This is a genomic window from Corynebacterium sp. BD556 (genome assembly GCF_038452275.1).
Taxonomy (GTDB): Bacteria; Actinomycetota; Actinomycetes; order Mycobacteriales; family Mycobacteriaceae; genus Corynebacterium; species Corynebacterium mayonis.
This window is the reverse complement of the sequence record NZ_CP141643.1, coordinates 1836623-1949672: the sequence shown is the minus strand read 5'-3', so window position 1 is coordinate 1949672 and position 113050 is coordinate 1836623. Positions and strand designations below refer to the sequence as shown.

General features: G+C 59.1%; 111 protein-coding genes, 2 tRNA genes, 10 pseudogenes and 1 other annotated feature (1 of these 124 only partly in view). Of the genes and pseudogenes, 53 read left to right on the top strand and 70 right to left on the bottom strand.

Going from position 1 to position 113050, the window contains the following annotated elements; all coding sequences use genetic code 11:
* The first annotated feature begins 11 nt into the window (after positions 1-11).
* Positions 12-692 carry a hypothetical protein gene (locus VLL26_RS09100; RefSeq protein WP_342318765.1) on the top strand — a complete coding sequence of 227 codons (681 nt, stop codon included), beginning with the start codon at positions 12-14 and terminating at the stop codon, positions 690-692.
* A 12-nt stretch (positions 693-704) separates the two neighbouring features.
* Here the strand turns inward: VLL26_RS09100 and VLL26_RS09095 are convergent, their stop codons facing one another.
* Positions 705-926 carry a hypothetical protein gene (locus VLL26_RS09095; RefSeq protein ID WP_342318764.1) on the bottom strand — a complete coding sequence of 74 codons (222 nt, stop codon included), beginning with the start codon at positions 924-926 and terminating at the stop codon, positions 705-707.
* 37 nt (positions 927-963) lie between these two features.
* On the opposite strand from VLL26_RS09095, the gene VLL26_RS09090 reads away from it, so the two are divergent.
* The 3 genes from VLL26_RS09090 (at position 964) to VLL26_RS09080 (ending at position 4217) form a co-directional block, all read left to right on the top strand.
* The gene (locus VLL26_RS09090; protein WP_342318763.1) at positions 964-1419 is read left to right on the top strand and encodes a hypothetical protein; all 456 of its coding nucleotides are present in this window, start codon (positions 964-966) and stop codon (positions 1417-1419) included.
* Between the two features lie 174 nt (positions 1420-1593).
* The gene (locus VLL26_RS09085) at positions 1594-2724 is read left to right on the top strand and encodes a YhgE/Pip family protein (RefSeq protein ID WP_342318762.1); all 1131 of its coding nucleotides are present in this window, start codon (positions 1594-1596) and stop codon (positions 2722-2724) included.
* 302 nt (positions 2725-3026) lie between these two features.
* Positions 3027-4217, top strand: coding sequence for an IS1249 family transposase (locus VLL26_RS09080; RefSeq protein WP_425292265.1), 1191 nt, complete (start codon positions 3027-3029; stop codon positions 4215-4217).
* 145 nt (positions 4218-4362) lie between these two features.
* On the opposite strand, the gene VLL26_RS09075 is transcribed toward VLL26_RS09080, so the two are convergent.
* The 4 genes from VLL26_RS09075 to gyrA all read right to left on the bottom strand — a co-directional run bounded on the left by VLL26_RS09075 (position 4363) and on the right by gyrA (position 7527).
* Positions 4363-4435, bottom strand: a tRNA-Ala gene (locus VLL26_RS09075).
* A gap of 1 nt (position 4436) precedes the next feature.
* Positions 4437-4513: transfer RNA gene (locus tag VLL26_RS09070), tRNA-Ile, on the bottom strand.
* A 95-nt stretch (positions 4514-4608) separates the two neighbouring features.
* Positions 4609-4953 carry a DUF3566 domain-containing protein gene (locus VLL26_RS09065; protein WP_342318760.1) on the bottom strand — a complete coding sequence of 115 codons (345 nt, stop codon included), beginning with the start codon at positions 4951-4953 and terminating at the stop codon, positions 4609-4611.
* A 3-nt stretch (positions 4954-4956) separates the two neighbouring features.
* The gene (gyrA, locus tag VLL26_RS09060; protein ID WP_342318759.1) at positions 4957-7527 is read right to left on the bottom strand and encodes a DNA gyrase subunit A; all 2571 of its coding nucleotides are present in this window, start codon (positions 7525-7527) and stop codon (positions 4957-4959) included.
* Positions 7528-7607: 80 nt separating this feature from the next.
* Between gyrA and VLL26_RS09055 the strand changes: the two genes are divergently transcribed.
* The 5 genes from VLL26_RS09055 to VLL26_RS09035 all read left to right on the top strand — a co-directional run bounded on the left by VLL26_RS09055 (position 7608) and on the right by VLL26_RS09035 (position 9848).
* The gene (locus tag VLL26_RS09055) at positions 7608-7823 is read left to right on the top strand and encodes a CopG family transcriptional regulator (protein WP_342318758.1); all 216 of its coding nucleotides are present in this window, start codon (positions 7608-7610) and stop codon (positions 7821-7823) included.
* Positions 7820-8089 (top strand): TetR family transcriptional regulator, encoded by a 270-nt coding sequence (locus VLL26_RS09050; RefSeq protein WP_342318757.1) that lies wholly within the window; start codon positions 7820-7822, stop codon positions 8087-8089. Before VLL26_RS09055 ends, VLL26_RS09050 begins: the two co-directional genes overlap by 4 nt.
* Before the next feature lie 97 nt (positions 8090-8186).
* Positions 8187-8543, top strand: a complete 357-nt coding sequence (locus VLL26_RS09045; RefSeq protein ID WP_342318756.1) for a hypothetical protein — start codon at positions 8187-8189, stop codon at positions 8541-8543.
* A 249-nt stretch (positions 8544-8792) separates the two neighbouring features.
* A complete protein-coding gene (locus VLL26_RS09040; RefSeq protein ID WP_342318755.1) occupies positions 8793-9161 on the top strand; it encodes a hypothetical protein in 369 nt (122 codons plus the stop codon).
* A gap of 249 nt (positions 9162-9410) precedes the next feature.
* Entirely contained in the window at positions 9411-9848 is a 438-nt protein-coding gene (locus VLL26_RS09035; RefSeq protein WP_342318754.1) for a DUF6918 family protein, read from the top strand.
* Here VLL26_RS09035 and VLL26_RS09030 read toward each other — a convergent pair.
* The 6 genes from VLL26_RS09030 to dnaA form a co-directional block, all read right to left on the bottom strand.
* The gene (locus VLL26_RS09030; RefSeq protein WP_342318753.1) at positions 9845-10702 is read right to left on the bottom strand and encodes an alpha/beta fold hydrolase; all 858 of its coding nucleotides are present in this window, start codon (positions 10700-10702) and stop codon (positions 9845-9847) included. The two genes, VLL26_RS09035 and VLL26_RS09030, sit on opposite strands and share 4 nt — an antisense overlap.
* Before the next feature lie 25 nt (positions 10703-10727).
* The gene (gene gyrB / locus VLL26_RS09025; RefSeq protein ID WP_342318752.1) at positions 10728-12791 is read right to left on the bottom strand and encodes a DNA topoisomerase (ATP-hydrolyzing) subunit B; all 2064 of its coding nucleotides are present in this window, start codon (positions 12789-12791) and stop codon (positions 10728-10730) included.
* Positions 12792-12924: 133 nt separating this feature from the next.
* Entirely contained in the window at positions 12925-13545 is a 621-nt protein-coding gene (locus tag VLL26_RS09020; RefSeq protein WP_342318751.1) for a DciA family protein, read from the bottom strand.
* Positions 13523-14680, bottom strand: a complete 1158-nt coding sequence (gene recF, locus VLL26_RS09015; protein WP_342318750.1) for a DNA replication/repair protein RecF — start codon at positions 14678-14680, stop codon at positions 13523-13525. Before recF ends, VLL26_RS09020 begins: the two co-directional genes overlap by 23 nt.
* Positions 14681-14695: 15 nt before the next feature.
* Positions 14696-15889: a DNA polymerase III subunit beta gene (dnaN, locus tag VLL26_RS09010; RefSeq protein WP_342318749.1), complete on the bottom strand. Its 1194-nt coding sequence runs from the start codon at positions 15887-15889 to the stop codon at positions 14696-14698.
* A 621-nt stretch (positions 15890-16510) separates the two neighbouring features.
* On the bottom strand, positions 16511-18127 hold the full coding sequence (gene dnaA / locus VLL26_RS09005; protein WP_342318748.1) for a chromosomal replication initiator protein DnaA: 1617 nt from the start codon (positions 18125-18127) through the stop codon (positions 16511-16513).
* An 839-nt stretch (positions 18128-18966) separates the two neighbouring features.
* Here dnaA and rpmH point away from each other — a divergent pair.
* The 8 genes from rpmH (at position 18967) to VLL26_RS08965 (ending at position 24514) form a co-directional block, all read left to right on the top strand.
* Positions 18967-19119, top strand: a complete 153-nt coding sequence (gene rpmH / locus VLL26_RS09000) for a 50S ribosomal protein L34 (protein ID WP_425292317.1) — start codon at positions 18967-18969, stop codon at positions 19117-19119.
* 33 nt (positions 19120-19152) lie between these two features.
* A complete protein-coding gene (gene rnpA, locus VLL26_RS08995) occupies positions 19153-19506 on the top strand; it encodes a ribonuclease P protein component (protein WP_342318746.1) in 354 nt (117 codons plus the stop codon).
* Positions 19506-19835 (top strand): membrane protein insertion efficiency factor YidD, encoded by a 330-nt coding sequence (gene yidD / locus VLL26_RS08990; protein WP_342320192.1) that lies wholly within the window; start codon positions 19506-19508, stop codon positions 19833-19835. Before rnpA ends, yidD begins: the two co-directional genes overlap by 1 nt.
* Positions 19836-19851: 16 nt before the next feature.
* Positions 19852-20829: a membrane protein insertase YidC gene (gene yidC, locus VLL26_RS08985; RefSeq protein WP_342318745.1), complete on the top strand. Its 978-nt coding sequence runs from the start codon at positions 19852-19854 to the stop codon at positions 20827-20829.
* A 169-nt stretch (positions 20830-20998) separates the two neighbouring features.
* Positions 20999-21646: a 16S rRNA (guanine(527)-N(7))-methyltransferase RsmG gene (rsmG, locus tag VLL26_RS08980; RefSeq protein WP_342320191.1), complete on the top strand. Its 648-nt coding sequence runs from the start codon at positions 20999-21001 to the stop codon at positions 21644-21646.
* A gap of 60 nt (positions 21647-21706) precedes the next feature.
* The gene (locus VLL26_RS08975) at positions 21707-22732 is read left to right on the top strand and encodes a ParA family protein (RefSeq protein WP_342318744.1); all 1026 of its coding nucleotides are present in this window, start codon (positions 21707-21709) and stop codon (positions 22730-22732) included.
* Positions 22732-23850, top strand: a complete 1119-nt coding sequence (locus tag VLL26_RS08970) for a ParB/RepB/Spo0J family partition protein (RefSeq protein ID WP_342318743.1) — start codon at positions 22732-22734, stop codon at positions 23848-23850. Before VLL26_RS08975 ends, VLL26_RS08970 begins: the two co-directional genes overlap by 1 nt.
* Before the next feature lie 13 nt (positions 23851-23863).
* Positions 23864-24514, top strand: a complete 651-nt coding sequence (locus VLL26_RS08965) for a hypothetical protein (protein WP_342318742.1) — start codon at positions 23864-23866, stop codon at positions 24512-24514.
* 141 nt (positions 24515-24655) lie between these two features.
* On the opposite strand, the gene VLL26_RS08960 is transcribed toward VLL26_RS08965, so the two are convergent.
* From VLL26_RS08960 to VLL26_RS08930, 7 genes are all read right to left on the bottom strand, one after another.
* On the bottom strand, positions 24656-25840 hold the full coding sequence (locus VLL26_RS08960; protein ID WP_342318741.1) for an N-acetylmuramoyl-L-alanine amidase: 1185 nt from the start codon (positions 25838-25840) through the stop codon (positions 24656-24658).
* 91 nt (positions 25841-25931) lie between these two features.
* A complete protein-coding gene (gene trxA / locus VLL26_RS08955) occupies positions 25932-26255 on the bottom strand; it encodes a thioredoxin (RefSeq protein WP_342318740.1) in 324 nt (107 codons plus the stop codon).
* 199 nt (positions 26256-26454) lie between these two features.
* Entirely contained in the window at positions 26455-27474 is a 1020-nt protein-coding gene (trxB, locus tag VLL26_RS08950; RefSeq protein ID WP_342318739.1) for a thioredoxin-disulfide reductase, read from the bottom strand.
* Between the two features lie 51 nt (positions 27475-27525).
* Positions 27526-28176 (bottom strand): sigma-70 family RNA polymerase sigma factor, encoded by a 651-nt coding sequence (locus VLL26_RS08945; protein ID WP_342318738.1) that lies wholly within the window; start codon positions 28174-28176, stop codon positions 27526-27528.
* Between the two features lie 113 nt (positions 28177-28289).
* Entirely contained in the window at positions 28290-31697 is a 3408-nt protein-coding gene (murJ, locus tag VLL26_RS08940; protein ID WP_342318737.1) for a murein biosynthesis integral membrane protein MurJ, read from the bottom strand.
* Positions 31694-34276 (bottom strand): DUF6049 family protein, encoded by a 2583-nt coding sequence (locus tag VLL26_RS08935; RefSeq protein WP_342318736.1) that lies wholly within the window; start codon positions 34274-34276, stop codon positions 31694-31696. Before VLL26_RS08935 ends, murJ begins: the two co-directional genes overlap by 4 nt.
* Positions 34273-35160 (bottom strand): NUDIX hydrolase, encoded by an 888-nt coding sequence (locus VLL26_RS08930; RefSeq protein ID WP_342318735.1) that lies wholly within the window; start codon positions 35158-35160, stop codon positions 34273-34275. The genes VLL26_RS08935 and VLL26_RS08930 overlap by 4 nt, the downstream gene beginning before the upstream one ends.
* Before the next feature lie 123 nt (positions 35161-35283).
* On the opposite strand from VLL26_RS08930, the gene VLL26_RS08925 reads away from it, so the two are divergent.
* Positions 35284-36741 (top strand): CCA tRNA nucleotidyltransferase, encoded by a 1458-nt coding sequence (locus VLL26_RS08925; RefSeq protein WP_425292315.1) that lies wholly within the window; start codon positions 35284-35286, stop codon positions 36739-36741.
* Positions 36734-37342: a YqgE/AlgH family protein gene (locus tag VLL26_RS08920; protein WP_342318734.1), complete on the top strand. Its 609-nt coding sequence runs from the start codon at positions 36734-36736 to the stop codon at positions 37340-37342. The genes VLL26_RS08925 and VLL26_RS08920 overlap by 8 nt, the downstream gene beginning before the upstream one ends.
* 354 nt (positions 37343-37696) lie before the next feature.
* On the opposite strand, the pseudogene VLL26_RS08915 reads toward VLL26_RS08920, so the two are convergent.
* The 5 genes and pseudogenes from VLL26_RS08915 to VLL26_RS08900 form a co-directional block, all read right to left on the bottom strand.
* Positions 37697-38407: pseudogene (locus VLL26_RS08915) on the bottom strand (IS6 family transposase).
* 69 nt (positions 38408-38476) lie between these two features.
* A complete protein-coding gene (locus tag VLL26_RS11165; protein ID WP_425292314.1) occupies positions 38477-39244 on the bottom strand; it encodes a 2OG-Fe(II) oxygenase in 768 nt (255 codons plus the stop codon).
* Between the two features lie 136 nt (positions 39245-39380).
* Positions 39381-40223: pseudogene (locus tag VLL26_RS08910) on the bottom strand (IS3 family transposase); the annotation flags it as partial.
* An 11-nt stretch (positions 40224-40234) separates the two neighbouring features.
* Positions 40235-40519, bottom strand: a complete 285-nt coding sequence (locus tag VLL26_RS08905; protein ID WP_342318170.1) for a transposase — start codon at positions 40517-40519, stop codon at positions 40235-40237.
* Positions 40520-40562: 43 nt separating this feature from the next.
* The gene (locus VLL26_RS08900; RefSeq protein WP_342318733.1) at positions 40563-41735 is read right to left on the bottom strand and encodes an MFS transporter; all 1173 of its coding nucleotides are present in this window, start codon (positions 41733-41735) and stop codon (positions 40563-40565) included.
* Between VLL26_RS08900 and VLL26_RS08895 the strand changes: the two genes are divergently transcribed.
* Positions 41734-42974 (top strand): IS3 family transposase gene (locus tag VLL26_RS08895; protein ID WP_342318167.1). Its coding sequence is split into 2 segments (ribosomal slippage): positions 41734-42061 and positions 42061-42974, totalling 1242 coding nucleotides; the frame shifts between segments, so codons are not numbered across the junction. The two genes, VLL26_RS08900 and VLL26_RS08895, sit on opposite strands and share 2 nt — an antisense overlap.
* 172 nt (positions 42975-43146) lie before the next feature.
* Here the strand turns inward: VLL26_RS08895 and VLL26_RS08890 are convergent.
* A complete protein-coding gene (locus VLL26_RS08890; protein WP_342318732.1) occupies positions 43147-44289 on the bottom strand; it encodes a JmjC domain-containing protein in 1143 nt (380 codons plus the stop codon).
* 1382 nt (positions 44290-45671) lie between these two features.
* On the opposite strand from VLL26_RS08890, the gene VLL26_RS08885 reads away from it, so the two are divergent.
* Positions 45672-46912 (top strand): IS3 family transposase gene (locus tag VLL26_RS08885; RefSeq protein ID WP_342318167.1). Its coding sequence is split into 2 segments (ribosomal slippage): positions 45672-45999 and positions 45999-46912, totalling 1242 coding nucleotides; the frame shifts between segments, so codons are not numbered across the junction.
* Here the strand turns inward: VLL26_RS08885 and VLL26_RS08880 are convergent.
* The 3 genes from VLL26_RS08880 to VLL26_RS08870 all read right to left on the bottom strand — a co-directional run bounded on the left by VLL26_RS08880 (position 46909) and on the right by VLL26_RS08870 (position 49564).
* A protein-coding gene (locus VLL26_RS08880) for an IS3 family transposase (protein WP_425292264.1) occupies positions 46909-48188 on the bottom strand; the annotation gives its coding sequence in 2 pieces (ribosomal slippage) (positions 46909-47882 and positions 47882-48188; 1281 coding nt in all). The two genes, VLL26_RS08885 and VLL26_RS08880, sit on opposite strands and share 4 nt — an antisense overlap.
* Positions 47767-47898: a sequence feature (AL1L pseudoknot), on the bottom strand. Its footprint overlaps the gene before it by 132 nt.
* Positions 48189-48273: 85 nt before the next feature.
* Positions 48274-49152, bottom strand: a complete 879-nt coding sequence (locus tag VLL26_RS08875) for a Mu transposase domain-containing protein (RefSeq protein ID WP_342318730.1) — start codon at positions 49150-49152, stop codon at positions 48274-48276.
* A 100-nt stretch (positions 49153-49252) separates the two neighbouring features.
* Positions 49253-49564: a hypothetical protein gene (locus VLL26_RS08870; RefSeq protein WP_342318729.1), complete on the bottom strand. Its 312-nt coding sequence runs from the start codon at positions 49562-49564 to the stop codon at positions 49253-49255.
* 70 nt (positions 49565-49634) lie between these two features.
* Between VLL26_RS08870 and VLL26_RS08865 the strand changes: the two genes are divergently transcribed.
* Positions 49635-50875 (top strand): IS3 family transposase gene (locus tag VLL26_RS08865; protein ID WP_342318286.1). Its coding sequence is split into 2 segments (ribosomal slippage): positions 49635-49962 and positions 49962-50875, totalling 1242 coding nucleotides; the frame shifts between segments, so codons are not numbered across the junction.
* On the opposite strand, the gene VLL26_RS08860 is transcribed toward VLL26_RS08865, so the two are convergent.
* From VLL26_RS08860 to VLL26_RS08850, 3 genes are all read right to left on the bottom strand, one after another.
* Entirely contained in the window at positions 50872-51228 is a 357-nt protein-coding gene (locus tag VLL26_RS08860) for a hypothetical protein (RefSeq protein ID WP_342318728.1), read from the bottom strand. The genes VLL26_RS08865 and VLL26_RS08860 overlap by 4 nt on opposite strands.
* A 99-nt stretch (positions 51229-51327) precedes the next feature.
* Complete coding sequence (locus VLL26_RS08855; RefSeq protein WP_342318727.1) at positions 51328-52014, bottom strand: IS3 family transposase; 687 nt, start codon at positions 52012-52014, stop codon at positions 51328-51330.
* Positions 52011-52328, bottom strand: a complete 318-nt coding sequence (locus VLL26_RS08850) for a transposase (RefSeq protein WP_342318726.1) — start codon at positions 52326-52328, stop codon at positions 52011-52013. The genes VLL26_RS08855 and VLL26_RS08850 overlap by 4 nt, the downstream gene beginning before the upstream one ends.
* 266 nt (positions 52329-52594) lie before the next feature.
* Between VLL26_RS08850 and VLL26_RS08845 the strand changes: the two genes are divergently transcribed.
* Positions 52595-53611, top strand: a complete 1017-nt coding sequence (locus VLL26_RS08845) for an ImmA/IrrE family metallo-endopeptidase (protein ID WP_342318725.1) — start codon at positions 52595-52597, stop codon at positions 53609-53611.
* The gene (locus tag VLL26_RS08840; protein ID WP_342318724.1) at positions 53611-54105 is read left to right on the top strand and encodes a DUF4411 family protein; all 495 of its coding nucleotides are present in this window, start codon (positions 53611-53613) and stop codon (positions 54103-54105) included. The genes VLL26_RS08845 and VLL26_RS08840 overlap by 1 nt, the downstream gene beginning before the upstream one ends.
* A gap of 155 nt (positions 54106-54260) precedes the next feature.
* Here the strand turns inward: VLL26_RS08840 and VLL26_RS08835 are convergent.
* Positions 54261-54971: pseudogene (locus VLL26_RS08835) on the bottom strand (IS6 family transposase).
* 238 nt (positions 54972-55209) lie between these two features.
* Here VLL26_RS08835 and VLL26_RS08830 point away from each other — a divergent pair.
* Positions 55210-55620, top strand: a complete 411-nt coding sequence (locus VLL26_RS08830) for a hypothetical protein (RefSeq protein WP_342318723.1) — start codon at positions 55210-55212, stop codon at positions 55618-55620.
* Positions 55621-55720: 100 nt separating this feature from the next.
* On the opposite strand, the gene VLL26_RS08825 is transcribed toward VLL26_RS08830, so the two are convergent.
* From VLL26_RS08825 to VLL26_RS08780, 10 genes are all read right to left on the bottom strand, one after another.
* Positions 55721-56029 (bottom strand): hypothetical protein, encoded by a 309-nt coding sequence (locus VLL26_RS08825; protein WP_342318722.1) that lies wholly within the window; start codon positions 56027-56029, stop codon positions 55721-55723.
* Positions 56030-56045: 16 nt separating this feature from the next.
* A complete protein-coding gene (locus tag VLL26_RS08820; protein ID WP_342318721.1) occupies positions 56046-57020 on the bottom strand; it encodes a bile acid:sodium symporter family protein in 975 nt (324 codons plus the stop codon).
* A 39-nt stretch (positions 57021-57059) separates the two neighbouring features.
* A complete protein-coding gene (locus VLL26_RS08815; protein ID WP_342318720.1) occupies positions 57060-57434 on the bottom strand; it encodes a Rieske (2Fe-2S) protein in 375 nt (124 codons plus the stop codon).
* A gap of 17 nt (positions 57435-57451) precedes the next feature.
* Positions 57452-58288: a tryptophan synthase subunit alpha gene (gene trpA, locus VLL26_RS08810; protein WP_342318719.1), complete on the bottom strand. Its 837-nt coding sequence runs from the start codon at positions 58286-58288 to the stop codon at positions 57452-57454.
* 4 nt (positions 58289-58292) lie between these two features.
* Positions 58293-59543, bottom strand: coding sequence for a tryptophan synthase subunit beta (trpB, locus tag VLL26_RS08805; RefSeq protein WP_342318718.1), 1251 nt, complete (start codon positions 59541-59543; stop codon positions 58293-58295).
* Positions 59544-59561: 18 nt separating this feature from the next.
* Positions 59562-60968, bottom strand: coding sequence for a bifunctional indole-3-glycerol-phosphate synthase TrpC/phosphoribosylanthranilate isomerase TrpF (gene trpCF, locus VLL26_RS08800; protein WP_342320189.1), 1407 nt, complete (start codon positions 60966-60968; stop codon positions 59562-59564).
* Positions 60955-61980 (bottom strand): anthranilate phosphoribosyltransferase, encoded by a 1026-nt coding sequence (trpD, locus tag VLL26_RS08795; protein WP_342318717.1) that lies wholly within the window; start codon positions 61978-61980, stop codon positions 60955-60957. Before trpD ends, trpCF begins: the two co-directional genes overlap by 14 nt.
* Complete coding sequence (locus tag VLL26_RS08790; protein WP_342318716.1) at positions 61981-62568, bottom strand: glutamine amidotransferase-related protein; 588 nt, start codon at positions 62566-62568, stop codon at positions 61981-61983. It abuts the gene before it with no gap.
* Entirely contained in the window at positions 62565-64106 is a 1542-nt protein-coding gene (locus VLL26_RS08785; protein ID WP_342318715.1) for an anthranilate synthase component 1, read from the bottom strand. Before VLL26_RS08785 ends, VLL26_RS08790 begins: the two co-directional genes overlap by 4 nt.
* 250 nt (positions 64107-64356) lie before the next feature.
* Positions 64357-64800 (bottom strand): SdpI family protein, encoded by a 444-nt coding sequence (locus VLL26_RS08780; RefSeq protein ID WP_342318714.1) that lies wholly within the window; start codon positions 64798-64800, stop codon positions 64357-64359.
* Positions 64801-64954: 154 nt separating this feature from the next.
* On the opposite strand from VLL26_RS08780, the gene VLL26_RS08775 reads away from it, so the two are divergent.
* A complete protein-coding gene (locus VLL26_RS08775; RefSeq protein WP_342318713.1) occupies positions 64955-66181 on the top strand; it encodes a dicarboxylate/amino acid:cation symporter in 1227 nt (408 codons plus the stop codon).
* Between the two features lie 502 nt (positions 66182-66683).
* Here the strand turns inward: VLL26_RS08775 and VLL26_RS08770 are convergent.
* Positions 66684-67769 carry an ABC transporter ATP-binding protein gene (locus tag VLL26_RS08770; protein ID WP_342318712.1) on the bottom strand — a complete coding sequence of 362 codons (1086 nt, stop codon included), beginning with the start codon at positions 67767-67769 and terminating at the stop codon, positions 66684-66686.
* Between the two features lie 121 nt (positions 67770-67890).
* Here VLL26_RS08770 and VLL26_RS08765 point away from each other — a divergent pair, with 121 nt between their 5' ends.
* The 5 genes and pseudogenes from VLL26_RS08765 to VLL26_RS08745 all read left to right on the top strand — a co-directional run bounded on the left by VLL26_RS08765 (position 67891) and on the right by VLL26_RS08745 (position 72842).
* Positions 67891-68604, top strand: a complete 714-nt coding sequence (locus tag VLL26_RS08765) for a hypothetical protein (protein ID WP_342318711.1) — start codon at positions 67891-67893, stop codon at positions 68602-68604.
* 18 nt (positions 68605-68622) lie between these two features.
* Positions 68623-70065: a DUF5129 domain-containing protein gene (locus tag VLL26_RS08760; RefSeq protein WP_342318710.1), complete on the top strand. Its 1443-nt coding sequence runs from the start codon at positions 68623-68625 to the stop codon at positions 70063-70065.
* A gap of 380 nt (positions 70066-70445) precedes the next feature.
* Positions 70446-70694, top strand: a pseudogene (locus VLL26_RS08755) (acyl-CoA dehydrogenase family protein); the annotation flags it as partial.
* Between the two features lie 52 nt (positions 70695-70746).
* The gene (locus tag VLL26_RS08750; protein ID WP_342318709.1) at positions 70747-71859 is read left to right on the top strand and encodes an MFS transporter; all 1113 of its coding nucleotides are present in this window, start codon (positions 70747-70749) and stop codon (positions 71857-71859) included.
* 62 nt (positions 71860-71921) lie between these two features.
* Complete coding sequence (locus tag VLL26_RS08745) at positions 71922-72842, top strand: hypothetical protein (protein ID WP_342318708.1); 921 nt, start codon at positions 71922-71924, stop codon at positions 72840-72842.
* Positions 72843-73004: 162 nt separating this feature from the next.
* Here VLL26_RS08745 and VLL26_RS08740 read toward each other — a convergent pair whose 3' ends face one another.
* Entirely contained in the window at positions 73005-73505 is a 501-nt protein-coding gene (locus VLL26_RS08740; protein WP_342318707.1) for a hypothetical protein, read from the bottom strand.
* Between the two features lie 649 nt (positions 73506-74154).
* Here VLL26_RS08740 and VLL26_RS08735 point away from each other — a divergent pair.
* Together VLL26_RS08735 and VLL26_RS08730 are read left to right on the top strand one after the other, a co-directional pair.
* Positions 74155-75224, top strand: a pseudogene (locus VLL26_RS08735) (transposase-like zinc-binding domain-containing protein).
* A gap of 153 nt (positions 75225-75377) precedes the next feature.
* The gene (locus tag VLL26_RS08730) at positions 75378-76151 is read left to right on the top strand and encodes a hypothetical protein (RefSeq protein ID WP_342318706.1); all 774 of its coding nucleotides are present in this window, start codon (positions 75378-75380) and stop codon (positions 76149-76151) included.
* An 11-nt stretch (positions 76152-76162) separates the two neighbouring features.
* On the opposite strand, the pseudogene VLL26_RS08725 reads toward VLL26_RS08730, so the two are convergent.
* Positions 76163-77005, bottom strand: a pseudogene (locus VLL26_RS08725) (IS3 family transposase); the annotation flags it as partial.
* An 11-nt stretch (positions 77006-77016) separates the two neighbouring features.
* Positions 77017-77301, bottom strand: a complete 285-nt coding sequence (locus VLL26_RS08720) for a transposase (RefSeq protein WP_342318170.1) — start codon at positions 77299-77301, stop codon at positions 77017-77019.
* A 52-nt stretch (positions 77302-77353) separates the two neighbouring features.
* Here VLL26_RS08720 and VLL26_RS08715 point away from each other — a divergent pair, with 52 nt between their 5' ends.
* The 4 genes and pseudogenes from VLL26_RS08715 to VLL26_RS11155 form a co-directional block, all read left to right on the top strand.
* Positions 77354-77686: a hypothetical protein gene (locus tag VLL26_RS08715; RefSeq protein ID WP_342318705.1), complete on the top strand. Its 333-nt coding sequence runs from the start codon at positions 77354-77356 to the stop codon at positions 77684-77686.
* 137 nt (positions 77687-77823) lie between these two features.
* Positions 77824-78183, top strand: coding sequence for a hypothetical protein (locus tag VLL26_RS08710; RefSeq protein WP_342318704.1), 360 nt, complete (start codon positions 77824-77826; stop codon positions 78181-78183).
* Entirely contained in the window at positions 78156-78356 is a 201-nt protein-coding gene (locus tag VLL26_RS11160; protein WP_425292313.1) for a hypothetical protein, read from the top strand. Before VLL26_RS08710 ends, VLL26_RS11160 begins: the two co-directional genes overlap by 28 nt.
* Positions 78280-78542 (top strand): annotated as a pseudogene (locus tag VLL26_RS11155) (hypothetical protein); the annotation flags it as partial. The gene VLL26_RS11160 and the pseudogene VLL26_RS11155, both read left to right, overlap by 77 nt.
* Positions 78543-78652: 110 nt before the next feature.
* Here the strand turns inward: VLL26_RS11155 and VLL26_RS08705 are convergent.
* The 9 genes from VLL26_RS08705 to VLL26_RS08670 all read right to left on the bottom strand — a co-directional run bounded on the left by VLL26_RS08705 (position 78653) and on the right by VLL26_RS08670 (position 87492).
* Positions 78653-79414, bottom strand: a complete 762-nt coding sequence (locus VLL26_RS08705; protein ID WP_342318703.1) for an ATP-binding protein — start codon at positions 79412-79414, stop codon at positions 78653-78655.
* The gene (locus tag VLL26_RS08700) at positions 79407-80285 is read right to left on the bottom strand and encodes a Mu transposase domain-containing protein (protein ID WP_342318702.1); all 879 of its coding nucleotides are present in this window, start codon (positions 80283-80285) and stop codon (positions 79407-79409) included. The genes VLL26_RS08705 and VLL26_RS08700 overlap by 8 nt, the downstream gene beginning before the upstream one ends.
* Before the next feature lie 100 nt (positions 80286-80385).
* Positions 80386-81015, bottom strand: a complete 630-nt coding sequence (locus tag VLL26_RS08695) for a transposase (protein WP_342318701.1) — start codon at positions 81013-81015, stop codon at positions 80386-80388.
* 83 nt (positions 81016-81098) lie between these two features.
* On the bottom strand, positions 81099-81572 hold the full coding sequence (locus VLL26_RS08690; RefSeq protein ID WP_342318700.1) for a hypothetical protein: 474 nt from the start codon (positions 81570-81572) through the stop codon (positions 81099-81101).
* Positions 81569-84142 carry a DEAD/DEAH box helicase family protein gene (locus VLL26_RS08685; RefSeq protein WP_342318698.1) on the bottom strand — a complete coding sequence of 858 codons (2574 nt, stop codon included), beginning with the start codon at positions 84140-84142 and terminating at the stop codon, positions 81569-81571. The genes VLL26_RS08690 and VLL26_RS08685 overlap by 4 nt, the downstream gene beginning before the upstream one ends.
* Positions 84143-84144: 2 nt before the next feature.
* Positions 84145-85773, bottom strand: a complete 1629-nt coding sequence (locus VLL26_RS08680; protein WP_342318697.1) for an Eco57I restriction-modification methylase domain-containing protein — start codon at positions 85771-85773, stop codon at positions 84145-84147.
* The gene (locus VLL26_RS08675; protein ID WP_342318696.1) at positions 85770-86420 is read right to left on the bottom strand and encodes an N-6 DNA methylase; all 651 of its coding nucleotides are present in this window, start codon (positions 86418-86420) and stop codon (positions 85770-85772) included. Before VLL26_RS08675 ends, VLL26_RS08680 begins: the two co-directional genes overlap by 4 nt.
* The gene (locus tag VLL26_RS11150) at positions 86413-86568 is read right to left on the bottom strand and encodes a helix-turn-helix domain-containing protein (protein WP_425292263.1); all 156 of its coding nucleotides are present in this window, start codon (positions 86566-86568) and stop codon (positions 86413-86415) included. Before VLL26_RS11150 ends, VLL26_RS08675 begins: the two co-directional genes overlap by 8 nt.
* Before the next feature lie 528 nt (positions 86569-87096).
* Entirely contained in the window at positions 87097-87492 is a 396-nt protein-coding gene (locus VLL26_RS08670; protein WP_342318695.1) for a hypothetical protein, read from the bottom strand.
* 67 nt (positions 87493-87559) lie between these two features.
* Here VLL26_RS08670 and VLL26_RS08665 point away from each other — a divergent pair, with 67 nt between their 5' ends.
* From VLL26_RS08665 to VLL26_RS08655, 3 genes are all read left to right on the top strand, one after another.
* Positions 87560-87835 carry a transposase gene (locus VLL26_RS08665; protein WP_342318694.1) on the top strand — a complete coding sequence of 92 codons (276 nt, stop codon included), beginning with the start codon at positions 87560-87562 and terminating at the stop codon, positions 87833-87835.
* Between the two features lie 43 nt (positions 87836-87878).
* The gene (locus VLL26_RS08660; protein ID WP_342318693.1) at positions 87879-88184 is read left to right on the top strand and encodes a hypothetical protein; all 306 of its coding nucleotides are present in this window, start codon (positions 87879-87881) and stop codon (positions 88182-88184) included.
* Positions 88185-88287: 103 nt separating this feature from the next.
* Complete coding sequence (locus VLL26_RS08655) at positions 88288-88860, top strand: hypothetical protein (protein WP_342318692.1); 573 nt, start codon at positions 88288-88290, stop codon at positions 88858-88860.
* Between the two features lie 677 nt (positions 88861-89537).
* Here VLL26_RS08655 and VLL26_RS08650 read toward each other — a convergent pair.
* On the bottom strand, positions 89538-90224 hold the full coding sequence (locus VLL26_RS08650; RefSeq protein WP_342318691.1) for a nucleotidyl transferase AbiEii/AbiGii toxin family protein: 687 nt from the start codon (positions 90222-90224) through the stop codon (positions 89538-89540).
* On the bottom strand, positions 90208-90543 hold the full coding sequence (locus VLL26_RS08645; protein WP_342318690.1) for a hypothetical protein: 336 nt from the start codon (positions 90541-90543) through the stop codon (positions 90208-90210). The genes VLL26_RS08650 and VLL26_RS08645 overlap by 17 nt, the downstream gene beginning before the upstream one ends.
* Positions 90544-91595: 1052 nt before the next feature.
* Here VLL26_RS08645 and VLL26_RS08640 point away from each other — a divergent pair.
* Positions 91596-91910 carry a ribbon-helix-helix domain-containing protein gene (locus VLL26_RS08640; protein WP_342318689.1) on the top strand — a complete coding sequence of 105 codons (315 nt, stop codon included), beginning with the start codon at positions 91596-91598 and terminating at the stop codon, positions 91908-91910.
* An 87-nt stretch (positions 91911-91997) separates the two neighbouring features.
* On the opposite strand, the gene VLL26_RS08635 is transcribed toward VLL26_RS08640, so the two are convergent.
* Positions 91998-92117 carry a helix-turn-helix domain-containing protein gene (locus VLL26_RS08635; RefSeq protein WP_342320188.1) on the bottom strand — a complete coding sequence of 40 codons (120 nt, stop codon included), beginning with the start codon at positions 92115-92117 and terminating at the stop codon, positions 91998-92000.
* Between the two features lie 39 nt (positions 92118-92156).
* A pseudogene (locus VLL26_RS08630) lies at positions 92157-92531 on the bottom strand (recombinase family protein); the annotation flags it as partial.
* Between the two features lie 147 nt (positions 92532-92678).
* Between VLL26_RS08630 and VLL26_RS08625 the strand changes: the two are divergent.
* Positions 92679-93480 (top strand): annotated as a pseudogene (locus tag VLL26_RS08625) (transposase); the annotation flags it as partial.
* 599 nt (positions 93481-94079) lie between these two features.
* On the opposite strand, the gene VLL26_RS08620 reads toward VLL26_RS08625, so the two are convergent.
* The 4 genes from VLL26_RS08620 to VLL26_RS08605 form a co-directional block, all read right to left on the bottom strand.
* Positions 94080-94283, bottom strand: coding sequence for a hypothetical protein (locus VLL26_RS08620; RefSeq protein ID WP_342318688.1), 204 nt, complete (start codon positions 94281-94283; stop codon positions 94080-94082).
* Positions 94284-94373: 90 nt separating this feature from the next.
* Complete coding sequence (locus tag VLL26_RS08615) at positions 94374-94649, bottom strand: hypothetical protein (protein WP_342318687.1); 276 nt, start codon at positions 94647-94649, stop codon at positions 94374-94376.
* Positions 94650-95014: 365 nt separating this feature from the next.
* Positions 95015-95377, bottom strand: coding sequence for a hypothetical protein (locus tag VLL26_RS08610; RefSeq protein ID WP_342318686.1), 363 nt, complete (start codon positions 95375-95377; stop codon positions 95015-95017).
* Positions 95378-95570: 193 nt separating this feature from the next.
* Positions 95571-96146, bottom strand: coding sequence for a hypothetical protein (locus VLL26_RS08605; RefSeq protein WP_342318685.1), 576 nt, complete (start codon positions 96144-96146; stop codon positions 95571-95573).
* A gap of 479 nt (positions 96147-96625) precedes the next feature.
* Here VLL26_RS08605 and VLL26_RS08600 point away from each other — a divergent pair, with 479 nt between their 5' ends.
* Positions 96626-96820 carry a hypothetical protein gene (locus VLL26_RS08600; RefSeq protein WP_342318684.1) on the top strand — a complete coding sequence of 65 codons (195 nt, stop codon included), beginning with the start codon at positions 96626-96628 and terminating at the stop codon, positions 96818-96820.
* Between the two features lie 189 nt (positions 96821-97009).
* Here VLL26_RS08600 and VLL26_RS11145 read toward each other — a convergent pair.
* A pseudogene (locus VLL26_RS11145) lies at positions 97010-97438 on the bottom strand (AAA family ATPase); the annotation flags it as partial.
* Between the two features lie 238 nt (positions 97439-97676).
* Between VLL26_RS11145 and VLL26_RS08595 the strand changes: the two are divergent.
* Positions 97677-97949, top strand: a complete 273-nt coding sequence (locus tag VLL26_RS08595; RefSeq protein ID WP_342318683.1) for a hypothetical protein — start codon at positions 97677-97679, stop codon at positions 97947-97949.
* 118 nt (positions 97950-98067) lie between these two features.
* On the opposite strand, the gene VLL26_RS08590 is transcribed toward VLL26_RS08595, so the two are convergent.
* On the bottom strand, positions 98068-98712 hold the full coding sequence (locus VLL26_RS08590; protein ID WP_342320187.1) for a lipocalin family protein: 645 nt from the start codon (positions 98710-98712) through the stop codon (positions 98068-98070).
* Between the two features lie 162 nt (positions 98713-98874).
* Here VLL26_RS08590 and VLL26_RS08585 point away from each other — a divergent pair, with 162 nt between their 5' ends.
* A complete protein-coding gene (locus tag VLL26_RS08585) occupies positions 98875-99249 on the top strand; it encodes an ectoine synthase (RefSeq protein ID WP_342318682.1) in 375 nt (124 codons plus the stop codon).
* A gap of 91 nt (positions 99250-99340) precedes the next feature.
* Here the strand turns inward: VLL26_RS08585 and VLL26_RS08580 are convergent, their stop codons facing one another.
* Both VLL26_RS08580 and VLL26_RS08575 read right to left on the bottom strand, forming a co-directional pair.
* Positions 99341-100582 (bottom strand): Nramp family divalent metal transporter, encoded by a 1242-nt coding sequence (locus VLL26_RS08580; RefSeq protein ID WP_342318681.1) that lies wholly within the window; start codon positions 100580-100582, stop codon positions 99341-99343.
* Positions 100583-100666: 84 nt separating this feature from the next.
* Positions 100667-100876, bottom strand: a complete 210-nt coding sequence (locus tag VLL26_RS08575; RefSeq protein WP_342320216.1) for a hypothetical protein — start codon at positions 100874-100876, stop codon at positions 100667-100669.
* A 224-nt stretch (positions 100877-101100) separates the two neighbouring features.
* Here VLL26_RS08575 and VLL26_RS08570 point away from each other — a divergent pair, with 224 nt between their 5' ends.
* From VLL26_RS08570 to VLL26_RS08555, 4 genes are all read left to right on the top strand, one after another.
* A complete protein-coding gene (locus VLL26_RS08570) occupies positions 101101-102744 on the top strand; it encodes a thiamine pyrophosphate-dependent enzyme (RefSeq protein WP_342318680.1) in 1644 nt (547 codons plus the stop codon).
* Positions 102745-102769: 25 nt separating this feature from the next.
* Complete coding sequence (locus VLL26_RS08565; RefSeq protein WP_342318679.1) at positions 102770-102910, top strand: DAK2 domain-containing protein; 141 nt, start codon at positions 102770-102772, stop codon at positions 102908-102910.
* 38 nt (positions 102911-102948) lie between these two features.
* Positions 102949-105777 (top strand): leucine--tRNA ligase, encoded by a 2829-nt coding sequence (gene leuS / locus VLL26_RS08560; protein WP_342318678.1) that lies wholly within the window; start codon positions 102949-102951, stop codon positions 105775-105777.
* 111 nt (positions 105778-105888) lie between these two features.
* Complete coding sequence (locus tag VLL26_RS08555; protein WP_342318677.1) at positions 105889-106860, top strand: hypothetical protein; 972 nt, start codon at positions 105889-105891, stop codon at positions 106858-106860.
* Here VLL26_RS08555 and VLL26_RS08550 read toward each other — a convergent pair.
* Positions 106857-107837 (bottom strand): acryloyl-CoA reductase, encoded by a 981-nt coding sequence (locus VLL26_RS08550; RefSeq protein ID WP_342318676.1) that lies wholly within the window; start codon positions 107835-107837, stop codon positions 106857-106859. The genes VLL26_RS08555 and VLL26_RS08550 overlap by 4 nt on opposite strands.
* 65 nt (positions 107838-107902) lie before the next feature.
* On the opposite strand from VLL26_RS08550, the gene VLL26_RS08545 reads away from it, so the two are divergent.
* The 3 genes from VLL26_RS08545 to VLL26_RS08535 are packed head-to-tail and all read left to right on the top strand — an operon-like array spanning position 107903 to position 109098.
* Entirely contained in the window at positions 107903-108394 is a 492-nt protein-coding gene (locus tag VLL26_RS08545; RefSeq protein ID WP_342318675.1) for a VanZ family protein, read from the top strand.
* A gap of 23 nt (positions 108395-108417) precedes the next feature.
* Positions 108418-108780: a YidH family protein gene (locus tag VLL26_RS08540; protein ID WP_342318674.1), complete on the top strand. Its 363-nt coding sequence runs from the start codon at positions 108418-108420 to the stop codon at positions 108778-108780.
* A complete protein-coding gene (locus VLL26_RS08535) occupies positions 108781-109098 on the top strand; it encodes a DUF202 domain-containing protein (protein ID WP_342318673.1) in 318 nt (105 codons plus the stop codon).
* Here the strand turns inward: VLL26_RS08535 and VLL26_RS08530 are convergent.
* Together VLL26_RS08530 and VLL26_RS08525 are read right to left on the bottom strand one after the other, a co-directional pair.
* Positions 109087-110427 (bottom strand): IS1096 element passenger TnpR family protein, encoded by a 1341-nt coding sequence (locus VLL26_RS08530; protein ID WP_342318672.1) that lies wholly within the window; start codon positions 110425-110427, stop codon positions 109087-109089. The genes VLL26_RS08535 and VLL26_RS08530 overlap by 12 nt on opposite strands.
* 17 nt (positions 110428-110444) lie before the next feature.
* Positions 110445-111521: a pirin family protein gene (locus VLL26_RS08525; protein WP_342318671.1), complete on the bottom strand. Its 1077-nt coding sequence runs from the start codon at positions 111519-111521 to the stop codon at positions 110445-110447.
* 36 nt (positions 111522-111557) lie between these two features.
* Here VLL26_RS08525 and VLL26_RS08520 point away from each other — a divergent pair, with 36 nt between their 5' ends.
* Positions 111558-112757, top strand: a complete 1200-nt coding sequence (locus VLL26_RS08520) for a multidrug effflux MFS transporter (RefSeq protein ID WP_342318670.1) — start codon at positions 111558-111560, stop codon at positions 112755-112757.
* Here the strand turns inward: VLL26_RS08520 and VLL26_RS08515 are convergent.
* Positions 112746-113050: the end of a ribokinase gene (locus VLL26_RS08515; RefSeq protein WP_342318669.1), read on the bottom strand. It continues 592 nt past the right edge of the window; 305 of the gene's 897 nt are visible here — the last part of the coding sequence; its start codon lies off the right edge, out of view; it ends in the stop codon at positions 112746-112748. The two genes, VLL26_RS08520 and VLL26_RS08515, sit on opposite strands and share 12 nt — an antisense overlap.

Here is a 113050-nt window from a genome sequence, read left to right as displayed (position 1 = left end):
GGAGAACTCCCATGAATCTGACGTCTGTGCGCCTAGCATTGCGCGGCGCCGGCTCCGCGCTGACCTACTTCCGTTCCCTCGACGACAAGCGCCAACGCGAGATTTATGATGCCGTCGTCGACGCTGTGAAAAACGACAAGGTAGACGACCTCCACGACCTCGCCAACGTCAAGGAACTTGAGGGCGTCTACGACGCCGCCCGCTCAGAGGCCAGCGAGCTCACCCGTGACGCCCGCGCGCGCCTTGAGCGTCGACGCGCCGCTTTCGAGGCTTCCGCTGCCCAGCGCCGCTCCCGCCTGGAGGCGCTGCGCGATGAGGCCAAGGGGGATAAACGCACGAAGATTGCTGGCCGCTCCGGCGCCGTTGTGGCTGTCCTCGCCGCCGCCGGAGGCCTCGGTTGGGCGATCTACACCTTTGTCCTAAAGGATCGCCTCGGTGATTCTGAGACTAAGGTGACTTTCCGCCCATCGAGCCGCCCATCGAGCCGCCCGTCGAGCTCGCGCACGGATAGCGGCGAGGCGACGGTGGTTTACTCCACATCTACGGAGGATGAGCGGGAAAGTCGTGCCGGTTCGGCCGGTCCGTTGGGTGAGGAGCCCGCGGTGCGCGACGAGGAGTTGCTTGACTCCATTGACGCGCAACTTTCCACGTTGGACACCCTTGATGACGAGCAGCGTCGTGCCACGAACTGATCCCACCGCATTTTAGGAAGTCGGCTGGCGCCACGCGGCAAGAAGGTGGCGGACCAGCCGGTTTTTCACGTTCGGGAAGACCTTGTTCATCGTGGCGTTCAAGGGTCGGGTCACCACGATGATTTCTGAGGCCATCTCGATGGGATCCAAGCCCGCCGCGGCATCGCCGACGGCACCTATTGCCTCGGCGTGGAGATCCCCACCGACTTTTCCGAAACTGTGGTGATAGGTCAACTCGCAGCACCCGCACCAGGCAACACTCAATGTGACTTTGAACGAGACGAACGGTTTCATCCCGACGATGTTGGGCGGTCAGGCCTCGGCGCTGATGAGCAACGCCATTTCCGAGTCGATTTCCCGCAAGGTTGTGAACCAGCTTTTCGTCGGCTTCAACACACTCGGTGACGGTCTTGCACAGGCCGCAGAGGGCGCAGCCAAGCTTGACGACGCCACCGCCACCGCCGCCCAGGGCGCCCACAAGCTCAGCTTTGGCGCAGGCGAGCTCGCCGACGGGGTGGGCAAGCTTCATGAGGGCGCGGTGAAATTAGATGGCGGAATCAACGACGACGCCGCTGGCGCCGACAAGCTCTCCAGTGGTATGACCCAACTGCAGGCTGGCACCGACACTCTCGGCGGGGGGTGCTGCCCAGGTCGCAGGGGGCGTGGACAAGATCGCGGGAGTGGCCGGGCAACTAAGCCAGGCTCAACAGGCCTTCCACGGCATTAACGACGCCCTCGTTGAACTCGACACCGGCTCCGGCGAACTTGCCCTCAGGCTCAGCGAAGGTGCCAAGAAGGCGCCTCGTTGGCAGGGCGAACGCCTCGAAGCTGCCTCGGATGTAGCTTCCACCCCCGTAACCAAGCGCGACACGGGCGATGGCGTGACTTTTTTGGCAAGGGCTTGTCCCCTTTCTTCTTGTCCTTGTCCGCCTGGATCGGCGGCTTCGCCTTCTTCATGGTCTGCGCTCCCTTTTCCCGCCGTGCGGTCGACTCCGGGGTCCACCCGGTGCGCGCGCTGCTTAACACCCTGCTGCCAGCGTTTTTCGTTGGTTTCGTTCAGGCCGTGTTGCTGTGGTTCGTCCAGGTGGTCGCCATTGGTGTGCACCCGGCGCACCCGGTTGCCATGTTCGGGGTGCTCTGGTTTGTGTGCTGGGTGTTTATTTCGGTGATTCTGGCGCTTAACTTGCTTCTCGGGCCAGCGCCGGGCCGTCTGGCCACGATGGCACTGATGTCTTTGCAACTTGTCGCCTCTAACGGCCTCTACCCACCGGAAGTGCAGCCGCCATTCGTGCAGTGGGCCCACTCGTGGGATCCGCTGCGTTTTTCTGTCGACTTGATGCGCTACGCCCTGTTCGGCATGGGGGAGGCGGACCCCCGCCTGTTTACTGCCGTGGCCGTCCTGCTGCTTTTGGCGGTGTTTTCATGGGCTAGCTCCGTCGCTTCCTTGTATCGCCATCGCGTGATCCGGACGAAAGTCATTGGCCCCTCCGAGGTGGCGAAGGTTGCACAGTGCCCACAAAAGTGTATGATGGTGACACGTCATCAATTATCAGCTTCGCAGGAGACAACAATGTTGAACCCACTCAAACTCTTCCACACCGACGCCGACAAAGCAGAAAGCAAATCCGGCCTTAGCCTCGCCTCCGCCTCCCTGCGCCTGCCCATCGGGCTGTTCTTCCTCAACTCCGGCGCCACCAAAACCAAGGCCGACAGGGGCACCGCCGAATGGCTGCAAAATATGGCGTCGACAAGCATGCCCTTTGTCAAGCAGATGGATGCTGAAAACTTCACCAAACTGCTTTCCGCCGCCGAACTCGGCCTCGGCACCGCCATGCTTTTGCCCTTCGTGCCGAACCGTCTCGTCGGCGCCGGCCTCACCGCCTTTTCCACCGGCTTGCTCAGCATGTACTTCGCCACCCCAGGCATGACCCAAAACGACGGTATTCGCCCAACTAACGACGGCACCCCGCTGGCCAAAGACTTCTGGCTCGCCGGCGCCGGCGTTGCACTCATGGCGCTGTCAAAGAAGTAAACCCACTTCCGCAGCTTCACACTCCCCTTCGAGCTAGGCCCAAAACTAGCACTAGCACTAGCACTAGCACTAGCACGGAGGGGACTTTTATGTGCAGGTTGAGCACACGTTGTGAAATCAGCCTAAGCTCCCAGAAAAAGGGTTAAGTAGCAGAAAGTGTGTCTAACTTTCAGCATTATTACTGATCAGAACGGGTAAATCGGGCGGACATAAGCATCAAGACCTTATATCCGCCCGATTAGTGTTCAATCCACCGGAATGGCACCCGCATGTGCTAAACGGGGGTTTGGTGTGCTTTCCGGGTGAGTAAAAACAGACCACGATGCCCGATATGCGCTGGGCAAATGAAGAAAAACGGAACCACTTCTAAAGGCACAACCAGGTGGCGATGCAAGGACCCGAACTGCGGCAGTTCCACGACACGAACCCGCACCGACCGCACGCAGGCCCGCGACTTTAAAGCCTTCGTCTCTTATGCCACCTCCACGGCAACGTTGTCTGAACTCGCCCAGCAACAAGGGGTAAGCCGTTGGACACTTGACCGCCGATTCAAACCGTTCTGGCTCATCGACATCCCCAACGACGGTGACCCACAGCGCGTCTACGACCAGATCTTCATCGACGGCACCTACACCGCCGCCGGATGCTTGCTCGTCGCAGCCAGCCACGACCACGTCATCGCATGGCACTGGACCAAACACGAAACCGCCCACGCCTACACGCAGCTACTCCGCAAAATCGCTGAGCCGCTCTGCGTCGTCCTCGACGGCGGACAAGGCGCACTTACTGCGATTAAAGCCTGCTGGCCGAACGCGATGATCCAACGATGCCTCGTCCATGCGCAACGCGTCATCCGCCACTACACCACATCACGACCACGCACCGACGCCGGCAAAGCCATCTACGCCCTGGCGTTGAAATTGACCCGTATCACCACCTTGGACCAAGCACGCGACTGGACACTACGCCTGCACGACTTCGGACAGGTATTCACAGCATTCCTCAATGAGAAAACGCTCGTGCCAAAAGAGCGCCGCACACTCAACAACCAGTGGGAATGGACCCATCTGCGAGTTCGCAAGGCATACAACTCCCTGCTGCACCTCTCACGGAAAGGATGGCTGTTTACCTACCTGCAGCCACCACCGAATGCGCTTGAGCTTCAACGCTGGGCTTCAACGACAAACAGTCTGGAAGGCGGCGTCAACGCCCAGCTCAAACGCATCGCCGACGCGCATCGCGGCAGGTCCGGGGAACGCCAACGCAGAATGCTCGAGTGGTACCTGCACTCGAAAACGCAACTGCCTGACGACCCATTAAAGATCGCCAGGCAGTGCAATTTCGGCCAAGATCAACTCGCCAAAGTCAACGATCTTGTCGAAGAAGACCACAACAAAGCCGACCAGGAAACAGGCCGACCAGCCTTCTACGACAACGCTATCCCAACCGAGTACGAACACTCGATAGGAATCAGAAAAGGCCCCATGAAGTAACAAACGGTGTGCCCGCCCCGCAACACGCCGAGCGGACACACTTTTTGCTACTTAACCCCAGAAAAACCACCCCCGGCGCTTCGCCGGAAGCGAAACCCCACGCACCAAAACAAACCGCCCGGCACGTCGGCCGGGCGGTTACTTGTGGAGGATAGGAGAATCGAACTCCTGACATCCTGCTTGCAAAGCAGGTGCTCTACCAACTGAGCTAATCCCCCATGGTGGGCCTAGCAAGAATCGAACTTGCGACCTCATCGTTATCAGCGATGCGCTCTAACCGACTGAGCTATAGGCCCTGGGAACGAGATAGAACATTACCCACCATCTCGATTACTAACAAATCGCCAGGTCAGTTTGAGTTTCTATCCCGTTTCCCGGGGATTCAACGCCGCTATCTTTGACGGTTGGACATGCGGATTGTGAGTCCACCGACGAGGTCTGCCACTGCATTATAAATAATGGCAGTCAGGGGTGCGATGACTGAGATGAAAACCACACCCACCAAACCGAAAAGCGCCGCCGCTGAGATCAGCAGCGGGAAGTCCACGATCTGGCTGCCTCCGACACCGCCGATGAGCGAGTTAATGGAGTCGATGATCCCGGCGGATTCCAGCCCGTAGTAGACAATCGTTGCCGCGATCATCCAGACGATGAATCCCAGCACCGCCAGGATCGACGCCACCTTAAACACCGAGACAGGCCCCAGGTAGGTGATGGTGACTTTCCGTGCTGCCATGTTTTACTCCTCGTCGTCTTCCGCGGCTCCAGAAGTCGGTGCAGAGGAGGTCACTTCCATGGCCTGTTCCAGGGTCTTTTCGCCCTTCGCCACTGCGGTTGCCTCTTCTTCGCCTTCGTCTTCGACGTTTTTGTCGATGGCGAGCAGTTCGACGTCCTCGGCTAGGTCGACCAAGCGCACGCCCATGGTGGCGCGCGAAGATGGGCGGATCTGGTTGACCTCGGTGCGAATCACGCCGCCGGCAGAGGTGATGGCGAAGATTTGGTCTTCTTCTTCCACAGCTACTGCGCCGATGAGTTTGCCCCGCTTCGGGGTGTACTTGAAGGTCATCACGCCCATACCGCCGCGGCCTTGGGCGTTGTATTCCGCGATGGCGGTGCGTTTGCCGTAGCCGCCGGAGGTTGCCACAAGCAGATATTCGTCGCCGCGCACGACGGTCATGGTGAGAAGTTGGTCGTCGCCGCGGAAGCGCATGCCTTTCACACCGGCGGTGGCGCGGCCCATGGGCCGCAACTGCTCGTCGTCCGCGGTGAATCTGATGGCTTGGCCTTGTTCGGAGACGAGGAGGATGTCTTCTTCCTCGCTGGCAAGCACGGCGCCGATCAGGGCGTCTCCCTCGTTAAGGTTGATGGCTATGAGCCCGGCGGAGCGTGCCGATTCGTAGTCGGTCAGGCGGGACTTCTTTACGCGCCCTTCGCGCGTCGCCAGGACCAGGTAGGGGGCGTCCTCGTAGGACTGGATCTGGATGATCTGGGCGATCTTTTCTTCCGGCTGGAACTCCAGCAGGTTGGCGACGTGTTGGCCGCGGGCTGTGCGGCCTGCCTCGGGAAGTTCGTAGGCTTTGAGGCGGTAGACGCGGCCGAAGTTGGTGAAAAAGAGGATCCAGTCGTGGGTGGAGCAGATGAAGAAGTTCTTCACCACGTCGTCTTGTTTCAACTCGGCGCCGCGAACGCCCTTGCCGCCGCGTTTTTGCGATTTGTAGGCGTCGACCTTGGTGCGTTTCGCGTAACCGGTGGCGGTGATGGTGACCACGACGTTTTCGCGGGCGATGAGGTCTTCTTCGGTGACATCGCCGGTGGCGGCGACAAGCTGGGTGCGGCGTTCATCGCCGTACTTGGCGACGATTTCTTGCAACTCGTCTGCCACAATCGCGCGTTGGCGCTCCGGTTTGGCCAAGATGTCCTTGAAGTCGGCAATCTGGGCTTCGATGGCTGCCAGATCGTCGATGATTTTCTGGCGCTCAAGGGCAGCCAACCGACGCAACTGCATGGCGAGGATGGCGTCGGCTTGGATCTCGTCGACGTCGAGAAGCTCGATCAGGCCGACGCGCGCTTCCTCGACCGTCGGGGAACGGCGAATTAGCGCGATGACCTCGTCGAGCATGTCGAGGGCTTTGGCTAGGCCGCGCAGAATGTGGGCCTTCTTCTCGGCGTCTTCGAGGCGGAACTGGGTGCGGCGCACAATGACGTCGATTTGATGTTTGACGTAGTAGCGCAGCATCTGATCGAGGCGCAGGGTGCGGGGCACGCCGTCGACAATTGAGAGCATGTTGGCCGAGAAATTCGTCTCAAGCTGGGAGTGCTTATACAGATTGTTGAGCACCACGCGCGGGACGGCGTCACGGCGCAAGACGATCACGATACGCATGCCGACGCGGTCGGATGATTCGTCGTCGATGCGCGAGACACCCGTCATCTTGCCGTTGTTGATCTGGTCCGCGATATTAGAAATGAAATTGTCTGGGTTGACCTGATACGGCAGCTCGGTGATGACAATGCTTCGGCGGTTGCCTACTTCTTCGATCTCGGTGACGCCGCGCATGCGGATGGAGCCGCGGCCCGTGGTGTAGGCGTCTTTGATTCCTTGGTCACCGACGATGAGGCCCGCCGTGGGGAAATCCGGTCCTTTGATGCGCTCCATGACCGCGTCGAGGGTGGTTTTCTCGTCGGCTTCGTGGTTGTCCAGGATCCAGTAGATCGCTTCGGCCAGCTCGCGCAGGTTGTGCGGGGGGATGTTGGTGGCCATGCCGACGGCGATGCCGCCGGAGCCGTTCATCAAAAGGTTCGGCACCCGCGAGGGCAAAACGTCCGGCTCTTTCGTTTTGGAGTCGAAGTTCGGGGAGAAGTTGACGGCGTTTTCGCGGATGTCGCGGACCATCTCCATCGCGATCGGGGTGAGCTTGCACTCTGTGTAGCGCATGGCGGCAGGGCCGTCGTTGCCTGGGGAGCCGAAGTTTCCCTGACCATCAACGAGCGGGTAACGCATCGCCCACGGCTGGGCCATGCGCACGAGGGTGTCGTAGATCGCCGAGTCGCCGTGTGGGTGGTAGTTGCTCATCGTCTCACCGACGGCCTTCACGCTTTTGACGTAGGAGCGTTCGGGGCGGAACCCGGCGTCGTACATCGCGTAAATGACGCGGCGGTGTACGGGTTTCATGCCGTCGCGGACTTCGGGCAGTGCGCGGCCGACGATCACGCTCATTGCGTAATCGATGTAGCTTGTCTGCATCTCCTCATTGATGTCAATGGGTTGGATGCGGTCGTAGCCGTCACCGCCGAGGGTGTCGTCACTCATGAATTACCTTTCTTTTGACCTCCGGCCATTCTAACGCTTCTTAAACGCTTTCCTGCGCTTTGAAGTGGTATCAAAGTGGTATGGCTATGACACTTCGTTTGAGCGCCGAGGAGGACAGGGCGCTTGTCTTGCTGGCCTCTGCATGGGGGTGTTCGAAACAGGAGGCTGCGCGTCGGGCAGTTGTCACCGCTGCCGCGCGCTTGCTTGACGACGCCACCGTGACCTCCCTGGCCCGCCAGCGCGTCGCCGAATACGCCGCCACTGAGTCCCGCATCCGTCAGGCGCGTCGCCGATGAAGCCTCTCAGCCCGGAGCAGCTCCTTGCTATCGCAGATGAGATTTGCGGCGTTTACAAGGTTCGGATCCGCTCCTTCGGCGCGCTCGCGGCGTGCGCAGCGGTGCCTGGGGCGAGGATTCACGGCGTGGCGGTCTTCGACTCCCCGCTGGCGGCGGGAACTGAGTTGGGTGAGGCAATCATCAAACTTGAACCGCTGACGGCGGCGAATGACGTGCTTGCAAAGGTCGCCAGCGAGGTCTATCGGGATTGGGTGCAGGTGGGTTAAGGGCGAGGTCACCGCACTTGTGTAATCCCTTGCCGCGCTGAGGCAATAAGGTAGGTAGCCAACCATCGCTTTGCCTTGAAAGGAATAGAGGTTTCCTATGAAGAAGTTGCCCGCCGTCTTTCTCGCCGCCGCATTATCGTTGACCTCACTGTCGGGGGTTAGTGCCCCTACCGTGTCCGCTCAGTCGGGTGGTGCCGGTGAAGTTTTGCAGGGTCTGTCCTCCGGCTCATCAAGCGGCTCCTCCGGCAATAAGGACAACTTGCCGCCGAACGTGCCGCAGCCGCCCGCTCAAACGCCGCTGGGCAGCGCCTACACCGGTTCTGCCCCGCTTTCTTTGGCTATCGCGGCAGGTATCATCGCGGCAATTGGCGCTCTCGCCGTCAATGTTGCGCAGATTTACTTCGGTTTTGAGTTGCCAAACGTGCAGGACATCCTCAGGCAATTCCAAATGTAGGAGGTATAGCGGGGGTAGCCCGAGTAGCGCGATGCCGCACCGCATGTTAATTTTGTTGCGGTTGTGGTTCGAGTGACTGCTGTGAATACAAAACGCAGTGATCAACTCGCGGCGGAAGATCCCCAACCTAAAAAAACACCCCTAAAAAAGGGTGTTTTTTGCTTTTTTCTGATAAAACCCTGCGCAGACGTTGGTTCCCACTTAATATGGCCGTGAAAACCAGTCAACAACCCTGTGAGGAACGCTAAAATGAATATTCGCAAGGCCATCGTCGCCGCTTCCGCCTCTGCCCTTCTCGTCTCCGGCGCTCCAGTTGCGAACGCCCAGATCGTCGCACCCGAGCCGAGCTCCAGGATCGACATTCCGCCAAGCTTCGTCGACTTCGCGCAGCCTTTCTCCCCGCTGTCGCGCTACGAAACCGAACAGGTCATGAAGATCGGAGCTGCTTGGTTACTCATCAGCGCCGCCCTTAGTATCGGTTCCGCTATTGTGGTCACCACCCTGAATATCTTGGGCAACTCCCTCACCCTCTCCCAGGCTCCTCGGCCAGACCTCTCCCAGGCTCCTCGGCCAGACCTCTCCCAGATTCCTCGGCCTGACCTTCCCCAGTCTTCTTAATTCAAGGCCTTAGCTCTCAGCAGTGAGAGGTTCAAGGGTCTGACTCCGCCATCGCATTGGAGTCAGGCCCTTGAGTCATTCTCGCAGCCGATAAGTCCTCCACCACTGCAAGAAGCTAAAAACAGTTCAACCTTTCGGAGTTAATGACAAACAACCCGACACCACCGGTCCGGAAGGGAGTTGCGAGCTTGGAGTTTTGCCCTCACACCTCAAGCGCACGCAGCCCCTCTTAGGGTTATGCTTTGAAGAATGACTGACCTCAACGCCCTCCTCAATGCCACTACCCGCCCGACCGTTGTCTCTGAACTGACGGATCTTGTCGAGCGCACCATCGCCAACCAATCAGGATTAACCGGCATGGCCATCAAATCGGCCGTCGGCGTCGCCAAAAAAGCAGACGCTGACGCCATATCCAAAGCCGTCAACACTGCCCTGCCGTCCATCGTGGAGGAATTGAGCTCTTTCTGGCAGGACTACGACCCGGAAAACTCCGCCGGATTCGGCAACTACCTCGCCTCCCGCGAGAAAGAAGTCACCGAGAAAGCTCTCTTTCTAGGTGACAAAAACAGCGCCAAAGCCCCCGCCGCCATCCAAAAGCTCTACTCCAGCCTCCGCGGCAAAGTGGGCAAAATCATCGCCCCGGCGCTTCCAGAACTCGGCGGCATCATCGAGCGCAACGCGCGCTAAATACCTTCGCAAAATGCGATGAGTCTACGGCCTGTTATCTCCGGCTCCCGCGCCCACCGATTATGGCCAAGATCTCCCTTCAGTTCCTCCACCACCGGGTGCGCGGCCGGCACGTGCTGCGCCAAATTCTGCGCCGAGGCGATAGGACAATCCTCATCATTGTTAAAGCGGGTGAGCAAAATCGGAGTGCTCACCGCCTGCAAACGTGTGGCGTAATCATCTCCGCGCACGTGGTCGAGCGAATTGGTGCGCGAAAAACGCGCCCACTCTCCCAAGTGCCAACCGGATTGGCGCCCGTAGCCGGCGATGTCAAAACGCCCGCCCGGCCAATAACCAAAAACACGGCTGAAAGCACCCATAAAGGTCACGCCGGTGCGGATTTTGAGGCGCTGGGCACCGTCGAAACCCCGCCAATATGGGCTGCCAGCACCAACACCCATCATGCCGCGGACATTATTTGCCTCCACATCAGCGGTGGTGAGGTAAAGAATCCCGATTTGGCCCCCCATGGAATGAGCCAAAAACACCACCGGGTGCGAAGGCTCAAGGCCCAAAGCTTTCTTCGCCGCCGAAATAGTCAAGGGATAATCCTCGGTGGCCATAGAGTGATAACCCCACTGCTGGGCACGAGAGGCAACGGCAGTGCTGGATCCTTGGCCGCGCAATTCACCAATCACCGCGGGAAAGCCCTGCTCGGACAGCCACGAGGCGATCGGCTTGAAGTAGCGCGCCCCCATACCGAAGCCGGGCCAAATAACAACGAGGGGTTTGGTGCTAGGTGCGTCGACAAGCGCGCGAAACACCAGCACTGTGCTCTGCGAGCCATCCGGCAGATCAATGACAGATTCGAGCATGTCAATTCACCTCTTGAAAAAGTTGCTAAATATCCAGGAAACGGACATCCTTCGCCTTGCGGGTGATGAAAGAGCGGCGCGCGGCGACATCGTCACCCATCAAAATAGAGAACAACTCGTCGGCCCGCTGCGCATCCTCAAGAGTGACCTGGCGCAAAATACGAAACTCAGGGTCCAGCGTCGTCTCCCACAACTCACCCGCGTTCATTTCCCCGAGGCCCTTGTAACGCTGGATGCCGTCATCAGTGTTGATCTTGCGTCCCGCGGCCAAACCCTTTTCAAGTTCCTTGTCACGCTCAGTATCTGAAAAGGCGAAACCTGGCTCACCCTTAGCCCACTTGAGCTTGTATAACGGCGGATTAGCCAAAAAGACGTGACCATGTTCGATCAATTCCGGCATGAAGCGGAAAAGCAGGGTCAACAACAAGGTGGCAATGTGCTGGCCATCAACATCAGCATCGGCCATGAGGACGATTTTGTGATAGCGCAGCTTCGACAAATCAAACTCGTCATGGATGCCAGTACCGAGAGCGGTAATGATCGCCTGAACCTCAGCGTTTTTCAACACGCGGTCCATGCGCGCCTTCTCCACGTTGAGAATCTTTCCGCGCAACGGCAAAATCGCCTGATACATCGAGTCTCGGCCCTGCTTGGCGGAACCACCCGCGGAGTCACCCTCCACGATGAACAGCTCGGATTGCTTCGGATCTTTTGAACGGCAGTCAGCTAACTTGCCGGGAAGGCCTCCCATGTCATTGGCGGACTTGCGACGCACCAGGTCGCGCGCCTTACGGGCCGCCTGACGGGCCTGCGAAGAAGCAACCGCCTTGTTGATGATCACCTTCGCCTCTGCCGGATTCGCGTCGAACCAGTCAGCGAGATGCTCATTGACGACGCGCTGGACAAAACCTTTGATTTCGGTGTTGCCGAGCTTGGTTTTGGTCTGGCCCTCGAACTGCGGCTCGCCAACACGCACGGAAACGATAGCGGCAATACCTTCGCGGCAATCATCGCCGGTAAGGTTCGGTTCTTTGTCTTTGAGCAGTCGGTGCTCGCGGGCGTAGCGATTCATCAAGGTGGTCAGCGCCGCACGGAACCCTTCCTCGTGGGTGCCGCCCTCGTGGGTGTTGATGGTGTTGGCAAAGGTGTGGACGGATTCTTTAAACCCGCCGTTCCACTGCATGGCCACCTCAGCTTCGTGGTCTTGGCCCTTAGCTTCGAAACCAATGACGGAAGGATGAATCGCCGTTTTGGACCTATTCAGGTGCTCGACGTAGTCAATCAAACCATTCGGATAATGGTAGGTAACTTTCTTTTCCCGCTTCTTCTTCACCGCTGGGGCGACTTCAGCACTGTCATCTTCATCTTCGGTGACAACGCTGTCATCGAAGGAGTCACCTTCTACTAGAGCTGCGGTGTCGCCTTCCTCAACAATTGCCTCAAGTTCAAGTTCCTCATCGGTGACACGCTCGTCCTTCAAGGTGATGGTGAGCCCTTTATTCAAAAAGGCCATCTCCTGGAGACGCCGCGAGATGATGTCGTAGTCAAACTCGACCGTTTCGAAAATTTCAGCATCCGGCCAAAAACGGATCGTCGTGCCGGTTCCGCGGGCGTTGCCGCCCTCTTCAAGCTCCTCCGGGACGGCGTTGGCAAAGCGCTGCGCCCAGTGTTTACCGTCACGCTTGATGTCGGCCTCAACACGGGTGGACAAAGCATTGACCACGGAAATACCCACACCGTGGAGGCCGCCGGAGACAGCATAGGAGTCGGAGTCGAATTTGCCGCCGGCGTGCAGTTGGGTCATGACCACTTGGACCGTTGGTGCCCCGGAGGGGTGCATCTCGACGGGGATGCCGCGGCCATTGTCCACGACCTGCACTCCGCCGTCGGCAAGCAGCGTCACATCAATCTGGTCGGCGTATCCTGCCATCGCCTCGTCGACAGAGTTATCGACGACCTCCCACACGAGATGGTGCAGCCCGCGCGAACCGGTGGAACCGATATACATGCCTGGGCGTTTGCGAACGGCCTCGAGCCCCTCGAGAATAGTGATCGATGACGCATCATAGTGCGGTTCATTGGTAGCCACGATTGACGGACTCTCCTCCAAGGCTTTAATTGGGCTTTAACCCGTCCTATCCTACACCCCGCCGGTGGGACCCAGGTGACGTGCAACTCCAGCGAGAAGGCGTTTCTCGCGCGTTTTTGAGGGTGGCCCTTTTTTAGCCGTAGGTGTCGCGTGGTCCCCGGCCTTTGACGTGCAACGGCCCATAGCGCCAGCTTTTCGTCTTTGGCGGGAAAACATGCAGCTTAGTAATCACATCGGGCCCAATTTTCTTTGCTATCTCAGCCAGCACGGTGCTCTGCATATATTTGAGTTGCGTCGCCCAGGCGGTCTGGTCGCAGGAAATAAAAACTTCTCCCTCTTTGATCATTTCCACTGTGGTGTGCTGCGCGATCTTCTCACCGACGAGAACTGACCAGTTGCCCATCACCCAGCCGTAGGCCATGTTTTCAGTCCAGTCGCGTTGCTGGATTTCGCGGCGCACCAACGCACCGAAAGCCTTGATTTGGTAGCCGCGCCGCAGCGGGCGCCCATCGGGGCCGGTGGGTTTTCCGAGGCCGTGCCAGCGCCGCTCTGGGCTAAAGTCAAGGTCGAGGCCGGGCACGCTTATCGACGCCGCCTTGCTTGCCTGTCCCACAGACGTCACCGCACTTCGCCTGGGGATAACGCTGCGGCCCTGGCTGGACAGGTCGGGCACCTTTCCTCCACGTTTTCTGGCCGTGGCGCGGACGTTATCGAAGGTCTGCTTGATGAGGTCACTCAAGGCGAGATACCCCATCTTCCATGACCACTTGGTGTGCGCCGGTGACTGCGTCGTCAAGGTTGTCGGGCAGGTCGTCTCCAACGGCCGCGGTGATGATTACTTGCTGCGCTTCCTGTGCCACACCGACGAGGCGTTCGCGGCGTTTGGTGTCTAGCTCAGCAAAAACATCATCGAGAATGAGCACCGGGTCGGTGCCTTCGGAGGCCAACAAGGCGTATTCGGCAAGGTGTAAAGCCAGTGCAAAAGACCAAGTTTCGCCGTGGCTGGCGTAGCCTTTGGCGGGCTGCTCGCCGAGTGTGAGCACGAGGTCATCACGGTGCGGCCCCACGAGTGTGGTGCCGCGGTCAATCTCCTCGGTGCGCCGTCTGCCCAGTTCAACTAACATCCCGGCTTCGATGACGGCGGGGTCACGATTATCTTTCTCGAAAAGCTCCACGGTGGAGCTGTAGTGAGCACTCGCCTGGCGAGATTCGGGGGCGACGGAAAAATAAGCCTCGGTGATGTGGTTGCTGAGGGCGTCGAGAAGCTGCAAGCGGCCCACGATGACTTGCGCGCCGAGATGTGAAAGCTGCGTATCCCACGTGTCCAAGGTGCTCAGGGCGGATTCGCCGCTGGCGTCGCCGTAGCCGCGGCGCAGGTGAGAGGCCAAACCGCGCAAAAGCGCGTTGCGCTGGCGCAACACTTTGTCATAGTCGGATTTAATCGCGCCCAAACGCGGGGTGCGCGCGGCGGCGAGTTCGTCGAGGAAGCGACGCCGCTCGGCGGGCTCGCCGTTGACGAGCCGTAGATCCTCGGGCGAGAACATCACAGTGCGCAAAACTCCCAGCAACTCCCGCGCGGTGCGCAACCGGGTCCGGTTGATCTGGGCTTGGTTCGCCCCGTTTGCCTTGATTAAGAGGTGGGTGGTCAACTCACGTCCCTCATTGACAGTTGTTGCCGAGATGCGTGCGTCATTGGCCCCGACGCGGATAAGCGGAGCGTCGTGAGAAACGCGGTGGCTGGCCAGAGTTGAGCTGTAGCGCACCGCCTCGACAATGTTGGTTTTGCCGTGACCGTTGCGCCCAGAAAAAACCGTGACCCCTTGGCTTAGCTCAACGCTAAGTTCAGGCCAGGAGCGAAAATCACGTAGGTTCAGGTCGCGGAGATACACGTCAGTGCAGGTTTTTTATCCGGGCAGGCGCACCGGCATAAGCAGGTAAGTGAAGTCAGTCTCGGGGGTGGGGAAAGTACCATCAGCTCCGAGCTCGGGAAGCTGCTGCGGTTGCGGAATCATAATGGCCGGGCGTGAGGACTCCGTGAACCCAAAAACAACCTTTTCGGTCGGGATGGCCGCCAGGCCGTCTTTGAGGTAGCCGGAGTTAAAGGCGATGACCAATTCTTCGCCGGCGGCGCTGTGGTACTCAGCCGGCACCTTTTCGGTGGCTTCGCCGGAGTCCGCGCCGGAGGCGTAGAGGGTGACTTCACCTTCGTTGAAGTGCATGCGGATTTGGGCGTTGCGGTCAGCGACCAGGCTCACGCGGCGGATCGCTTCGACGAGTGGTGCGATGGTGACGCTGGCCATGGAGGTGTGTGACTTGGGCAGCAGCGGCTGGATATTCGGGAAGTCGGCGTCCAACATGCGAGTTGTGGTTTCGCGGTTGCCGGAGTGCAGGCCGAATAGTCCTTCACCGCCGATGTTGTCGGCGCCGCCGACGGCGATTTCCACGGGGTTGTCGATTTGTGTGTCAAGGGTGCGCGCGTTGTCCAGCAGGGTTTTCGCTGGGACGAGCAGCTTGGCTTGGATTGCCTCGGAGCGGGGCTGCCAGGAAATTGTGCGCAGCGCGAGGCGGAAGCGGTCGGTGGCGGTCAGTTGCATGGAGGATCCGTCGATTTCCATGTGGATGCCGGTCAGCATGGGCAAGGTGTCGTCGCGGCCTGCGGCGGAAGCGACCTGGGTGACAGCGCCCACGAAGTCGGCTGGGGATAGGGTGCCTGTGACCTCGGGAAGGTTAGGCAGTTGCGGGTAATCGTCGAGAGGCATCAGCGGCAGTTCGAAGCGGGCGGATCCTCCCTGCAACAACATTTTGGAGCCGTCGGTGGAAACTTCGACCGGCTTGTTGGGCATGTTGGCCACGATGTCAGAAAGTAACTTGCCGGCGACTGCGATGCGTCCTGGTTGGTCGACTTCGGCACCGATTCTTACGCGGGAGGAGATTTCGTAGTCGAAGCCGGCGAACTCAAGGCCTGCGTCGTCGACGGTGATGACGACGGCGCGCAGGACTGGTTGCGTGTTTTTGGTGGGCAGGCTCCGGGCGACCCACGCTACGGCGTTGGAGAGATCATCCTTGTGGACGCGAAATGACACACGATTGTCATCCATAGCGGTGGGCGGCTCCTTAGCACTTCTGAGGGTTTTTCGATGTGTGATTCGGCGTTCCAAGCCTTCGGTATTGAAAAGCTTCCCGCGGTAGCCGAATCACGTAATTTTCCCTTAACCATAGGCGCAGGGCCCTCTTTTTGTCATTTGTGCCAGCTCCCTTTCTGCATCACCCCCTTTAGCCGCCGCGCGGAGGTCGGCGAGGTTGTGCACACGCTCTCTTTCTCTTCAATGAATTACAAGTAAATAGATGGCAAAGACAGTAGGTCCTGTGCAATCTGTGGATGACGAGTAGTTTTTCGTGGTCGCTGCGTGCAACGGCGCTGTGATCAAGGATGTGGAAAAGGTGTGGATAAACAGTGCGTGCTGTGGATAACTTTTTCGGGTAGTTTCTTGTCCCCAGTTCCTTGTCTCTTTTCCACCGCTAAGCCACAGTTTTTCTCGCCTTGTCCACAAGGGATGAAAAAGTGAGTTGAACCACACTGTGTTTAAACTCATTGAATTACATCCTTGGAATTACACACCTGTGTATGACTGTGTGGACAACTTCCCCAACGCAAAACGCGGGCCCAACCACCTGTGTCAGGAGGCTACGGCCCGCTAGATCGAGTGAGAGGTAGCGCTTTAGTGCATGCGTGCCCGGTTCTTAATCATCTGCGTGAGCTTCTGAATCTCGTCATAGGTGCCGCGGTTTTCCGTCATTTCTTTGCGGATCTTGCGGTCGGCATACATGACGGTGGTGTGGTCTTTGCCCCCGAACTCGTCGCCAATCTTCGGCAGAGACAACTCAGTTAGCTCGCGGCACAAGTACATGGCGAGCTGGCGGGCGTGGGCCACATGGCGGGTTTTCCCGGCGCCGGTGAGCTGGTCGATACTGACCCCAAAATAATCGGCGGCCGCATCTTTGATGGTGGAAGCGGTGATGTTGATATCGCCTTCATCAGGCAAAATGTCACGCAGCGCAACTTGAGCCACCTCAAGGGTGATCGGCTCGTTAATCAGTGAAGAATACGCCGAAACCCTAATCAGGGCGCCTTCGAGTTCGCGGATGGAGGACTGGAATTGGGTGGCGATGAGTTCGAGAACGGTATGGTCGACGTTGGTGCCGTCGGTGGCTGCCTTCTTGAGCAAGATAGCGATGCGCGTTTCCAGGTCCGGGGGCTGCACATCGGTGATCAGCCCTCCTTCGAAGCGGGTGCGCAGGCGGTCTTCGAGTGTGGTGAGCTGCTTCGGCGGGCGGTCCGATGACAAAATGATCTGTTTGTTGGCTTGGTGCAGCGCGTTGAAAGTGTGAAAGAACTCCTCCTGGGTGCCTTCCTTGCCTTCGAGAAATTGAATGTCGTCGACCATGAGGATGTCGAGGTTGCGGTAGCGCCGCTTAAAGGTTTCCTGCCGGTCGTCGCGCACCGAGTTGATGTAGTCGTTTGTGAATTCTTCGGAGGAGACGTACCTGATGCGCAGGTTCGGTTGTAGCACTTGGGCGTAGTTGCCTGCGGCGTGTAGTAGGTGGGTTTTACCCAGCCCCGAACCGCCCCAGATAAACAGTGGATTATAGGCGCGAGCAGGGCTTTCGGCGACGGCGACGGCGGCACCGTTGGCGAAGCGGTTGGAGGATCCGATGACGAAATTTTCAAAGGTGTACTTCGGGTTTAGCGAAGCCTCGCGGTCGGGATCGTGCGCCGGTTGCTCGCGGGGGATGCGTTGAGCAACGGTGGGGTGGGCGCTTGCTTGGCGGCGCTGCTGCCGCTGGGTATTCCCCTCCGCCTGCTGTTGGGAGTGGATTCGTGCCAGCTCGTCAAGTCCCATGGGGATTTCTTCGCCGGCTGTGGTTTCGGGGTTATCTGGTTGGAAGGGGTAGTCGCTGTGGGTGGAGTACCACTTGCTAGGTGCCGTGGTTGCAGCAGTGTCAGTCGGCTCGGGGGTGGGCGCGGGTTCGCTCGCAGCGGAGGTTTCGGCGGCCGAGGGAGCTACAGAGACGGCCAAGCTGCAGGGTTTGCCTAAACGGTGTGTCAATAGGGCGGCGATGTGGGGACCCAGGTTGTTTTCGATGACAGTTTTGGCCGCGGTGTGTGGGGTGGACAAAATGGCGAAACCTTCGACAAGCATGACCGGGCGCACCAGTTGCAGGTAGGCCCGCTCCTGATGGGTCAGCGTGGGGATGGTGGAGTTGGGGCGTTCGGAAAGAACGAGCAGGTCGGAGACGATGTCGCGCCACAACGCCTCAATGTTTTGTTCCGCCACGTCAGATGTTCCTTGCTTGTCGTTCGTTCAGTCCGGTCAATGCGCCAGGGTGTGTGGCGCTGCCGTGCGGGGCGATGAAGCGGCGTGCAATTCACCGCTTCATCCACACGGCTGAGGCCACCTGCGGTGGCTTCTACCTTTAGTTCCACAAGGTTATCCACAGGTGTGAACAATCAGGTCGCGGGTGGTTATCCACAGGTTTTCAACACCCCTGTGAATAACCACCCGATCTAATAGTTACATCTTTGACCTGCGGAAATACGAGACATCTCGAAAAACCCTCAACTAAAACTAGAGGTTTATCCACAGGTCTGAGAGTGGATCCCTTTATGGATTTGTGATGTTGTTTATTCGTACCTGCTTCCCTAGCCCCGTGTCCACGCAATAGTTTTAACCTCCCCTGTGGATAACTCCCACAGCGCCGGAATCGAGGTGGGGTGCAGCGGCGCTGGCGCAGCAAGCACGCGGGTTTGACCCCCTCACCAGTGAAAAAACACATCCATGTAATTCCGGGGGTACCCTTTCGGCGGCGGCGTGTCGATTTGGTCAGCACGCCCTGACTCACGTAGTCTGGCATGGTCTGTCACATCAGGTGGCGGCGCCGCAAGGTGTCGTCGCAAAGCGATGTGCTTGAGAGCAACACCAGCGAGGTGTACCGGGCCGCTTTCCCTAGCCCAGCGGGAAGCGAGTCAACGTAGGTGTTGCGCGCGAGGCGCTCCAACGGCCTTCCCAGGCCACGGCGCACCCGCATCTCTAAAGAACGTGTTTAAACCGGACGGTCATCATCCCGGGAGGCACTCCGCGCTTGTCAGGCGCGGGGGCCGCTGGCCGTCAAAGAAATCAAGGAGTTTGCCGTGTCGAAGCGGACCTTTCAGCCGAACAACCGTCGCCGTGCCCGCAAGCACGGTTTCCGCGCCCGCATGCGCACCCGTGCCGGCCGCGCCATCGTCTCCGCGCGCCGCCGCAAAGGCCGCGCCCGCCTAAGCGCTTAAAACCTGAGCGCTTAAAACCAATAAACCACCCCCGTGCTCCCCACAGCGCACAAGCTCAGCTCCTCAGCGGATTTCCGCCGCGTGATCCGCAGCGGCGCGCGTGCGGGCACAAAAACGGTGGTGGTTCATCTGGCAGCCCGAACCGACCCGATCATCTTCGGTGGTCCACGGTTCGGGCTTGTCGTTTCTAAACAGGTAGGAAACGCCGTGACCCGCCACGCCGTTTCACGCAAGCTACGCCACGTGTGCACACGGGTCGGTGCGGACAAGCTAGACCGCACCCACGACGTTGTGGTACGGGCTTTGCCAGCCTCCGCCACCGCAACCAGCGCGCAGCTCACACTCGATATCCAACGGGGCCTGGATAAGGCTCTGCGCAGATTGTGATGGCGTACTACAACTTCGTCGGTGAAGAAATCCCGGCACCTCGTGGACCGGCAGGAAAAGCGCTGGTTGGGATGGTGCGCCTTTACCAAAAATACGTCTCACCCTTTAAGATGGCAGGGACGTGTCGTTTCATGCCTGTGTGCAGTGCGTATGCGCTCGAAGCAGTCTCGCGCCACGGTGCGGTGAAGGGAACCCTCTTTGCTGCGGCCCGCATATCCAAATGCGGACCGTGGCATCCCGGAGGCTATGACCCCGTCCCCGGCAGCGTGGTTGACCAGCCCGCTGGTGCAGCGTGCGACACAGAAGCGTCCCCACCCGTAACCGACTAGGAGCAACGACCCTCAAGTGCTGAATTTTGTATATTGGCCGATCTCAGCGGTGCTGTGGTTTTGGCACAAGATCTTCGCCTACGTTTTCGCGCCCGATTCCGGCATCGCCTGGATCCTCGCGATCGTCTTTTTGACGTTTACCATCCGTGTCCTTTTGGTCAAGCCGATGGTCAACCAGATGCGCTCAATGCGGAGGATGCAAGAAGTGCAGCCGCAGATGCAAGCCATCCGCGAGAAGTATAAAAACGACAAACAGAAAATGGCCGAGGAGAGCCAGAAGCTCTACAAGGAGATGGGCTCTAACCCCCTCGCCTCATGTATCGTCCCCTTGGTGCAACTGCCGGTCTTTCTCGGCCTGTTCCACGTTTTGCGTTCGTTTAACCGCACTGGTACCGGCCCCGGCCAGTTAGGCATGAGCGTTGAGGAAAACCGCAATACGGCGAACTACATCTTCTCGCCCGACGACGTGCGTTCCTTTTTGGATGCCGATTTCTTCGGCGTCCCGCTGTCGGCTTACATGTCGATGCCGGAAAGCGCTTTCGAGGCCTTCACCGGCCTTGAGTTCAGCCGCCTGCACATTATCGCCGTGTGTATGCCGCTAGTTATTTTGTCCGCGCTTTTTACTCACCTCAACGCGCGTTTGTCCATCTCTCGTCAGCAAGAGCGCCGTACCTCCGGTAAGGTCGCCGCCCCCTCGGGTGCTAACGCCGAGATGATGGAGACGCAGATGGCCATGATGAACAAGATGATGCTGTGGGTCTTCCCAGTAATGATTCTTGCCTCGGGCTTCCTGTGGCACATTGGTCTGCTCGTCTACATGCTGGCCAACAACGTGTGGACCTTCTTCCAGACCCGCATCGTCTACGACAAGATGGATAAGGAAGAAGCGCTCGAGGAGGAGAAGAAACGCGAAGCTAAGCGCGCTTCTGCCCCGCAAGTCGCTGCTCGGCGTGTGGATAAGCGCACTAAAAAGCAGCGCAAGCAAGGCAACTAATTTACTGGTTCAGCGGCACCAGCAAGCGGTTCCCGGAGCAACACAAGCTTTTCTCCGGGAACCGCTTTAGTGTTTCTGCAAGCCGCGCTTTGGTGCAGTGTCCGTGGCTTTTACTAAAGTCAGGCACATTATCTGTCGGGACCCACAGAAGGAGTACACAGCCGTGTCGATGAACCCTAGGCCTTTTGACTCGACCGCGGAGGCGGTGCCGGCGGCCGCAACAAAGATTTTCGGTGAACGCCTCGACATGGCCATCGGTTATCACCGTCTGCTTGCGCAGGTCGCTTCGGTGCGTGGCTTCATTGGCCCGAAGGAGGTTGGGCGCCTGTGGTCGCGGCACATTTTAAATTGTGCGGTCGTCTCCGAAGCGCTCGCGGCTGGCATTTCAGTTGCCGATATTGGCTCCGGCGCGGGCTTGCCCGGTGTTGCGCTGGCCATTGCGCGCCCTGATCTCAACATCACGTTGATTGAACCGCTGTTGAAGCGCTCTACGTTCTTGCGTGAGGTTGTCGACGAGCTCGGGTTGGATAATGTCACCGTGGTGCGCGGGCGCGCCGAGGAGCAAGGAAAGTCGCTTTTCGACGCCACCACTTCCCGCGCCGTCGCCCCCCTGGGAAAGCTGGTCGGATGGTCGCTTCCTTTGGTGAAGGTGGGCGGCTCGATGGTGGCCATGAAGGGCAGCACGGTGGGCGAAGAACTCAAACGCGACGCCGCGCAGATTAAGAAAGCAGGCGGCGGCAAGGCGGAAATCTTCACTGTTGGACAGACCTTGCTAGATGAGCCCACCACGGTTATCTCCATTGCCCGCCTGCGGTGACTGCTTGAGGTGTCAGGCACTAATGTTGGAGGAGTTCCAAGCAGGTAGGGTGCAGCGCACATGAACGAGACGACGGAGGGGCCCGTGGACGATAACTCCCAGTGGGGCGGCGCGCCTGGTGGCTCAGATGGCCAGTGGGCGGATCAGACTAGCCTTCCAGGCGGCGCCCTTTCCAAACCACAAAAGCCGCGCGTGATTACGGTGGCGAACCAAAAAGGTGGCGTGGGCAAAACGACGACGTCGGTGAACTTGGCCGCGGCGTTGGCGCGCCAGGGCATGAAGGTGTTGGTCATTGATTTAGACCCGCAGGGCAATGCGTCGACCGCCCTGGGTGTGGAGCACCGCGCGGGCGTCACCTCTAGCTACGAACTGCTCATTGGTGAGGCCAGTGCGGAAGATGCGATGCAACCCAGCCCGGGCAACGACAATTTGTTGTGCATCCCCGCCACCATTGATTTGGCTGGTGCCGAGATTGAACTTGTCAGCCTTGTGCGCCGCGAGTACCGGCTGCACGACGCGCTGCGGCGCGGTTTTGTGGAGAAGCACGGCTTCGACTTCGTTTTCATTGACTGTCCGCCCTCGTTGGGCCTTTTGACCATCAATGCGATGACGGCGGTGGATGAGGTGCTTATTCCGATCCAGTGCGAGTATTACGCCTTGGAGGGCGTGGGTCAGCTTTTGGGCAACATCGGCATGATCCGTGAGCATTTGAACCACAACCTGCATATTTCGGCGGTTCTTTTGACTATGTATGATGCGCGCACGCGCCTTTCGGAGGAGGTTGGTCATGAGGTGCGCAGCCAGTTCGGCCAGGTTGTGCTGCGCAATGTCATTCCGCGTTCGGTGAAGGTTTCGGAAGCACCAGGTTTTGGGCAAACGGTCGTGGACTATGATCCCGTTTCGCGCGGCGCGATGGCTTATGTTGATGCTGCCCGTGAGTTGTCGCAGCGTGGGGATTATCAGCCGCACGCGACGACCGGCCCGATTGGTGTGAGTCCGGAGGTGGCACGCCAGCTCGACGGCAGTGGGGTTATAGATGAAGCTGAGACGCTGGATGCTGCGCAGCAGAAGGAGACGGAGAACTAATGGCACAGGAACGAAAAGGTGGGCTTGGTCGCGGCCTTGCGGCGTTGATCCCTTCGCAGCAGGAATCGGCTGACACGACGGGCAAAACTGGCAGGCTTGGCGAAGGCGCCGCCGACGTGATCATCGGCGGTTCCAAGGGTGCCCGCGGGGCCACAGCGCAGCAAAGCTCCAAGGAAAAGTCTAAGGAGGCGTCGGCAAAGCGGGCGGCGAAGAAGTCCGCTGGCCGCAAGCGGGTGCCGGGCGCTCCCGCGATTGAGGGTGCGCCGACGGTGGCGGTGAACACGGAGAAGGTCGTTCAGCCGGTTCCGGTGGGGGCGCGCTACCAGGAGGTGCCGCTGGGTCAGATTCAGCCGAACCCGAAGCAGCCTCGTCAGGTTTTTGACGAAGATGAGTTGTTGGAGTTGGTCCATTCCATCCGTGAGTTTGGTTTGCTCCAACCCATTGTGGTTCGTGAGGTCGCGTCTGGCTTCGAGTTGATCATGGGTGAGCGTCGTTGGCGCGCTGCATCTAAGGCGGGCCTAAAGCAGATTCCGGCGATCGTGCGCGAGACTGGCGATACTGACCTGCTGCGTGACGCTCTTTTGGAAAATATTCACCGCGTCCAGCTCAACCCCCTTGAGGAGGCGGCAGCTTACCAGCAATTGTTGGAGGAGTTCGGGGTGACTCAGGAGCAGTTGGCCGATAAACTTGGCCGCTCACGCCCGGTGATCACCAATGCGATCCGCCTGCTTAATCTGCCTGTGGATGTGCAGCGCCGTGTCGCTGCTGGTGTGCTTTCGGCTGGCCATGCTCGTGCGTTGCTGGGAGTGAAGTTGGGTCAGCACACCAACGAGGCCCAGGCCAGGCTCGCCGAGCGTATTGTCGCTGAGGGTTTGAGTGTGCGCGCGACTGAGGAGGCTGTGACTTTGCTCAACCGCAGTGGCGGGCAGCAGGAGAAGCCGCAGCGCAAACCGGTGCCGCAGCCGGAGCTTTTCACCCAAGCCGCCGAGCGGCTTGCCGACGAATGGGATACCCGCGTCGTTGTCACCATGGGCAAACGCAAGGGCAAAATTGTCGTGGAGTTCGGTGACCAGGCAGACTTCGAGCGCATCATGTCCCTGATCCAAGGCGAAGGCTAAGGGGTTTTCGGCTATGTCCGGCGGCTTTGCACAAGCGCAGGTCGTCGCCCTGGACGCGGCGAATTTGAGCCGCATCCACCCTGTCAGCGCTGCCAGCGTGTTTTGGGAGGTCGATCCGCTGGCGCCTGGTTTTTACACCAGTGATTCCGCGATAGATAAAAGCTTGTGGTTAACTCGCCGCGCACTTGAGCAGGCCACCGTGGGTTTTAGTATCGTCGCGGCGGGTGTTTCTAGCGGGGCCTTAGCTACTGTTTTGTATTGCCCGGCCGAGGAGGCGCCGGGCGCGGTACGTATGCCCACCGCACCTGTGAGCAAGGATGCCTGGCTAGTTTCGAGCCTGCACATTGACCCGCCGAGGCGGCACAGCGGGTGGGAATCTGTCCTTTTGGACTCAGCGATAATGGCGGCCACCGGCGCGGGTGCTGAGGCTTTGGAGGTCTTTGGTGTGCGTCGAACGGGTGAGGCGTCCTCGGCTGCTGAGAAGATCCGTAGGCACGCGCACAGCATTGGGCTCGTCGAAGTTTCGCTGCTTGAAGGTGCGGGCTTTGAAGTTCATCAAGACCACCCCGTCATTCCGCGGCTGCGGCTGCGCCTTCCGCCGGCCCACGATCTGCTCAGCGCCCAGGAGATCGATGAGCTGTTGGCGAAATCTCCGCTCGCGTGAAGCACTCGATCCACGACACTTTGCCTCGCTGCGGAGGGGTGGTGTGCACTGTGCGCACGATCTTTCCGGGTGCCGGGATCGTTGCAGGTGCAGGTGGTGAAAGCGCAGGAAGCCTTGGGCGATGCGAGCCGGGTGACGTGCCTAGCCTGCACCTTCTTGGCGCAAAAGCTCACTGAAGGTAAAAGTGCCGGTCTGTTTGTCGTCTTGCTCTAGCAAGTAAAGGCGCTTGACAGCCACCACGATAGCTTCGGCGATGGCGTCGCGCTGGCGGGGGTCAGTGATGATCTCCACATCACCCGGGTTGGTTGCGTAGCCGAGCACAACTTCAATGGAAGGCATCTTGGTCATGCGCAGAAGCTCCCAGGTGCGGCCGTGGCTGTAGCAATTTTGCAAGGGAGTACGCGCCACAATCTCGCGCTGGACGTAACCGGAAAGCGTCTCGCCCGTCATCGACGACGCACCGGTTTCTGAACCGAAGTAAAAGGTGGCGACGCCGTTGGCCTTCTCGTTCGGGTAGCGGTCAAGTTGCAGGGAGATCATCAGGTCCGCGTTGAAGCTATTAGCTAGGTCGGCGCGCGCCTTCTGGGAGGGGTTGTCGCCGCGCGGGCGCGACAAAATTGCCTCCACGCCAGCGGCAATCATGCGCCCTTCGAGCCGCTGAGCTAAATCCCATAAAAGTTCTTCTTCAGTGGCGTCGCCGAAATTGCCGCGTACCGTCATGCCGGTTTCCCCGTTGCCCAGGCCCGGGTCGATGACCACCCTTTTGCCGGTCAACTGGGGGCCAGCCTCGCGCATATTCTCGCGTTCGCGGATTGCCTGGGCGGAGCCACCCGTGATGCGACGGCCCAGCAGGCTAAGCGCCCGCAAAGTGTCGGGTCCGCACATGCCGTCGTCGTTAAGCCCGTAGTTAAGCTGGTAGGTAGCGACGGCCTCGTGGGTGCGTCGGCCAAACACCCCGTCGAGGCGGTGGGCGTAAAAGCCGAGGTCCTGGAGCTGTTCCTGGAGTTGGCGGATGTCGTCGCCCACCAGAGGTTGGTTAGGCTGGTAGGACAACACACGCGCGCCCAAAGTGTAGGAAGCCTCCCGCAGCTCCCGCAAAGTTACAGTGTCAATGTGGCCGGAAGGCAAAATGCCGCGGGACTGCTGGAAGGCCTTGAGGGCTTCGGCGAGGTGCTCGTCGAAAAGCGTGTCCTGCGGCGAAAAGTGGCGGTCATTCCAATCGCTCACATCGCCGTCGAAGCCTTCGAGCATGCCCAGCCGCGCCAGCGTCGAACGCACTTCAGCAACGCGTGCGCTCGAATCACCTACACGGAAAATATCTGACACTGGGTACCTTCCTTGACGGTATGGAACTGCATCATTGGCCCTGATGAAGAAACTATGAACAACGCCTTATCATACCTCTGGGGTGAGGCACCTACATGTGGCTTTCCAAGCGGGCGAGAATATCGCCCTTCGGCTGCACGCCGGTCATCTGGTCGACCATCTGACCGTTTTTGAAAATCAACAAAGTCGGAATCGACATGACCTGGAACATCGCGCCCAAGCCGCGCTCAGCGTCAACATCGACCTTAGCTACCTTGACCTTGTCCGACATCTCGGACGCGATCTCGTCAAGAACCGGGGCGATCTTTTTGCATGGGCCGCACCACTCGGCCCAAAAATCCACCACGACGGGCTTGTCGGACTCAATGACCTCACTTTTAAACGTGGACTGGGTGACGTCGATCGGTGCGCTCATATCTTCTCCTTCGGATCGGGAACCGTATTGTGCCGGGCGGATAAGAAAACTACAGGCCCGGAGGATGTGGGGGCGGGCACGTCCGGCTTCGCCACCCACACCGCGCGACGCTAACGCCGCGCCAGGGAAGCAACAACAGTTTCCACAATAGTGACGCTTCCCCACCGTGGGGAAACCGCCGAGCCTTCGCCAGCGCTTTTTAAGCCTCCAACGCTTCCAGGTAGTGGATGGCATCAATGGCCGCGCGGCAGCCGGAGCCAGCCGCGGTGACGGCCTGGCGGTAAGTTTTGTCCACCAGGTCGCCGCAGGCGAACACGCCAGCGACGTTGGTGCGGGTAGAGGGATCTTCCACCAAAACGTAGCCCTTGGAATCGGTAGCGACCTGGCCGTTGAGGAAGCCCGAGCGCGGGTCGTGGCCGATGGCGACAAACATGGCGGTGGCGTCCAAGACCCGCTCGGTGCCGTCGATCAGGTTGCGGATTTTCAAACCCGACACCTTGTTATCGGCCTCCTGAACACCCTCGACGAGCGTGTGGGTAATGAAGTCGATTTTGTCGTTGCTGCGGGCGCGCTCAAGCATGACTTTGGAGGCGCGGAAATTCTCCGAGCGGTGAATCAAGGAAACTTTGGAGGCGAACTTAGTCAAAAAGTTCGCCTCCTCCATGGCGGAGTCGCCGCCGCCGACAACGGCGATGTGTTGGTCTTTGAAGAAGAAACCGTCGCAGGTGGCGCAGGTGGACACGCCGCGGCCAGTCAGCTCGGCCTCGCCGGGTATACCGAGGTGGCGCGGAGCCGCGCCGGTGGCCAAGATGACAGCTTTGGCAAAGTACACTTCGTCGCCGACGGTGACCTTTTTGATCGCCTCGCTGAAGTCGACCGAGTCGACCTGCTCAACGCGCATATCGGCACCGAATTTCTGGGCCTGGGCGCGCATCTCCATCATGAGCTCAGGGCCCATGATGCCGTTTTGGAAACCGGGGTAGTTTTCGACTTCGGTGGTGTTCATCAGCTCGCCGCCGTACTCGTAGCCCTCAAAGACCAAGGGGCTTAGTTCGGCGCGCGCCGCGTATAGGGCGGCGGTGTAGCCGGCTGGGCCGGAGCCGACGATGATTAGCTCGCGCACCTGCGAGCTATCTGCGGGCGTGGCGGGGGTTTTTTCGGGCTGGGTGGCGTCTAGGCCCGTGTTGGCAACGACAAAGTTGAAACCGGGATCGGTCATGTTGAAAAACGTCTCTCAATCACGCTTGTGGTGGGCTGATAATACTGCCCGTTAGTCTACTCCCGGCGGCAAAGGGTGCTGCTTCGCCTGCTCAACCAGGCTGATGTTCTCCCGCGTTTTGATAAATTCCGCCAGCGCCACGCGGGCTCGGGCGCGCCTCGATTTCACGGTGCCGGGTTGGACCCCCATTTCAGCGGCGGCGTTGTCGACGGTCAGCCCGGCGACGTCGATAAGCAACAGTGCCAACCGCTGGGCTTCGGGAAGATCGGCTAAGGCCTGGCGGACAAGGATGGCGCGGTCAAGGTGCGACATGGGGTCGTGCGCCAGCGAGAGGTTGGCATCGACAGAAATACGGCGATCATCGTCGATGCTGACCTCTCCTTCGCGTCGGCGGCGGGCTTTGGCGTGGTCAAAACCACAATTCATGACGAGGCGGTGCAGCCAAGTCGACAGCGTCGATTCGTGGCGGTAGGTGTGCATGCTTCGCGACGCCTTAAACAACGCCTCCTGGAGAATATCCTCGACGTCGTTTTCGTTGCGTGAGTAGCGCCTGGCGATGTAGACCAGGCGCGGTTTGTGCCGCTGCACGATCGCCGCGAAAGCCCGCGGGTCCCCGCCCATGTACGCCTCGACGAGCTTGTTGTCCGCCTCCGCTTCTGCACGTGTGTTCGGCTCTTCCGCCCACCTCGTCGCCCCCGACATGCTTTCCCCCGAAAGTCCGCTCTAGCTGGTAGTTGCCTTGACCAGTGTGCCCCACCCGGCGTGTTTTGTTTATGGCGCGGAGCACACTTTAGTGGACATTGCGGGCGGAACCTTTAGGAAGGATTGTGGCCGATGACGATGATGTCTTCGACCTCCACCGGCCCGTCGATCCACACCACCACCCCACTGAGCGGCTCCTGCGAGCTAATGTCGATGTGGCGCTGACCCTGCCGCAACTGCCCGGAGGCAAGTTGCGGCAGAAGGCTCAGCTCGACGTTTCGGTCGAAAACGCTTGAGGCGGGAACACCGTAGACGCTCACAGCAGTATCGCCCTCCTTGGTGTAGATCAGCACCTGCTCCACCGTGAAGGCAACCCCACTTTGGCGGCTCAGGGTCAACCCGGCGGGCCGACTGGTCACCCAGGTGGTGGAGCTGTCACGGTCGACAACGTTGGGGACTTTTCCACCGTCAACGCCCCACACCTCGGCGGTGAGCGGCTCAATGATCACCGCCGGGCCGCGTGCCACTCCCTGTTCGACTTCCTGTGTGGTTTTGCGGGCGGGGTCGGCCGCCACGGGTGTTTGGGATCCGAAGGAGCTGAAGGTGCCCAGCAGATAGGTCGTGAGCATCGCGATGACGACCACCGTGGCGATCACCAGCGACAAAATGAGCAAAAGTGCCGCCGGCTTATAGGCCTTACGCCCGAACCCGCCGGTCAAATCCTCCGGGTCGGGCTCAGCGGAATTGCGGTCAGCTTCGACAGCGGCACGGAGGTTGCGCTGCGACGCCAACGCGGCGCCGGTGTCGGCGCCACGCTCAACCGGCGTTGCGGCGGGCGCAAGCTTTGCATTGTCTCCCGCCGTGCCGGAGCCGATCGCCGCCAGGTGCGTGGAAATGGCGCGGAAGTCATCGGAGGAGGTTTCGTTTTCAGCCAGTGTGCGGGTGCGCGCTGTCAAAGCGGCGAGAGCTTCGGAGCTGGCGTCCTCGTTGACGTCAGAAGCCAAAAGGGCCAAGGCGGAGCTGAGGGCGTCGGCGTCGTCTTTGCTGGTGGCGTCGGGTAAAACAGCCGGGAAAGCAACCCGAACGACTCCATCGGTGGACACCCGCAGGCGGTTGCGGTTGTCCAGGCCGAGGGGGATGCCGGCGTCGTGGGCGGCCGCGATGGCGTCGGCAAGCGGTGCGAGGGCGTAAGCGACGGCTTCCGCGTGGAGTTTCTGGCCGGATTCGGTGACGTTTTTTAAGGTCGTGCCGGGGATCCAATCAGCGACGACAAGAGCGCCGGAGCGGTAGGACAACACCTGTACGTTGTCGGCGATCGCATGGTGGTTCAAATCAGCAAGTTTGCGGGTGCGGCGGGTCACCCCTGCCGCGTTAATCGCCGCCTCGCGCGGGGAGGCCGGCGCCAGAGGGGCCGAACCGGTGGTGTCCACGAAAGTCAGCGCCACCATACGGTCGGTGGACAGTTCGCGGGCCTGCCAGAAACGGGCTCCGGTGGTGGAGCCGTGGTCGCGAATCAGCCGGAAACGGCCGTCGGAGACTGCCGCGCCCGGGACCAGCCGCGGGCCGCGGACCACGCCGGCGGACATCGGCGGCGGGACTGGGGAAGCGTTGAAAGTGTCGCCGACGAGGAACTGCTGGGAGATGTCTTGCGGGTCAACCTCCCCGACCTCGACCGTTTTCTCCTCGTCGTAGCGGATGATTCGGCCCAGGCCCGGGATGCGCGCCAAAGCGCGGCCAAGGTTTTGCACCTCGGGCAAACGCGAGCGCGACAGCACGAGCCCAGTGACAATCAGGAAGGCCACGCCCAGCACCATGATCTCGACTAAAAAGCCGATGGAGTTCGTGGCCAACCGGTCGTGGATTAACAAACGCAGCGCAAAGACGGCGGCCACGCCCACGAGCGAGGCGGCTAGGGCCCACAACGTGGTGCGCATGACGGAGCCCGCTTCTAGGGTGCCCAGCTTCCGTTTGAGCAAAAACGCGCCGATGATCGCGCCGGCGACGAAACCGAAGCCATTGGCGGCACCGAGCAGCACCACGACGTTTTCAGTGGAGTCAGCGACCATGGGTGCCAGGTAGCTCAAAAGGACTTTGGTGGCGGTGATGCCGGCGATGATGAAGGTCGGCGTCCACGCTTCTTCGCGGGCGTAGAACACCCGCAGATGCAACATGACCAGCGCGTAAGGGATGAGGGTGAAAGCGGAGAAGCTGACCGTTAGGCCGAGAGTGCGGGCAACAGCCGGGTCGAAGTTGCCGTAGGCGAAAAGGGCGTGTCCAATGTCGGGGCCGAGGGCGGTCATGAACACGATCATCGGGATTAGGGCGATGAAGGTGAGCTTGGTGCCTAAGGTGAGGTCGCGGACGACGGCTTGGTGGTCGCCGTCGGCGGCGTTGCGCGACATCCGCGGCATGATCGCGGTTAAAAGGGTCACGCCGATGATGCCGTAGGGCACCTGCAGCAGCATCCAGTGCTGTTGGTAGACGATGGGTGCGGAGCTGTCAGCGACGGAGGCGATGCGGGTGGTAATTGCGTACCCAAGCTGGCTGATTCCGACGTAGGTGATGATGGCTAAAGCCATCCCGCCGAAGGCTTTGAGCCGTTCGTCGATGCCCCAGAGGGGCCGCAGATTGATGCCGAGTTTGCGCAGCGAGGGCAGCATGATGAGGCATTGCACAACCGCGCCGAGGGTGGTTCCCAGGCCGAGCAGCAGCACGTGCGGATTGCTTATCGACGCCGGCGCTGCCGGGTCGAGGTGTCCCGGCAGGCGCATGTAGAGCAGGAGGACAAGGATGGAGACGAGGTTGTTGGCCACGGGGGCCCACGCGCCGGGGCGGAATTTCTGTTTGGTGTTGAGGATCGCCATGAAAAGGGAGAACATGCCGAAGAAGAAGATCTGCGGCAGCACCAGGTAGGCGAAAGAGGTTGCTTGGACGACGTTGACTTGACCTTCGCCGTCAAGCATGGCGCGGGTCAACAGCGGCGCGGCGACGACCGCGGTGATTGTCGCCGCGGTCATTAGCGTCAAGGTCAGTGTGAACAGGCGGCGGATGAAGGCTTCGCCGCCGTCCTCGTCTTCTTTTTCGGCGCGCACCAATACGGGCACGACGAGTGCGGTGAGCACGGAGCCGAGCACGATCTCGGTGATCAGGTGCGGCAGTGTGTTGGCGGTGTTGAAGGCGGAGGCGACTGGGGCGCCGAGGGCAGCGCCAATGAGTACGGTGCGGATGAACCCGGTGATACGAGAGATCAAGGTGGCGATGGCCATGGAGCCGGTGGAGCGCACCACGTCCGTGTTGGAGGTGTTGTGCTCACTGCTGCCGGTGGACGTGCCGGTCGCGGGGTCGGTCTCCACCGCGGTTTCGCCGGAGGGGCTGATGGTCAGAGCGGAGCGGTCCTCGCCAGCTTCTTCTTCGGGGGTCGGTTTCTTCTGGCGCGGGGCCGGGACCGGCGCGGGTGGTGCCGGCGTGACAATACGCCGCCGGAAGCCGGCGGGTTCCTGCTGCGGATGGTCCTCAGTCACTTCTTGGTGTGTCTCTCGTTTTTGTCGGGGGGTGATTGTCGTGGAGTTTCCTGTCCTGGCGGCGCGGTGCCTGGTAGACGAGCCTTGGTGCGGCGAGGTCTGCCGGCTGTGGCCACCACGAGCACCGCGAAACCGGCGACGAGCGCCCCGAGAATGGTCCACCCCCGCTTGGGCACTTCAAGGGTGCGCACGGTGATGTCCACTGGCTGGGAAATCGGCTCCCCGTCCGGGGAGGCGAGGAAAAGCTTAAGGTCAGTGTCGCGGTTGTCGGGCAGGTCGGCTGTCATCTGTGCGGTGACGGAGCCGTGCGCGGGGATGCGCATATCTGAGGGGGTGTTGAGCTGCGCTCCCTCCGGGGCGGTGTAGAGGATGTTGGTGGCCACGGGCAGCGGTAAACCGTTTTGGGCGACGATGAGCAGCGGCGAGGAGGGCGAGGCCCGGGTGTAGACGTTGCCGGGCGGGATGAGGGTGATCGAACCGCGAAGCTGATTCATGGTGTCGCGGTTGGCGGCGAGCCGGTCGCGGGTGGTGCGAACGCTAGCCATGTGGGCGTCTTGGGCGCGCCGGCCGGTGACGCTTAAAGCTGCGAGGATGTCCCGGCGCAGCGGCAAGGTGAAGCCGTAGGGCTGCAGGGCGATAGCGTCGTCGTGGCTGAGCAGCCCGGTGAGATCATTGGCGAACTTCGCTTGCTGCACTGCGGTGAGCACTTCTTGGTCGGAGAAAACGGCCGGATCTTTTTCGGGGGTGCCGACCTGCGTCGCCGGCGGTATACTGTGGATTGTTTCACGTGAAACGTTGCTGTGTTCCGGCAGTAGGTACTGCTCCAGGGACAGGGGCAAGGCGGCGTCGCGAAGCTCACCGGCGACCGCCTCCATAATTACCTCCGCGTCTGCTGCCTCCCACGCTGCGGGAGGCAGCACCATAACGGGCCTCGGTTGTGACTCCTCCGCGGCGCCGGCGCGCGCGTTGGCCAGCGCGAGATGCACAGCGGCCGCAGCGTTGATCGCGCGCGCCTGTTGGGAATCCGCGGTCAGTTGCGAGCGCAAGATCTGCGGCGAGTGACCAGTAGTTTCCGGGTGCGGGCCAACCGCCGCAAGCACAGAAGCCAGCGAGCCTTGGTACTCCACGGCCATGACCCCGGGTGCGAGCCAGGAAAACCTCTCCCCCGCCGGGTCGTGCTGCACGGTGGTGTCGGCCACGAGCGCGCGCACAGGTTGCGCGGGCTCAGGCGCGGCAACACGCTCCGGGCCGGGCACAAAAGACTGGTCGAGCGCGGCGCGGCTTTCACCGTCGATGCGTCCGCCACCGCTTCGCGACGGGCGCGCCTCAGGCGACTGAGCCTTTTCCACAAGCTTCGCCATGCCTTCTTGGCCCACTTGAGAGTGGAAGTGGTCCGCCCAGCCGAGGCCAGCCGAAACCCCAGGCTCGATGTATCCCGTGCCTGTCAGAACCGTGTTTTTGACGCCCGCCGTGCCCAGGATCTTTTCCAGGGTGAAGGGGCCACGCTCGATCGCCTCGCGCATCAGCCACACATCACCGGTCCGCGCCACCGCGTTGACGTCCGCGTTTGCCCACGGCAACGCCACAATGCAGCGGGTCGCGGCGATGTCTGCGACCGTGTCTAGCCAAGCTTTGGCATCCTCGGCACCGCGGCCCCGAGCCCCGGAGACTTCATCGCCGGGCGAACCCCAGCTATCACGCAACCGCTTCGGCTGCTCCACCACATCGGGGCGCCGCGTCGAGACCGTGTAGCCCTGGCTCATCCGCTCAACAGTCAACACCAACGCCGGGTCGATGGCCATGCACGTGCTGTGCGCGGTCGCGGGCTCGGCGGTGCTGTCAGCAAAAATGCGCACAAGCTCGCTCAAGCGCCCGCCAGGCGCAAGCTGATCGGCGAGTTGCTCAGAAGACATCAGCAGCGGCGCCGGGTCAGGCGCGGTGCCGGTTTCACCCGGCACGATGTCTACGGGCGCGGTCACCGGAAACAAAACACTCAGCCCGGCGCGGGGTTGGTCGACCGTGCCACGCACCGCCATGTGGAAACGGTCGGTGTCGAGCAAGCCGCGCTCACCCGCAAGCACCAGCATGACCGGGTAGGTACTCAGCCCGGGCAGCGGCAGTTCAGATTCGGCGATTTCGATGCTGAGCTCGGTTGATTCGCCGGGGGCGAGCTGCTTGCCCACACTCCTTTGCTCCCCCACCACAGAGTATTCGCTGATCTCGGCGATGGTGGCCGCGCGCTGGTCATCCACGGATCCGGTGGCGGGGCCACGCCGCGCAGTCACGCTCAAGTTGCCGAGTGTTTCGGCGGAGTGGTTGGTCACCCGGACGGTGATAGACAGTGGCGCATGGGCGGCCAAAAAAACGGGTGCCTTGAGCAGTTCGATGGAGGCCTGTTGTCCCTCATTCGGGCGAATGGCGGGGTTGGCCCATTGCGCGGCCACCGCCGGATTATCCGGGGCGGTGGGGATAGGCAGCGCGTGTGCGCCCGGCGCGCCCGCAGCCGCCAGTCCGAGCGTGGCAAGTGCTGCTAGTACGCGGGTGCCCGCGCGCTGTAGTTTGCCGAGCGCTGGTTTCATCGCGGTGTGGCCCTTCCGGCGGCGGCTTCCTTCCTGGCAAGTTCGGGCATGCGGTCGAAGGCGATGCGGGCGAGTTTGCGTTCGTCGGCGTAGGCCAAGTGCTCGATCAGCTCGCTCATGGGCACCCAGGTCACTTCGGTGACTTCTGGATCATCGTCGTTGAGGATACCGTCGACGAAGCGCAAGAGGTTATGGTGCACCGTTTTGTGGATGCGCACCCCGTCGGAGACGAACCAGTAGTCGATCACTCCGAGGGAGTCGAAGGCTTCGCCGCGGATGCCGGTTTCTTCCCACACTTCGCGCTCGGCGGTTTTCCACTGGTGTTCGCCCGGCTCGACGTGGCCTTTCGGCATAGACCACAACAGGCGTCCACGTCGGTCGATGCGGCCGATGAGGGCGACGTAAATGCGCGCCAAGTCGACGGAGCCGTTGTCGGCGACCGCTTCGGCCATCCCGGAGACGACGAGGCCGCCAGCGGATGTTTCGTCGCGAGTCTCCATGGTGGAGTCGTTGCCGTGACTGTAGTGGGGGTTGCGCGGGTTGTTGCGGTAGCGAACGCCGGGCCGGTTGCTGCCGCGGTTGCCGGGACGGCCGTGCCCCCTGTTGGTGCGGCGGCGGTTGCTGCCCGGTTTGGGTTGATCGGAGCGTTTGTCAGCGTGCCCGCTGCCTTTGCCGCGGCCGCGGCGTCTGCTGCGTTTCGGCTTCTGATCGGCGCCCGCACCGGCACCCGCGCCTGCGCCAGGTGCCTTTTCTTCACTCTGTGCCCGTTCTTGCTGGGGTTTGCCGCTCGCTCGGGAGCCGCGGCGGCGCCGTCCGCGCCGGTGGCGTCCACCGCCTTGCGGTCCCTGGGAGTCGCCCGAGCTGGGCCGAGTGTTGTCAGTCATCCGCACTATCGTATCTGCCTGTGATGCCTTTTTGGTATTTTGCAGCACCCTCCGGAGTGGCTTGGTCAGACGGGTATCGTGGAACGGGTGACAACGCCTGAGAATTACCCACCGCTGTTTAATTTGCCTGACCCTTCCGATCCGCTCGCCCGTGAGGCTTTGCTGGCAAGGGCGCAGGCTAGCGTGGCTGAGCTCGCTTCCTTTTTGGAGCCGTTGGCGCGCCTCTTCGCGCAGGAAGGCGAGTCTTTGTACTTGGTGGGCGGGCCGGTGCGCGATGCGATGCTGGGCAGGCTAGGCCATGATTTAGATTTCACTACTTCGGCGCGCCCGGAAGTAATTCAGCGGCTTTTGGGCCAGTGGGGTGAAAAGACATGGGACACCGGCATCGAGTTCGGAACGGTCTCCGCGGTGCGGCAGGGCCAGCGGGTGGAGATTACAACTTTCCGTTCTGATCTTTACGACGGCGTAACCCGCAACCCCGAGGTCACTTTCGGCGACACGCTCGCGGGCGACCTTATTCGTCGCGACTTTGCTTGCAACGCGATGGCCATTGAGCTTTCGCTGGCGGGTGATGTGTTAGCTTTCCGCTTCCACGACCCCGTCGGCGGTCTTGATGATCTTCTTCATCAACGCCTGGATACTCCGCAGGAGCCGCAGGTGTCTTTCCGTGACGACCCTCTGCGTATGTTGCGAGCGGCCCGGTTTGTCTCCCAGCTCGGGTTTAGTGTGGCCGACCGGGTGCGTGCGGCGATGCAGGAGATGTCCGGGGAGATCGGGCGCATCACCGTGGAGCGTGTGCAGGCGGAGCTGGACAAGCTGATGGTTGGTGCGCGCCCCTGGGAGGGGATGGATGTGCTGGTGGATACGGGCCTTGCCGATGTGGTGCTTCCTGAGGTCCCGGCCCTGCGGCTGGAGATGGATGAGCACATGCAGCACAAGGATGTCTACCGCCACTCGTTGACTGTTCTGCGGCAGGCCACTGAGCTGGAGGAGGACGGACCGGACCTTAAATTGCGGTGGGCGGCGCTGCTGCATGATATCGGCAAACCTGATACCCGTGCGGTCAAGGAGGGCGTCGGGGTGAGCTTTCACCATCATGAGGTGGTGGGCGCGAAGATGGCTCGTAAACGCCTGCGGAAGCTGAAGTACCCGAAACACGTCATTGAGGATGTTGGACAGCTTGTCTATCTGCACATGCGTTTCTACGGGTTCGGTGAGGGCCAGTGGACGGATTCCGCGGTGCGCCGCTACGTTACCGATGCTGGCGATCTTTTGCCCCGTTTGAATAAGTTGGTGCGTGCCGATTGCACAACCCGCAACCCGAAGAAGGCGCGCCGCCTGCAGCGCAACTACAACCTTTTGGAGCAACGCATCGAAGAGCTCGCCGCAAAGGAGGACTTGGCGCGGGTGCGTCCGGATCTTGACGGCAACGAGATCATGGAGATTCTCGGCCTTAAGCCGGGCCCGGAGGTGGGCCGGGCGTGGAAGTATATGAAGGAGCTGCGCCTGGAGCGCGGCGAGCTTGGCCACGACGAAGCTGTTGCGGAACTGAGAAAGTGGTGGGAGGAGAACAATGGCTGAGTTCTTTTACGCCGACCGTCTGTTTAGTGCGCTGGAACGCGGCGAACCGGAGGCGGGCTCGTTGCTGGTTGCTGCCCCGGGGATGCTCTCGCCTGCTTTCGCTCGCACTGTAGTGCTCATCCTCGATCATTCAGTCGATGGGACTTTAGGGATCGTGCTCAACCGCCGCAGCGAGACTGCGGTGCACAATATCTTGCCGGAGTGGTCGGATCTTCTGGCCAAGCCGCAGGCCCTCTACATCGGTGGGCCTGTTGCTCCGCAAACCGGCGTAGCCGTCGGCGTGACAGCACCGGACGTCAAAATTGAGGATTATCCGCAGCTCACCCGGCTGGCTAACCGTTTGGTGCAAATTGATCTCAACGCACACCCGCGCCAGATGGAGGGTGCGCTGGAAAGCGTGCGCATTTTCGCAGGTACTGCGCAGTGGGGCCAAGGCCAGCTTGACGGCGAACTTCGGCGCGGCGATTGGTTCGTCGCCCCTGCTCTGCCCGGTGATGTCATCGCTCCAGGTGCGGCAGATTTGTGGGGCGATGTGATGCGCCGACAGTCGATGCCTTTGCCTCTTTTCGCCACGTTTCCCGCTGACATCGACGAGAATTAAACGCCGCGAAACCCAAGGCGGTGTTTCACGTGAAACACTGCCTTCTAGCTGTCGATGTGGGCAGATTTCTACTTTTTCTCCCGGCACTGCAAAAGTGCCCGCAACCACAGCCTTGCGTGTGAGTTACCGCTGGGTTTCGTTGGGGCGCAATAGAGGCCGGGACAAGCAGCGGTGCAGGCTTGTGCATCCCGGGAGTTTCTGAGCGAAGTACATCTAAGGAAAAGGTTGTGCCGAGCAGGAAAAATTCGCTTAACGCTTCGGGTTTTTCTTCCCCTCAACCTGGTGCTGTTGCAAAGTTGGGCCAGGGTCGAAAAGCCCAACCTCAAGACATTAGTTGTCCTTGCTCCGGGGTGCTTAAGCTGTCTCGTATATCCGGCTGACGATCACCGCGTCTGGGTTCGGGTGCCCGTAGGCAAACATCGTGCCCTGGCCTTTCCGTAATGAATGCATCGCTTCCATCCCTTTCAACGTCCGGTAGGCGGAAATTCGGTTTTTGAACGCTCCCTTCGGCCCTAGGATTCTTTTAAGTCGGCCATGATCTCCCTCGAGAACGTTGTTCAGGTATTTCACCTGTCGGTGCTCCACCGTCTGAGGGCAGATTCCCTCCGCCTTCAGCTCGGATATTGCCTTGGCCAGAGCTGGTGCCTTGGCGGTGTTGATGACCCGCGGGGACCCGGCTGTCGTATTCGATCGCAGCGTCTTGGCCAGGAAACGCTTGGCCGCCGCGACATTGCGCTTCGGAGAGAGATAAAAGTCCAGGGTGTGCCCACCGGCGGCAATAGCCCGGTAGAGATAGCACCACGTGCCGCCGACCCGAATATAGGTCTCATCCACCCGCCAGGACCGAGCCTGCCAGTCGGGTACCTGCCGGTACCGCCGAGTGTGCTTATCCAGCTCAGGGGCGCATTTCTGCACCCAGCGGTAGATCGTGGTGTGATCGACTGGCACACCCCGCTCGGTCATCATTTCTTCGAGATCGCGGTAGCTCACCCCCTAGCGGCAGTACCACCGCACCGCCCACAGGATGATGTCATGGGGGAAATCCCGACCGGAGAAGATGCCCATGGCTCTGATTATTTCAGGCCGGTCTTTCTACTGCCCCAACTTTGCAACAGCACCCTCAAATTTCTACGCTCAAACGATTTCCCCTGCGTCCGCTTTCGAAGAGTCGGACCCACCTTTTGAGAAGTGAGACGCGACGGAAAACCGCACCCAGTCAGAGGTTCTTATACGTGAGACTAGATGTTGAAATCCAGGGCGGATAGGGAGCATCGCCAAAGTTCCTGGCTCTGGGGCGATGCAATCGACACTTCCGTCGGGGGCTTCTACGACAAGCTCTCCTCCGTGACTGTGGGACCAGTCGGGGCTGAGAAAAGTCAGCACCCCGAACACTCGATCGGCGAAAGTATCAGCATGACGACGCAAATAGTGACCGTCCCGATAACGGGCTACATCGGACGATTTGTACTCTATTTTATCGCCATAGGCATGCGAGAACGCATCAGCGACATCACGGCTGCGGATACCGGATAGTAGACCTCGAACAGCAAGAGCCGGTTCCACTCCTGTACGAAGCGAGTCACTGTAAGAAAACCTTAGAGAAGCTGGGGTTGCTTCGAACTCTTGCTTATCGACAAGAGCGACCGAGTTGTCACTGCGAAGTGCCCAGCGCTCTTCGGACCATGTAGTTATTTGAGTGATTTCGGAGTGACAGACTTGTCGCAGATCGTCTGGCAAACAACCAATAACTCGAGGACGAGGAGTGGTTTCACCACTACTAAAGCTTTGAACGGTTTCGAGTGCGGCTTCACTAGTTAGGAGTGAAATAACCGCTTCTCGAACTGCAAGCGCAGATTCTTTACTCGAGAATGCCCCAGAAGTCACAGCTTTCAATCCTTTCATTCGAGTCACTGGTGGATCCTCTGCTTATCTCGCATGTCATATCGTTTTATATGAGAGCGAAAAGCAAATACCCAAATTCCAGATACCAATAAGCCAAAAGCAGCCTGGAGTGGTCTGGTTTTTAGGGCCAGGTGACTTAAGCGGCTTGTAACCATTGTTTCTTGTATTCCTCTGGGGCGATGAATCCTAGCGCCGAGTGAGGATGGTACGTATTGTACCGGTCCGACCATAGGCCCACACAGTGACGCGCGTGGGCAACGTCGAGGAAGCATTCCTGTTCGAAAAGTTCATCGCGCATCCGATTGTGAAGGGATTCCACAAACCCGTTATGCCACGGCTGTCCAGGCGGAATGAACGACCGAATCGTGTCTTCTTCCTTCGCCCACTTTTCCAACGCGGCACTGATGAATTCAGGCCCGTTATCCATCCGCAGCACCCGAGGCCGCCTACCACGGGTCAGGGTGATGACATCGAGCAATTCAGTGACCGTTGAGGCATCGATGCGGCAGTCAACGATAAACCCAATATGTTCACGGGTGAACTCATCAATAACGTTGCAGACCTTGAAGGCGTGTCCGTAGTAGTCGGAGTCAAACTGGAAATCCAGAGCCCACACATCATCCGGGCATGTCGCTGGCTCGACTCGCGGGGTCGGATCGTTGAGATTCTTCGGTTTTGCCTTCTTTCGTGGCATTACCCTTAGTCCTTCTTGGCGCCATAAGCGGCGAACAGCATCACGGCCGACGTCAAAGCCTTCGTCACGGGCTTTAACCCAGGCCCTCCGATAGCCCCACCGGGGAAAGCTAGCCGACCAGGCGTTAAGCCAGAGCCGCAGGTCGGCATATTTATCAGTCGTCGCCGGATTCTTAGCTAACTGCTGGGACCGTTGAAATGAGCTTCGAGAAACCCCCACAATCAGGCACGCCCGACGCTGGGATAGACCCATCGCCTCGATGAGGTGACCGACAGCGTCATAGCGCCTCGTGGGGTTTAGAAGTTTCCCTCAGCCAACTCCTTGAGCGCAGCCTTCTCCAACTCGGCTTCGCCCAACAACTTCTTGAGCTTGGCGTTTTCATCACGCAGCGCTTTAAGCTCCCTGGCTTGAGTTCGGTCCATCTGCCCGTACGTCTTCGACCACCGAGCAAGAGTTGCCTCACTGATCTGTAGCTGACGAGCCACATCGGCGTTGGTCTTACCTTCCGCCTTGAGCTTGGTAGCTTTCTCGAGCTTGACCACAATCTGTTCCGGGGTGTGTTTCTTAAACTTCTTCATCATTGACCATCTTCCTACCCCACAGCGGGGCAATCCTGAAAGACACTCAAGTCAAGTGGCCCGAAAAACGCAGCCCAGTCCAAGCCCAAGTCATGATTGTAGCGGCATCGGTTGCAAACTGCGAGGTAAACAACCACGCTATTCCAGCGCCGAGAAGTTCAACTCCCCAACTTATCGCTCGAACTGCAGCAGTTGTCCGTCCTATCTGGTCAGATCTGACGGCAACTTGCTTCAAAGACTCGCATAAAGACATATTCACCACCACACAAAACGACCACATAGCTGAGGCCGCAACCAGAAGCGTGATAGAGCCAATGTTCTGCGTATCAGTTCTTGCGACCGCAGCCGCCGACAGGCCTGGGATGCCAAAGGTAGCTACTAGCAGGCTGTAGGTCGGTAGATGCGAACTGATGCGGGATATCAACAGTCCTGCGGCAACGCCACCGATTCCGCCACCAGTAAAAATAATTCCTAAAATAAGAGGAGGCAGCTGCAGTGTCGAGACTAAGTGGAACAAATACAGCGCGAAGAACATACTGGTAAAAAAATTGAAGTGAGTAGCGCTCGCAGTGGTGGCGCGGATCACCGGCGTTTTCCACACCAGTCTGATTCCCGAGGTGACGGCTGCCCTAGAAGCGGCATAGTTTGCCCGTTTGCCGGGTTGTTCTGGGCCATTGGTAGAAGAGGTTGCTGGCGCGGTGAATGCTATGAACAATGCTGATGCGAGGTACGAGAATGCGTTAACGATGATCGCGAGTGGAGCTGTCGTTAGAGAGACAAGTGCTCCTGCCAGGCTTGGCCCTCCGACTTCTCCAGTGGATTGTGTTGCCTGCATGTACCCATTCGCTCGCACCAGAAGTGGAGTGGGGACCAAGTCGCGGATGTATCCGGACATGGCACCGTCAAAGACAACACCCAGTCCTGCGGTGAGGAAAACGACAGCAAGAACCACTCCAAGTGACTCGTACCCAAGAAAAAACGCGGTTGGTATCACCATGATCACCACGGCCCTAGTTAGGTTGAGACCTATTAGCAGATGCCGTCGGTTTGGCAAATCAGCAACGCTTCCGGCGAGGAGACCGAATAAAATGACCGCAAGTGATTCCGCCATGCTGATCATTGCCACTTGCGAAGCGCTAGCTCCCCGGGACCTGACCCCTTGGTGGTGGACACGCTGAAACCAGCATTTCGCTGGGGAAGTGAGGTACCTTTCCACCATGCCACGCAAGACCTACACCGAGCAGTTCAAGCGTGACGCAGTGACGTTGTACGAGTCGACCCCTGGAGCCACGATCAACGCGATCGCCTCCGATCTCGGGGTCAACCGCAACTCCCTGCGCACCTGGCTCGACGCCTTCGGCACCGGCACCAAAACCAACGCCAACGGTGAAAAAGTCGCCAGCCCGATCGCCGCAGCCAACAGCGAACGTACTCCTGCTCAAGGACTCTCCGATGCCGAACGCATCCGCATGCTGGAACGCGAAAACGCCACGCTACGGGAAGAACGAGAGATCCTGCGCAAGGCGGCCAAATATTTCGCGGAAGAGACGAACTGGTGAACCGCTTTCAGTTCGTTGATGACCACCGAGACTTCTACGAGGTCAAGCGGTTATGTGAGGTCCTGAAGATCAACCGGTCCTCCTACTACAAGTGGAAATCTGCTGCTCCTGCCCGCCGGCGACGCCTCGTCGCTGACGCGGCGCTGGGAGCGAGGATCAAGGCCGTGTTCACAGCTGAGAACGGCTGTTACGGGGCGAAACGCATCACAGCGGCCATCAACTCGGATCCGACCAGCGATGATCGCCTCAATCACAAGCGCACCGCCAGGCTGATGCGCCAGATGGAATTGTTCGGCTACACCAAGAAACGCCGCGTAAAGACCACGGTGTCTGCGAAACGCGCTCCGACGTTTCCGGATCTGCTCGCACGCCGTTTCACCGCGGAGAAACCAAACACGGTCTACGTCGGCGATATCACCTACCTCCCGATTGCAGATGGGTCGAATATGTACCTGGCGACGGTCATCGACTGCTACTCGCGGCAGTTGACCGGTTTCGCGATCGCCGTCCACATGCGTACGGAGTTAGTTGAAGAGGCTTTGATGATGGCTTACGGGATCCGTGGCGGGCTTGACGGAGCGATTTTCCACTCCGATCATGGCAGTGTATACACCTCTGATCGGTACCGAAGACTATGTGAACGTCTCGGTGTTACCCAATCGATGGGAGCAATTGGTACCAGCGCGGATAATTCTCTGGCGGAGTCGTTCAACGCCACGTTGAAACGGGAAGTCCTTCAAGATGCACCTGTTTTCGCCAGTCAGCTGGTGTGTCGCCGGGACGTGTTCCAATGGTGCAGTCGCTACAACACCAAACGCCTGCACTCGAGGTGCGGCTATCGTTCGCCGAACGCCTTTGAATCTTCCGAAACAGCTATACTCAAAACCGCATCTGATTAAAACTCCGTGTCCACTTTCCGGGGTTCAGACCCCCGTTCGGCAATCACCATGATCGGTATGGCAATAGCTGTGATTTGTATGCCGGTAGACGATAAAGTTTCACCTGCCCATAACCGCAAAAAGCTCGATGGAAGCCTACTATCGTCCGGCGATTGCTGTGGTGCAACGGTAGTCATCGGGTGATATTCACCACATCAATCATGCCTAATCGAATCAGTTGATCCAAGTACACAGAGTCGGGGTTCGAGACGCTATTGGCGTGCACGCGGTCTCCCGCAGCAAGGGAACGCAATGGTTCCGCGTTCACTGAAGGAACGTGCAGTTGCGTACTGCCAACTGCCGCGACGATCCAACCGTCATCAGAATTCGAAGAGGCAGAAAGAGCAAACCCTTCTACCGCCTCAAAGTAAATATCCTCTGCAAGTGGCCCCGTCAAGGCTCGCAATGTCGACGCCACCTTCGCAGGAGAAATGCTGTCGTCTATAACTCTTTCAGGATCCGGATTGATCCCCCCGGAGACAGACAGCACAGTTCTCAAAAGCTGCATATGGTACGCACGACCATACCCATCGCCCGGTATCGGATAATCGTATTGGGACTTTTCGATCAGTGTGGAGAGATTAGGCCGTTCAATAGCTATGGTGAGGTGCATGGACCCTTCCCCTCCTGAAGCTGCCACATGTGGCGCACCTCGTGGCACATACATCAAGTCACCGGGCCGCAGACGAACAGATCGCTCTCTGGCCGTTAACTCCTCGCGTTCAATTCCACGGCCGCGAAGGAAACTGAAATTGACAGGATGGTAAATATTCCAATCCTTAGTTCCTTTGAGCTGAAGAACAATAACATCCTCATCATCGATATGGATAGATAGCCCCTTCGACCACCGTGGAGTCAAAATCGCAGAAAGGTTGACTATGGAGTCGAAGTGACTGTTAAGGGCCTCATGGAGCGTCGCAAAGTTCACATCGTAAAGGTCGAGACCATCCACAATCAGCGTCGCGTTCCGCTCGGTGATGACGGAGCTCAGACGATTGTGGTCGATCAGGTCCGAAACAGACCATGGACCGACTCGACCCGTAGTTACGTATTCAAAGGAAGGCACCGCGCTTCCGCGGTGTGCAAGGCGAATTGACTCTGCTCTAATGCCGGGCAGTGCAACAATGTCTGCGATGCAGTCGGCTATAGTCTCCGCATCAACCTGAGCGATATAATTTTCACACAACAATGTTCGCTTTGACCAAGCGCTTCGCAGATTATCGCCAAGCTGAGTTTGAAGATCACCGATAAGTTTAAGGAAACTTGCAGTGCTCATAAGAAAGTTCACCTCGCATTTTGTCGTAACAAGTCGGAAAAATCGAACCAGCCGGTGGGAGGAGATTCGAATGACTCTAGCCTAGTAAGCGTTGCGGATCTCAGTCCCCCCACTACAATCTCTCCCTGAAACTGCTGCTGTCGTCTGTAGGCGTCGGAGAGATCCGTCGGATCCGGGCGCAATGTTCCGATCAACCGTTTAGATCGTGAATGAGCAAGGCTTGGATACAACATGGCCGCCGGATGGGCCCACGGGAAGAACCGCAATACAAGTCTTACTGCATTAGTCTGACGAGGATTGCTTAATAGGATCGAGTAGTCAATTTCGCGGGTCAGTACTGAACAACCAGTGGCCTCCGCCAACTGCCTGCTAAGCTCCGCGGCAAGCTCACGATTGGGGGTGAAGGCAGCATACTCAATAACTAAAGGGGCGTTCAAGTCCGCGAATCTATCGGTATATTTGCATACGTCAGCTTTGACATAATTCTCGCCGGTATATCCGGATAGAAAGGCGGTCGGCGGCGTAGCGCAATCCCAAATTTCAAACCAGTTGGATGCCGGATAAATGTTGCCGTAAACAGATTGTGCGAGTCGGGCCCGATCTATACAGCAGTCGAAGGCGTCATACAAATGTCTGAGGTGTTGAGGAAGTTGGATTGAAACTCCGATCAAAATCCTTGGGTTACTGCGTAAGTTCTCGATTCGACCATTTCTGCTCCACTCCTTCCACACGGATTGCGACAGCGAGGTGGGGCACGTCATATCAATCTCCCCGTCACGAAACATCTCCAAAGCGTGCTCGGGAGATCGTGATACCACCAGTTCTATGCCCTCCGTAGTCTGTGAGCGATCACTCCCCGGAGCAATAGGCTGGAACACTAGCCTTTCATTAGGTCGCTCGCATAGTACTCGGAAAGCGGCGGTAGAATTATTGCCTTCCCCTTGTATCCCAAATTGAGGGCTTGCCATGAGCTGAGCGATATCAATTCCAGGCACCCTGGAGGTGATTTCCAAGTATCGGTCCCGAACTCGTATGCGCGACAGTAGCCCAAACAGAAAAAACTCGGATCTTTTTCGTGATAACTCATACAGCGCTTGTGCGAGTTGCGTTACGGTTGGCGAAGCTCCAGATGCACAGCGTGCATCTTCTGATACTGCCGCGATCATTGTCTGATCATCGGGTGTGTCTACAACAGTGAGTAAGCCCGGGTGAGGGGACCCGTCTGTTCCCTCTCGGAAAAGAGCGCCTGTAAGTTGCCGACGATACAGCATAGAGTTCCAATCGGTGACACCGCCTAGAGAACCACGTACCTGGACCTGACCCCTTGGTGGTGGACACGCTGAAACCAGCATTTCGCTGGGGAAGTGAGGTACCTTTCCACCATGCCACGCAAGACCTACACCGAGCAGTTCAAGCGTGACGCAGTGACGTTGTACGAGTCGACCCCTGGAGCCACGATCAACGCGATCGCCTCCGATCTCGGGGTCAACCGCAACTCCCTGCGCACCTGGCTCGACGCCTTCGGCACCGGCACCAAAACCAACGCCAACGGTGAAAAAGTCGCCAGCCCGATCGCCGCAGCCAACAGCGAACGTACTCCTGCTCAAGGACTCTCCGATGCCGAACGCATCCGCATGCTGGAACGCGAAAACGCCACGCTACGGGAAGAACGAGAGATCCTGCGCAAGGCGGCCAAATATTTCGCGGAAGAGACGAACTGGTGAACCGCTTTCAGTTCGTTGATGACCACCGAGACTTCTACGAGGTCAAGCGGTTATGTGAGGTCCTGAAGATCAACCGGTCCTCCTACTACAAGTGGAAATCTGCTGCTCCTGCCCGCCGGCGACGCCTCGTCGCTGACGCGGCGCTGGGAGCGAGGATCAAGGCCGTGTTCACAGCTGAGAACGGCTGTTACGGGGCGAAACGCATCACAGCGGCCATCAACTCGGATCCGACCAGCGATGATCGCCTCAATCACAAGCGCACCGCCAGGCTGATGCGCCAGATGGAATTGTTCGGCTACACCAAGAAACGCCGCGTAAAGACCACGGTGTCTGCGAAACGCGCTCCGACGTTTCCGGATCTGCTCGCACGCCGTTTCACCGCGGAGAAACCAAACACGGTCTACGTCGGCGATATCACCTACCTCCCGATTGCAGATGGGTCGAATATGTACCTGGCGACGGTCATCGACTGCTACTCGCGGCAGTTGACCGGTTTCGCGATCGCCGTCCACATGCGTACGGAGTTAGTTGAAGAGGCTTTGATGATGGCTTACGGGATCCGTGGTGGGCTTGACGGAGCGATTTTCCACTCCGATCATGGCAGTGTATACACCTCTGATCGGTACCGAAGACTATGTGAACGTCTCGGTGTTACCCAATCGATGGGAGCAATTGGTACCAGCGCGGATAATTCTCTGGCGGAGTCGTTCAACGCCACGTTGAAACGGGAAGTCCTTCAAGATGCACCTGTTTTCGCCAGTCAGCTGGTATGTCGCCGGGACGTGTTCCAATGGTGCAGTCGCTACAACACCAAACGCCTGCACTCGAGGTGCGGCTATCGTTCGCCGAACGCCTTTGAATCTTCCGAAACAGCTATACTCAAAACCGCATCTGATTAAAACTCCGTGTCCACTTTCCGGGGTTCAGACCCGTTGAATTCCTCGTAGTCCTGCTCGTATTCGATCGGGGGAACGTCACCGATCGACGAGTGCAGACGCTGGTGATTGTACCAGTAGACCCACGAGGCCGTTTCCGTTTCGACCTCCCGGGCATCCCTCCATGTGCGTGCGGGATCGACGTCGATGAGCTCAGTCTTGTACAGCCCGATCGTCGACTCCATCATCGCGTTGTCCAGAGCATCACCGACCGAGCCGATCGAGCCCTGGAGTCCGGCGTCTGCCAGCGCGTCGGTGAACGCCAGCGAGGTGTATTGCGCCCCGGCGTCCGAGTGATAGACGATGCCGGTGGCGGTGAAATCCATGCGGGTGCGTCTGCGGCTGAACAACGCGTGTTCCAGGGCCATGAGCACCATCCTGGTGTCCATCACCGTGGTGAGGACCCAGCCGAGGACCTGCCGCAAGTAGGCGTCGACGATGAAGGCGACGTAGCAGAATCCCTCCCGCGTCCAGGCGTAGGTGAATTCCGCGTTCCACCACTGATCCGGATGCGACGGATACCTCCACCGACGGCCTATTCGGTCCGGGTGCCGGCGGTGCGCAGGATTGGCCACGGTCGTCTTCTTGCGGTGCATTCCGCGGGACACACCGCGGATGCCGGTGATCTTCATCAGCCGTTCCACCTGGTCACGACCAATAAGCATGCCGTCACGGATGGCTGCTTTCCAGAGCTTGCGCCGGCCATAGACCTTGCGGTTTTCCTCCCACAGTCGGTAGATGCGGTGGGCGGCGTACGCTTCGTCGAGTTCGGCTCCGGTGGGGCCGAAGCCGCGGGACTGGTGGGCGTAGAAGGTGCTCGGGGCAATCGCGATGCCGTGGGCAGTCAAGGTTTCGCAGATTGGCTCGACCCCGAAACGGTTCCGGTAGGTGCAGATGAAATCCACGACTACCGAAGTTTGCGGTCGAGCTCCGCTTGGGCGAAAAAAGCTGACGCCGTCTTGAGGATCTCATTGGCTCGTCGCAGTTTGGCGACTTCCTTGGCCTGCTCCTCGTAGACAGCCTGGAGCTGCTCGTAGGACAGGGAGCCGGGCTGGGGTGCTTGTTCCTGCTTTTCCTGTTTTCGGATCCAGTTGCGCAGGGTGGATTCCTTTACGCCGAGCAGTTCGCCGATCTCTCGGCGGGCGGCTGCCTTGGAGATGTCGCCGTCTTCGAGACGTTCGAAGTACATACGTACCGCGCGTTCTTGAGTGGCGGTGTCGTACTTGCTGGGCCGTGCCATGATGCTGATCGTCCTCCTAGGGTAAAACCTAGTCTCCGACCAACCCAGGCCGCCTCACAATTGTGCCCAGGTAGTCTCATCCAGGTCAGTCATGGTGCTTGTGCTTTCCTTCGGTGAAATGTTCTGCTGAGCGGATGAAGACCTCCGATTCCAATCCGGTCAGGTCGATCGGTCCACGGCCTGGGGCTGTGGCTGTATCCCCGGGAGATGCGGTAGGACGGTTCTGGTGGATGTTGGACTGCACACGTTGGATGACTGACCGCGCGGGGGCGAGCTGTTTGTCGAGGATGTATTGGCAAGCCGGTTCCAGGGTGGTTCCGTTGTGACGTTTGCCCAGTGTTACGAGAATCAGGCTTGCTTGCTTCATTCCTTTAGGCACGGCTTTGTCGAATCGATCGAGTACCTTCTTAATGACCTCCATAGTTGCGGTGCCATAGGACGAAGCCCACGAGAGGAGTTCATCGCGGGTGTAGGCCTTCGAGGTTGAGGACCCATCGGGGCTATGAGCGGGGTCTGAGGAGTACCGGTAGCGAAACCCGTGCAATCGAGGATGCTCGGCAACAAGTTCATCGTTGTAGAAAATACTGACCATTGATTGGGTCAGACGGGCTCGTACCATCTTGCCGACGAGGGTAAACGGCACAGAGTAGTACTGGTAGTCGCACGTGACGTGCCAAGAGCGATCGACTTTCAGGCTACGCCACAACACTTCAGTAAACCGATCGTCGGGAAGCGCACGCATGAGGGGACGTTCATCTGCGTCGAACAGGTCCCTGCGTGTCACCCCGTCTGTACGGGCCCGGACCTCGTTGATGTCATCGACTCGTCTACTGATCGCTTCATTGAGTTCTTCCAGACTGTAGAAGCATTGATTGTCGAAGTAGCCCAGGACCAGGGAATACACGGTTTTCACGGCACGTTCAACGGCAGCCTTGTCCCGCGGCTTCGCTGGCCTAGTCGGCACGATCAAAATGTCGTAATACGACGCGAAGTCAGCGTAACGGTCGGTGATCGCCCGGTACGAAGAGTTCTTCTTCGGTTGGTACGTGGCCGTTGATGCGTTATCAGGAACGATTATCGCAGGTCCGTGCCCCTAAGTAATCCAAAGTAGCGACGTGGCAGTCAATCCAGTTCGCCATTTTCTCGTTTCGAGTGGCCTTTGCAAACAACAGCCCTGAATACGGACACACCGCGACGAAGATCGACGCGTGAAACGCGGTCCTACCGGTAGCAGGATCGGTGATAGCGAACTTGTCACCAGCCCAATCGACATACAGTTCCTCACCCGGCTCGTGCTCGATGACTTCAGAAAGCCCGTGAGTCTTGATATAGGCAGCAAAACCATCACAAAACTGGGTGGACTGGTACTTCAGCATGGACCTGACCCCTTGGTGGTGGACACGCTGAAACCAGCATTTCGCTGGGGAAGTGAGGTACCTTTCCACCATGCCACGCAAGACCTACACCGAGCAGTTCAAGCGTGACGCAGTGACGTTGTACGAGTCGACCCCTGGAGCCACGATCAACGCGATCGCCTCCGATCTCGGGGTCAACCGCAACTCCCTGCGCACCTGGCTCGACGCCTTCGGCACCGGCACCAAAACCAACGCCAACGGTGAAAAAGTCGCCAGCCCGATCGCCGCAGCCAACAGCGAACGTACTCCTGCTCAAGGACTCTCCGATGCCGAACGCATCCGCATGCTGGAACGCGAAAACGCCACGCTACGGGAAGAACGAGAGATCCTGCGCAAGGCGGCCAAATATTTCGCGGAAGAGACGAACTGGTGAACCGCTTTCAGTTCGTTGATGACTACCGAGACTTCTACGAGGTCAAGCGGTTATGTGAGGTCCTGAAGATCAACCGGTCCTCCTACTACAAGTGGAAATCTGCTGCTCCTGCCCGCCGGCGACGCCTCGTCGCTGACGCGGCGCTGGGAGCGAGGATCAAGGCCGTGTTCACAGCTGAGAACGGCTGTTACGGGGCGAAACGCATCACAGCGGCCATCAACTCGGATCCGACCAGCGATGATCGCCTCAATCACAAGCGCACCGCCAGGCTGATGCGCCAGATGGAATTGTTCGGCTACACCAAGAAACGCCGCGTAAAGACCACGGTGTCTGCGAAACGCGCTCCGACGTTTCCGGATCTGCTCGCACGCCGTTTCACCGCGGAGAAACCAAACACGGTCTACGTCGGCGATATCACCTACCTCCCGATTGCAGATGGGTCGAATATGTACCTGGCGACGGTCATCGACTGCTACTCGCGGCAGTTGACCGGTTTCGCGATCGCCGTCCACATGCGTACGGAGTTAGTTGAAGAGGCTTTGATGATGGCTTACGGGATCCGTGGCGGGCTTGACGGAGCGATTTTCCACTCCGATCATGGCAGTGTATACACCTCTGATCGGTACCGAAGACTATGTGAACGTCTCGGTGTTACCCAATCGATGGGAGCAATTGGTACCAGCGCGGATAATTCTCTGGCGGAGTCGTTCAACGCCACGTTGAAACGGGAAGTCCTTCAAGATGCACCTGTTTTCGCCAGTCAGCTGGTGTGTCGCCGGGACGTGTTCCAATGGTGCAGTCGCTACAACACCAAACGCCTGCACTCGAGGTGCGGCTATCGTTCGCCGAACGCCTTTGAATCTTCCGAAACAGCTATACTCAAAACCGCATCTGATTAAAACTCCGTGTCCACTTTCCGGGGTTCAGACCCCATCCCAGGTTCCGCCGGTGAAGAATAGTATTTCTCCCACAGAATGAACCTGGTCAGATGCTTGTTCTTTGCAAGCTTGGCCGCTAGAGCTTTGTAATCCGGCTGGACATACGAAGCTTTGCGCGCTCGGCGCCCGTCAGGGAAATGTTCATCAAAGAACTCCGGAGACAGCCTGGTAAAGGATTCTGCCGTGATCCCGTAGGAGTTGATGACAGTGATCACCCGAGCGATATCGCGATTAGAGCACCCCAACGCAGAAGCAATGTCGCCATAGCTTTTACCTTCGAGTCGCATCGCCATGATCTCTTTGAATTCAGCCATAAAGATGGCCTCCTTGGTCATGAAAACGTGTCACGATGCCGCAGAATTGACGACATCGCCACCAAGAATCATGACCCGACCACCTACCCGAAATCACCCCTACCAACTACGCAGACTACCCCGACCAAACACCCGAAAACGACAAGACGCTCGTTGTAGATGATGCTGACGTATTGCGAGCCGTGGTCCGAATGGTGAACTAGACCTTCGGTTTTCTTCGCACACACAATCGCTTGGTTTAAGCGCCTGCAGCGGCAACGCCTCGGTACGCATCGAGTCTGGCAACGCCCACCCGACAATCCTGCGGGAATACACATCAGTGGCAAATGCGGTGTAGGCGAAGCCTTTCCGCGTGCGCACATAGGTGATGTCAGCCACCCACAGTCGGTTGGGGCTTGGCGCTCTGAATTCACGATTGACCAGATCAGGTCGCACATCCGGCCCCTTCGGCTTGCGGGTCGTGCGAGGTGCACCTCCTTTGCCTTTGCCGGACAGGCCGGCCAGGCGCATCAGGCGGGCGGTCTGCTCGCGGCCGATATGAATGCCTTCACGTCGAAGGGCACGCCACATTTTCCGCACGCCGTAGACGCCGTAATTGTTTGCGTGAACCTGGCGAACATGCTCCATGACGGCTGCGTCACGAAGTGCGCGGGCACTTAAGCCCCGGGCTTTCGACTGCCTGTAACCACGCGAGGTAATGAAGCCACTTTCACGATTATTCTTCAACGTCGCATAGATGAACTCGACCGTGAAACGATCCCGCTGTTCATCGATGAATCGGATCATTTCCGACGTGTTGGGCCGAGTTCCGATGCGAAAAAAGCCGTGGCAGCTTTCAACAGCTCGTTTGTGTCACGTAGCTCCTGAACTTCGCGGCGTAGCCTGGCGTTTTCAGCAGCCAAGTCTTCAGGCAAATGATCAGGGACTCGTCCGTCGCGGCGAGCTGCCTGCGTCCATTGGCGGGCTGAGTGCCACGAGACACCCAGTTTGGGTGCGACAGCCTGACATGCGTCTTGCATCGAAAGATTTTCCGCCACGATACGGTCTTCAACGAGACGGACAACGCGGTCCTTCGCATCCTGGTCAAACTTCCTCGGCATGTTCCAGATTTTCCCATCTACTCAAACGGAACAAAACCTGGGGCACTTCACAGCCTGTCTGGGATCCCGGGACGTATGATAGGCGCGTACATAATAAGGACACGCAACCGGCGGAGGTGGTCAGGATGGTCGTACGCGTAGATGTCGCCCCCGAGCTCCTTCGCTGGGCTGTCCGCCGCGGTGGCTGGGACGAGGAAACCACCTCTCGACGAGCCCCCAAACTATCCGCGTGGCTAGCTAAAAGTGAACGCCCCACACTTAAGCAATTGGAGAAGTTTGCCAACGACACCCGCACGCCGTTTGGGATGCTTTTCCTTCCAGAACCACCTGAAGAGGTAGTTCCGATTCCAGACATGAGAACGTTAGGCAACCTCGGGGTCCATCAGCCGTCGGCAGACCTTCTCGACACCATATATCAGTGTCAGAGACGCCAAGACTGGTATCGAGATTATGCGTTAATGAGCGGTTTTGACGAAATTTCTTTTGTAGGGTCTACAACGGTTGATGCACCGGCTAACCTTATCGCCAATGAAATCCGGGGTGCACTAGATTTTGGCCTCGACGAACGAGCCACTTTTCCCAGCTGGGAACAGGCATTTCGACAGTTGATCGATCGCATCGAGTGTATCGGTGTCTTGGTTATGGTAAATGGCATCGTCGGGTCCGACACGCATCGGAAACTAGACCCTAACGAGTTTCGGGGTTTCGCTCTGGCAGACCCGCTTGCCCCATTGATCTTCGTAAACGGTGCAGATACCAAGGCAGCGCAGATTTTTACTTTGATCCATGAGTTGGCGCACATTTGGCTGGGCGGCAGCGCACTTTCGGATGCTGCCATGACAGCCAAAGGGGGACCCGAGGACGAACATTGGTGCAACCAAGTCGCCGCTGAGGTGCTCGTACCTTTGGCGGCATTGGTTGCAGACTTCAGGGGGGTAGTCAACGTTAACGAGTTGGAACGTCTCGCCAAGCGATACCGCGTCAGTACGCTGGTTGTCCTCAAGCGGCTCTACGATACCAAGGCTCTCCCCTGGGACGAATATCTCCGAATATATGAGGAAGAAAAGCAGCGCGTCATGTCCATTTTAAGTGCCAGGCGCGGTGACGGAGGAGGGGGAAATTATTACTACACCCAGCCGCTTCGTCTCAGCCGTAATTTTTCGCGTGCTGTAATCACGAGCGCTTTTGAAGGATCCACTTCTTACCGGGATGCGTATCAATTACTCGGTACGAAGAAGCGTGCAACGTTCGAAAATCTAGCCGAGGAATTAGGTGTCGCATAATGTTTCTCGTTGATTCGAACATCCTCATCGAGGCAAAGAATCGTTATTATGCGTTTGATATTGCTCCCGGGTTCTGGGATTGGCTTGAAGGTGCTTACCAACAGGGATTGGCTTGCAGTATTGATGCTGTCCGAGATGAGCTTCTCAAGGGAGACGATGAGCTGGCGGCATGGGCGCGTGCAAACCCCGACTTTTTTAAATCAATCGACCAATCGACAACGAACCACTTCAGCGACCTCACAGCCTGGGCTACTTCAGGTTCATATCGAGCCGAGGCCATTGCTGCCTTCACGGGAAATAACGCAGACTACCTTCTTATAGCTTATGCCCGCGAACATCAACATACGGTCGTCACCCATGAGCGCTCGGAGCCGAACGCGCGGAGGAGGATCCTAATCCCGGACGCGTGTTTGGCAATGGGCGTGAGCACGGCAGACACTTTCCAGATGATGCGTGCGACCGGGGCAGTTCTGAACCTGCGTACATCCGCCTAGATGCGCTACCCCTACTTATGCGACTAAAGGCCATCTCCACGGCGCGCCTGGAGGGGGTTGATGCCGCCACACGCCTCAACCTGGTGCTGTTGCAAAGTTGGGCCAGGGTCGAAAAGCCCAACCTCAAGACATTAGTTGTCCTTGCTCCGGGGTGCTTAAGCTGTCTCGTATATCCGGCTGACGATCACCGCGTCTGGGTTCGGGTGCCCGTAGGCAAACATCGTGCCCTGGCCTTTCCGTAGTGAATGCATCGCTTCCTTCCCTTTCAACGTCCGGTAGGCGGAAATTCGGTTTTTGAACGCTCCCTTCGGCCCTAGGATTCTTTTAAGTCGGCCATGATCTCCCTCGAGAACGTTGTTCAGGTATTTCACCTGTCGGTGCTCCACCGTCTGAGGGCAGATTCCCTCCGCCTTCAGCTCGGATATTGCCTTGGCCAGAGCTGGTGCCTTGGCGGTGTTGATGACCCGCGGGGACCCGGCTGTCGTATTCGATCGCAGCGTCTTGGCCAGGAAACGTTTGGCCGCCGCGGCATTGCGCTTTGGAGAGAGATAAAAGTCCAGGGTGTGCCCACCGGCGGTAATAGCCCGGTAGAGATAGCACCACGTGCCGCCGAGCCGAATATAGGTCTTATCCACCCGCCAGGACCGGGCCTGCCAGTCGGGTACCTGCCGGTACCACCGAGTTCGCTTATCCAGCTCAGGGGCGTATTTCTGCACCCAGCGGTAGATCGTGGTGTGATCGACTGGCACACCCCGCTCGGTCATCATTTCTTCGAGATCGCGGTAGCTCACCCCCTAGCGGCAGTACCACCGCACCGCCCACAGGATGATGTCATGGGGGAAATGCCGACCGGAGAAGATGCCCATGGCTCTGATTATTTCAGGCCGGTCTTTCTACTGCCCCAACTTTGCAACAGCACCCTCAACCTTAGGTACACACCCAAGCTGCGTGGAAAGTATCTAACATTTTGGAAAAGAAACGCTGAGAAAACCTGAAGCATTGCAGAAACAACGGGTAGAATTGACTCTTTGCGGCTGATGTGTGCTTAAATATGGTGAATAGTCACGTTGTGGCTTGTTCCATTATCGACTTTTAGGAGACACGATGCGTCGTATCGCCACCGCTGCTGTTGCAGCAGCCACCGCCCTGTCCATCGTTGCCACCCCGGCAATCGCGCAAGAGAACCAGAACACCCTCAGCTCCAACATCTTTGGTGGTGCTTCGAGCGACAACCAGATGGGCGGCTCCTCCGAGGATGCCAAGGGCAGCTCCAACGGGGATAACAAGTCCTCCGAGAACTACGAGCCTTCCTCCAAGAGCACCTTCGAGAAGATGGGCTCCAGCCAGGAATCCACCGATAAACTCCTCGGCAGCTCCGTGGAGAACGACAAGAAGAACGGCTACAAAGAGGGCACGACCGCTGACATCATCATCGGCGCTGTCATCGCAGCTTTGGTGGCTCTGCTCGCTGGCGGTTTTGCCTTCAGCCAGGGCCTGATCGACTTCACTTTCTAAAGCACCTTCATTCGTGCTCTCACCCCGCGCCTCTTGCAGGCACGGGGTGATTTTCATGAGGGCCCCATAAAGCCGGGCGCGGGCTGGGCCACCCAAGAAGCTAGAGTTGTGGGAACTTCGCGCGGGCCTTCACCCACAGGCCCTCGAACTCCTCCGCTGTCAGGCGCGTTGCGTTGATGCCGTCGAACTGCCCGTAACTATCGGGGTGCGGCACACTCGACGTCGGCTCGTTGGCTTGGCCCACGACCCGGCCGTCGGCGTAGGCGCCCGTGATCCTTTCCGCCGGGTCAAGTTCGATCATGCGCACCATGGTGCATGTGCCTGGGGAGACTTCCTCGAGCTCCGCAATGTTGAGCAGCTCACCGCCGAGATCTGGCACTGTGTAGTGAATACGAACGTAGTGCTTCATCCTGAATCCTCTCTTTTTATTGCCTGCCCCGTGCCTCACGACAGTAGCGCGCCGCAGCAGCGGAGCAGATCATCAGTTGGATCAGGTGGTACAGCATCAACGGGACGATGAGGATTCCCACTGCGGCGCCGCCGAAGATGACGCTGGCCATGGGCACCCCGGACGCCAGGGACTTCTGCGTGCCGCACATTTGGATAGCCACCTGATCTTCGTAGCTAAAGCGCAAGGCGCGGGCGATCCATTTGGTGATGGCGAGCATGCCGAACACCAACACGCTAGCCCATCCCACCAGGGCGAGGACTTCCCACAGCGCGATCTCATCCCACACTCCGGCGACCATGCCGCTGGAAAAGGCGGCGTAGACCACCATCCAGATCGAACCGCGGTCCACGAACTTTGTTGCCTTCGCGCCCGCATACACTTTGACCGCGGGAAGGAAGTTGTGCGCTAGCTGCCCCACAACGAAGGGGAGCAGCAATTGTAAAGCGATGTTGACAAACACGGCTTCATCGACGTGTATGGCGTCACCGGCGCCCATCAGAAGCATCACCAGCAGTGGTGTGGTCACCACACCGACCAAGCTGGACAGGCTTGCTGCCACCACCGCCCCGGACACATTGCCTCGGGCAATGCCTGTCAGGGCCACCGATGACTGCACCGTTGAGGGCACGAGCATGGCAAAGAGGATCCCCTGGTACAGGGGCGCAGAAATGAGAGCCGTGAAGGGTTTTAGGGCCAAGCCGATCAGCGGGTAGAGCACGTAGGTTAGCGCGAGGATCAGCAGGTGCAAGCGCCAATGCGTCAGGCCTTTGAGTGCCTCGCGGGTAGATAGGCGCGCTCCGTAGAGGAAGAACAGTAACGCGATTGCGATCTTTGTCGCGATGGCGAAAACCGCCGCGAAGTGGCCGTCGGCGGGAAACACAACCGCCAAGGCCACCGCGGCGAGGATCCCCTGGATCAGGGGATCCTTGAGGAAGGGAGGAACTTTCATGGGCTCAGTCTACGAACCGGGCCACGCAGCATTAGGTGTTTAGTCCCCGGTGTCGGTGGCGATGAGCTTGCCGCTGTGCTCTTCGAGGTCGAGCTCACGCAATCCGCGCACCGCTGGACCGGAGATCACGGAGCCGTCGACGATGTTAAACAGGGAACCATGCGCGGTGCAGCGCACCGTGTCACCTTTGACCTGAGTGATTTTCTTGAACTCGTGTGGGCAGGTCGATGAGTACGCCACGTACGTGCCTGCTTCCGGTTGGGCGATAATTACCTTGTCAAGGATCACCGCCGAGCCGATGGGAACCTCAGTTGCCGCCACCTCCTCCGGAGCGGGATAACCGCAGGCGGCGAGGAAAGCGCCGGCGAAGGTGGTGGCGGAACCAAGTAAGAAAAGACGGCGAGAGCAGGTCATGCCAAGAGTCTAGCCCTTTAGCGGGTGGCTGCCTTCATTTCAGAGACGAACTTTGACAGCTCCTTCTTTAACGCCTCCATATCAGTGACTCGGCCCGGGTTGGGGTGTGAGTAGTCCACGTAACCGTCGATGATTTGCGTGATGGCTGAGCCGGTGATGGCCCCGGCCGCGCCCGCCGCGATCGCCGCGGCAACGTGCTGCGGTGCGGAGATCCCGAATCCGAGCAGCACCGGCGCCCCGCCGTAGCGCTTCGCGTTGTCGACGACCTCCGCCAGGCCTTCTACGGAGGATTCGCGTTCGGTGCCGGTGACACCGTCGCGGGAGATGGCGTAAATGTAGCCCCGCGACTGCGCGGCCACGCCAGCGAGAACTTCCGGGGAGGCTTTCGCCGGGGCAATGTAGATTGGGTCGATGCCAGCAGCGGCGGCTGCTTCGTTAAAGGCAGCGCCCTCGCGCACGGGGACGTCGGGAAGCAGCACGCTGTCTGCGCCCGCCTCTTTGAACTCGCGGTAAAAGCGGTCAATGCCACGCACGAAGGCGACGTTGGCGTAAATGAGCATGCCGATCGGCAGATCCGGGTACTCGCTGCGTATCGTGCGGACCTGGTCGAGTGCTTTGTGTACGGTTGCGCCGCCGTCGAGGGCGCGCACGTGCGCTTTTTGGATGGCGGGCCCATCAGCGACCGGGTCGGAGAAAGGGACTCCGAGCTCTAAGGCGTCGGCCCCTGCGTCGACCACCGTACGGATGATGTCGAGGGCGTCTTCGGGGGTGGGATCGCCCAGCATGATGAAGGGCACGAAGGCGCCTTCTGCCTTGTTCTGCAGCGCGGCAAAAGTTTTTTCGTAGCGAGACATTGTTTTAGTTCTCCTTAGTCGCGGCGGAGGGTTTTTCAATCACCCAGTCCGGGTGTTTATCTAAGGTGGCGCGCACGTGGGCGATGTCTTTGTCGCCGCGGCCGGATAAAGCAACAAGGATGGTTTCTTCCTCGGTGGCTTCCGCGGCGCGTTGTAGGGCGTAGGCCAGCGCGTGTGAGGATTCGAGCGCTGGGATGATGCCTTCGTATTTGCTGAGCAATTGGAAGGCCCGGATTGCTTCCTCGTCAGTGATCGCTACGTAGTCGGCGCGGCCTGTCGCGGCGAGGTGTGCGTGCTCCGGGCCGACCGCCGGGTAATCCAGGCCGGCGGAGATGGAGTAGGAGTCCACCACTTGGCCGTCGTTGTCGCGCATCAGGTAGGAGCGGGTGCCGTGGAGAATACCCACGGTGCCGGCGGCGATGGCGGCGCCGTGCTTGCCCACGCCGACTCCTTCCCCGCCAGGTTCGGCGCCGACTAATGTGACGTCCTTTTCGTCGATGAAGTCGGCGAACATGCCGATCGCGTTCGATCCGCCGCCGACGCAGGCGACGACGACGGTGGGAAGTGCGCCTGTGTGCTCAAGCATTTGCGCTTTGGCTTCCTCCGAGATGACGCGGTGGAAGTCTTTGACTATGCGGGGAAATGGGTGGGGGCCGGCCGCGGTGCCCAGTAGGTAGTGCGAGTCGTGGAAGGTTGCGGTCCAATCGCGCAGCGCCTCATTGACTGCGTCTTTGAGTGTGCCGGATCCGGTGTCGACACCGACGACCTGGGCTCCCATGAGGCGCATGCGAAATACGTTCGGTTCTTGGCGCGCCATGTCCTCGACACCCATGTAGATGACGCATTCGAGGTCGAGAAGCGCGCAGGCCAGCGCGGTGGCGGTGCCGTGTTGGCCTGCGCCAGTCTCGGCGATGATGCGTTTTTTGCCCATTTTCTTGGCTAATAGAGCCTGGCCGATTACTTGGTTTGTTTTGTGGGCGCCGCCGTGGACTAAGTCCTCGCGCTTGAGAAAGATTCGCGCCTTTGAATCTCCCAGCGGCAAGTTGCGACACTCGGTCAAGGGTGTGGGTCGGCCGAGGTAGTCGCGAAGCAGGCGGCGGTACTGCGCCATGAACTCCTCGTCGTTCCACGCTTCCACGAAGGCCTTTTCTAGTTGGTCTAGCGCCGGAAGCAGTGATTCGGGGACGTATTGTCCGCCGAATTGTCCATAGTAGGCCGGCAGGAGGGTGCGTCCGCCGTGGGTGTTGTCAGTCATTGATGTCGTCCTTAAGCGCTAGTAATGAAAGTTTCTTATTGTGTGGAAGACTCGGCGCAGGGCGCCGGCGTCTTTTCGGCCTTTGTGGGTGGGGTATTCCACGCCGGAGTTCAGGTCCACGCCACTGCAGCCGATTGCGAGGGCCTTTTCGACGTTGTCAGGCCCCACCCCTCCGGCCAGAAGCGTTGCGGCTTTGACTTCGGCGGGAATGGTGGACCAGTCGAAGGTTTCGCCGGAGCCGCCGGTGTGGGCGTCGAGCACGAGTTTGTCTGCGCTGTCCACGAGCGCGGCGGCGACGTCTGGGCCGTGGGCCTTCGTCATGGTGACGGCCCGCCAAACCTCGATGGTGGGTCCCACCTCCGCCCTGATGGAGGTGAGTAGTTGTTTTTCGGCTTCGATCGAGCCTTGGTATGGGGCGTGGACTTGGACGGCGTGGATGCCGTCTTGGAGCAATTCGGCGTAGCCTGTGGTGCGGCGGGAAACGGCGACGTAGGAGAGGTGCGGTTCGTGGGAGATGATGTCCGTGGCCGTTTCACGTGAAACATTTCGCGGCGAGGATTGCTCGAAGATGAGCCCTCCGTACACCGCGCCGGCGGCGCGGGCGGCTTGGGCGGCGCTCCAGGAGGTCAGCCCGCACACCTTGTTTGCCCCGTACACCAACTCGCGGGCGGCGCGGTCGATGTCCGGCTGGCTGGTCAGGTGGGATCCCACGAGGTAGCCGTCGGAATGGACGCCGAGGCGACGCACCGTGTCTACGTCGCGGATACCGGATTCCGCGATGACCAGCGAGCCCTCCGGAGCCAGCGGTGCGAGGCGTTGCGAGCGATCCAAGTCGATGGTGAGGTCGTGGAGGTTGCGGTGGTTGATTCCGAAGATTTTGGCGCCGAGGCGGGCGGCGCGCTGTGCTTCTGTTTCGTCGATGACCTCGGTGAGCACGTCCATGCCGAGGCGGGCGGCTGCGGTGGAGAGCTTGGTATAGGTGGCGTCGTCAAGCACGCTCAGCATGAGCAAAATCGCGTCGGCGCCGAAGTAACGTGCGGCGTGAATCTGGGCCTCGTCGATGATGAAGTCTTTGCATAACACCGGGAGATGGGTGATCGAGGCGACGGTGGCGAGGTGGTCGTAGTCCCCGCCGAAATGCTCCGGTTCGCACAAGACGGAGATGCCTGCGGCGTAGCGGGAGTAGATGCTGGCAATCTCCCCCGGTTCATAATGCTTTCGGATCGTGCCGAGTGAGGGTGAGGAGGATTTGCACTCCATGATGAATTGGGCGCCCGGGCGGGCAAGCATGTCGTAGAGGGAGCGTTGGGAGCGCGGCAGGTGGGCCGGGTCGATGTGGCTGATGCGCTCTTTAATTTCGTCAAGGTGACGAATACGCCCCTGGACAATACCCTCCAACACTGTTGGCAATTTAGTCACTGTAATCGGCCTCCTCATGCATGCGCAGCCAGTCCTCAACCGCCCCGGAGCGGAGAAGCTCAAGCGCGTGAGTGACACCCTCGGCTATTGTGGAGAACTCACCGCGGAGATAAAACATCGCACCTGCGTTCGCGGCGATGGCATTGCGGTGCGCCTCTGGGCCCTGGCCCGCGAAGGTTGCGCGCATCAACCGCGCGTTTTCTGCCCCGTCCCCGCCAGCGAGGTCCTCCAGCGAACAAGGAGGCAGCCCCAGCTGCGCCGGATCAATGGTGTAGCGGGTAATGTCGCCATCTCGCAGCTCCCACACGTCAGTTTCCCCATGCAGGGCGATCTCGTCCGTGCCAGCGCCGTGGACCACCATCGCGCGCCCACGGCCCAGCTCACGCATAGTCTCAGCAATGATCTGTCCCAGCTTCGGGTTGGCGATGCCCATGATTTGAAACTCCGGCCGCCCGGGGCTTAGAAGTGGGCCCAAGGTGTTGAAGATTGTGGAGACACCCAAAGCCTTTCGCACGGGCTGCACGTGGGCGATGGCCGGGTTGTAGGCTGGCGCGAAAAGGAAGGTGAAGTTGGAGGACTCGAATTGGCGCACCGCGCGCTCCGGGTCGAGGTCGAGCGGAATGTTTAGCGCCTCCAGCACGTCGGCCGAGCCGGACTTGGAAGATACGGAGCGGTTGCCGCACTTGATCATCTTCACCCCGCCGGCGGCGGCAGTCAGCGAAGCGGCGGTGGTGATGTTGATGGTGTTCGCCCCGTCTCCGCCGGTTCCGGCGGTATCCATGATGCCTGTGCCGGTAATGGGGAAAGGTCGGCCCGCGCGCAAGAAAGCTCGTGCAGCGCCGGCGATGTCAGCGAAAGTCTCGCCGCGGGTGCGCACTGTTGCTAAGAGAGCGGCGATGTGGACGTCGTCGTAATCCCCCACCGTCAGCGGGGTAAACGCCTCGATTGCTTCCTCGAGTGTGGGTGTCGGGTTGTCCATGAAGCGCTTGAGCACTTCGATCGCGTTGTCACTTGCCATTTAGTACACGCCTTTCTGAGCCAGAAATGTAACGCAGCGCTCCAACATGATCGGGCCTGCGGGGGTGAGGATGGATTCGGGGTGGAATTGCAGCCCGAGCGACATGCCGTCGTTGCTGCTCGCGGCCATGACCACCGTGCCGATGGCTGTGTCTGTGTGGGCCAGCGCGTGCATGCCTTCGGGGACGGACACGGTGCCGAGCGAGTGGTAGCGCGCCACCGGCACGTTTTCCCCCATCCCAGCAAAGACGGGGAAGTTACGGCCGGCCTCGTTTAGCTGCATGCTTATCGACGTCCCATGCACCGGCCCGCACGGCACGACACGCCCCCCGTGGTGCTCAACAAGGGCTTGAAAGCCCAGGCAGATACCCAAAAGCGGGACGCGGCCCTGCGCTTTGGCGATCAGTTCCATCATGCACCCAGCGTTGACTGGGTAGCCGGGCCCGGGGGATAAAACGATGAGGTCCGGGTTGCGCGCGAGGATGTCATCGGCGTTGACGGTGTTGCGGAAAACGATGGTGTCGTAGCCGCTGAGCGCATCGACGAGGTTGTAGACGAAGGAGTCGTGGTTGTCGAGCAAAGCGATCACGTTGTCACCTCCAGGGTTGAGTTCGTGGATTGGGCCAGTGCGTTGAGCACGGCGTAGGCCTTGTGCAGGGTTTCGTCGGCTTCGGCTTGGGGGTCTGAGTCGCGCACCACCCCGGCACCCGCCTGCACGGTGGCCACTGCCCCGGAGACATACGCAGAGCGGATGACAATACAGGTATCCATGTCGCCGTTACCGGAGATGTAGCCGACGGCGCCGCCGTAGGAGCCGCGGCGGGTGCCTTCCATTTCGCGCAGAAGTTCCGTGGCGCGTAGTTTCGGTGCGCCTGTGAGCGTGCCCATGTTCATGCAGGCGCGGTAGGCATCGAGGGCATCTAAGTCCTCGGCAAGCGTGGCGGTGACGCGGGAGACTAAGTGCATGACCCGGGAGTAGCGATCTACTTGCAACAGCTCGGCAACCCGGCGGGTGCCCGGTGCGGCGACGCGCGCCAAGTCGTTTCGCGCCAAATCAACAAGCATGGTGTGTTCGGCGACCTCCTTGGCGTTGGTGCGAAGCTGAAGCTCCATGCGTGTGTCGAGTTCGTGGTTGACGCTGCCGTCGGGGTTGAGGCCGCGGGGGCGGGTGCCGGCGATCGGGTACAGCTGCACCTCCCGGTTGCTGGCGGTGAACTTCAAACTGGATTCGGGTGAGGCGCCGAAAAGCTCGAAGGGCTCGCCGGCTCGGTCGAGGCCGCGCACGTAGAACATGTAGGGAGAGGGGTTGGTGTCGCGGAGGCGTCGATAAGCGGCGAAAGCGTCCGGGCATGCGGCGCTGAAAGCTCGCGCCGGAACGACCTGGAAAATATCGCCATTGTCGATATTGTCTTTGAGCTTGATCACGTCTGCGCGGAAACTTTCGTCTGAGACATCCGTGGTGACGCGGAGTGTGCCGACCTCCGTAGGCGTTGCGGGCTTGGGCTCGGCTGTCTCGATGGTGCGGGCAAGCTGCGCCAAATCGGGCTTCGTGCCGTCGAAAGTGATCCCGGCCAGGTGCGCGGTCTGCTCCCGGTGGTCGATGCGCAGCATGGTTTCGGCGAGGATGAACTGGTAATCCGGGTAGGTGTTGGGCCCTTCCGCCACCGGAGGCAAATGCTCGAATGTGGCCAGGTAATCGAAGGCCAGGCCGCCGGCGAGGAAGGGAAAGCCCTCCTCCTCGTAGCCCGCGGAGGTGCTCAGCGCGCGCAGCACCTCCGCGGAGGACACGGCTTTGAGGCGTTCGCGCTCCTCAGCGGCCGCGGAAGTGGGGAACACGTAGGCGTTGTCCCCTACCGCGTAGTCAGCGAGCCTGTCGCGCAGGTGCGCGGCGACGACTGCGCCCGAGCCGGTCAACACCTCAACCTCCACCCGCTGCCCGTTGCACGTGACCCGAAGGGAGGCGGTGAGCACTGCCACGGACATCAGCCCGCTGCGGGTGGTGATGTCTGCGGATTCCAAGAGCACCGCGTCAGTTGCGCGCGTGCCGCCCAAGTGCTCGAACAGGCTGGAGGCGTCCGCGTGGTACGCCACCTCTATTCGCGCCGTTGTGGGGTGCAGGTCGCTCATGTGTACATCCTTAAATCTTGTGCACCATGGGCCCTGGAAACAACAAAGGCCCGTGGTGCTTGGGTTATCCAAGCCGACGGGCCGATTGAAATGACTAGCTCAGTGGCACGCCGGCTATGCGCGCCACCACCACTGCGCGACGGCAGTGGCCGGGAAAACAGTAGTCAAAGTCACATTCGGAACAATAGCGTGAGGTACGCGGTTGCGCAACTTGCAATCAATAGCTCGATGTTTCACGTGAAACATTGAGCTATTGATCGGCCTGGCCCGCCGCTTTGCGCAGCGCTTCAAGATTGACTGCGGGGGCAGGACTACTCGGCGCGTCGTTGGTGGCGTGGTCGGGGTTGCGGGCGGCGTCGACAAGCAAAGCCGCCCTCGCGCCGAAATTGCCAGCGATTGAATAAGCCGCGACCGACGCCCCAAGGAATGCAAGCGGGATGAACCACAACCAACCCTGCGCGATGAGCGAGAAAGCGCCAGCGAAGGCAGCCGAGACGCCAGCGAAAATCCACAGGGGCCCCAAGGCGCGGTGCGCCTGGTCCCACGTCGCCTTGTCCTTGCGCACCTCAGGCACGCGAAGCCCAATAACGGGGTTGCCGGGGAGCTTGCCCATCGTCGCCATGGCGCCCAGGACGATCAACGCCACAGCGACAACAAAAAAGACGGAGGCAAGGACAATGTTGGCAACACTCATGGGCCCTAGCATAACCCCCGGCAAGACCGCCACAAAAAGGTGCAGGGTTATCGTTTCGGCAGGCAGGCGCACCGTATATCTTAAAAAGTGTGTCACCATACACTGTCCTTGTAAGAAGTGACCCGGATAGCGGGTCGAGTCAGAAGGCTGCCTTATGAAATCCAAAGTCCTGAACTCGCTGCTGGTGTGGATCCTTATTGCGATCATCCTCGGCATCGTCTGCAGCTTGTTCTTCCCAGCCCCGTTGGCCAGGGTGTTCGTCACCTTCAACGGCCTGTTCTCTAATTTCCTCGGGTTTTTCGTCCCCGTCCTCATCTTCGCTCTCATCACCCCCGCTATCGCCGGTTTGGGTCGCGGTGCCGGCCGGTGGCTGGGGCTTACCGCAGGTATCGCCTACGGCTCCACCATCATCTCCGGCCTGATCGCCTGGGCGGTGTCCGCCGCCTTCTACCCCACCCTGCTCGGCAACCAGGTGTTAAACACCAACATCGCTGACCCGGAAGAAGGCGGCCTCGCCCCCTTCTTCACGGTCACCATGCCGGCACCTTTTGAGGTCATGTCCGCGCTGCTGCTTGCCTTTGTGGTTGGCCTGGGGATGACCGCGGTGAAATCCGACACCATGTATAAAGTCTCCACCGAATTGGAGTCCGTGGTGATGAAGGTGGTCAAGGTGTTCATCATTCCGCTGCTGCCGGTATTTATCTTCGGCACCTTCCTCAGCTTGGGAATGAACGAAAACTTCGGTTCCACCCTGGCCGCCTTTGGCACCGTGCTGCTTTTGTCCGTCGCCATGACCGTGGTCATCATCGTCTTGCAGTACCTCATCGCAGGCGCAGTTGCCGGGCGCAACCCCTTCACAGCATTGAAGAACATGATGCCCGCTTACTTCACCGCCTTGGGTACCTCCTCGTCTGCGGCAACGATCCCGGTCACCCACGCTTCTACCTTAAAGAACAAGGTGGACGAAAACGTCGCCGGTTTCGTCGTGCCGCTGTGCGCGACGATTCACCTTTCCGGTTCGATGATGAAAATTACCCTCTACGCCATGGCGATCGTCTACATGGCTTCTTTGCCGATCGGGACGGGCCAAATTTTGGGCTTCATTTTGCTGCTCGGCGTCATGATGATCGCGGCGCCCGGTGTGCCCGGAGGCGCCATTATGGCGGCGGTCGGATTGCTTCAGGCTAACCTCGGCTTTGACGAGTCCATGGTCTCGCTCATGATCGCCGCTTATATCGTCGTTGATTCCTTCGGCACGGCTGCCAATGTCACTGGTGACGGCGCTATCGCCCTGATAGTCAACCGTTTCGCCGGCGGGAACATCGAAGGCTACAAGGCGGAAGAAGATGAGCGTCCGCTAATCGACGCCACCTCGAGCTAAACGCAGCTAGGTATCTGCGCTGCGCCCCGACGGGTGGGAGTGTGAGGCTGCGGCGTGGTTGCCTTCATTGCGAAAGCCCCGCCCAGGACATATCCTGGGCGGGGCTTTGACGCCTCGGGTCTTTTTTAGTCCTGAATGATGAACTTGCAGTGGCGGGAACCCGATTCCTTTTCCTTCGCCTCAGAGGTGATGGTGCCGAAGGTCGCGACGGTCGCGACTCCCATGTAGGGGATGGATAGTGTTCTTGCTCGGCGTTCAGTGAATGCCGATCGGAAGATCTTTGTAAGCATGTGACTTTCCTCCTGGCCTTTCTAGTTGTTGAAGTGTGGTCAATTAAACCGCGTGCCGTACATGAAGCAAAGCTATCAGCGGAATTGTTACCGTACTGTAACACCGTTTGTGAAGCAAATTGTGGGTTTGAAACAACAATTTCTTCCCGGGTGTGGCGCCAAGCTGGGACTATGGTGAAAACGCGGGTGAAAACGCGGGAGAAAACGCTCCTCTACAGGCGTTTTCCGCTCTCCACGTCGAACATGTGAAGGCCGCCTTCGACCACCTCAACGTTGATGATCTCTCCTGCTTCGACACCGGCGCGCGGGCCGGTGCGCACGACGATGTGGCCCGTCGATTCAGTGCCGTGCCCTTCGGGTACCCAGCCGCCTCCGGCGAGGTTGCCGTAGAGGTAGGAGTCGGAGCCGAGTTCTTCGACGAACTCCACTTCCACCGGGATCCCGGCGCCACCCTGCACGATGCGCAGCGCTTCGGGGCGGAAGCCGAGAATGACGTCGCCGTTTTCCAGCGGCACCGGCACCGCGGCTGAGCCGAGGCGGGCGAAGCCATCTGCGACGGTGAAGCGGGCGAGGTTCATGGCGGGTGAGCCGATGAAGCCGGCGACAAAGACGTTGTCGGGGTGGTTGTATAGCTCGCTTGGGGTGCCTACCTGCTGGAGTACGCCGTGGTCCAACACGGCGATGCGATCGCCCATGGTTAAGGCTTCGGTTTGGTCGTGTGTGACATAAAGGGTGGTCACGCCCATGCGGCGTTGCAACGCGGCGATCTGGGTGCGGGTCTGCACGCGCAGTTTGGCGTCAAGGTTGCTCAAAGGTTCGTCCATGAGAAAGACCTGAGGTTCGCGCACGATGGCGCGGCCCATGGCCACGCGCTGGCGTTGTCCGCCGGACAGCGCCTTCGGTTTGCGGTCGAGATAGGCGGTGAGGTCGAGGGTGCGGGCGGCGTCTTCGACACGTTTGTTGATCTCCGCTTTGTCCATTCCAGCGAGTTTGAGGGCAAAGCCCATGTTTTCGCGCACGGACATGTGGGGGTAGAGCGCGTAGTTTTGAAACACCATGGCGATGTCGCGTTCTTTAGGTTCGAGGGTGGTCACGTCGCGCTCACCGATCAGGATGCGGCCCTCGTTGGTTTCCTCAAGTCCGGCGAGCATGCGCAGCGCGGTGGATTTACCGGAGCCGGAGGGGCCGACGAGGACGAGGAACTCGCCGTCGGCAAGCTCGAGCGATAGCTTGTCAACACTCGGTGTATCCGCCCCGGGGTAGACCCGTGTGGCTTGGTCAAAAGTCACTGATGCCATGTTGTTGTTCCTCCATCGGCAGGTACGTGCCGAACGATCCGTTGTGCAGGTTTCGCCTCAGTCTAATTGCCTTCCCCCTGAGATGTTTCACGTGAAACATGGCAAAACTATGCTGGCTGCCATGAGCGCGGAGATCGTCACCACCTTGTTTCTGGCCCACCCCAAAGACCTCGAGGAGGCCTACGAAACCTACCTCAACCGCGTTGAAGCCAGCCCAGCACTGATCCACGCGATCTCGCCGCACCCCCAACCCGTCGACGACCCCTACACCCTGTGGAACTTGCGCACCGAAGCCGCCTATGACAACCTCGCAGCCCCCGAAGCCATGCAGCTCTTCGAGGCCAATGCGCTCGTCGACATGGACGGCGCGGACCGCGACACGATACTTGACAACTTCTTCCTCGACGAGTCCTTCACCACCGCCCGCTTCCCCTCCCAGATCAACGGCCTAACCGGGCTCGTGTTGCGCGACCCGATCCCCCACGACAGCGAGCTTTCGCTAGTCACCGTGGTCTACCTGGGTGCCGACGGAGCCGAAGAACGCATGCAGCAGCTATTTAACCAACTGCTTGCAGCCAGCCACGTCGTCGCCTACGAGCCAGAGATCGCGCTTGCCGACGCCCTCGACAACCCCGACCTCATCGGCCCTTTGTGGATCCGCGACGCCACCTTGAACATTATCGGCCGCGGCGACCGCGTCTTCTCCCCCGGCAAAGACGCGTGGTCAGGCTGGTTTCTCACCCCGGACTGCCTGCCGCAGGTGGAAAATCGCCTCACCGAACAATTCGGGCCCGAGACAGTAATCATCGCGCGCGCCATTGCCGAGCCATTTTAACGCGCCTACTATCTGCCCATGGCTTACGGCAAAGAGATCAAAGAGTTCGCAGCGGTTATCGGCGCTGCAACGCTCATCGCCCTCGGCGTCGGCGGTGCGGTAGCCGCCAACTTCGAGGTACCCGCCGCCGAAGAAGTCGCGGTTTCTGCGGCAACGCAGGCCCCGCGCCTGCAAATCAGCGACCCCCACAACCAACTCAGCCCCGAAGATGCCGCCCGCCTGGAGCGAGACGCCTCCCAGCTCACCTTCTCCGACACAGTCACAACCGTCCACTTCCTCGTCTTTGGCGATTCCCGCGACAACCTCAACGACACCGTCGAGGAATACGTGCGCGCACACCACCCGGAAGCGATCGGCCCAGAAAAATTCGCCGACGGCGTCCTCATCCTCAGCGTTGCAACCGACAAGCGCAACGTGGGCGTGTACGGCGGGGAGGACGTCGACAAGCAAATCAAGCTGCGCGAACGCGTCGACGAGATCAACGAAGCGATGAAACCCGGCATGCGCGACAACAACATCCCCGCCGGGTTCATTGCCGGGCTGCGCACCGCCGCAAGCCCCGAGAAGGTGCAGGACCACGCTATATCCTCCGCGAAAAGCAACCGCACAAGCGCCAGCGCAGGCATCGGAAGTGTCTCCGGCATCGTTTCCTTGGCCGGAGGATTCATCGCCCTAAGCATGCGCACCAAACGCCGCAAAGCGATCGACAAAGCACGCGAACAGCACGCCCTGATCACCCGCGAATACGCAGAACTCGGGCAGCGCCTCGACAGCATCGACATCCGCGCTAACTCTTTGAGCTCAGCCTTCGTCGACCAACAAATGCGCCACGACTGGGCCGAAGTACGCGAGCGCTTCTTGAAACTGCACGACAGCGTCTCCGGCGCCGCAGGGGTGGGAAGCGTCGACCCAAACGACGACAAACAGCTCTACAACAACCGCGCAATGCTCGACCGCGCCTACCTCACCACCACCCAAGTCAGCAACGCCGAAGACAACATCAACCGCATTTTCGCCGTAGAAAACGGCGACGAAGATGCCCGCCGTTTCGAACTAAGCAGCCTGCGCAAAGACATCAAGACAGCGGTGGTCGACGTGCACGACGAGACACTGCGCAACCGCCTGATCGGCCTTGAAACCCAGGTGGAAGAAATGGACCGAAACCCCGGCGCGCCGGGGTTCGTGGCCGACTACGTGCGCCTTCTCGACGATTACGGCGTACTCATGCAGGCAGTTAAACAGCGCGAGTTCAGCGACGTGAAGGAACACAACGCGCTAGAGCGCCCCCGCATTTGGGATAGCGGCTACTACTACCCCAACTACGTGCCCTACGTTGTTCTCAGCAACTGGCACACCTCCAACGTGCAAGCCGAGCAGGCCGCCCAAGTTCAGGCCACCTCCAGCTCGAACACGTCGTTTAGCTCCGGCTTCTCCGGCGCCGGCGGCTCCAGCGGGTACTAAGGTGTCGCGGAAGGCAACACCGATTCTTCCACCCGCCGCCTCGCCCACGGGGCTAGCGCGCAACACCCGTGGACTCCGCGCACGACCACACACGCCGCGAACCCGAAGGAAAAACCTCTGGCCGACAACCAGGCAGGCGCACCAACCCCCTGGGGTATGCGGGTGAAGTGGTGGCTTCCTTGCGCTGCTTGAAAAGGGCGCGGGCCGCTCACAACAAAGGCAGCGACGTCATTTCGCTTCGGGAGCAGCCGCGGAATCGAGACCATAACCAAGCGGATCCTTAACGCCCGAAAAGCCGCAACCGAACCGACAAGGAGCTAAACCATCCACGCATCTGACCTGAGCAACGTCGATTCCCTGCTCAGCGAGAGCAAAAAAGCGGGGCGCGACGAGATTCGCGCCTTCGTCGAGGCGGACAGATTTCCGTGGCGAAGCTGCAGAACACGCGCGTGGCCATCGACATCGCGCGTCAAGCGCGCACCATCTTCGGCGGCAACGGCGTCACCCACGACTACTCCCCCATTCGCCACGCGGCGAACCTGGAGTCTGTGCGCACCTTTGAGGGCACCGATGAAATGCACACTTTGATTCTGGGGCAGAAGATGACGGGTCGTGGGGCGTTTGCCTGAGAAGGACTGACTGCGCGGTGAGCAACGCCGTGCCTGCCCTAGGATTGCGCTCATGCCAATGATCAACCGCCTGCGCTACCTGTGCATCATGATCGGCGGCTTCCTCGGGCCCTTCGCCGGCCAGTCGCTCGCCGTGGTGCTCCCGGAGTTCGCCGCTGACTTTGGGATCTCCCTGCATTTGGCGTCGCTGACGATGACGGCCTACCTGCTGCCCTTCGCTATTATGATGCTGTTTTCCACCTATTTGGTGAGGCAGCGTTCGCCCTCCCACGTGGTGAGGGTGGCCTACGCGGTGATCGCGGTGGCGTCGGTGGCGTTGGTGTTTTCCCCGGTGTGGTGGGTGTTCCTGGTGGCTTACGTCCTCGCGGCGCTATCTAATGCGTTTACCGCGCCGCTGCTGCAACTGGTGCTGCGCCACATCACCCCAGATAACCAACTGGGCAAGGCGCTGGGCACGTATGCGGCGATGCAGTCCTTTGGCATGTTTTCTGCCCCGTTGGTGGCGGGGGCGACGGTGTCTGTGGGTTCGTGGCGGTGGATGTACGTGCTCCTTTTGGTGTTCGCGGTGCTGATCGTGGGCGTGGGCCTGCCGTATGTGCCGCCGCCGGGTAGCGCCCGTGGCCCTCGGGTGTTGTCGTGGCGGGCGCTGCGCGGCTGTTTGACACTGTTGTCGATCGGTGTGGGTGTGATCGGCCTTTCTTTCCTTGTCGCCTTGCACGTCGGCACGCTTTTCGACGCCCCACCGCTGACCCGAGGTTTCATCGTCATGTTCGGTGGGCTGAGCGCTTTCCTTTTGGCCCGCCCCGTCGGCGCTTTGGCGGATCGTTTCGGCCTCCGCCCGGTGGTGGTGGTTTCCCTGCTCGTCGCTGCGGTTGGAGTGTGCGGTGTTGCGCTGAGCCCCTGGATGGCGGCGATCGCCGTTTTGTGGGGTGTGGCGGTGCTGGCCGCCCAAGGCGTGCAAGTGGGTGTCAACATGCTGGTGTTATCCACTCCGGGTGGGGGCCAGATGTTGTCGACTATTCAGTCCTTCCGCTTCTTCGGCAGCGCCCTGACTCCCATAGTGATCTTGCCGCTCTACACGGCCTCTCCCCTTCTCGCCTTCGGCGCCGCCGCGGTCGTGTTGTGTGCGGCGGCGGCGCTTAACATAACCGAACTGCGCCGGTGAAAACCCTGGGAAAAAGCTAGGATAAGGGATGTAGTGTTTATTGTTTTCCTAAGGAGGATTCGTTGAATACCCTGTCTCGTTACATTCTCGCGCCTCTCACTGCTTCCGCTGTGATCCTGACCAGTTTCAGCAACGTTGCCGGTGCCGCCCCGGATCCGACCACGGGAGTGGAACTTAACGTCGGTGAGGACCGCTTCGTCGCCGGTGCCTTTAGCTTCAACCCCTCGGCCGGGACGACCGAGGGCGCCCGTGCCCTCAAAGAACTGCGCAGCTACATGTGGGACGAAAACCCGCAGTTCCGCGGCTTTAAAGAGGACAATTACGAAGGCACGCTTCGCGACGCCGCCCGCAAAGAAGGCATCACCACCAAGGAGCAATACCTCAACATCAGCGTCGACCAGGACCTGAACTGGATCGCCATTCAGCGCGCCTCCGAGGTCACCGCGTACATGGCGCACAAGCGTCCCGACGGCAGCCAAAGCACCACCGCCACGCGCAACGGCCGCAGCCTCCTCATGGAGTCGCTTGCGGTGGGCACACGCAACCTAGACTCAACAGTTGTGCAGAACTGGGGCAAACGGCAACTGCCTAACCTCATTGCCAACCAAGGACGTGCGACCGCCTACAACACTGACCTAATTCACATGATCCACCCGCGCCACACCGTGTGGGGTTTCGGCGCCGTAGAAAACCGCTCCCGCTCCGGCTTCGCGGCTGTCACCGGCAACACCCTCGTCACCCCAGGTAGCGCCAACGGCGAAAAAGTGTCGCGGTATCTGCACCGCGCAGCCACCGAAAGCGACACCCCGACCGGAGTCAAAACCGGCACCCCGCCTGCCCAAGACACTCAAGCCCCACTGAGCTCAGGTGCAGTACTCAACCCGGCGATCATAATTCTCATCGCCGCGATCCCGATTCTGCTTTCGCTGCTCGCTGCGGTGGGACAACTGGGTATCAACCTCAGCTCCATCCTGCTGAGGTAAACACCCGCCACATGTGTAGCCCTGCGATCCAAGCCTGACGCAGGGCTACATTTCTTAGCGCAGCACCCGCACGCGCTAAGAAAAAGCACTGCGGCGCAGATACATGTGTGCCGTGCCGGCGCTGCCTCGGGTTACAGGTGCCCGCCTAGCCAGCACCCCAAATCAGTACATGAACACCGAGGCGTCGTTGGCGCCCCAGCAAGAGACGATCTGCTCCCGATCCACCACACACTCAAGATCATAATCCTCGCCGGTAACCGGGCTGTGGACACGAACCGCCGAAGGCAGCAAGTTACGCACATTATCCGAAGTTGCGTTGAGACCCTCCGTCAACGCATCAAGCGCGGCTTCCGCGAACTCGCACGAGGTGTTCGGCCCCGCCGCGATCGTGTTCAGCCCGAAACCATCGCCGTAGACACAGACCTCTGCGGTCCCACCGTTGACGGCGACTGTCTCACCAACACCGGCAGTGCCAGCCGTGATAGGTACAGCTTGCGCATCGGGCGCAATGCGAGCACCCTGCTCCGGCGTGGAAGAACTCTGGGAAGTTTCAGTAACGGTCTGCGTTTCCGGACTAGAATCTTCCTGACTCGAGCCACAAGCTGAGAGCACGGAAACCGACAAAGCCCCAACAACAGCGATGGACGTGCGGAAAAATGTCATGGGAAGTCCTTCGAGGTGTGCGAGCTGACAACAACGGACGGCCCGAATCAGGCCTTGAAGCACCCCTTATGTTTCACGTGAAACATAAGGCAAGAAAATCGCGCATTTTCTTCGGATGTTGTCGCTGCGGGGGTGCTTAGCTTTCGCTTGAGGTGGAGAAATTCTGGGCCAAAAAAATGGGTGGAGCTTGGATTTAAGCTGCGTACTAAACGGCCGACGGCACGTCCGAACGCAAGGTGCCTGAGCCTGAGTCGAAGGGGTTGAGTCGCACAACGTCGAGACTGCATAACGGTCAACTCCACAGCAGACAAAGCTTCACTGCCTAAACATCCGGAGGTGCGGAACGTGGCGAAGCCGCAATGTAGTCTGCGCAACGAACTAGAGCAGTTGTGATACACCCCAGCCCGGCCTCATACGCCTGAAGATCACGCACAAACGGCTGGGGCTTTATGCTTCTTGGGAAGCATTGCCGAGAAAAGGCCCCTCACCTAATGAACTGCTCCCCATTAATTGGACTGAGAAATCAGATATCTACTGATGGGGAGCAGTTCTATGAGAGCGCGAAGTTCTTTGAACATTGATCAGCGAGAGTCTTCAAACCCGCGCTTCTTCACGCCTGTGTGCTAAAGGTAGGTGCTGGCATTGACCAATGCTCAAAAAACGCCCACACTGCAACATCTGCGGCAAAACGATGATCAAAAAAATGGCACCACCTCTGCGAAACGCACCCGGTGGCGGTGCCCAGGATGCGGGGCCTTCTCAACAAAGCGGTGCTCCGACATCGCCAACACAGCAGCATTCACCGCGTTCATCGACCACCTGACCATCGGCGCTAGCTTGAGCGCCGGTGGTCAGCCGAGTCGGCGTCAGTTCTCGGATCCTGCAGCGCCGATTCCAACCGTTTTGGTTGATCGTCGTTCCCGACCCCACACTCGCTCACGCCGGCCGTGTCTACGACCAGGTGTTTATCGACGGCACCTACACCGCTGGCGGCTGCCTGCTCGCTGCAGCCACCATCGACAACGTCATCGCCTGGCATTGGTGCAAACACGAAACCACAGCCGCCTACACCGACTAATGCGACCGCATCACCGCCCCGCTGATCGGCGTCATCGACGGCGGCCAAGGAGCCGCCAGCGCAATCAAGAACTGCTGGCCCACCACCACAGTCCAACGCTGCTTCGTCCACGCTCAACGCGTCGTACGCCGCTACTCCACCTCACGTCCCCGCACGGACGCCGGACGAGCAATCTGCCTACTCGCGTTAAACCTCACGAAGATCCACACCCGCGACGCCGTCGCCTGGGCCGTGCACCTGCACGGATTCTGCACCGTCTACAAAACCTTCATGAACGAGAAAACCTGGACCACCGACCCACGCACTAAGCATCGACCCCGGCCGCGTGAAATCCACCACGAACAGCCTCGAAGGTGGAATCAACGCTCGCATGAAAGAGCTCGCCTACGCCCACCGAGAGTGAACCAACGAACACCAGCGCTGGATGCTGGATTGGTTGCTCTACCTAAAAACAGAACTGCCTGACGATCCAGTTCGAATTGTCAGACAGTCCAACTGGGGCCAGGACCAACTCGCCAAAGTTTCAACCCTGACCCACAACGAGAACCACACCGACTGCGAAACCGGACGACCAGCCCTCTCCGACAACGCTGTCGACACCACCGACCCACTCAATCGGCATCCAAAAAGGCCACATCTAACCCCCACGACACGCCGACCCTTAACCCCATTTTGTCGTGTAGACCATAAAAGCCCCGGTCGCAGTACTTTCGCAGAGGCGAGCACGGGGCGTTCACAAATAATCTAACCTTGAAGGCGTGGTTTGTAAAGCTGAATCGCTCGCTCACAAGGTGATGAATGATTTCCCGCAGCCTAGGATGAGGCCATTTCTGGACGCGGCCGATGGTGATGTGGATAGGGCGTTAGATCTCTACCAGTGGAATGCGGAAATGGCAGGGGCGGTGCTGGAGCAAATCTCCCACCTGGAGGTGTTGTTGCGGCAAGCCATCGACACTCACATGTCGAGTTATATCAATGAAACCCAATCCGGGATCCCTTGGGTCCTTCTGCCGCCCTGCAGCACCACTCAAGGTGCGGCGATCGAGAAGGTACGAGAGAGACTTCGTGCTCGGAACCAAGAGACACGAGATCAAATCGTCGCAAATCTCTCGTTTGGATTCTGGTCCGGGTGGCTCGGTTCAAAATACGAGGAGTTGTGGAGGCAATGTCTCCACAAAGCCTTTCCACATAGTCCTGGACGCCGCGCGGATGTCGCCGGGATCGTCGAACAGATTAGGAAATTCCGCAACCGAGTAGCCCACCATGATTCGCTTCTTAATGTTGCCATCAAGTTCGAGATGGACGCGGTCTTCCGGCTAGCTGAGTATATTAGCCCCGACGCCGCAAAGTGGATGCGATCTGTGGACCGAACCCAAGCAGTAGCGACGCGCCGACCGTGTACGACAATGGACACGGTCATCGTTCCAGCCCAGAAAGCATGGCCGCTTTACCAGTCGATCCCTGCCTATGTGTGTCAGGCAGGCCGCTATTTCCAGGATGTTCAGTACGTTGCCTTCTACGCTGACCGGGCGATTCAACCGGAAGTCCTGGAGTGGTCTGGTTTTTAGGGCCAGGTGACTTAAGCGGCTTGTAACCATTGTTTCTTGTATTCCTCTGGGGCGATGAATCCTAGCGCCGAGTGAGGATGGTACGTATTGTACCGGTCCGACCATAGGCCCACACAGTGACGCGCGTGGGCAACGTCGAGGAAGCATTCCTGTTCGAAAAGTTCATCGCGCATCCGATTGTGAAGGGATTCCACAAACCCGTTATGCCACGGCTGTCCAGGCGGAATGAACGACCGAATCGTGTCTTCTTCCTTCGCCCACTTTTCCAACGCGGCACTGATGAATTCAGGCCCGTTATCCATCCGCAGCACCCGAGGCCGCCTACCACGGGTCAGGGTGATGACATCGAGCAATTCAGTGACCGTTGAGGCATCGATGCGGCAGTCAACGATAAACCCAATATGTTCACGGGTGAACTCATCAATAACGTTGCAGACCTTGAAGGCGTGTCCGTAGTAGTCGGAGTCAAACTGGAAATCCAGAGCCCACACATCATCCGGGCATGTCGCTGGCTCGACTCGCGGGGTCGGATCGTTGAGATTCTTCGGTTTTGCCTTCTTTCGTGGCATTACCCTTAGTCCTTCTTGGCGCCATAAGCGGCGAACAGCATCACGGCCGACGTCAAAGCCTTCGTCACGGGCTTTAACCCAGGCCCTCCGATAGCCCCACCGGGGAAAGCTAGCCGACCAGGCGTTAAGCCAGAGCCGCAGGTCGGCATATTTATCAGTCGTCGCCGGATTCTTAGCTAACTGCTGGGACCGTTGAAATGAGCTTCGAGAAACCCCCACAATCAGGCACGCCCGACGCTGGGATAGACCCATCGCCTCGATGAGGTGACCGACAGCGTCATAGCGCCTCGTGGGGTTTAGAAGTTTCCCTCAGCCAACTCCTTGAGCGCAGCCTTCTCCAACTCGGCTTCGCCCAACAACTTCTTGAGCTTGGCGTTTTCATCACGCAGCGCTTTAAGCTCCCTGGCTTGAGTTCGGTCCATCTGCCCGTACGTCTTCGACCACCGAGCAAGAGTTGCCTCACTGATCTGTAGCTGACGAGCCACATCGGCGTTGGTCTTACCTTCCGCCTTGAGCTTGGTAGCTTTCTCGAGCTTGACCACAATCTGTTCCGGGGTGTGTTTCTTAAACTTCTTCATCATTGACCATCTTCCTACCCCACAGCGGGGCAATCCTGAAAGACACTCAAGTCAAGTGGCCCGAAAAACGCAGCCCAGTCCAGTCCCTCGCATCAAGAAACGACTGGAAAACGTCGTTTGGACTGAGGCCGAGGCCCAGAAGCTCAAGCAGAGCGCCGACAGAGACGAGAAGAAACTCGGAGAAATAATCGAAGAATCTCGTTCGCTGGGTTGGACCGAGGGAAAATACCAGGTTTTCCTTCTCACGAGGCCGGAAGAAAAATCACACATCACCCTTGAAGCAGCGCTGAAAAATTCGCGGGCTGGCAAGAACTCAGCCTATGTGCGGAAGCAGCGCTACGCCAGCAGCCACCGACTGCAGCACATATCTGACTTGTGGAATCTTTGACCGAGCCGCGGGGTGCTATTTGGCTGTTCGTTTTCGAGGGTCGTGTTCGTGGCGGTGCTTGGACCGTCAGGGAGAATGTGAAACGCCGAAGCTACGGAGTGCAGTACAAAATCTCCTTGAAGTCATCGTTTGAGGAAATGCTCGATCAGCTCCGCGAAAAACAGCAGCAAGGCAAGTACGGTATCGATTTTGAGAAGTTGATGGTGATTTTCTTAAGCACCGCCCCGACCCTGGCGGAGCAGTTCGACGAGGTCTACCGCTGGGCGGATTGGCGCTACAATGCGGGTATTCCTGATCGGGGCATCGACATCGTCGCGCTCCGCGTTGACGACGATAGCTGGGTTGCTGTCCAGGCGAAGTTTTACATGCCGACCACCACCATCCAGAAGGCTCACATCGATTCCTTTTCGAGGCATCGGGATATTCCTTCGACACGGAGAAGGGCACGCAGCATTTTTCGCACCGCTACATTATCTCGACCACGGACCAGTGGTTGAAGGATGCCGAGGCGGCGCTGGCAAAGCAGGTCATTGATCGCGTTGAGTCGGCCAAAAGGAAGTACTCAACGATCTCGACGCCCAGCAGTCAACTGACCCCTACTGGCGCAGCCGGTCACGGTGTTTCCTCTGGAGCAGTGGCAGGAAGCGATCTACACCAAGCTGGTAGATAAGGTAGGCACCCGCACCTACTGGGAGGATAGGGCGGATGACGTCGCGGCGATCGCGAGGCGCACATCATCCGCATCAGAGCGCTTCTCGACGGCGTCGGCGCCACCTTGAAAAAGGAGTTCGACCTCTTCGTCGACGGCCTGCGCGACAATCTCAACGACTCGATCACCGACGACGAAGCGATCAGCACGCCAAGTGCGGGTTTTTGGTAGGGGTGTTCCACGAAGGTGGTCGGGGTGGTATTCCGGCTTGTTGGTAGGGGGAGCCCGTCCTTGCTTGGACGGGCTGGTTGTTGGGGTTAGGTTTCTGTGGTGTTGCGGATTGTTGCGAGATGCTTGCGCATGTCGAAGTCTCCGATTTCGAGGTGGCGACCGCTGCTGATTCTGCTGACTAGGCAGTCGGCTCCTACCCGGTTGGGTAGTGCTTTGAGCCAGTAGCCTGCGCTTGATTGCGATGAGATGATGGTCGGAAGCCGACCTTCTCTGTCGAATATGATCTTGGTTAGGTCGTCTTGTCCTCGGGAGTCTAGTTCTAGGGTGAGAAAGTCGTCGATGATGAGGACATCGACGTTCGTGATCTTTCTCATTTCCTCTTCGTAGGACTTATCCGTGGGTGGGAAGGCCGCTAGCTTTGAAGCCAGTTGATCAAGGCGGAAGTACATCACGCAGTACCCGGCTTGGCATGCGGCGATTCCGAGCGCGCAAGCGATGTAGGTTTTGCCTGTGCCGGCAGGTGCGAGCAGGTGTAGGTTTGTGGGGTTTTCCCGCCAGTTTGTTTTCGCAATCCGCGTCAGCTGTCTGGTGTCGATACCTCTTTCTTCGGGGTTGGTGATTTCAGCGAGGCTGGCGTGGGGGTAGCGGAATTTTGCCTGTGCGATGGCTTTGGCAATGTTGCGTTCGGTTCGTCGTTGCGCCAGGATCTCAGCTGCTGCGAGGAAGATGTCCTCGGGGAGTTCCTTGGCATATTCGTCGCTGGTGACGAGGTCGAAGTAGACTTCGGCAAAGGTTGAAAGCCGGAGGGCACGCAATTGTGCCCAGGTAGTCTCATCCAGGTCAGTCATGGTGCTTGTGCTTTCCTTCGGTGAAATGTTCTGCTGAGCGGATGAAGACCTCCGATTCCAATCCGGTCAGGTCGATCGGTCCACGGCCTGGGGCTGTGGCTGTATCCCCGGGAGATGCGGTAGGATGGTTCTGGTGGATGTTGGACTGCACACGTTGGATGACTGACCGCGCGGGGGCGAGCTGTTTGTCGAGGATGTATTGGCAAGCCGGTTCCAGGGTGGTTCCGTTGTGACGTTTGCCCAGTGTTACGAGAATCAGGCTTGCTTGCTTCATTGCTTTAGGCACGGCTTTGTCGAATCGATCGAGTACCTTCTTAATGACCTCCATAGTTGCGGTGCCATAGGACGAAGCCCACGAGAGGAGTTCATCGCGGGTGTAGGCCTTCGAGGTTGAGGACCCATCGGGGCTATGAGCGGGGTCTGAGGAGTACCGGTAGCGAAACCCGTGCAATCGAGGATGCTCGGCAACAAGTTCATCGTTGTAGAAAATACTGACTATTGATTGGGTCAGACGGGCTCGTACCATCTTGCCGACGAGGGTAAACGGCACAGAGTAGTACTGGTAGTCGCACGTGACGTGCCAAGAGCGATCGACTTTCAGGCTACGCCACAACACTTCAGTAAACCGATCGTCGGGAAGCGCACGCATGAGGGGACGTTCATCTGCGTCGAACAGGTCCCTGCGTGTCACCCCGTCTGTACGGGCCCGGACCTCGTTGATGTCATCGACTCGTCTACTGATCGCTTCATTGAGTTCTTCCAGACTGTAGAAGCATTGATTGTCGAAGTAGCCCAGGACCAGGGAATACACGGTTTTCACGGCACGTTCAACGGCAGCCTTGTCCCGCGGCTTCGCTGGCCTAGTCGGCACGATCAAAATGTCGTAATACGACGCGAAGTCAGCGTAACGGTCGGTGATCGCCCGGTACGAAGAGTTCTTCTTCGGTTGGTACGTGGCCGTTGATGCGTTATCAGGAACGATTATCGCAGGTCCGTGCCCCTAAGTAATCCAAAGTAGCGACGTGGCAGTCAATCCAGTTCGCCATTTTCTCGTTTCGAGTGGCCTTTGCAAACAACAGCCCTGAATACGGACACACCGCGACGAAGATCGACGCGTGAAACGCGGTCCTACCGGTAGCAGGATCGGTGATAGCGAACTTGTCACCAGCCCAATCGACATACAGTTCCTCACCCGGCTCGTGCTCGATGACTTCAGAAAGCCCGTGAGTCTTGATATAGGCAGCAAAACCATCACAAAACTGGGTGTACTGGTACTTCAGCATCCCAGGTTCCGCCGGTGAAGAATAGTATTTCTCCCACAGAATGAACCTGGTCAGATGCTTGTTCTTTGCAAGCTTGGCCGCTAGAGCTTTGTAATCCGGCTGGACATACGAAGCTTTGCGCGCTCGGCGCCCGTCAGGGAAATGTTCATCAAAGAACTCCGGAGACAGCCTGGTAAAGGATTCTGCCGTGATCCCGTAGGAGTTGATGACAGTGATCACGCGAGCGATATCGCGATTAGAGCACCCCAACGCAGAAGCAATGTCGCCATAGCTTTTACCTTCGAGTCGCATCGCCATGATCCCTTTGAATTCAGCCATAAAGATGGCCTCCTTGGTCATGAAAACGTGTCACGATGCCGCAGAATTGACGACATCGCCACCAAGAATCATGACCCGACCACCTACCCGAAATCACCCCTACCAACTACGCGGACTACCCCGACCAAACACCCGAAAACGACATCCTCTACGAACTTTTCTGTATCTCGATACTCCTCAGCAGTTTCGACCGCCTCCGAATCGGCGCCAGAGGGGACGAATCGACCAAAGAGCTTCCTCCACATGGCGTACATTGAGGATGCTCCTTCAGCGACAATCGCGTCTTCGCTTAACTGGACGGCCTTCTTTGCCTTCTGCTGAAAATTCTTCTTTACCTTGACTTTCTGATTACTTCCCAGCGCGCCCCAATACTCTTGCTTTGGTAACTCCGATAGGTAGGTAAAAAAATTCGAGCACCATCTGGGAAGACAGCAGCGTCGATTCCCGAAAGGCCGACGTTTGGTCGTAGAACCCCAAACAAGGGTGTCGATGAGCAAACCATTCATCGGCACTGCATGCTTACGCTCCTCGCTGCTCAATGGTGTATTTATCGTCATTGAACCCCACCTTCCGTTTCTAGGGTAATGACGGTGTCGTAGAGGCCGACGGTGCGCAGGTCCTTGTGGCTTCGGATACCGGTGTAAGACAGTGAGGCGTCTTCGTAACGACGGAAGGAGAAGACAGCTTGGTTCATGTGGATCGAGTTGAAGACGCCGAGGTTGATGAGAAGGTGAAAGTCGCTGACGCTAAGGCCTGTGACCTGCTTGAACAGATCAGGCTCGATCTTGGTGATTACGTCTTGGAGGGTGTTCTCGCGGCAGTCGGTGAGGTACATGAACGCAGGAATACGGGTGGCGAACTTGATGAGCTTCTCTTGGATCTGTTTCCGCTTATTCCTGTACTCTTTCTCATCGTCACTTAGCTTCTTCTTTTCGGGCTTGCTGAGGCTCCCGCCTTTCTCCTTCTTGGTATTCGACACTGCCTCGGACTTATTCACAACGGTTTCGAAGACTTCCTGGCCGAGCGCACGGAATCCTTCGATGTTCATGATGGCTTTCATCGCTTCGGCGCTGTTCATAATCTTGCGCAACGTTACGTTATCCACGTTGACCAAGATTGCGGACTCCCATTTGCGGGCGAGCAGAGTGGCAGAGGTGCCGGCCATCGCGATGTCGAGGATCGCACTGGCGTCAACTTGGGTCATGTTGGCACCGTCGTAAGCTAGGACGGGCAGGAAGGTCACAAGTTCGGCAACCGCTGTCTCAGGGTTCGAGGCTTCAGGGTTCAGTCCGGCACCGTAGTCGGCGATCTGACGCAGCGCACGTGAGGGGGCAAAGTCGAATACAAATGCGACGGGTTTGAGGTTCTCTTCCCGGCTCGGGTCATCGCCGTCGGGGTTTTTGATCGCCCACGGTGACTGCACCCGAAACGCCGCTTGGAAGTAAGTCTCTGGACTGCTGAGGTTGCGTAGCATGAGGATGGACGCCCACTGCTTGACGGTGACCCCGGTGGTGAGCTTACCGCAGGAGAGCGTAATGGTCTGGGTTCCATGACCGTCCCCGATTGCCGCGCGCACAGGTGGGAGCGCGTCGATGCCTACCCCGGCGCTGCTCCCGGCAACGACTAGCACCTCGTAGGCATGCCAGTAGGTGTTGTGCCGGGCTCGTAGCAGATTTGCCATTGCGTGACAGGCGGCCACGTTGGGTAGAAACCAAAAGGAGTGTTGCAAATATGGCAGCAATCGTGAGTCTGCGTAGGGAAATGGCGGTCGCGTGCCAGCCTTGAGTGAGTCGAGTTGTGTGGGAGCGTGCTTCCCGCGGATCAGATCCAACCACTTCTGAACATCGGACTCGTGTGTGAACCGCGCATCCAAACCGGCACCGGTGGCAGCGAAGAATTCGTTGAGGTCAAATTCGTCAAACTCGCCGTGGTGAGCTACAGCAACGAGATCGTCGGGCATCTGGTAGGTCATTAGTCGCATTTCGGGTAGCGCGCCGTAGGGGTTCCATTCACCTGGATGGTTGGTGGTCCACTGCGCTTTGGCGCGCTGCTCATCTGTATAGGTCCAGTTGAAGATCTGCTCTTCAATGAACTCACCCGTCCCGAGTGCCTTGAAGGGTGTGCCTGAAAGGTACAGGTACGCACGGGTCGTGATGGGAAGAAACTCGTCTTCGTCGTTGGCGAGCTCCTCTAGCTCCTCCCCGAAGGTGTCGAGTTCAGGACGGTACTCAGCGGCTAGTTCCTTGGAGGCTTCCATCTCGTCTTCACCTGCGAACAGTTCCTTGGCCGACTCCCGCCAGGCACCGAAGTGATATTCGTCGAAGATAACTAGATCCCAGTTGACGGTGTGTACCCACTCGTTTTTGGATTTAATGAGACCCGTCTTTTTGTCCTTGCCCAGCAGGTCCTGGAAAGAACCGAAATAGACGAGCGGACGATCATTGTCGATGGGCTCCGCATTGCCCATGGTGGTGGCATTCCTGTATTGCCAGTTCTCGAAGTCGACATGGCTGGCGAGGTCTTCGTGCCACGCGTCTTCGACAGCGGGCTTGAAGGTCACAACCAGGACGCGTTTCGCTCCAATTACCTTGGCAAGCTGGTATGAGGTGAAGGTCTTCCCGAATCGCATCTTGGCATTCCACAAGAATCTCGGGGTGGCCTCCGCGTCCTCAGCCCAGATGGACTCGAAGTACTCGCGCGTTCGTGACACGGCCTCGGCTTGCTCTGGACGCATCGCAAAGGTTTGGTAGCGCTTGCCGGAGTACTCCTGCCCAGTACGAAGCTCTGTAATCGCCGCGAGCACGTCCGACGGCGTGCAGCGTACCCACTCTCTCGAGGAGCCAATGCGCGGGTTGTCGAATCCCTTCGATACCAGACGGGCGATGACGTCGCTGTCACGGAATATCGAGCCATCTTCCCGTTCAGCAATGACATCAGCATGAATCGTAAACTCCTGTTGCATCTGCCCTTGAGACTGACGGATTCGGTCGGCGACCTTCTCCTTAGTGGTCTGCCCCACCTTGATCAGCCCTTGATATTCGGGTGAAGGGAACTTCGGTGTCCACGCATAGATCCGCAGCCGTGATGACGGCTTAGCCGGCAACAGTTCAGCGAGATTTTTCGGCATAACTACTTGGCTTCCAGTGGGCGGACAATTGACTCGATAAACTCAATTTCCTCGTCAGAGATACCGTATTTGTCGTACAAGATTTCATCCGTCCATTTCCGATCCCAGGTCTGTACCGGAACGAATCTGTAAACTCTCTTGGTCGCATCTTGAGAAGCCTTATGCAGTAAGATCAGAAATCTAGTGAACCGACAGTGAAGATAGGACAAGGCGCTCTCCGCAGCTTCTTTTGATGCGAAAGGTGCAATACAGAGATAAGTCTCAGAGCTCACTTCTTGGGGCGCTCCCAAGAAGGGGGTGCTGATGATGCGGTGAGGGTACGTGTCACGGTTACCGGTCCCCGGGGCGGCTCGGCCTACAAAGATTTTCCATTCATCGATTAGGTTGAGGCCAGTCGTAATATCGCCCCTGGCGATGAATGCTTTACCACCCTTCTGGTGAACTGTTAGGTCACCTTCGTTGCGCGAAGCGTTTCCCCTATAAGTAGTTGATAAACCAAATGGTTTTCGGGAGCTAACAAGGCTCTCAAAGGACGAGAAATTATCCTTTTCTACCTGTTGAACTTTCCGAAGAATCGACACGCCCTGATTGAAACGAATAAATACGTCAGCGCCTTCTTCGAGCAATGGGCGGGTTTGGGTCGATGTAGCCCAGTCCTTCAAATTCGTGGTGACCGTGCAATCACCTGGATTGTCCCGGTCCCACAAGAAGAAGCAAACGCCACCCTTCAATCCCACCCCGTTGAACAAGTCGGAAGCGTTTAGATAATCGGTAATGGATCGTAGGCGCTTGTCATTTAGCATTTCGTGCCGGAAGTTGTCCAGCCCTTTGCCTCCGGTGAACCAGCGTGAGGGGATAATCATTGTAAGGTAGCGGGGTTCAAGTTTCTTTGCTTGGGCAACGAAGTCTTGATATATAGGGGCGGCAGATTTTCCGTGACCGCCGTCTGATAGCTGGTATGGCGGATTTCCAATTACAACGTCGAACTGCATGGACTCTCCGAAGATTTCTGTCAGGTTTTGGTGGATATTGTCGGTGTGCGTGAAGGCATAGGCGTGAGATTCGCGTTCTTTCCCGCGGTCGTAGTCTTCTTCACCAGCTCCGCAGTAGGCACACCGTCGATTCGTGTAGACGGTGAATTCTTCTCCCGATGTGGGATCGATCCGGAATTTTCGGGTACCGCCAGTCCAAGTGTGCTCGGTGCGTTGAAACCAGATGTTCCCTGCGTCATCATCAAAGGCGGTGCAGATAGAGTGTTCGCGACTGGCCCATTTCGAGCAGTAGACACTGCGACGCGCCAGCATAGCGGTGAGTTCGGTGATCGCAATCCCGTAGACCTGCTTGGTGAGGATGTGGTTTACCCGTTTCTGCAAGTCAGGGATCTGACTTGCGAGCCCCTCGGTGAGCCGTTGCGTGATTTCGCGCAGGAAGATTCCAGATTTGGTGAACGGGTCTAGGAACTTCAGGTTCGGGTTAGCCCAGATGTCTGCTCCGTCATGATCAGCGGCCCAGGCTTCTGCGAGTTGGTCAAGCATGGCGTTTGCGATCTCGGGTGGGGTGAAAACCTCATCGTTCGAGAGGTTTGCAATACAAGTGAGGACATCTGGGTTATGACCGTGTTGCAGCATCATCGCCTCCCTTCTGCGATTTCCGCGACGCTCATCGGTTTGTATTCTTTGTGTGGCCTGAATATGTCGTCATCGTCGAGTTCTGCAAATAGCGTGCCAGCGAAGGAACTGCGTTGGGTGAGTTTGCTGTACTGGAAGTCCCTGCGTTGGAACTTGCCTTTACCGACGTAGCCCCACTCAGGAAAAGTCACGTGCGTGCCATCGGGGCGCTTCATGGTCAAGGCATCGGCCTGCACGATGTTGACGGCCAACACTCTCCGCGCAACAGCTTCCCAGATGGTGTCGTTCGGGTCGTTAATGAACTGGGTGAAAATATCCGCGAGGTTGTCTCGGCACAGTTGGGCGTTGTCTTCAAGGAGTTCAATGCCGTAAATGCACATGAGGGCGAGAATTGCATAATGGCGGCGTTCGAACTCGCTTCTGCCATACTTGTCCTGCACCGTGGCGAGCTTGCGCACCAGTACCTGGCAGAGGAACGCGCCTTCGCCGCAAGCCGGTTCGAGGAATCGGGAGTCAATCCGCTCAGATTCATCCTTGACTAGGTCGAGCATCGCTTCGACGATGTGAGCGGGTGTGAAAACTTCGCCGTGATCCGCGACGCGCTGTTTAGACTTTACCAACTGCTCGACTGCTGGCATTGGATTATTCATCGATGGTCTCCAGAAAGTCCTTGGGGCGGCAACTGATCGATTCACTGATGCGACGTAGTACATCGAAAGGTGCGTTTCGCTTCTTGTTTATCTTGGCGATTATTGCTGTCGATAGACAAGTGGTCAGGCGAAAGTTATCTTTGGTCATGTCTCGGTCGATGAGGAGGAGGTATACCAGTGTGAACCTGGTGGTTACTTTGGGCCGCCTCCTTTATTCGATTTGATGTTCTATTTGAAGCCGAGGGTCGCCCCGAAGTTCCGACCTGCGCAAGGATTCTCTGCCACCCAGTCCGAGTCTGAAAGCATATCCTACCCAATAACAATGAGCTTAAACATATTTTTCATAGCATACAGGCTGTTGCCGTAAACGTCAGTGTCGGACGGCAGCGGGCTGCATGAGCTTTGTTAGCGACGCTTGAAAAATATCCCAACTGCGACGGACGAAAAGTAGCCCGCCTCTGAGGAATGGAAAGAGGCCCGCCGACAAGATTGGAAGTGTGATATGTGCGGAAGCCTGAGATCCAGATCGACTAGCTGCCTAGCCAGGTTCAATCGTTCAGGACCATGAGCGCCCAACGGCACTAGGCCCATGATGGTCCTTGATCCTGCCTTTCTCTACCTCTACCGAAAGGGCAGATGCTTCACTCGCTCGGACCTTACCGCTGGCGCGAAAAGGCTACGCCCTCCCCAGCTCCTCCAGGCGTTTGAGAATCCGACCGAGGTATCCGTCCTCGATGAGTTTCTCCACATAAGCGTTGCCCATCAACTCGGCTGCCGTGAGCACCTGGCCCAGCAAGGCACGGGCCTGGTCCGTGGTAAGCTCTTCGGCCGGTATAGTGGCGATGAACCGCGTGACGTTCTTCCCTCCCAACACAGCAGCGGGGTTGTTCACTGCGAAGTCGGCCGCAGCCTGCGCAAACTTGTCGATAAACGACGTCATGGACTCCTCTGAGTAGTTTGTATACTTCAACTCCTCTACCCGCGGGATGAACTTCACCAAGTCCTCGAAGGCGTTGGCTTTCTCCGGCGCAGTTACCTGATCCTGGCCCAATCTTCCACGGAAATCACCCATCCAATCTTGTCGGTGGGCTACTTTTCGACCGTCGCAAGTGGGCTACATTTCGAAGAGCGCGCACACGATGTTTCAGACGATCTTCCAGCAACCCGACGCTAACAACGTACGCCACCATGCCCGGGATGTCGTTGAGTTCTGCCAGCAGAGGTTCCCGCATGTGGCAGATTACCTGGAGGAATCCTTAGGAGATCTGTTGGCGTTTACCCACGGCCCGAAACCCGAAAACAGTGTGGACGAAAATCTAATCACACCACCCCACCGACTGGTTGAACAGAAAGGTACGTCGCCGGTGTCTTGCCCGACCTCGACAACGCCGTCGTGCATTTGCTCAAGGCGCTAAGCGCTGATCAACACGAGTGCAAAGGATCCAACAGAAACGCTACATGCCGCTAACCAGCCGGGAACACACCAAGACGATGACGACAACCACCGTCATTGATGCCGGCGAGTCCACTCAGGAGGTTGCAGGAACCCGCGCCAGCACCGAGCTCGTGACGGTCCCCGACACCGACATCCTGCTTGTTTATGTCGAAAGGCAGATACACCACCACCGTGGACTTGACACCGAGGCACAACCGGCAGGCGCAAACCTGGTCACTGTGCCTTGGGAGGAAACGGCCCCGGTGAGCTCATTTACATGCTCGGCCACGTTGCCATCTACTCAGGGGAAAGGGAAGGGAAGAATATGATGTACGAAGCACAAACTTTCGACGGGCCGGTCAGGGAATACTCCCTGCGAGGAGACTTTCATGCGGCCACCCTTAAGCGCGTAGCAATCAACGAGACGAAACCGTGACCACAAAAAAGCCATTCGCCCTGCTTACAACCTTGGTACTAGCCATTCACGTCACGGCGTGCGACCCTTTGCCTACCGAGCGCCGCGATCTCGCACCAATCGAGATAACCACCACCCGCCCAGATGCGGCAATGCCTTATGGGCCCGGCTTCGAGCACCTAGCCAATAAGGGGCCGGAGACCGTGGCCACGGCGGCCATGGAACATCTCTGCACCTTCACCGCCGCCGAATACGACGCGATGACCGTGCATGAAAGACTGCAAGGAATCACCACACCAAAAGCGTGGAGAGCCGTGACTGCCGACCCCAGCACAATTACTCCCCACATGATCCTGCGGTCGTGGGACACGTGGGACCGAGCAGGCGGAACACAACGCGCAGAGGTCACAATCAGCAACGAGATACACCCCGAAGACTCCGACACGACGTGGCATCGCAAAATGGCATGCACCCGCATCATGGACGGCTTCGATGAGATCTTCATCGACGATTTTGTGGTCATCCTAGAAAAAAATAGGGGTCAGTGGAGAATCGACCACCTCAGTCTGCTGAGCAGCGTGTTTACATAACCCACCAACGCCATAAACCCATGATGAAAACAAGGAGTGAGAAATGAAACCACATGGACGCGACAACCCGCGAGCAGCAGGCAACATTGGATGGGACATCCAGACCATACTGGGGTTTTGCCTGTTGGAAGCTTCATTGCGGTACTCACAGGCATTCAGTTAGGCCAGTGGGTGCAGGCCCGTAGGGGTGAGGCCACCCCGTGTCAAAGAACCCGTTTACGGCGCTCGGCGAGCTCATCGGTAGAAACCGCACCTGGGAAGCATCAGCAACTCAATCACAGTGCTCACCACAACGAGGCTCGCAACGCTCGCGGCCGCAATCGAGGAAGCCATCGAAGACATGCAACTGACTGGTGCCGACCCGGCCGCAATCGTGGCCTACTAAACAGGGGCTAGGGGCGTCGGTGACCTCTCCCAACGAGTTGATAGACGCCTAGGGCGATCAGCTTTCTGCCCCGGAAGCAAACACCATCAAACTCCGCGAATCAACCAACGACGTCATGCTGTAGAAGGCACGTGGGGACCAGCGCTGCGAATACGCGGCCCTTAATACTCGAGGCAACGCATCATTCGAGGGTCTGCGTGTTATCGGGTTGAAAAGACGCGTGAGGCGGAGTCTGTTCGGGGGGAGCTGAAGCGTTCCTATCGTGCTGCGCTTGAAGGCGCTGTGGCGGTGTCTATTGCTCTGGCGCGTGAGAGGGGCTGGAGTCGGAAAGGGTAGACGACACGTGCAGGGTCCACTGCGTGATTTCCTCCCACTGCTGTGGCGTGACGCCGTAATCACTTACTTCATTGTGGTCGAGGCGGGTGATAACACCTAAGGCGTCTCTGAAAGCGGCGACGTGAAATCCAGGGTCGTGATCGTGAGCCAAGCTCACCAGCGCTTCTACTGTGTACCTGCCGGTGGCGACGATATTAAAGAAGTCAATGAAATCTCTAGGGTAAGCCCGATTAAACAACGCGATCGTTTTCGACGCCACCGCATCGTCTTGCGATAGCACTGCACCGAGTGCGGATGGGGTGCCCGTTGCGTTGCTGCGCCAGTCGATCCCTAGATCTACCTCCACCATGTTGTTTTGGTGGGCTTCTGTAACGGTCAGACGAGCAAAACCCGGTGCATTACGCACAGTCTCGACCTTAAAACCAGCTTCCTGCAGCTTATCGACGATGAGCTGGCGTGCGTGCGAGAAGAGGTTCACGTCGAAGTTGTTCGTAAAAAGGTCAACATCCTGGGTGGGACGGTCGCTTAGGCCATGAACTTGAAGCGTTTTTCCACCTGCTAGGACGAAACCATGCGAGCCACCAACTCGAAGCGCGATCTGTGCGATGCGCGTCTGGAGGTCAGAATTATCGATGCGTGACATGATTACGGAGCTCGTCGAAAGATTCTTCCCATGCGTTGCGGATCGTGGTATCAAATGTGGTCGGCCATAGGCGCACAAGATGATCCTTGTTCACAAGGCGCGTCAGTTGCTCCAGAGTCGCCGATCCGAGGATTTCGCGGTAGGCGGAAACAATCGCGGCATCGTTCGAGAGATCGACTGTGTGGTAATCAGAGCGTGCCCACATGATCGAGTGTGGCACTTCCAACACCCCACTAGCAGGCCCCTGCAAGTCATCCAACGAATCAGGGACGTCAAAGGGAGGCCGGAATCTCCGAGGAGGGACAATCGGATTGGTCATGGTGTTTACCTCCTAGCACTGAACGATGAGACTTTGGTGACGATGACCACAGCATAACAGCCAATTCGCGGTGTCTACAGCTCGCGCTCGTCGGAGTGCCGGGGGTGGGTCTTCCGGTATGTCGGGCGCGATGCGCCATGATGTGGGTAAGCGGGTCGTCAAGGTCAACGGCCGGAACCGCCTCGCTAGCTGTACTGGCGTAGCCCGCAGGTTCTGGCTGCATGCCCATGTGTGCGCGGGGGCGTTGCTCAGGCTTGGCCGCTGCGCATGCAGAGAGTCGAGTTGGTTACGTAGCCGCCAGGCGATGACAGCCTCTGCCTCGTCGACGCGGCCGAGATTGAATGGGGTTTGGCAATTTAATCGCGGGGATCGTATACAGCGCCGAGCACGTCGCGCCACACGACCCGCACTTTCATACGACCCTCGTCGGTAACTGGTAGTACGAGGACGGTTTTCCGGCCTCTACCGACTCGTCGTGTGCGTCGTTCGTCCCCACGGAGCGCAACAGGTACTGGCACCCGGGCCTGGCGTGAACGGCGCAAAACGGCATTATAACTCCGCAGTGCAGCCGACCGACTCACCATTCTCATGAAAAGTGCCTACCGTGTGTGGCCGTTTAGGGTTCTGTAGCGAGCTTACGGAGAACCACGTCGCGCTTCTCGGCTCGCTAGCTGCAGTGTGGCCTCGGCCAAAACCTATGAGCAAGAACGGCCATGAAACGCTACAGCGGAGCGTCTCACGCACGCGGCGAATGTGAGTACTCCCAATTACCCAGTGCCGGAAAGAGTTGGCGGTTCACACACCTCCGCGGCCCCGCGTAGGCAGCTAGCTCCAATGACTAGGTCAACGACCGAGACACGGTCGATCGTTCATAAATGCACGCCCTGCAAGAAAAGAAACTGACTCGGAGTAAACAATGTTTACACCGAGACGAGGAGGGGCCCACGAACATTCGTTTTTCCTCCACCCCATGTCCGGGACAAGGTGTAAACAATGTTTACACCGAATCGAAACAACTGCACGCGAGTGCTCGGAGATAGGACACCTCTGCAATGGCAACGAGAAAACAACACGGCTGGGTCGGACGCGGACCCGTAGTCTCTGTGCGTCTGGAACCAGAACTAATCGACCGCCTCGACACGCTCGCTAAACGTACCGGCCGCAGCCGAGGCGCCTACCTACGCATGGCCCTATGGGCCGCGCTTCCCTCCCTCGAGCGCATGCATTGGGAACAAGTCGCCGCCGACTTCGAGGAACTTGCGATCAAAGACGCTTTCGATGAGATCACCCTCGGGCTCATGGAAGACGCACTCAAGAACGATCGGAAAGCCCGCCACGACAACCGCGGGAGCAGTTCCACTCCCTAAGCGCGTCACCGTGCGGCACGAAGCCACAGTCGCGCACCATTTCTTCGATTAAACAACCTTTGACATAGGCGATTCAGCCCATCTCTCCTATTGCAGGTACTTGTATAGTGTGGTTCGCCCGATCCCGAGCCGACGAGCCACCTCCGCCTTAGGTACACCATCCGCCACCCATTGCCGAGCCTGGGAAATCTGAGCATCGGTGAGCACCTTCGTCCGGCCTTTGTAGACTCTCCGCACTTTCGCCCGGGCGATACCCTCTGCCTGGCGCTCTTTAAAAATGGAGCGCTCAAACTCGGCGACACTGCCCATAAGGCCCAGCATCAGTTTGGCGATCGGGTCGGCCTTCGCTGAATTGCTCTGCCCCTCGCGCAGAAACCTCACCGAGACACCGTGCCCCACCAAATCTTCGACAATCGTGTGCAGGTCCACCAGTGAGCGGGCCAGGCGATCCATGCTCGTGACAATGAGCTGATCCCCTTTTCGCAGATACCTCAGCACCTCCTCCAACTGAGGACGGTGCCGCGTCGAACCGCTGATCTTCTCCTTGTAGATTTGCGACGCGCCCGCCGCACGGAGCCGATCAAGTTGCCGGTCCCGGTTCTGTTCTATGGAACTCACCCGGGCGTAGCCGACTTTTTACCCCACAACGACGTCCTGGTGTTCGTCAATCTATAAAGGTAATGACGGTTATGGTCCGTTAGCCGCATTTCAACCCTAGCGACTAGGGGCAGCATGTAATTCACGATTGCCCACTAACGGTGCACGCCCGGGGGCATGACGGTGCGAGATATCCAGCGCCACCTGTCATCCACCCTGGGGGTGGACGTGAGTCCGGATACGATCAGCACCATCACCGACTCCGTATTGGGTGAGGTGATGCTGTGGCGGAATCGGCAACTCGATGAGATCTACCCTGTGGTTGTTCTCGCCGCGCAACCGGTGAAGATCCGCGGCGCTAATCGGGTGGTCAATTAAGCCTGCTACATGGCGGTCGACATCAGATCAAAGGCTCACCTGAGGCTGTGGAAGCGACCTGGCCGAATTTGATGGTGCAGACCTGCATGGTGCACCTGATCCGAGCTGTCAATAGGTGGGTGTCTGGTCAGGAGCGTAAACCTGTCTCTCGCGCACCACGTCAGGTCTATACCGCCGCGAAAGAGGGCACCGCCGCAGCCGCGTCGGACGCTTTCGAAGCCTCTGAACTGGGGCAAAAGTACCTGCAATCGGTGAAGGTCTGGCGCGACGCGTGGGAGCGGTTCGTGCCGTTTCTGCACCTCCCGCCGGCTGCTCGTCGGCTGCTCTACATCACCAACGCGATTGAATCACTCGCTGCCGAACTGTGCAAGGCGACACGCAATCGTGGTCAATTCCCCACGGATGCTGCGGCGTTGGAGACGCTGTGGTTGACGGTCTGTACCTTCGAAGGCAAGCACGCCGCCCGACGTGCGAAGACAGCTAAACGTGTCGTCGACCGCAACGGGTCGTACACCAAGGCGAAAACCTCAGAGTAAAACAAGCCATCAACCAACTTGCAGTGGCCTACCCCAACCGATTCGCCGACCACTTGTAAACTGCGCCCCGCGCACACAAACGGACACTCTCGGCGAGAACCGCAACAATAGAATAAAACCCCGTCTCACCGTGTGAGCCGTCCTTGCGGAACGTTTCATCAAGGTACGCAACGGTGTCAGTGGCGGCGACACGCGCGATGAACTCGTTGTAGACCTCTGCCGCCGGATCACGGCGATACCGTATCGGTTGAGCCCTCACTGGTTCCTGGTTTCCTCCACGCAGCGTGTTGACTGTCCTACTCCGTCAAGTATCATGATCCGCGAGAGCAAGGGCGCCCGATCCGTGGAAGCATAAGCTGAAGCCTGAAAAGGAGCCTGGTTCATGTCTGATGGTCTTCAGTGACGCGGAGGCCAGGTGCTGCGGTCGGCATGGATTGCTTTAGAAAAGTCACCCCCACCGCGTTGTCGGTGGGTTTTCGCGTTTTTAACAGGCTCGTCTTCTTAGTCCTTCGCGGTCAAGCTCAGTGATGGCCTGTGTAGCGTCGTAATCATCGAGAAGCGCCGCGGTCGTGGCACGGGCCCGCTCGCGCAATTCCTCAGCAATTTCGACAGGCAGCTCACCGTCGTATGGGCGGTCATCGGTACCGTTGTCAAGGCGCTATTTGGGCTCCAAAGCTTTAAGCGCCTTGGTGGCCTGTGCTTGCGATTTGCGGCGAGGTTGCTCAATCTCGTGAAGATTGATCGGCCCGTATGAGGAGACGTAGGAGTCGTGCTGCTCGTTGAGGGTCTGGCGCAGGGCATGAATCTCCACAGTGGTGTTGCCATGGCAAGAGGGGAGCAACGCGGATGTAGTGTCACGCAAATCGATCAGGCTTACCCATTGAGCAGCGTACTTTTTGGCGGGAGCCACGGCGACCCACCGGGGCCGCTCGTCGCCATATTGCGGCGCTAGTCACTGGGAATACGTCAGCGAACCGTCGTTGTCGTATGAGTAGCGCACGGTCCCGGCGACGGGTTCCATGCTTTCGCGGGCAGAGGTGACGAGACCTGCCGTAGCGACGGCACCAGTCATAATGGCGTCCGCTATAAGCCCAAAGCCGTTGAAGACGGCATCAGCAGTATCGGCATTGACGACGGTACGCACTTGATCGGCTAGCGACGTAGCAAGGTTCGGAGTAATGGCAGTTTCGGGACCATATCGGCCGGTCTTCACCGTCAGTGCCAACAATCTGATCAGAGTAATTGGCGAAGAATTGGTTGATCCGTACTGTGCCGTCATCAGTGGTGAAACCGGTAGCCGTGAAAATTCTTCGGTGCGCGGTGTGGGTTCCTCTCCATCTTCTCGAACACAGAATACAAGGATGTCGGTAGCGACTTTTGTCCCCGCGTTCGCCGCAAACTCGCCATGATCGCCAGATGGCAAGCGTACCCCCGGGCTGAAGTCGGCGCGGTCAGTCAAAATCGCCCACGACCCAAATCCATCAGTGTTGTCTTTAGCTTCAGCCGTGCCAGTGCTTGTAATGACGGCGACAAATCCCCCTGGTTGGGTCAAGTCGATCGATTTGGCAATAACGTAGGTGTGGAGGATGAGCTTTAGGGGCTGGGTGTGGGAGCGTACGGGGCGCTATTGACGAAGGGGACGTTTCCAATCGTGGCTGTAGACGTGTTGTCAGCAAAGATAGGATCGACGAAGCTTTCAGCGCGGATCTGGGCTGCTGGGTTGAGGAGCGAAGCGATACGCGCCGTAGTCGGATCGAGTTCCACCCCCACGGCATGGGTCCCTGGCGGGGCTGTGGAAATGAATGTACCTTTGCCACAGCCCGGCTCTAGGACACTTCCCCTGGTATAACCGGCGGTACCCAAAGCGTCCCACATGGCGCGGGTGATCTCGTTGTCGGTAAAGAACGCACTAAAAACAGTGGACTCGGCCTGCCGGTAATCTTCGTCGGAAAGCACCTCACGCAGGTACTCACGCTCGGGACGTAGCGCTGGTTGCGGTTATCAAAGACGCCTGCCAGTGCTCCCCAGGATTGCCAGCCGTTGAGCGCCTCGCGCTGCTCGGCGGTCAGGTCGGCACCGGTGGCACCCTCGGGGAGACTGGTCAGAGTTAGAAGGGCACGCAGATTACGCCCGACCGGTGTGGTGGGATCTACTCGAAGTCCGGGATTCGCGTTTTCCAGTACCCGACTGCTTGGCGTATCTGCTGTTCGATCTCCTGGTACTCCGGGTGATTCGGGCTGGCCGGTAGGTCCTTGCCCAGGTACAGACGCCTCTCGAACAATTTCATTGCGATAGTCTGAAAACCCGCTGGTTCGTCCATCCACAAGTCCAGGACTGCGTCCTCGGCCTCCCGGCTGGCTTGAATCGATCCGAAGTCCTTCCACCATCCGTCGGGGTCCTGGAGTGCTTGTAGGTGAGGATTGTCCTCCTCTTCTTCCTCCTCCAGTTGTCGGGCCACGATCTCCTGGGTCATTGGCTCCAGGTACGCGCCCATCACTAAGTCCGTGGCCAGTTGTTTGGCTTGTTGGTTGATCGCGCCCCGCTGAGGTCCGTCCGGCCAATCCCCCGTTTTCTCGTGGTAGCTGTCCTCCGCTTGGCTGACTAGATCGTCGACCGTTTCCTCCCATTCGGTTACCATCTGCTGGTAGAGCGAGTCCACTTGCTCCGGGGTTGCGTTCGGGTCGTAGGCCGTCAATGTCGAGCGGACGTCCGCCTTGTGAATCATTGTTGAGTTCCTGTCCTAATAGGTCGAATAAATTGAGTTGGTTCTCGTCGGGAAATTTGCGGCGACGGTTCCTACTTGCCACGACTGCTTCCATCGTGTCCGGCGATAGCTGATTTTTGAATCAATCGTAGGCAACGGATAGGTGCGAGGTTTTCAAACGGGCTGCCCTACAGGCGACAGTCTATCTTTCCATGGCTGTAGATTTGGCTAGCCGTATCTACAGCGTAGCGCGGTCTTGGGTCTAAGTGGATACTAGATCGGTGATGATGTCGGTCATGGTGCGGTCTTCTGCGGCGCGCATACGCAGGCGTTGGTGAAGATTCGCATGCATCACGATTGTGAGCTTTCTCGTGTTCGCGGGGGTGCTGGCGCACTGAGCGATTATTTAGCGCTCGTGGGGCGAGAAATCACTAGGCAACGTTACCCTGCAGGATTCGACGTTCAACCGATTCGTACCCATGCGGGCTGCCCTGCGGCGTATGGCCGTACCAGTGCCGAGTTTCTTCGTGGCGGGGGATAGCGCCCCGGAAGCTCTGAATGTAGTCACCCTCAAGGGCTTCAATAAGGGCGGACGTCGATTTCGTGTTCAGAAGAATACTGGCGAGCAAAATGATGGCTTTATCCTTGCCCGCAATGTCAACGGTTTCCCACACACGCTCGATTTCGATGCCTGACGGCTAGACGGGAACGATCACGATATCGGCCGCTGAAATGGCCGCATCAATGATTCCTGGATCGCTGGGCGGACAGTCGACAATGGTGTAGTTAGTCGTTTCACGCAGATTCTTCATCGTTTGGATGTTTCTAAGAAGAACTGGGAAAGGCAGCGTCACCCCAACCTCAGCAGCCAGATGTGGCCATTTGGTTGCCGACCCCTGCGGGTCAAGGTCAACAACGGTGATGCTGTGGCCAGCTCGCTCGAAAGCCGTGGCTAGCAGCGTGGCCGTCGTGGTTTTGTCTGTTTCGCCTTTGAGGTTCGAAATTGCGATGGTGGTCGTCAGTTTTCCGTTTGGGCGATTACCTGTCTGAGTGCGGATACCTCTAAAGATAGACCGAATAGGGCTTCCAGCCCTACATGGTGCGGCAATACGGAAGTACGCGGATCTGGTAAGCCGTAAAGCTGTGCACCTGGCACGCCGGAAGTGCGGCACCACGAATAGCCGTAACACTGTAAATGCGTGAGCCTGAAAAGGGCCAGGTGCATTTAGTTTCCAGCGCTGCCTACCTGGGTATCCAAACCGTTGTGCGTCCTGGCTGCCGCGTCCCCTCCCTTTTCGCGCAGGACTTCTCATCGATGGTGCCGACTACCCAGGTGGCCGATAGTGCCGGCGATGTTTCAGACGATCTTCCGGCAACCCGGCGCCGAAAGCGTCCGCCTCTAAGGCCCGAGGCGTCGTCGAGATATGCTGGCAGTAGGTCACGCACGTGTACCTACGCCTGGTAAGCGGCGTGGATGAAGGTGTGCTCACTCCATCCCACCGAAAGGCCCGACCGGGATCTTGCCCGACCGTGGCATCTCCGCCGAGCAGCATGACGGGTGGATCTAGCCAAAAAATCTACATCTCACTGTCGAGCCTGGAGCAGACGAAGATGATGATGGCGGCCAAGGGCATCAAGGCCAGCACACCGGTACAGGCAACGAACCTGTCAGACTTCCCGCTCAATCGGAGGGACAGATACATCACTTTCCAGGCTTGGCCTAAAACAAAAAGCGTTGCCGTTTGGCTCAATGTCGGCAGCGAGCAGCGGCACCCCCACGGTGAAGATTGCCAAAGCCGCGTGGATTTTTTGGGAGCGGAATAATTTTCAGCGCGGTGTATTTTTGCGATATGTTCTTGCCTCTCTCCCCCTCGTTGTGATCGCGCTGAATGGGCTGCTCTAAGCCATTTTATGGCCGAGATCAAAGGTGTGGCTGGCTAGGCTAGAGGGTGCATAGTGGCGCGTAGTCTTGGCGCCCGCCCGCCATTGGTTGGGTGAGAAATGCGCAGGACCACCAGCCTCGGTTTTCCACCACGCTGCGTATCTGCGACCACTGCTGTGCAGAAAGGTTCGGGGTGCGTGAGAGCACGAATCCGGACAGGCGGTTTGGGGAGCCGACAACGGCGAGGGAGTAGTCGTTTGCAAGGTAGGTCACTCGGTAGTTCGTCGGACCGTTCGGATCTTGGAAGGGAACGCCTGGGAAGTTTACGCGCAGGGAGGCGTCGGAACGCACGGTGGCTGTACCTTCGATTTGCGAACGTCCGCCGTTTACCGAGCCGCACGAGTTCACCACGGAGATGGTCGTCGGGTTGATTACTGCGTATTCGGCGGTGGTGTCGCGCACGCACTGGAGCGTGTATGGCTGTGGCACTGCCGCCACCTGGTACCACGTGCCGGCGTAGCGGTTTAGGTCTACTGCTTTGCCGTCCTCGCGCAATTGACCTCCGGGGGTTGGGAAGTTGGGCGCGATGAGTTGGGAGGATCCGCCGGCGACTCGGCCGCCGTCGAAGATGTCTTGGGCGTCGGCGGTGGGAGCTGTGGTGATGCCGATGGCGAGGGTCGTCAAAAGGGCGAGGATGCGGCGCATGGTGGCGGGTCCTGTCTGGTCGGGGCCTTGCGGGGATCGCAGAAGCATGTGGTGACGAGTTTAGGTGGGCGCGGATACACAGATTAGCCATACGGGCTTACTCTGATGCGTCTCGTTGTTGTCTGTACGCTCGTATGCACACCGAATTCTAGGAGGTAATCTATGTTTACTCGCTCCCGAGATGATGTTCCTGCCGTCGAGTGGGGAGGTGGCACTAGCGAGCGCTTGATCACAGCGAAGGACAACATGGGCTTCGCCGTTGCTCATACTGTTGTGCGTGCTGGCACCGAGTCTCGCCTGCAGTACCGTAACCACCTCGAAGCTTGCTATTGCATTGGCGGCTCCGGCGAGGTTGAGGATACCGACGGCACCGTCTACCCGATCACGCCTGGCACCATTTACGTTCTTGATGAGCACGACCCGCATATTCTTCGCGGCGGCAAAGACGAGGATCTGATTCTGGTGAGTATCTTCAACCCGGCGATCACGGGCGAGGAAAAGCACACCCTCAGTGAGGACGGCTTCAGTTCGTATTAGTTCGACTCTGCATGAGGCGGGAAAGGGCTCCGGCAACCAGTCCGATGGGACAGCCGGGGCCTTTTGCTGATTGTCGTGGGGGGCAGGTTGTTTAGAGTAGGCCGTAGAGCGTGATTCCGCCGAGCGCTAAGGTGATGAGGAAAACCGCCCCGCCCAGGATGTTGGCAACCAGGCCGTTGGCGTGTTCGCCGAGGACGCGTTTGTTATTCATCGTGATTAGGAGGAAGAACGCGATGATTGGCAGGAGGAGGCCATTTGCTGCTTGGGCCAGGATGATGATTTCGATAGGGTTCGCTCCGGTGATGGCGATGATCGCACCGACGACAACTACCGTCAAAAAGATCGCACGGAACTTGGGGTCTTTGAGGTCGGAGGACCAGCCCAGCAAGCCGGTGATGGCGTAGGCGGCCCCCAGCGGGCCTGCGATTGCCGACGTCAACCCGGCCGCAAACAGGCCAATCGCCAGCGCCCACGGCGCGAACTGGCCGAGCGTGGGACGCAGCGGTTCAGCCAGATCAGCCGCCGATTCCGCTTCGAGGCCCTGGGTGAACATGACCGCCGCGGCGGTGGACAAGATGGCCAAGGTGATCAGGCCGCCGACGGTGATCGAGACTGCGTTGTCCACACGGCCTTTCTTCAGCGCTAGATCTGGTTCTTCGTCTCCCCATTTTTCGCGCACCAAGTTGGAGTGCAGGAAAATGTTGTAAGGCACCACGGTGGTGCCGATGAGCGCGATCGCTTTGAGTGCTGCCCCGTCAGGGATGGAGGGCATGAAGGTGCCGCGCAGCAGTTCAGCGAAGTCAGGCTTCACTGCCACGACTGTCACGAGGAAGACTGCAGCAAGTAGCATCACCAGCACGGTCATGACTTTTTCTAGAACTTTGTAGCTGCCGCTGAGCAGCAGCAAAATGATCACCGCCGCGATTATGCCTGCGAGTGCTGGCACGGGCAGGCCCGTCACCGCGCTGAGGGCGAGGGCGGTTCCGGTGGTGTCGCCACCGGCGTAGGCGGCACCACCTATGCCGATGGCTGCGATGACCAGGGCGGTCATGGCTACTTTGGCAACCGGGTTCTCGAAGGTTTTGCGCAACGCCTCGCCCGTGCTCAACCGAGCTGTCAGTCCTAGCCTCACCGACATCTCCTGCAAGATGATCGTTGCGACGATGGAAAACACCACAGCCCACGTCAGTGCGAAGCCGAAGCTTGCGCCTGTTGCCGTGGCGGTGGTGACAGTGCCGGGGCCGATAAATGAGGCGCTGATCAGCAGCCCGGGCCCGATCCAGCCGGATTTCCGCGGTCCTTGCCCTGCCGTTTCAGATGTGTTCTTAGGCATTGAATACCTCCCTTGTGGTTGAGGTCACATTAGGGTTATCGTAGGGCAACGCTGGTTGTTGGCGGCCTGCAGGGTCATAGTTTGCTAGAGAACCGTGTCCCTGCCGCAGAGCCCTTGGCGCTCCATCTTTGTCCGCAACTGTTCCACGATGGGGGCGAAGGTAGCACCGAGGCTCATGCCGCCGATGACGTGGCGCTCTAGGGTGAAGTCCTCGTCCGCCAGGTTAGAAAAGGAGGCGGCGGCCATCAGGAGTGCCTGCAGGGCGGATAAGGTGTGGGAGGGTATGGTCGGCATGACGGCGCTTCTCGCGGCGCTTCTTCCCTGATGGATCTTGGGCGATCAACCTCGGGGATGGTGTGGCGAAGATGAGCCAAAAAACTATCGGTATCCTGACGTTGATAGGTGGTTTTTGCGGACGTGACGGTGCGGGGTCGATGACGTCGTTGCTGGAACTGTTGGCGCCGCCGGCTGGTTTCTGCACTCTTTGAGACTGAAGAAAGGTACTGAGGCTTAAAAAGATGGCACATGTTGGCAAGGCGATAGCCGAGTCGCTTGAAGCGCACGGAGTGTCCCGCACCTTTATCATCCCAGGTGAGAGTTTCCTTCCTGTGTTGGACGGGATTTACGATTCGTCCATCCATATTGTTGTTTGCCGTCAGGAAGGCGGCGCTGGTTACATGGCGGAGGCTCACGCTAAGGCAACGGGTGAGCCTGGGGTGGTTATGGTCACGCGGGGCCCGGGCGCGGCCAACGCCTTTGTGGCGGTGCACACGGCGTGGCAAGACGCGACTCCGCTTGTGCTGTTTATCGGCTTGATCCCCCTTAAGGATCGTGACCGGGAGTCTTTCCAGGAGTTTGACCCGAAGGCGTGGTTCGGTACCCAAGCGAAGCAGGTTTTTGTCATTGATGACCCGGCCTCGGCCTCGCGCGTTGTTGCTGATGCTTTCTTCTTGGCTCGTTCAGGTCGGCCGGGCCCGGTGATTGTTGGGTTGCCGGAGGATATCCTTTATAAGGAGTTTTCGGGGATTTCCTACCCGCCTGTGCCGGTGTCGGAGGGTGCGGTTTCGGCTGCTCAGCTTGCGCGAGTGCGGGAGAGGCTGGCTGCGGCGAAGCGCCCCGTTATTTTTGCGGGCGGTCCGGGTTGGGATGCGCAGGCCAGTGAGGCGCTGGCAGCGTTTGCTACGAAGAACCGTATTCCGGTGGTGCATAATTTCCGCACGAGTGATCGTATTCCGTATAGTTCGCCGGCGAATGCGGGGTGGTTGGGTGTTGGCCGCAGCGATGCGACCGCTGAGCTTGTCGATAATGCTGATGTGGTCATTCAGTTGGGCAATTTGCTTACCGACGCCCCTTCCGACGGTTTCACTCTCCGGCAGGGAACCGACCAGGTCAACATTGCTGTGACTATGGATACTGAGTTGCGTGGCAAGTCGGGCGTGATTACGGAGCATATTGTGGCCACTCCGAGGCAGTTCATCGCGGAGTTGACAAGCTCGGGGGATCTTGAGGGTGCGAACGCGCGCCAGGAGTTTTTTGACCGCGCTCATGTCGAGCACTTGGACTACGGGGAGGTGATTGGGAAGCCGTGGCGTCCGACTCCGGAAAATACCGTCCACCTTGAGGAGGTATTTGCCCAGTTGCATAAGCAGGTGGGCGAGGATGGGGTGTTTACCTATGGTGCTGGCAACCACTGCATGTGGGTGCAGCGTTATGTGCGTACGGAGCGCTACCCCTCCTTGTTGGGTGTTGGTAATGGTTCGATGGGCTACAGCATTCCGGCGGCGACGGCCGCCGCGTTGGAGTTTCCGGATCGCACCGTGGTCACTATCGCCGGCGACGGCGAATACTTGATGAATGGGCAGGAGTTGGCCACCGCGGTGCAGGAGGGCGTGGCTTTCCTTGTTGTTACGGTGTCTAACGGGCAGTACGCCACCATTAGGGACCATCAGGAAAGTCACTTCCCTGGCCGCATTAGCGGCACTCAGATGGACAATCCGGACTTCGCTGAGGTGGCGAGGAGCTTCGGTGCCTACGGTGAGCTTGTCACCGAGGATTCCCAGGTTGCAGGTGCGATCGAGCGGGCTCTGCGGGTTGTTCGAAAGGACAAGGTTCCGGCGTTGGTCAACGTGATCATTGACCAAGACCTCAGCGCCCCGAGCTAGCAGTAGCCAGCTCTCCTAAAGGGGGGTGCGCAGCACTCGGGCGCTCGCGGCGAAGAAAGCTCGCGCGTCGTACTTGGGTGATTCGACGAGGGACGTCCCGGATCCTGGTGCGATTGTGGTGACGGGGCTGCTTGGCGGTGAGGACAAGGTGGATGACTTCCGCTAGGGGCGCGGCGAAAAAGCCACCCATTACACTGTTTAAGCATGACTCACGCGACCGAGGGGCCGGCCTTCCGCTACACCGCGGCAATCGCTGGCGAGATCGAAAAGAAGTGGCAGCGCTACTGGGTGGACAACGGCACCTTCAACGCGCCGAACCCAGTGGGAGAGCTCGCGACGAGCGAGACGCTTCCCGCGGACAAGCTCAATGTCCAGGACATGTTCCCCTACCCCTCGGGCGCGGGCCTTCACGTCGGCCACCCGCTGGGCTATATCGCCACTGATGTCTACGCCCGCTATAACCGCATGTTGGGCAAAAATGTGCTGCACACCCTCGGCTATGATGCCTTCGGCCTGCCCGCCGAGCAGTACGCGATCCAGACCGGAACCCACCCGCGCACGACAACTGAGGCAAACATTGCCAACATGACCCGTCAGCTTGACGCGCTGGGTTTGGGCCATGACCGGCGCCGTGCGGTGGCCACCACCGACCCGGAGTTCTACCGCTGGACACAGTGGATTTTCCTGCAGATCTACAACGCCTGGTTCGACGCTGATTTAAACAAGGCCCGCCCGATCGAGGATTTGGTGCGCGAGTTGATGACCGGGGCGCGACTGACTAAGGACGGGCGCACCTTCTCGTCGTTAAGCACCCCGGAAAAACACAAGGCGATAGATGAGTTTCGCTTGGTGTATCTATCGGAGTCGATGGTGAACTGGTGTCCGGGGTTGGGCACGGTGCTGGCCAACGAGGAAGTCACAGCCGATGGCCGCTCGGAGCGCGGCAACTTCCCGGTCTTTCGTAAGCGTCTGCGCCAGTGGATGATGCGTATCACCGCGTATTCGGACAGGCTTCTCGACGACCTCGACCTGCTCGACTGGCCCGAGAAGGTCAAGTCCATGCAGCGCAATTGGATTGGTCGCTCCCGCGGCGCCGAAGTCTCTTTCGCCTCCGCCGCAGGTCCGATCACGGTATTTACCACCCGGCCGGACACCCTTTTCGGCGCCTCCTACGTGGTGCTCGCACCGGAGCACGAGCTCGTCGGCGCCCTGACGGCGGATGCTTATCCGGAGGATGTGGATAAGCGGTGGACTTTCGGCGCTGATAACCCGCATGAAGCCGTGGCCGCCTACAAGCGCGTGATCGCCGCGAAGTCCGACGTGGAGCGCCAGGAGAACAAGGAAAAGACCGGTGTCTTTCTCGGCTCCTACGCGACGAACCCGGTCAGTGGCGAAGAAGTTCCGATTTTCATCGCGGACTATGTGCTTACCGGCTACGGCACCGGGGCGATCATGGCCGTGCCGGGCCACGACGAGCGCGACTTTGAGTTTGCCACCGTGTTTGGCCTGCCCATTGTGGCTGTGCTTGAGGGCGGCGACGTTTCCGAGGCCGCATTTGCCGGCGATGGGACGCACATCAACTCCGCCAACGGCGAAGGGCTGGACATCAACGGCCTGGGCACTGAGGAAGCGATCGCGGCCACCATTGCCTGGCTGGAGGACAAGCAGGCTGGGCAGGAGAAGATTCAGTACAAGCTGCGGGACTGGCTGTTTGCTCGCCAGCGTTATTGGGGCGAGCCTTTCCCCATTGTCTACGACGAAAACGGCCAGGCCCACGGCCTGCCGGAGGAGTTGCTGCCGGTTGAGCTGCCGGAGGTTGAGGACTACAAGCCGGTGTCTTTCGACCCTGATGACGCGGACTCTGAGCCCTCCCCGCCGCTGGCGAAGGCCACCGACTGGGTTGAGGTGGAGCTGGATCTGGGAGAGGGCACCAAGACCTATTACCGTGACACGAACGTGATGCCGCAGTGGGCAGGTTCTTCCTGGTATCAGCTGCGCTATATTGACCCGACGAACAGCGAGGAGTTCTGCAACATCGACAACGAGCGCTACTGGTCGGGTCCGCAGGACGGAAACGACCCGGGCGGCGTGGACCTCTACGTCGGTGGTGTGGAGCACGCGGTGCTGCACCTGCTCTACGCGCGGTTTTGGCACAAGGTGCTTTTCGATCTCGGTTTCGTCACCTCGCGCGAGCCCTACCGTCACCTGTTTAACCAGGGCTACATTCAGGCCTGGGCTTACACGGATTCGCGTGGTGTTTACGTCCCGGCCGCGGAGGTGGAGGAAAAGGACGGCGAGTTCTTCTATCAGGGCGAAAAGGTCCACCGGGAGTACGGCAAGATGGGCAAGTCCCTGAAGAACTCGGTCTCCCCAGATGAGGTTGTTGAGGAGTTCGGCGCGGACACCCTGCGCGTCTACGAGATGGCGATGGGCCCGCTGGACACGTCGCGCGCCTGGGCGACGAAGGATGTGGTGGGTGCGCACCGGTTCCTGCAGCGCTTGTGGCGTCTGGTCGTTGATGAGGAAACGGGCCAGACGCACGTTGGGGGCGGGGAGTTAAGTGATAACGACGCGAAGCAGCTACACCGCACGATCGCGGGTGTGCGTGAGGATTACGCGAACCTGCGCGATAACACGGTGGTGGCAAAACTCATCGAGTACGTCAACTACCTGACCAAGACCTACCCGCAGACCGCGCCGCGCGCGGCGGTCGAGCCGCTGGTGCAGATGGTTTCCCCGCTCGCCCCGCACATCGCGGAGGAGCTGTGGGAAAAGCTCGGTCACGATTTAACGCTGACGTTCGAGCCTTTCCCCACCTTCGATGAGGCGTTGCTTGTCGACGACACCGTGGAGCTCCCCGTCCAGATCAACGGCAAAGTCCGGGCGCGCCTTGACGTGCCGACGGACGCGGGCAAGGAGGACGTCGAAAAGCTAGTCCTTGCCGACGCCCGCGTCACCGAGTTAACTGAAGGCAAAAACGTGGTCAAGGTCATCGTCGTACCTGGTCGTATGGTCAATCTTGTGCTGAAGTAGATAAGGCTTTCTGCCGCATCCACTGCTTAACCCGACTCGGGTTGGGCGCGGGTGGGCGCCTTGCTAGCATGAGTCTGTCCAAATTTTCATTAATAGTATTGAAGGTGAGAGATGACGACCCCCAAAGACGGCGGCACCGGTTACCCCGATGACGGTGAGTACTTCAGCCAAAATTACTCCCCACAGCCGCAGGGCTTTTCCTCTTACGGTGGAGATGAGTATGCGCAAGAGGCAGGCTTGTACGACGTTAACGCGTCCCAGCACGGGGCGCTGCGCTACCACGGAACAACGCTTGTCGACGGCACCTACGGCGACGGCCACGATCCGCACCCACTGAACGACCCTGCATCCAACGGTTGGACGCACCGCCGCGGCACCGGCAAGCTTGATGTCATGGCCGCGTGGTCTTTCGGCTTCAAGGCTGTTTTCGCTAACCCCATGGTGTGGCTTCTGACCGGTCTGGCGATCCTGCTGATTTCTGGCGTGTCGGGCTTATTGCCCCTGGCAGGCCTTGTCTCGTTGTTCCTCTACCCGCTGCTGTGCTCGATGGCTCTTATGGGCACCTTGGCTAAGAGGTTCGAATTCGGGCAGGTCAGCGCGCCGCGCTACGGTGCAACACTGGGGACGATTGTGGTGCTGGCTGTTTTGGCCCTCATCGTCTCCGTCATCTTGCTCTTGCTCTTGCTGACGCTTCCCTTCGTGGCTGAGCCTTTGAGGGATGTTACTGCGATGAACACAGACCCTGAGGACATCGAGACACTCCTGCCGATTTTCGGAGCCGCATTTAAGGTCCTCGGGGTTGTCACCCTGGTAATGCTTTTGATCAGCCCCTTCCTGTACTTGTCGCCTTTCTTCGCGGCTGACAATGCCGCTGGCGTGGGCGGGGCCCTGAAGATGGGCTTTGCCGCCGCGGTCCGCAACTACCCGCAGTTGCTGCTGTTTACCGTCATCAGCTTTGTGGTCACGTTGTTGGGCACGTTGGCCCTGGTTGCCGGTCTGATCGTGGCCACGCCGGTGTGCATCCTCGCGTCGGCGCACGCCTACCGTCAGATTTCCGGCGGCCCGGTCCCCTCCGAGGACTAAAGCTCAACCACGCTCCGGCCGTGACCGGAGCCGTTGAGAAGCTGCCGACCAACCTCCACGACACCGTCTAGCGCAACCGTGCGCACGGAGTCGTGGAGTTTTCCTGTGTCGAGGGACTGCGCCAAAAGCTGCCACGCCTCATCGCGCAGCGCGTGCGGGGTGGTCACAGAGTTAGTGCCCACTAGCTGCACACCACGCAGTATGAACGGCAGCACGCTGGCGGGCAGGTCGTTGCCTGCGGCGCGTCCGCAGGCGGCGGCGGGCGCCCCCCACTGCAAACGTGACAGCGCGTTGGCCAAAGGAACCGACCCCAGTGTGTCGACTAAACCCGCGTACGTTTCATCTTGCAAAGGTTCGCCTGGCTTGGAAAAGTCGGCCCGGTCGACAACCTCTGTGGCACCCAAAGAGCGCAGCCACTGCCCGTGTTCTTCCACGCGCCCGGTGACAGCGTGCACTTCGAAGCCGCGGCGGGTGAGAAGCTGCACCGCGATCGAACCCACCCCACCGGTCGCGCCGGTGACCAGGATGGGGCCACGTTCGTGGGTTTCCAAAACATCCAACGGGTACAAGGCCCGCTCCACACCGGCGACGCACAGCGCGGCGGTGTAGCCGGCGGTGCCGAGCGCGGCGGCCGTGGGGGCGTCGAAAAGCGGCGGCACAACCGTGACCCACTTCGCGTCGATACGCATTCTTGGCGTGTAGCCCCCGTGGCGGCTCTCGCCGATTCCGAAGCCGTTGACCGTGACCAACGTGCCTTCCTGCAAGGAAGGCGATTCGACTACGGTGCCGACCGCATCAATACCGGGCACCAACGGCAACGAGCGTAAAACACCGCGGTTGCCCAGCGCCATCGCGTCTTTGTAATTGACGCTAGAATGGCTCAGCTCAATGAGCGTGTCGCCCTGCCCGGCGTGCTCCTGCGTGGTTCGGACAAGTTCAGGCCCGTTTTCAGTGACAATCAGAGTTGGGTGATCCATACTTTCAGGCTACGCGGAAGGCGGCTTGCAGCGCCCAGTCAGCTTCTTCGCCTAGGTTCGTTGCAATGCGGGAAAAACTTAGTACGGCAACGGCAGCAGCGTGGGTGGTGGTCCTCGCCGCCGTTTTGTGCGCCACGGTTGGCAAAGCGCACATTGACGGCGGACCGCTGTGGGATGCTGCTGTCCACGCCCGCCGCGAGGTGCGTCTCGCGCCCCTTTTGGAGTTCCGCGAGCTCAGCACCGTCTGGTACGGCCCGTGGGTGAACCTTCTCGGCAACATCGCCCTGTTTTACCCCGTGGGCTTTCTTGCTTATCGACGCCCCCTCACAACCGGTTTTCTTCTCAGCCTCGCCATCGAAACCACCCAATTTGCCACCTATTCTGGCTACTCAGACATCGACGATTTGATCTTTAACACCCTCGGCGCGGGCCTCGGCGGGTGGGCGGCAAATCGTGTGGGCGACAGGGCACGCACTATCGTGCTGGCCCTGCTTGTGGTGGGCTGTGCGGCCATCGTCGGGATCTTCGCGGCGCTGGCGGTGTGGCAACGCTTGTGAAACCGGCCGTTAAAGTGTGGGGTATGGACGAAAGAGGCAGATTCACCCGCGCGGTGTTTCCAGACGGCCAGGAGCCAGACCCACGCTTTACCTTGGCAAATGAGCGAACTTTCCTGGCGTGGACGCGCACCTCGCTGGCTTTTCTCGCCGGCGGCATCGCCTTGGAAGCCTTGGCGGTGCCGGGAATCAAACCGGAGCTGCGCACCGCCGCGGCGGCTTTGGTTGTGTTGTTGTCCATGGCGATCTCGGTGGGTTCTGCGGTGCGCTGGGTGAGGGTTGAGCGGGCCATGCGCCACGAACGGCCGCTGCCCGCCCCGGCGATCGCGCCGCTGTTGGGCGCAGGCATCTTCATCGCCTCGGTCGTGGTGTTTGTGGGGTTGATGTAGGTGCGCCCGATCCCCGTGGCGGATGCTGGTTTGCAGCCGGAGCGCACAGCTTTGGCCTGGACGCGCACAGCCCTAGCCATGATTATTGCCTCCATGACGCTGATGCGCTGGTCGGTTGATTACCCGGAGACGGTGATGGTGGCCATCGTGGCGCTGCTGGTGCTGGGGTTGGGAATAATTGGCGTTAACCGGTCCACGTATCGTCGGCAAGCGAACGCTTTGAGCCGCAGCGAAGCCCAGCCGAACACCGCCACGGTGGCGCTGAGCACCCTGATGATGCTGCTGCTGGGCAGCATCGGGCTTTACTTAATTCTCTAAGTCACCCGGGCCGACCAGATGGGCAAGCGCCGACATGAACTCTTCCCCGGCAGGCGTCATCGCGTCCGTGCCATCCGCTTCGAAGGACATCACCCCCAGCGCACGCAACAGCGCCAAGGCAGCGTGCGGATCCCGCGGAGTCATGGGCACAACCTCCCCGAACGGCTCAATGAAATACCTTGCGCAAATCCACCTGATGGTTCGCGGCCACTCCTCTCCGAGGACAGCCTCGAATCCGCGGTGAATCTGCGGCAGAAGCACCGATAAATTGTCCGGTTGCGTGAGCATCTTCTCGCCTGCCGGGGTAATAACCAACCACCCCTGGTCTTCTTCTAGAAGGCCCGCCTGCGTCAACGCCCGACGGATGGATGCGATTTCCGGGAAGGAGCTTTCGCGCGGGCGTTCTCCGACCCACATACGCCCCAGTTTGCTAGCTACCTGCCCCACACTGCGGGTGGGCAACGCCCCAGTGGAGGTCAGTTTGATTCTTTTGCGGGGCTGTGACCAGACCTCCTCCAAGACGGAGGCCAGCGCCTCGTAAACCGAGTGGGAGTTAGCGGCGTATTCATCGTGGGTTCCCAACGCTTTTTCGAAGAACTCCGCCATCGCCGCGATCAAAGTCGGGTTGCGCTCCGGGTTCGGGTCCATGGTTAAAATTTCGCGCAAATCGGGCCGCGACGCCAAGTATTCCTCGAAATCCACGGCGAGGTGCGGGGCGTTCGCACTGTCCTCGACGGCTTCGGCGATACCACCCACGAACATGTCCTCGGCGATGAAGCTGATCCGTTCACTTACCGTTACCTGGTCCGCCTGGGTCAGCCGCTGCAGCAGCCGCTCCGGGCTCATCACCGGCAAAAAGCTCAACAGCAAGGGCGCGACTTCCATGTCGGGGTCGAGGCCGGCTGTGAGGCGGCGCGCTTCGGCATGGAAGCGGCTCATCATAGCGGGGCCGTTGCAGGCTTCGACGACGTCGGGACCGAGGGCGTCGATAAGCACGGGCGTCGGCCCGTCGAGGTGTGAGCGCCCCAGGACCTCGACGTGGATATTCCAGTTCGCGGCGGGATCGTAGACGTAGGTGATTTCGTCGATCTGTGAAATTTTCACCTCAGCTTCCGCGCGTTCCCCGGCGGTGGGGGTGGCGGAGAGGACCTCGCGGGACCCGCCGCGGCGCGCCGGGCCCATGTAGAGGTGGCTCGCCGCCCCGGAAAAACCGAAGGCAGCGTCGATGACGTGGGATAAATCGGCGAGGTTCATCGAGTCGTCAACATTGACCAGTCGGGACATCAGCGGCTGCGACTTTTCGACGGTCACCAGAAGCGAAACGATCATACCTGCGACTCTATCGGCTACTGGCCGTCTTGGCTCGGCCGAGCGACCGGCGGCGGATTATCGCGCGGTTTGATGGAGGCGTTCGGCAACGCCGGCGCCGGCAACCAACTCAACCCGTCAGAGTTCTTGTTCGGCCCGCCGTGGCCGACGTAGCCCTCCACCACACCGAAGCGCTCCGAACGTTCCTGCCACTGCTGCCTGAACTGCTCAATTTCCGCATAGTCGCGGGCCACGAAGTTCCACCACATGAGGATTTCCTCGCCGAAAGGTTGCCCACCGAGCAACACGGCAAGCACCTCACGGTCCGAGGTGTTGCGCACCGTCAACGTTTTTTCGCCCACACCCGTGTAAGCGATGGCCCCGGAAGGCACGTCGATGCCTTCGAGTTGGATCCCTTCGTCGTCGACAAGCAAGCCGTGTTCAAACTCAGGATTGACCGCGACGACGAACTCCTGGCCCGGCGCGACCTTCAGCTCAGCCCCCAAAAGTGGGGTGTAGGTAGACACGGGGCTTGACTGGCCGAAAAGCTCGCCGATGAACACGCGGGCTTCGCCAGCGCTTCGCGACGCGTCCAAACCCGTCAACGCGAAAGGCTCCGGCTCATAGTGTTCGAAAGCGCGGGGGGCGGTCTCGCGGGCCGAGGAGGGCAGCGCCACCCACAGTTGCACACCGTGCAAAATCCTTGTCTCTTTGGTGGACGTCTCCGAGTGGCAGATGCCTGCCCCTGAGGTCATGAGATTGACCTCGCCGGGGCGCACCAAGCCGCGGTTTCCGCCAGAGTCGACGTGTTGGATTTCACCCTCGAACAGCCAAGATACGGTTTGCAAACCGGTGTGCGGGTGCGGCGCAACATCCATCCCGCCCGTGGCGGCGACGAAGTCCGGGCCGTAGTGGTCCGCGAAGCACCACGCCCCAATCATGGAGCGCTTGCGTTGCGGCAGCGTGCGGCGCACCGTCATCGCGCGCGGCCCACCGAGGGGCACATCCCGAGACGTTATGATCTCCACCTTCGCGCCGGGGCAGGATTGATCCGGTTGGGCCTGTCCGCCGTCCTCCAGGAGATACTCTGCTGGACTGGATTCCACATTGCTCATAAGACCCTAGACTACATCTTGCATAGGGCTGTTGACATGACTACGAATGAAGCAGTGAAGAACTTAAGCACTGGCCTGCTCGCAGCGCTCGCGTTGATGACCGCTGCTGGTCCGCTAGGCATCGACATGTATCTGCCTGGCTTGCCAACGCTCGCCGAGGACCTCAATACCACGGCCGCCATGACCCAGTTCACCATCACCGGGTTCATGGTGGGCATGGCGGTGGGCAACCTTTTGCTCGGAGCCATCTCGGACTCAACCGGCCGCAAAAGACCGATAGTCACCGCCTCGGCGGTCTTTTTTGTTGCCTCCGTACTGTGCGCGATCGCGCCCTCGATAGAGTTCCTCATCGCCGCACGCATGCTCCAAGGACTAGCCGGAGGAACCGCGATGGTTGTCGCCCGCGCGATAATCCCCGACATCGCCCACGGCAACGAAGCAGCCAAAGCCTTCTCCGTCATGATGGCGATTACCGGCTTCGCCCCCGCCATCGCCCCCGTCGTGGGAAGTTTGTTGCTGCCCACCTTCGGCTGGCGCGGCGTGTTCTGGTTGCTCGCCATCATCAACCTGCTCCAAGTGCTGGTCGGTGTGTTGTGGATCAAGGAAACCCTGCCGGTTGCCAACCGTTCCGCAGGGGCGGTGCGGAATCTGTTTCCCCGCATTTGGCTCTGCCTGAAGCGACCCGAGTTCGTCGGCTACATGTTGGCTTCCGGTATGGGCTTCGGCGCCCTCTTTAGCTACATTTCGGGCTCCCCACTGGTGCTGCAGTCGCAGCTCGGTGTCTCCCCCGCCCTCTACGGCGTGATCTTCGGGTCTATGGCGCTGCTGCTGCCTGTCTCAAACATGCTCAATATCCGCGCCGTCAACCGTTTTTCCCCCCACACCTTGTTGCGTGTAGCCCTTGCGGCAGACCTTCTCGCGGGTGCCGCCCTGCTGGTGCTCTCGCGCTTCCACCCGCCACTCGTCTTGGTCATTCCCTTCCTGGCGGTCTTTTCCCTCATGGCCGGGCTCATTATGCCCAACGCCACCGCTCTAGGTGTGGAAACCGTCCGCGACATAGGCTCCGGCGCCGGCAACGGGGCGATGGGCTTTTTCCAGTTCATCGTGGCGGGCACAGCCGCCCCCCTGGTCGCCCTCGGCTCTAACCATTTGCTCACCCTCGGGCTGTGCGTCGTGGCGTGGGCGACAGCGGCACTGCTGGCACTGAGGTTGCTCAGCGCTAAATCAGCCCGGTAGCTCATCGCCTGCGCCCGGGTAGGAAACTTGGGCGCCGCGCCGGGTGGCGGCAAAGGCCCCGACGCGGGAGGCGAAACGAGCAGCCGCAACCAGCTCATCACCGAAAGCGAGACGGGCGACGAGCGCACCGACGAAAGCATCGCCTGCCCCCGTAGAATCCACCGTCTGCACCTTGACGGGTTCGATGGCCACCACCCCGGCCTCGTCGGCGACGACAGCACCTCGTGCGCCGCGGGTGACCACAGCGGAGGTGAAACCCAAACTAACCAGCGCCGCCGCCATGTCCTCCTCAG

Excerpts from the sequence above, each read along its gene's own strand:
- VLL26_RS08905 (WP_342318170.1), bottom strand. The coding sequence starts at position 40,519 with ATGATGAAGAAGTTTAAGAAACACACCCCGGAACAGATTGTGGTCAAG.
- VLL26_RS08770 (WP_342318712.1), bottom strand. The coding sequence starts at position 67,769 with ATGGCATCAGTGACTTTTGACCAAGCCACACGGGTCTACCCCGGGGCG.
- VLL26_RS08855 (WP_342318727.1), bottom strand. The coding sequence starts at position 52,014 with ATGATCCGATTCATCGATGAACAGCGGGATCGTTTCACGGTCGAGTTC.
- VLL26_RS08870 (WP_342318729.1), bottom strand. The coding sequence starts at position 49,564 with ATGCTGAAGTACCAGTCCACCCAGTTTTGTGATGGTTTTGCTGCCTAT.
- VLL26_RS08760 (WP_342318710.1), top strand. The coding sequence starts at position 68,623 with ATGGCTTACGGCAAAGAGATCAAAGAGTTCGCAGCGGTTATCGGCGCT.
- VLL26_RS08520 (WP_342318670.1), top strand. The coding sequence starts at position 111,558 with ATGACTACGAATGAAGCAGTGAAGAACTTAAGCACTGGCCTGCTCGCA.
- leuS (WP_342318678.1), top strand. The coding sequence starts at position 102,949 with ATGACTCACGCGACCGAGGGGCCGGCCTTCCGCTACACCGCGGCAATC.
- VLL26_RS09065 (WP_342318760.1), bottom strand. The coding sequence starts at position 4,953 with ATGGCAGCACGGAAAGTCACCATCACCTACCTGGGGCCTGTCTCGGTG.
- VLL26_RS09035 (WP_342318754.1), top strand. The coding sequence starts at position 9,411 with ATGACTGACCTCAACGCCCTCCTCAATGCCACTACCCGCCCGACCGTT.
- trxB (WP_342318739.1), bottom strand. The coding sequence starts at position 27,474 with ATGACCGATCCCGGTTTCAACTTTGTCGTTGCCAACACGGGCCTAGAC.
- VLL26_RS08825 (WP_342318722.1), bottom strand. The coding sequence starts at position 56,029 with ATGAAGCACTACGTTCGTATTCACTACACAGTGCCAGATCTCGGCGGT.
- VLL26_RS08945 (WP_342318738.1), bottom strand. The coding sequence starts at position 28,176 with ATGTCGGGGGCGACGAGGTGGGCGGAAGAGCCGAACACACGTGCAGAA.
- gyrA (WP_342318759.1), bottom strand. The coding sequence starts at position 7,527 with ATGAGTGACGACACCCTCGGCGGTGACGGCTACGACCGCATCCAACCC.
- VLL26_RS08680 (WP_342318697.1), bottom strand. The coding sequence starts at position 85,773 with ATGATGCTGCAACACGGTCATAACCCAGATGTCCTCACTTGTATTGCA.
- VLL26_RS08685 (WP_342318698.1), bottom strand. The coding sequence starts at position 84,142 with ATGCCGAAAAATCTCGCTGAACTGTTGCCGGCTAAGCCGTCATCACGG.
- VLL26_RS08595 (WP_342318683.1), top strand. The coding sequence starts at position 97,677 with ATGACGGGTGGATCTAGCCAAAAAATCTACATCTCACTGTCGAGCCTG.
- VLL26_RS08775 (WP_342318713.1), top strand. The coding sequence starts at position 64,955 with ATGAAATCCAAAGTCCTGAACTCGCTGCTGGTGTGGATCCTTATTGCG.
- VLL26_RS08640 (WP_342318689.1), top strand. The coding sequence starts at position 91,596 with ATGGCAACGAGAAAACAACACGGCTGGGTCGGACGCGGACCCGTAGTC.
- VLL26_RS09020 (WP_342318751.1), bottom strand. The coding sequence starts at position 13,545 with ATGGGGTATCTCGCCTTGAGTGACCTCATCAAGCAGACCTTCGATAAC.
- VLL26_RS08860 (WP_342318728.1), bottom strand. The coding sequence starts at position 51,228 with ATGGCTGAATTCAAAGAGATCATGGCGATGCGACTCGAAGGTAAAAGC.
- trpD (WP_342318717.1), bottom strand. The coding sequence starts at position 61,980 with ATGGCAAGTGACAACGCGATCGAAGTGCTCAAGCGCTTCATGGACAAC.
- VLL26_RS08785 (WP_342318715.1), bottom strand. The coding sequence starts at position 64,106 with ATGAGCGACCTGCACCCCACAACGGCGCGAATAGAGGTGGCGTACCAC.
- VLL26_RS08890 (WP_342318732.1), bottom strand. The coding sequence starts at position 44,289 with ATGAGCACTGCAAGTTTCCTTAAACTTATCGGTGATCTTCAAACTCAG.
- VLL26_RS08920 (WP_342318734.1), top strand. The coding sequence starts at position 36,734 with ATGGCTGAGTTCTTTTACGCCGACCGTCTGTTTAGTGCGCTGGAACGC.
- VLL26_RS08670 (WP_342318695.1), bottom strand. The coding sequence starts at position 87,492 with ATGGGTGATTTCCGTGGAAGATTGGGCCAGGATCAGGTAACTGCGCCG.
- trpB (WP_342318718.1), bottom strand. The coding sequence starts at position 59,543 with ATGACTGACAACACCCACGGCGGACGCACCCTCCTGCCGGCCTACTAT.
- VLL26_RS08710 (WP_342318704.1), top strand. The coding sequence starts at position 77,824 with ATGCTCGATCAGCTCCGCGAAAAACAGCAGCAAGGCAAGTACGGTATC.
- yidD (WP_342320192.1), top strand. The coding sequence starts at position 19,506 with ATGGCGTACTACAACTTCGTCGGTGAAGAAATCCCGGCACCTCGTGGA.
- VLL26_RS08695 (WP_342318701.1), bottom strand. The coding sequence starts at position 81,015 with ATGGCTGAATTCAAAGGGATCATGGCGATGCGACTCGAAGGTAAAAGC.
- VLL26_RS08820 (WP_342318721.1), bottom strand. The coding sequence starts at position 57,020 with ATGAAAGTTCCTCCCTTCCTCAAGGATCCCCTGATCCAGGGGATCCTC.
- VLL26_RS11165 (WP_425292314.1), bottom strand. The coding sequence starts at position 39,244 with ATGAAAGGATTGAAAGCTGTGACTTCTGGGGCATTCTCGAGTAAAGAA.
- VLL26_RS08525 (WP_342318671.1), bottom strand. The coding sequence starts at position 111,521 with ATGAGCAATGTGGAATCCAGTCCAGCAGAGTATCTCCTGGAGGACGGC.
- VLL26_RS08585 (WP_342318682.1), top strand. The coding sequence starts at position 98,875 with ATGTTTACTCGCTCCCGAGATGATGTTCCTGCCGTCGAGTGGGGAGGT.
- VLL26_RS08975 (WP_342318744.1), top strand. The coding sequence starts at position 21,707 with ATGAACGAGACGACGGAGGGGCCCGTGGACGATAACTCCCAGTGGGGC.
- VLL26_RS08650 (WP_342318691.1), bottom strand. The coding sequence starts at position 90,224 with ATGTCACGCATCGATAATTCTGACCTCCAGACGCGCATCGCACAGATC.
- VLL26_RS08605 (WP_342318685.1), bottom strand. The coding sequence starts at position 96,146 with ATGATTCACAAGGCGGACGTCCGCTCGACATTGACGGCCTACGACCCG.
- VLL26_RS08935 (WP_342318736.1), bottom strand. The coding sequence starts at position 34,276 with ATGAAACCAGCGCTCGGCAAACTACAGCGCGCGGGCACCCGCGTACTA.
- VLL26_RS08840 (WP_342318724.1), top strand. The coding sequence starts at position 53,611 with ATGTTTCTCGTTGATTCGAACATCCTCATCGAGGCAAAGAATCGTTAT.
- VLL26_RS08550 (WP_342318676.1), bottom strand. The coding sequence starts at position 107,837 with ATGGATCACCCAACTCTGATTGTCACTGAAAACGGGCCTGAACTTGTC.
- VLL26_RS08900 (WP_342318733.1), bottom strand. The coding sequence starts at position 41,735 with ATGGTGGAAAGGTACCTCACTTCCCCAGCGAAATGCTGGTTTCAGCGT.
- VLL26_RS08780 (WP_342318714.1), bottom strand. The coding sequence starts at position 64,800 with ATGAGTGTTGCCAACATTGTCCTTGCCTCCGTCTTTTTTGTTGTCGCT.
- VLL26_RS08645 (WP_342318690.1), bottom strand. The coding sequence starts at position 90,543 with ATGACCAATCCGATTGTCCCTCCTCGGAGATTCCGGCCTCCCTTTGAC.
- VLL26_RS08830 (WP_342318723.1), top strand. The coding sequence starts at position 55,210 with ATGCGTCGTATCGCCACCGCTGCTGTTGCAGCAGCCACCGCCCTGTCC.
- VLL26_RS09030 (WP_342318753.1), bottom strand. The coding sequence starts at position 10,702 with ATGCTCGAATCTGTCATTGATCTGCCGGATGGCTCGCAGAGCACAGTG.
- trxA (WP_342318740.1), bottom strand. The coding sequence starts at position 26,255 with ATGAGCGCACCGATCGACGTCACCCAGTCCACGTTTAAAAGTGAGGTC.
- VLL26_RS08530 (WP_342318672.1), bottom strand. The coding sequence starts at position 110,427 with ATGATCGTTTCGCTTCTGGTGACCGTCGAAAAGTCGCAGCCGCTGATG.
- VLL26_RS08730 (WP_342318706.1), top strand. The coding sequence starts at position 75,378 with ATGAATGATTTCCCGCAGCCTAGGATGAGGCCATTTCTGGACGCGGCC.
- VLL26_RS08555 (WP_342318677.1), top strand. The coding sequence starts at position 105,889 with ATGACGACCCCCAAAGACGGCGGCACCGGTTACCCCGATGACGGTGAG.
- VLL26_RS08740 (WP_342318707.1), bottom strand. The coding sequence starts at position 73,505 with ATGACATTTTTCCGCACGTCCATCGCTGTTGTTGGGGCTTTGTCGGTT.
- VLL26_RS11150 (WP_425292263.1), bottom strand. The coding sequence starts at position 86,568 with ATGACCAAAGATAACTTTCGCCTGACCACTTGTCTATCGACAGCAATA.
- VLL26_RS08665 (WP_342318694.1), top strand. The coding sequence starts at position 87,560 with ATGTTTCAGACGATCTTCCAGCAACCCGACGCTAACAACGTACGCCAC.
- VLL26_RS08720 (WP_342318170.1), bottom strand. The coding sequence starts at position 77,301 with ATGATGAAGAAGTTTAAGAAACACACCCCGGAACAGATTGTGGTCAAG.
- VLL26_RS08570 (WP_342318680.1), top strand. The coding sequence starts at position 101,101 with ATGGCACATGTTGGCAAGGCGATAGCCGAGTCGCTTGAAGCGCACGGA.
- VLL26_RS08660 (WP_342318693.1), top strand. The coding sequence starts at position 87,879 with ATGCCGCTAACCAGCCGGGAACACACCAAGACGATGACGACAACCACC.
- VLL26_RS09055 (WP_342318758.1), top strand. The coding sequence starts at position 7,608 with ATGGCTATGACACTTCGTTTGAGCGCCGAGGAGGACAGGGCGCTTGTC.
- VLL26_RS08590 (WP_342320187.1), bottom strand. The coding sequence starts at position 98,712 with ATGCGCCGCATCCTCGCCCTTTTGACGACCCTCGCCATCGGCATCACC.
- VLL26_RS08675 (WP_342318696.1), bottom strand. The coding sequence starts at position 86,420 with ATGAATAATCCAATGCCAGCAGTCGAGCAGTTGGTAAAGTCTAAACAG.
- VLL26_RS09100 (WP_342318765.1), top strand. The coding sequence starts at position 12 with ATGAATCTGACGTCTGTGCGCCTAGCATTGCGCGGCGCCGGCTCCGCG.
- VLL26_RS08580 (WP_342318681.1), bottom strand. The coding sequence starts at position 100,582 with ATGCCTAAGAACACATCTGAAACGGCAGGGCAAGGACCGCGGAAATCC.
- trpA (WP_342318719.1), bottom strand. The coding sequence starts at position 58,288 with ATGTCTCGCTACGAAAAAACTTTTGCCGCGCTGCAGAACAAGGCAGAA.
- VLL26_RS08575 (WP_342320216.1), bottom strand. The coding sequence starts at position 100,876 with ATGCCGACCATACCCTCCCACACCTTATCCGCCCTGCAGGCACTCCTG.
- VLL26_RS08540 (WP_342318674.1), top strand. The coding sequence starts at position 108,418 with ATGGACGAAAGAGGCAGATTCACCCGCGCGGTGTTTCCAGACGGCCAG.
- VLL26_RS08690 (WP_342318700.1), bottom strand. The coding sequence starts at position 81,572 with ATGACGATAAATACACCATTGAGCAGCGAGGAGCGTAAGCATGCAGTG.
- VLL26_RS08545 (WP_342318675.1), top strand. The coding sequence starts at position 107,903 with ATGCGGGAAAAACTTAGTACGGCAACGGCAGCAGCGTGGGTGGTGGTC.
- VLL26_RS08930 (WP_342318735.1), bottom strand. The coding sequence starts at position 35,160 with ATGACTGACAACACTCGGCCCAGCTCGGGCGACTCCCAGGGACCGCAA.
- VLL26_RS08765 (WP_342318711.1), top strand. The coding sequence starts at position 67,891 with ATGAGCGCGGAGATCGTCACCACCTTGTTTCTGGCCCACCCCAAAGAC.
- VLL26_RS08965 (WP_342318742.1), top strand. The coding sequence starts at position 23,864 with ATGTCCGGCGGCTTTGCACAAGCGCAGGTCGTCGCCCTGGACGCGGCG.
- VLL26_RS08850 (WP_342318726.1), bottom strand. The coding sequence starts at position 52,328 with ATGCCGAGGAAGTTTGACCAGGATGCGAAGGACCGCGTTGTCCGTCTC.
- VLL26_RS08750 (WP_342318709.1), top strand. The coding sequence starts at position 70,747 with ATGCCAATGATCAACCGCCTGCGCTACCTGTGCATCATGATCGGCGGC.
- dnaN (WP_342318749.1), bottom strand. The coding sequence starts at position 15,889 with ATGGATGACAATCGTGTGTCATTTCGCGTCCACAAGGATGATCTCTCC.
- VLL26_RS08815 (WP_342318720.1), bottom strand. The coding sequence starts at position 57,434 with ATGACCTGCTCTCGCCGTCTTTTCTTACTTGGTTCCGCCACCACCTTC.
- VLL26_RS08705 (WP_342318703.1), bottom strand. The coding sequence starts at position 79,414 with ATGACTGACCTGGATGAGACTACCTGGGCACAATTGCGTGCCCTCCGG.
- VLL26_RS09045 (WP_342318756.1), top strand. The coding sequence starts at position 8,187 with ATGAAGAAGTTGCCCGCCGTCTTTCTCGCCGCCGCATTATCGTTGACC.
- VLL26_RS09050 (WP_342318757.1), top strand. The coding sequence starts at position 7,820 with ATGAAGCCTCTCAGCCCGGAGCAGCTCCTTGCTATCGCAGATGAGATT.
- rsmG (WP_342320191.1), top strand. The coding sequence starts at position 20,999 with ATGAACCCTAGGCCTTTTGACTCGACCGCGGAGGCGGTGCCGGCGGCC.
- VLL26_RS09040 (WP_342318755.1), top strand. The coding sequence starts at position 8,793 with ATGAATATTCGCAAGGCCATCGTCGCCGCTTCCGCCTCTGCCCTTCTC.
- VLL26_RS08600 (WP_342318684.1), top strand. The coding sequence starts at position 96,626 with ATGGCCGTACCAGTGCCGAGTTTCTTCGTGGCGGGGGATAGCGCCCCG.
- VLL26_RS08970 (WP_342318743.1), top strand. The coding sequence starts at position 22,732 with ATGGCACAGGAACGAAAAGGTGGGCTTGGTCGCGGCCTTGCGGCGTTG.